Annotated in this window: 107 protein-coding genes, 4 tRNA genes and 1 pseudogene (2 of these 112 cut by a window edge); 58 read left to right on the plus strand and 54 right to left on the minus strand. The window is 48.2% G+C overall.

Translation table 11 applies throughout. The annotated features are described in order from the left end of the window. Positions 1-194, minus strand: the beginning of a protein-coding gene (locus tag EL309_RS08575; RefSeq protein ID WP_372512984.1) for a serine hydrolase. The gene continues 718 nt to the left of window position 1, outside the view; only the first 194 of its 912 coding nucleotides appear in the window; it begins with the start codon at positions 192-194; the stop codon falls past the left edge of the window. 381 nt (positions 195-575) lie between these two features. On the opposite strand from EL309_RS08575, the gene clpX reads away from it, so the two are divergent. Continuing rightward, positions 576-1,886 carry an ATP-dependent Clp protease ATP-binding subunit ClpX gene (clpX, locus tag EL309_RS08580; RefSeq protein ID WP_050793691.1) on the plus strand — a complete coding sequence of 437 codons (1,311 nt, stop codon included), beginning with the start codon at positions 576-578 and terminating at the stop codon, positions 1,884-1,886. Positions 1,887-2,024: 138 nt separating this feature from the next. On the opposite strand, the gene EL309_RS08585 is transcribed toward clpX, so the two are convergent. The 4 genes from EL309_RS08585 to EL309_RS08600 form a co-directional block, all read right to left on the minus strand. After that, positions 2,025-2,912: an ABC transporter permease subunit gene (locus EL309_RS08585; protein WP_004285251.1), complete on the minus strand. Its 888-nt coding sequence runs from the start codon at positions 2,910-2,912 to the stop codon at positions 2,025-2,027. Beyond that, entirely contained in the window at positions 2,912-3,880 is a 969-nt protein-coding gene (locus tag EL309_RS08590; RefSeq protein ID WP_004285250.1) for an ABC transporter permease subunit, read from the minus strand. Before EL309_RS08590 ends, EL309_RS08585 begins: the two co-directional genes overlap by 1 nt. A 9-nt stretch (positions 3,881-3,889) precedes the next feature. After that, entirely contained in the window at positions 3,890-5,014 is a 1,125-nt protein-coding gene (locus EL309_RS08595) for an ABC transporter ATP-binding protein (RefSeq protein ID WP_004285249.1), read from the minus strand. A gap of 221 nt (positions 5,015-5,235) precedes the next feature. Beyond that, the gene (locus EL309_RS08600) at positions 5,236-7,056 is read right to left on the minus strand and encodes a bifunctional chorismate-binding protein/class IV aminotransferase (RefSeq protein WP_193777309.1); all 1,821 of its coding nucleotides are present in this window, start codon (positions 7,054-7,056) and stop codon (positions 5,236-5,238) included. A gap of 221 nt (positions 7,057-7,277) precedes the next feature. Between EL309_RS08600 and ppk2 the strand changes: the two genes are divergently transcribed. Further along, a complete protein-coding gene (gene ppk2, locus EL309_RS08605; protein WP_004285245.1) occupies positions 7,278-8,207 on the plus strand; it encodes a polyphosphate kinase 2 in 930 nt (309 codons plus the stop codon). Positions 8,208-8,412: 205 nt separating this feature from the next. Here ppk2 and rplS read toward each other — a convergent pair whose 3' ends face one another. The 5 genes from rplS to EL309_RS08630 are packed head-to-tail and all read right to left on the minus strand — an operon-like array spanning position 8,413 to position 12,614. Continuing rightward, positions 8,413-8,778 (minus strand): 50S ribosomal protein L19, encoded by a 366-nt coding sequence (gene rplS / locus EL309_RS08610; RefSeq protein ID WP_004285244.1) that lies wholly within the window; start codon positions 8,776-8,778, stop codon positions 8,413-8,415. Positions 8,779-8,791: 13 nt separating this feature from the next. Next, positions 8,792-9,550, minus strand: a complete 759-nt coding sequence (gene trmD, locus EL309_RS08615) for a tRNA (guanosine(37)-N1)-methyltransferase TrmD (RefSeq protein WP_004285243.1) — start codon at positions 9,548-9,550, stop codon at positions 8,792-8,794. Continuing rightward, positions 9,550-10,059 carry a ribosome maturation factor RimM gene (gene rimM / locus EL309_RS08620; protein ID WP_004285242.1) on the minus strand — a complete coding sequence of 170 codons (510 nt, stop codon included), beginning with the start codon at positions 10,057-10,059 and terminating at the stop codon, positions 9,550-9,552. Before rimM ends, trmD begins: the two co-directional genes overlap by 1 nt. Before the next feature lie 8 nt (positions 10,060-10,067). Further along, entirely contained in the window at positions 10,068-10,316 is a 249-nt protein-coding gene (gene rpsP / locus EL309_RS08625; protein WP_004285241.1) for a 30S ribosomal protein S16, read from the minus strand. 54 nt (positions 10,317-10,370) lie between these two features. Continuing rightward, positions 10,371-12,614, minus strand: coding sequence for a bifunctional acetate--CoA ligase family protein/GNAT family N-acetyltransferase (locus EL309_RS08630; protein ID WP_232014415.1), 2,244 nt, complete (start codon positions 12,612-12,614; stop codon positions 10,371-10,373). Between the two features lie 209 nt (positions 12,615-12,823). On the opposite strand from EL309_RS08630, the gene EL309_RS08635 reads away from it, so the two are divergent. Then, positions 12,824-13,312: a dihydrofolate reductase gene (locus EL309_RS08635; RefSeq protein ID WP_004285239.1), complete on the plus strand. Its 489-nt coding sequence runs from the start codon at positions 12,824-12,826 to the stop codon at positions 13,310-13,312. A 98-nt stretch (positions 13,313-13,410) separates the two neighbouring features. On the opposite strand, the gene azu is transcribed toward EL309_RS08635, so the two are convergent. Both azu and EL309_RS08645 read right to left on the minus strand, forming a co-directional pair. Beyond that, the gene (gene azu, locus EL309_RS08640; RefSeq protein ID WP_004285238.1) at positions 13,411-13,980 is read right to left on the minus strand and encodes an azurin; all 570 of its coding nucleotides are present in this window, start codon (positions 13,978-13,980) and stop codon (positions 13,411-13,413) included. Between the two features lie 161 nt (positions 13,981-14,141). Then, positions 14,142-14,561: a DUF721 domain-containing protein gene (locus EL309_RS08645; protein WP_036494310.1), complete on the minus strand. Its 420-nt coding sequence runs from the start codon at positions 14,559-14,561 to the stop codon at positions 14,142-14,144. 134 nt (positions 14,562-14,695) lie between these two features. Here EL309_RS08645 and secA point away from each other — a divergent pair, with 134 nt between their 5' ends. Beyond that, positions 14,696-17,452: a preprotein translocase subunit SecA gene (gene secA, locus EL309_RS08650; RefSeq protein WP_004285236.1), complete on the plus strand. Its 2,757-nt coding sequence runs from the start codon at positions 14,696-14,698 to the stop codon at positions 17,450-17,452. 205 nt (positions 17,453-17,657) lie between these two features. Here the strand turns inward: secA and EL309_RS08655 are convergent. Then, a pseudogene (locus tag EL309_RS08655) lies at positions 17,658-18,664 on the minus strand (IS5 family transposase). Positions 18,665-18,960: 296 nt separating this feature from the next. Then, positions 18,961-20,376: an aspartate ammonia-lyase gene (gene aspA, locus EL309_RS08660; protein ID WP_004283730.1), complete on the minus strand. Its 1,416-nt coding sequence runs from the start codon at positions 20,374-20,376 to the stop codon at positions 18,961-18,963. Between the two features lie 371 nt (positions 20,377-20,747). On the opposite strand from aspA, the gene EL309_RS08665 reads away from it, so the two are divergent. The 4 genes from EL309_RS08665 to grxB all read left to right on the plus strand — a co-directional run bounded on the left by EL309_RS08665 (position 20,748) and on the right by grxB (position 25,386). Beyond that, positions 20,748-21,491, plus strand: a complete 744-nt coding sequence (locus tag EL309_RS08665) for a pseudouridine synthase (RefSeq protein ID WP_040669746.1) — start codon at positions 20,748-20,750, stop codon at positions 21,489-21,491. 134 nt (positions 21,492-21,625) lie between these two features. Continuing rightward, positions 21,626-22,681: an NAD(P)H-dependent flavin oxidoreductase gene (locus EL309_RS08670; protein WP_004283728.1), complete on the plus strand. Its 1,056-nt coding sequence runs from the start codon at positions 21,626-21,628 to the stop codon at positions 22,679-22,681. A gap of 650 nt (positions 22,682-23,331) precedes the next feature. After that, on the plus strand, positions 23,332-24,654 hold the full coding sequence (locus EL309_RS08675) for a DUF445 domain-containing protein (protein WP_040669744.1): 1,323 nt from the start codon (positions 23,332-23,334) through the stop codon (positions 24,652-24,654). 84 nt (positions 24,655-24,738) lie between these two features. Next, a complete protein-coding gene (gene grxB / locus EL309_RS08680; protein ID WP_004283726.1) occupies positions 24,739-25,386 on the plus strand; it encodes a glutaredoxin 2 in 648 nt (215 codons plus the stop codon). A 200-nt stretch (positions 25,387-25,586) separates the two neighbouring features. On the opposite strand, the gene EL309_RS08685 is transcribed toward grxB, so the two are convergent. From EL309_RS08685 to EL309_RS08725, 9 genes are all read right to left on the minus strand, one after another. Further along, the gene (locus tag EL309_RS08685) at positions 25,587-25,775 is read right to left on the minus strand and encodes a zf-HC2 domain-containing protein (protein WP_004283724.1); all 189 of its coding nucleotides are present in this window, start codon (positions 25,773-25,775) and stop codon (positions 25,587-25,589) included. A 25-nt stretch (positions 25,776-25,800) separates the two neighbouring features. After that, the gene (locus tag EL309_RS08690; protein WP_004283723.1) at positions 25,801-26,385 is read right to left on the minus strand and encodes a sigma-70 family RNA polymerase sigma factor; all 585 of its coding nucleotides are present in this window, start codon (positions 26,383-26,385) and stop codon (positions 25,801-25,803) included. A 42-nt stretch (positions 26,386-26,427) separates the two neighbouring features. Beyond that, complete coding sequence (locus EL309_RS08695) at positions 26,428-27,174, minus strand: HvfC family RiPP maturation protein (protein WP_004283722.1); 747 nt, start codon at positions 27,172-27,174, stop codon at positions 26,428-26,430. Continuing rightward, positions 27,164-28,012 carry an HvfB family MNIO-type RiPP peptide maturase gene (locus tag EL309_RS08700; RefSeq protein ID WP_004283721.1) on the minus strand — a complete coding sequence of 283 codons (849 nt, stop codon included), beginning with the start codon at positions 28,010-28,012 and terminating at the stop codon, positions 27,164-27,166. Before EL309_RS08700 ends, EL309_RS08695 begins: the two co-directional genes overlap by 11 nt. Positions 28,013-28,131: 119 nt before the next feature. Continuing rightward, positions 28,132-28,473 (minus strand): HvfA family oxazolone/thioamide-modified RiPP metallophore, encoded by a 342-nt coding sequence (locus EL309_RS08705; protein WP_172795960.1) that lies wholly within the window; start codon positions 28,471-28,473, stop codon positions 28,132-28,134. Between the two features lie 117 nt (positions 28,474-28,590). After that, a complete protein-coding gene (locus tag EL309_RS08710) occupies positions 28,591-29,052 on the minus strand; it encodes an HvfX family Cu-binding RiPP maturation protein (RefSeq protein WP_004283719.1) in 462 nt (153 codons plus the stop codon). Between the two features lie 169 nt (positions 29,053-29,221). After that, the gene (pncB, locus tag EL309_RS08715; protein ID WP_004283716.1) at positions 29,222-30,430 is read right to left on the minus strand and encodes a nicotinate phosphoribosyltransferase; all 1,209 of its coding nucleotides are present in this window, start codon (positions 30,428-30,430) and stop codon (positions 29,222-29,224) included. 94 nt (positions 30,431-30,524) lie between these two features. Beyond that, on the minus strand, positions 30,525-31,409 hold the full coding sequence (locus EL309_RS08720) for a segregation and condensation protein A (RefSeq protein ID WP_004283715.1): 885 nt from the start codon (positions 31,407-31,409) through the stop codon (positions 30,525-30,527). Continuing rightward, the gene (locus EL309_RS08725) at positions 31,406-32,182 is read right to left on the minus strand and encodes a tRNA threonylcarbamoyladenosine dehydratase (RefSeq protein ID WP_004283714.1); all 777 of its coding nucleotides are present in this window, start codon (positions 32,180-32,182) and stop codon (positions 31,406-31,408) included. Before EL309_RS08725 ends, EL309_RS08720 begins: the two co-directional genes overlap by 4 nt. Positions 32,183-32,357: 175 nt before the next feature. Here EL309_RS08725 and EL309_RS08730 point away from each other — a divergent pair, with 175 nt between their 5' ends. Then, a complete protein-coding gene (locus EL309_RS08730; protein WP_004283713.1) occupies positions 32,358-32,825 on the plus strand; it encodes a universal stress protein in 468 nt (155 codons plus the stop codon). Positions 32,826-33,051: 226 nt separating this feature from the next. Here the strand turns inward: EL309_RS08730 and mutM are convergent, their stop codons facing one another. Beyond that, positions 33,052-33,879: a bifunctional DNA-formamidopyrimidine glycosylase/DNA-(apurinic or apyrimidinic site) lyase gene (gene mutM, locus EL309_RS08735; RefSeq protein WP_004283712.1), complete on the minus strand. Its 828-nt coding sequence runs from the start codon at positions 33,877-33,879 to the stop codon at positions 33,052-33,054. A 32-nt stretch (positions 33,880-33,911) separates the two neighbouring features. After that, complete coding sequence (locus EL309_RS08740) at positions 33,912-34,547, minus strand: NUDIX hydrolase (RefSeq protein ID WP_004283711.1); 636 nt, start codon at positions 34,545-34,547, stop codon at positions 33,912-33,914. 251 nt (positions 34,548-34,798) lie between these two features. Here EL309_RS08740 and EL309_RS08745 point away from each other — a divergent pair, with 251 nt between their 5' ends. The 11 genes from EL309_RS08745 to EL309_RS08795 all read left to right on the plus strand — a co-directional run bounded on the left by EL309_RS08745 (position 34,799) and on the right by EL309_RS08795 (position 46,698). Next, positions 34,799-36,643: a tetratricopeptide repeat protein gene (locus EL309_RS08745; protein WP_004283710.1), complete on the plus strand. Its 1,845-nt coding sequence runs from the start codon at positions 34,799-34,801 to the stop codon at positions 36,641-36,643. 86 nt (positions 36,644-36,729) lie between these two features. Continuing rightward, positions 36,730-37,332 (plus strand): outer membrane lipoprotein LolB, encoded by a 603-nt coding sequence (locus tag EL309_RS08750; RefSeq protein WP_004283709.1) that lies wholly within the window; start codon positions 36,730-36,732, stop codon positions 37,330-37,332. Next, positions 37,329-38,180 (plus strand): 4-(cytidine 5'-diphospho)-2-C-methyl-D-erythritol kinase, encoded by an 852-nt coding sequence (gene ispE / locus EL309_RS08755; RefSeq protein WP_004283708.1) that lies wholly within the window; start codon positions 37,329-37,331, stop codon positions 38,178-38,180. The genes EL309_RS08750 and ispE overlap by 4 nt, the downstream gene beginning before the upstream one ends. A 4-nt stretch (positions 38,181-38,184) precedes the next feature. Then, positions 38,185-38,260, plus strand: a tRNA-Gln gene (locus EL309_RS08760). An 8-nt stretch (positions 38,261-38,268) separates the two neighbouring features. Beyond that, positions 38,269-38,344, plus strand: a tRNA-Gln gene (locus EL309_RS08765). 193 nt (positions 38,345-38,537) lie between these two features. Then, positions 38,538-39,527 (plus strand): ribose-phosphate pyrophosphokinase, encoded by a 990-nt coding sequence (locus EL309_RS08770; RefSeq protein ID WP_107726504.1) that lies wholly within the window; start codon positions 38,538-38,540, stop codon positions 39,525-39,527. A gap of 69 nt (positions 39,528-39,596) precedes the next feature. Beyond that, positions 39,597-40,169, plus strand: coding sequence for a 50S ribosomal protein L25/general stress protein Ctc (locus EL309_RS08775; RefSeq protein WP_004283705.1), 573 nt, complete (start codon positions 39,597-39,599; stop codon positions 40,167-40,169). 503 nt (positions 40,170-40,672) lie between these two features. Further along, positions 40,673-41,941, plus strand: coding sequence for a TolC family protein (locus EL309_RS08780; protein WP_004283704.1), 1,269 nt, complete (start codon positions 40,673-40,675; stop codon positions 41,939-41,941). A 29-nt stretch (positions 41,942-41,970) separates the two neighbouring features. Next, complete coding sequence (locus tag EL309_RS08785) at positions 41,971-44,136, plus strand: type I secretion system permease/ATPase (RefSeq protein WP_004283703.1); 2,166 nt, start codon at positions 41,971-41,973, stop codon at positions 44,134-44,136. A 65-nt stretch (positions 44,137-44,201) separates the two neighbouring features. Further along, positions 44,202-45,428 carry an HlyD family type I secretion periplasmic adaptor subunit gene (locus EL309_RS08790; RefSeq protein ID WP_004283702.1) on the plus strand — a complete coding sequence of 409 codons (1,227 nt, stop codon included), beginning with the start codon at positions 44,202-44,204 and terminating at the stop codon, positions 45,426-45,428. 253 nt (positions 45,429-45,681) lie between these two features. Then, positions 45,682-46,698 (plus strand): hypothetical protein, encoded by a 1,017-nt coding sequence (locus tag EL309_RS08795; protein WP_004283701.1) that lies wholly within the window; start codon positions 45,682-45,684, stop codon positions 46,696-46,698. Between the two features lie 135 nt (positions 46,699-46,833). Here the strand turns inward: EL309_RS08795 and EL309_RS08800 are convergent, their stop codons facing one another. From EL309_RS08800 to mltG, 6 genes are all read right to left on the minus strand, one after another. Then, complete coding sequence (locus tag EL309_RS08800; protein ID WP_004283699.1) at positions 46,834-47,505, minus strand: hypothetical protein; 672 nt, start codon at positions 47,503-47,505, stop codon at positions 46,834-46,836. 374 nt (positions 47,506-47,879) lie between these two features. Continuing rightward, entirely contained in the window at positions 47,880-48,647 is a 768-nt protein-coding gene (locus EL309_RS08805) for a TatD family hydrolase (protein WP_081463193.1), read from the minus strand. 29 nt (positions 48,648-48,676) lie between these two features. After that, on the minus strand, positions 48,677-49,033 hold the full coding sequence (locus EL309_RS08810; protein WP_004283695.1) for a PilZ domain-containing protein: 357 nt from the start codon (positions 49,031-49,033) through the stop codon (positions 48,677-48,679). A gap of 11 nt (positions 49,034-49,044) precedes the next feature. After that, entirely contained in the window at positions 49,045-50,022 is a 978-nt protein-coding gene (gene holB, locus EL309_RS08815; RefSeq protein WP_004283693.1) for a DNA polymerase III subunit delta', read from the minus strand. Between the two features lie 210 nt (positions 50,023-50,232). Beyond that, positions 50,233-50,868: a dTMP kinase gene (gene tmk, locus EL309_RS08820; RefSeq protein ID WP_004283691.1), complete on the minus strand. Its 636-nt coding sequence runs from the start codon at positions 50,866-50,868 to the stop codon at positions 50,233-50,235. Positions 50,869-50,941: 73 nt separating this feature from the next. Beyond that, positions 50,942-51,937 carry an endolytic transglycosylase MltG gene (gene mltG, locus EL309_RS08825; RefSeq protein ID WP_004283689.1) on the minus strand — a complete coding sequence of 332 codons (996 nt, stop codon included), beginning with the start codon at positions 51,935-51,937 and terminating at the stop codon, positions 50,942-50,944. 162 nt (positions 51,938-52,099) lie between these two features. Here mltG and ampD point away from each other — a divergent pair, with 162 nt between their 5' ends. The 7 genes from ampD (at position 52,100) to ispH (ending at position 61,031) form a co-directional block, all read left to right on the plus strand. Beyond that, on the plus strand, positions 52,100-52,651 hold the full coding sequence (ampD, locus tag EL309_RS08830) for a 1,6-anhydro-N-acetylmuramyl-L-alanine amidase AmpD (RefSeq protein ID WP_004283688.1): 552 nt from the start codon (positions 52,100-52,102) through the stop codon (positions 52,649-52,651). Between the two features lie 109 nt (positions 52,652-52,760). Beyond that, positions 52,761-54,023: a cell division protein ZipA C-terminal FtsZ-binding domain-containing protein gene (locus tag EL309_RS08835; protein ID WP_004283687.1), complete on the plus strand. Its 1,263-nt coding sequence runs from the start codon at positions 52,761-52,763 to the stop codon at positions 54,021-54,023. 331 nt (positions 54,024-54,354) lie between these two features. Beyond that, a complete protein-coding gene (ligA, locus tag EL309_RS08840) occupies positions 54,355-56,805 on the plus strand; it encodes an NAD-dependent DNA ligase LigA (protein WP_004283686.1) in 2,451 nt (816 codons plus the stop codon). A 125-nt stretch (positions 56,806-56,930) separates the two neighbouring features. Further along, complete coding sequence (gene galU / locus EL309_RS08845; protein ID WP_004283685.1) at positions 56,931-57,803, plus strand: UTP--glucose-1-phosphate uridylyltransferase GalU; 873 nt, start codon at positions 56,931-56,933, stop codon at positions 57,801-57,803. A 112-nt stretch (positions 57,804-57,915) separates the two neighbouring features. Then, the gene (mpl, locus tag EL309_RS08850; protein ID WP_004283684.1) at positions 57,916-59,301 is read left to right on the plus strand and encodes a UDP-N-acetylmuramate:L-alanyl-gamma-D-glutamyl-meso-diaminopimelate ligase; all 1,386 of its coding nucleotides are present in this window, start codon (positions 57,916-57,918) and stop codon (positions 59,299-59,301) included. Between the two features lie 235 nt (positions 59,302-59,536). Continuing rightward, on the plus strand, positions 59,537-60,025 hold the full coding sequence (gene lspA / locus EL309_RS08855) for a signal peptidase II (RefSeq protein WP_004283682.1): 489 nt from the start codon (positions 59,537-59,539) through the stop codon (positions 60,023-60,025). Between the two features lie 70 nt (positions 60,026-60,095). Next, positions 60,096-61,031 (plus strand): 4-hydroxy-3-methylbut-2-enyl diphosphate reductase, encoded by a 936-nt coding sequence (ispH, locus tag EL309_RS08860; RefSeq protein ID WP_004283681.1) that lies wholly within the window; start codon positions 60,096-60,098, stop codon positions 61,029-61,031. Between the two features lie 86 nt (positions 61,032-61,117). Here ispH and EL309_RS08865 read toward each other — a convergent pair whose 3' ends face one another. The 4 genes from EL309_RS08865 to purM all read right to left on the minus strand — a co-directional run bounded on the left by EL309_RS08865 (position 61,118) and on the right by purM (position 64,054). Beyond that, a complete protein-coding gene (locus EL309_RS08865) occupies positions 61,118-61,633 on the minus strand; it encodes a hemerythrin domain-containing protein (protein ID WP_004283679.1) in 516 nt (171 codons plus the stop codon). A gap of 102 nt (positions 61,634-61,735) precedes the next feature. After that, on the minus strand, positions 61,736-62,446 hold the full coding sequence (locus EL309_RS08870; protein ID WP_004283678.1) for an S-methyl-5'-thioinosine phosphorylase: 711 nt from the start codon (positions 62,444-62,446) through the stop codon (positions 61,736-61,738). 253 nt (positions 62,447-62,699) lie between these two features. Beyond that, positions 62,700-62,936: a hypothetical protein gene (locus tag EL309_RS08880; protein ID WP_004283676.1), complete on the minus strand. Its 237-nt coding sequence runs from the start codon at positions 62,934-62,936 to the stop codon at positions 62,700-62,702. Between the two features lie 83 nt (positions 62,937-63,019). Next, complete coding sequence (gene purM / locus EL309_RS08885; protein WP_004283675.1) at positions 63,020-64,054, minus strand: phosphoribosylformylglycinamidine cyclo-ligase; 1,035 nt, start codon at positions 64,052-64,054, stop codon at positions 63,020-63,022. A 212-nt stretch (positions 64,055-64,266) separates the two neighbouring features. Between purM and EL309_RS08890 the strand changes: the two genes are divergently transcribed. Beyond that, on the plus strand, positions 64,267-65,337 hold the full coding sequence (locus EL309_RS08890; RefSeq protein ID WP_004283673.1) for an AI-2E family transporter: 1,071 nt from the start codon (positions 64,267-64,269) through the stop codon (positions 65,335-65,337). A 126-nt stretch (positions 65,338-65,463) separates the two neighbouring features. On the opposite strand, the gene EL309_RS08895 is transcribed toward EL309_RS08890, so the two are convergent. Both EL309_RS08895 and hemB read right to left on the minus strand, forming a co-directional pair. Then, positions 65,464-65,877 (minus strand): hypothetical protein, encoded by a 414-nt coding sequence (locus EL309_RS08895; protein WP_004283671.1) that lies wholly within the window; start codon positions 65,875-65,877, stop codon positions 65,464-65,466. A gap of 114 nt (positions 65,878-65,991) precedes the next feature. Further along, positions 65,992-66,996: a porphobilinogen synthase gene (gene hemB / locus EL309_RS08900; protein WP_004283669.1), complete on the minus strand. Its 1,005-nt coding sequence runs from the start codon at positions 66,994-66,996 to the stop codon at positions 65,992-65,994. Positions 66,997-67,226: 230 nt separating this feature from the next. Between hemB and rnhA the strand changes: the two genes are divergently transcribed. The 5 genes from rnhA to EL309_RS08925 all read left to right on the plus strand — a co-directional run bounded on the left by rnhA (position 67,227) and on the right by EL309_RS08925 (position 71,599). Further along, the gene (rnhA, locus tag EL309_RS08905) at positions 67,227-67,664 is read left to right on the plus strand and encodes a ribonuclease HI (protein WP_004283667.1); all 438 of its coding nucleotides are present in this window, start codon (positions 67,227-67,229) and stop codon (positions 67,662-67,664) included. A gap of 166 nt (positions 67,665-67,830) precedes the next feature. After that, on the plus strand, positions 67,831-68,244 hold the full coding sequence (locus tag EL309_RS08910) for an HIT family protein (protein WP_193777285.1): 414 nt from the start codon (positions 67,831-67,833) through the stop codon (positions 68,242-68,244). Between the two features lie 173 nt (positions 68,245-68,417). Next, the gene (locus tag EL309_RS08915) at positions 68,418-69,593 is read left to right on the plus strand and encodes an LD-carboxypeptidase (protein ID WP_040669739.1); all 1,176 of its coding nucleotides are present in this window, start codon (positions 68,418-68,420) and stop codon (positions 69,591-69,593) included. 305 nt (positions 69,594-69,898) lie between these two features. Then, positions 69,899-70,993 carry a chorismate synthase gene (aroC, locus tag EL309_RS08920; protein ID WP_004283664.1) on the plus strand — a complete coding sequence of 365 codons (1,095 nt, stop codon included), beginning with the start codon at positions 69,899-69,901 and terminating at the stop codon, positions 70,991-70,993. Between the two features lie 189 nt (positions 70,994-71,182). Beyond that, positions 71,183-71,599, plus strand: coding sequence for a ProQ/FINO family protein (locus EL309_RS08925; protein ID WP_004283663.1), 417 nt, complete (start codon positions 71,183-71,185; stop codon positions 71,597-71,599). Positions 71,600-71,731: 132 nt separating this feature from the next. Here EL309_RS08925 and rbsK read toward each other — a convergent pair whose 3' ends face one another. The 3 genes from rbsK to EL309_RS08940 all read right to left on the minus strand — a co-directional run bounded on the left by rbsK (position 71,732) and on the right by EL309_RS08940 (position 75,417). Further along, complete coding sequence (gene rbsK / locus EL309_RS08930) at positions 71,732-72,646, minus strand: ribokinase (RefSeq protein ID WP_004283662.1); 915 nt, start codon at positions 72,644-72,646, stop codon at positions 71,732-71,734. Between the two features lie 63 nt (positions 72,647-72,709). Continuing rightward, a complete protein-coding gene (locus EL309_RS08935) occupies positions 72,710-74,692 on the minus strand; it encodes a DNA topoisomerase IV subunit B (protein WP_004283661.1) in 1,983 nt (660 codons plus the stop codon). Positions 74,693-74,898: 206 nt separating this feature from the next. Beyond that, positions 74,899-75,417: an RNA pyrophosphohydrolase gene (locus EL309_RS08940; protein WP_004283660.1), complete on the minus strand. Its 519-nt coding sequence runs from the start codon at positions 75,415-75,417 to the stop codon at positions 74,899-74,901. A 351-nt stretch (positions 75,418-75,768) separates the two neighbouring features. Between EL309_RS08940 and EL309_RS08945 the strand changes: the two genes are divergently transcribed. From EL309_RS08945 to EL309_RS08960, 4 genes are all read left to right on the plus strand, one after another. After that, positions 75,769-76,947 (plus strand): polyamine ABC transporter substrate-binding protein, encoded by a 1,179-nt coding sequence (locus tag EL309_RS08945; protein ID WP_004283658.1) that lies wholly within the window; start codon positions 75,769-75,771, stop codon positions 76,945-76,947. Positions 76,948-77,158: 211 nt separating this feature from the next. After that, entirely contained in the window at positions 77,159-77,911 is a 753-nt protein-coding gene (surE, locus tag EL309_RS08950) for a 5'/3'-nucleotidase SurE (protein WP_004283657.1), read from the plus strand. Continuing rightward, complete coding sequence (locus EL309_RS08955) at positions 77,911-78,540, plus strand: protein-L-isoaspartate O-methyltransferase family protein (RefSeq protein WP_004283656.1); 630 nt, start codon at positions 77,911-77,913, stop codon at positions 78,538-78,540. The genes surE and EL309_RS08955 overlap by 1 nt, the downstream gene beginning before the upstream one ends. Positions 78,541-78,663: 123 nt before the next feature. Then, positions 78,664-79,590, plus strand: coding sequence for a peptidoglycan DD-metalloendopeptidase family protein (locus tag EL309_RS08960; protein ID WP_004283655.1), 927 nt, complete (start codon positions 78,664-78,666; stop codon positions 79,588-79,590). A 188-nt stretch (positions 79,591-79,778) separates the two neighbouring features. Here the strand turns inward: EL309_RS08960 and EL309_RS08965 are convergent, their stop codons facing one another. After that, positions 79,779-80,540, minus strand: coding sequence for a sulfite exporter TauE/SafE family protein (locus tag EL309_RS08965; protein WP_193777282.1), 762 nt, complete (start codon positions 80,538-80,540; stop codon positions 79,779-79,781). A gap of 64 nt (positions 80,541-80,604) precedes the next feature. After that, the gene (locus tag EL309_RS08970) at positions 80,605-81,213 is read right to left on the minus strand and encodes a CNP1-like family protein (protein WP_004283652.1); all 609 of its coding nucleotides are present in this window, start codon (positions 81,211-81,213) and stop codon (positions 80,605-80,607) included. Between the two features lie 204 nt (positions 81,214-81,417). Between EL309_RS08970 and EL309_RS08975 the strand changes: the two genes are divergently transcribed. The 7 genes from EL309_RS08975 (at position 81,418) to ssb (ending at position 87,533) form a co-directional block, all read left to right on the plus strand. Further along, entirely contained in the window at positions 81,418-81,642 is a 225-nt protein-coding gene (locus EL309_RS08975) for a sulfurtransferase TusA family protein (protein WP_036494787.1), read from the plus strand. 31 nt (positions 81,643-81,673) lie between these two features. Then, on the plus strand, positions 81,674-82,258 hold the full coding sequence (locus EL309_RS08980; protein ID WP_232014417.1) for an NMCC_0638 family (lipo)protein: 585 nt from the start codon (positions 81,674-81,676) through the stop codon (positions 82,256-82,258). Between the two features lie 43 nt (positions 82,259-82,301). Further along, positions 82,302-83,447, plus strand: coding sequence for a Na+/H+ antiporter NhaA (gene nhaA, locus EL309_RS08985; protein ID WP_036494761.1), 1,146 nt, complete (start codon positions 82,302-82,304; stop codon positions 83,445-83,447). A 131-nt stretch (positions 83,448-83,578) separates the two neighbouring features. Continuing rightward, complete coding sequence (pyrC, locus tag EL309_RS08990; RefSeq protein ID WP_004283648.1) at positions 83,579-84,616, plus strand: dihydroorotase; 1,038 nt, start codon at positions 83,579-83,581, stop codon at positions 84,614-84,616. Positions 84,617-84,739: 123 nt separating this feature from the next. Next, positions 84,740-85,372: a lytic transglycosylase domain-containing protein gene (locus tag EL309_RS08995; protein WP_004283646.1), complete on the plus strand. Its 633-nt coding sequence runs from the start codon at positions 84,740-84,742 to the stop codon at positions 85,370-85,372. A 242-nt stretch (positions 85,373-85,614) separates the two neighbouring features. Further along, positions 85,615-87,000 carry an MFS transporter gene (locus EL309_RS09000; RefSeq protein WP_040669737.1) on the plus strand — a complete coding sequence of 462 codons (1,386 nt, stop codon included), beginning with the start codon at positions 85,615-85,617 and terminating at the stop codon, positions 86,998-87,000. Beyond that, positions 87,000-87,533, plus strand: a complete 534-nt coding sequence (gene ssb, locus EL309_RS09005) for a single-stranded DNA-binding protein (RefSeq protein WP_004283644.1) — start codon at positions 87,000-87,002, stop codon at positions 87,531-87,533. The genes EL309_RS09000 and ssb overlap by 1 nt, the downstream gene beginning before the upstream one ends. A gap of 411 nt (positions 87,534-87,944) precedes the next feature. Here the strand turns inward: ssb and EL309_RS09010 are convergent. The 5 genes from EL309_RS09010 to EL309_RS09030 form a co-directional block, all read right to left on the minus strand. After that, positions 87,945-88,035 (minus strand) — tRNA-Ser (locus tag EL309_RS09010). Between the two features lie 23 nt (positions 88,036-88,058). Then, positions 88,059-88,149, minus strand: a tRNA-Ser gene (locus tag EL309_RS09015). Positions 88,150-88,239: 90 nt separating this feature from the next. Continuing rightward, positions 88,240-89,019, minus strand: a complete 780-nt coding sequence (gene yaaA, locus EL309_RS09020) for a peroxide stress protein YaaA (protein ID WP_036494765.1) — start codon at positions 89,017-89,019, stop codon at positions 88,240-88,242. A 224-nt stretch (positions 89,020-89,243) separates the two neighbouring features. Beyond that, on the minus strand, positions 89,244-91,688 hold the full coding sequence (locus tag EL309_RS09025) for a TonB-dependent receptor (RefSeq protein WP_004283639.1): 2,445 nt from the start codon (positions 91,686-91,688) through the stop codon (positions 89,244-89,246). Between the two features lie 211 nt (positions 91,689-91,899). Beyond that, positions 91,900-92,559: a cytochrome b/b6 domain-containing protein gene (locus tag EL309_RS09030; RefSeq protein ID WP_040669734.1), complete on the minus strand. Its 660-nt coding sequence runs from the start codon at positions 92,557-92,559 to the stop codon at positions 91,900-91,902. Positions 92,560-92,665: 106 nt separating this feature from the next. Here EL309_RS09030 and EL309_RS09035 point away from each other — a divergent pair, with 106 nt between their 5' ends. Continuing rightward, positions 92,666-93,571 (plus strand): NAD(P)H-hydrate dehydratase, encoded by a 906-nt coding sequence (locus EL309_RS09035; RefSeq protein WP_004283637.1) that lies wholly within the window; start codon positions 92,666-92,668, stop codon positions 93,569-93,571. Positions 93,572-93,620: 49 nt separating this feature from the next. Here the strand turns inward: EL309_RS09035 and EL309_RS09040 are convergent, their stop codons facing one another. From EL309_RS09040 to EL309_RS09050, 3 genes are read right to left on the minus strand one after another with little or no spacing between them, the layout of a single operon-like run. After that, the gene (locus tag EL309_RS09040; RefSeq protein ID WP_004283636.1) at positions 93,621-93,761 is read right to left on the minus strand and encodes a FeoB-associated Cys-rich membrane protein; all 141 of its coding nucleotides are present in this window, start codon (positions 93,759-93,761) and stop codon (positions 93,621-93,623) included. Beyond that, a complete protein-coding gene (gene feoB, locus EL309_RS09045; protein WP_004283635.1) occupies positions 93,758-95,623 on the minus strand; it encodes a ferrous iron transporter B in 1,866 nt (621 codons plus the stop codon). Before feoB ends, EL309_RS09040 begins: the two co-directional genes overlap by 4 nt. A 56-nt stretch (positions 95,624-95,679) precedes the next feature. Next, positions 95,680-95,943 (minus strand): FeoA family protein, encoded by a 264-nt coding sequence (locus EL309_RS09050; RefSeq protein ID WP_004283634.1) that lies wholly within the window; start codon positions 95,941-95,943, stop codon positions 95,680-95,682. A 363-nt stretch (positions 95,944-96,306) separates the two neighbouring features. Between EL309_RS09050 and EL309_RS10855 the strand changes: the two genes are divergently transcribed. From EL309_RS10855 to EL309_RS09090, 8 genes are all read left to right on the plus strand, one after another. After that, the gene (locus tag EL309_RS10855) at positions 96,307-96,621 is read left to right on the plus strand and encodes a hypothetical protein (protein ID WP_408634032.1); all 315 of its coding nucleotides are present in this window, start codon (positions 96,307-96,309) and stop codon (positions 96,619-96,621) included. 114 nt (positions 96,622-96,735) lie between these two features. After that, complete coding sequence (gene uvrB, locus EL309_RS09060) at positions 96,736-98,766, plus strand: excinuclease ABC subunit UvrB (RefSeq protein WP_193777281.1); 2,031 nt, start codon at positions 96,736-96,738, stop codon at positions 98,764-98,766. A gap of 36 nt (positions 98,767-98,802) precedes the next feature. Then, complete coding sequence (locus EL309_RS09065; RefSeq protein WP_004283631.1) at positions 98,803-99,837, plus strand: DUF4917 family protein; 1,035 nt, start codon at positions 98,803-98,805, stop codon at positions 99,835-99,837. Between the two features lie 296 nt (positions 99,838-100,133). Next, positions 100,134-100,625: an REP-associated tyrosine transposase gene (locus tag EL309_RS09070; RefSeq protein WP_004283630.1), complete on the plus strand. Its 492-nt coding sequence runs from the start codon at positions 100,134-100,136 to the stop codon at positions 100,623-100,625. Between the two features lie 77 nt (positions 100,626-100,702). Further along, on the plus strand, positions 100,703-101,002 hold the full coding sequence (locus EL309_RS09075; RefSeq protein ID WP_004283629.1) for a hypothetical protein: 300 nt from the start codon (positions 100,703-100,705) through the stop codon (positions 101,000-101,002). Positions 101,003-101,254: 252 nt separating this feature from the next. Then, positions 101,255-102,424 (plus strand): YjgN family protein, encoded by a 1,170-nt coding sequence (locus EL309_RS09080; protein WP_126382102.1) that lies wholly within the window; start codon positions 101,255-101,257, stop codon positions 102,422-102,424. 12 nt (positions 102,425-102,436) lie between these two features. Further along, positions 102,437-103,441, plus strand: a complete 1,005-nt coding sequence (locus tag EL309_RS09085) for a M48 family metallopeptidase (protein ID WP_004283627.1) — start codon at positions 102,437-102,439, stop codon at positions 103,439-103,441. A 181-nt stretch (positions 103,442-103,622) separates the two neighbouring features. Further along, positions 103,623-103,967, plus strand: coding sequence for a hypothetical protein (locus EL309_RS09090; protein WP_004283625.1), 345 nt, complete (start codon positions 103,623-103,625; stop codon positions 103,965-103,967). A 117-nt stretch (positions 103,968-104,084) separates the two neighbouring features. Here EL309_RS09090 and EL309_RS09095 read toward each other — a convergent pair whose 3' ends face one another. Then, the gene (locus tag EL309_RS09095) at positions 104,085-104,879 is read right to left on the minus strand and encodes a formate/nitrite transporter family protein (RefSeq protein WP_004283624.1); all 795 of its coding nucleotides are present in this window, start codon (positions 104,877-104,879) and stop codon (positions 104,085-104,087) included. 552 nt (positions 104,880-105,431) lie between these two features. Here EL309_RS09095 and EL309_RS09100 point away from each other — a divergent pair. Beyond that, positions 105,432-107,516 (plus strand): TonB-dependent receptor domain-containing protein, encoded by a 2,085-nt coding sequence (locus tag EL309_RS09100; RefSeq protein WP_004283622.1) that lies wholly within the window; start codon positions 105,432-105,434, stop codon positions 107,514-107,516. Between the two features lie 177 nt (positions 107,517-107,693). Continuing rightward, a complete protein-coding gene (locus EL309_RS09105; protein WP_004283621.1) occupies positions 107,694-108,233 on the plus strand; it encodes a lipocalin family protein in 540 nt (179 codons plus the stop codon). Positions 108,234-108,341: 108 nt separating this feature from the next. Here the strand turns inward: EL309_RS09105 and EL309_RS09110 are convergent, their stop codons facing one another. The 3 genes from EL309_RS09110 to EL309_RS09120 form a co-directional block, all read right to left on the minus strand. Then, the gene (locus EL309_RS09110) at positions 108,342-109,769 is read right to left on the minus strand and encodes an acyl-CoA dehydrogenase family protein (RefSeq protein ID WP_408634033.1); all 1,428 of its coding nucleotides are present in this window, start codon (positions 109,767-109,769) and stop codon (positions 108,342-108,344) included. 268 nt (positions 109,770-110,037) lie between these two features. Then, complete coding sequence (locus tag EL309_RS09115) at positions 110,038-110,643, minus strand: trimeric intracellular cation channel family protein (RefSeq protein WP_004283619.1); 606 nt, start codon at positions 110,641-110,643, stop codon at positions 110,038-110,040. Positions 110,644-110,715: 72 nt separating this feature from the next. Continuing rightward, positions 110,716-111,246, minus strand: coding sequence for an inorganic diphosphatase (locus EL309_RS09120; RefSeq protein ID WP_004283618.1), 531 nt, complete (start codon positions 111,244-111,246; stop codon positions 110,716-110,718). Between the two features lie 277 nt (positions 111,247-111,523). Between EL309_RS09120 and zapE the strand changes: the two genes are divergently transcribed. From zapE to rlmN, 3 genes are all read left to right on the plus strand, one after another. Further along, positions 111,524-112,684: a cell division protein ZapE gene (gene zapE / locus EL309_RS09125; RefSeq protein ID WP_004286053.1), complete on the plus strand. Its 1,161-nt coding sequence runs from the start codon at positions 111,524-111,526 to the stop codon at positions 112,682-112,684. A 93-nt stretch (positions 112,685-112,777) separates the two neighbouring features. Then, complete coding sequence (gene ndk / locus EL309_RS09130) at positions 112,778-113,203, plus strand: nucleoside-diphosphate kinase (RefSeq protein ID WP_004283615.1); 426 nt, start codon at positions 112,778-112,780, stop codon at positions 113,201-113,203. Positions 113,204-113,344: 141 nt separating this feature from the next. Continuing rightward, positions 113,345-114,302, plus strand: partial view of a 23S rRNA (adenine(2503)-C(2))-methyltransferase RlmN gene (gene rlmN, locus EL309_RS09135; protein ID WP_004283614.1) — the 5' portion only. Its footprint extends 131 nt past the window's final position; the window shows 958 of its 1,089 coding nt (coding positions 1-958); the start codon lies at positions 113,345-113,347; its stop codon lies beyond the right edge, outside the window.

The raw sequence follows: 114,302 nt of genomic DNA on the forward strand, positions 1-114,302 counted from the left end.
GCCGATTGAGAAGATAACAGAGGGCCGGCTTGGATGGCTTGTTCGCTGATAAAATCGGAAATATCTTGCGGCTGTGAAATCGGATGTACAGGTGTTGCGGCCGGAACGATAAAGTTTTGTTCTAAAAATTGACCCAGTACGTCGATGTCGTCGGCATGAGCGGAAACTGAGCCTAAGCTTAATCCCAGACTCATGCAAGCCAAAAAGATTTTTTTAGGAATTTTGAATAGTTTCATCATCTACGGTTTCCTAAGTGGTTTGATAAATTGTATAAAAATTACGAGGCAGTTGAATAAGCTTGGTTTTTTATTGTGTCTTCTGCCTGTAATTTAGAATACTTGACTGTGTACTTAGGCGTGTCAGAGCATAAGTATTCAGTTATTTTGTTGAAAAAAAATGCATTTGTAAAGTTTTCAACCTGAAATTTTCATTTGTTTAAGATAGGTGTGGTATATATTTTCGAAGTTGATTTTTGGGTGTTGCCGATTTGATAATCGGCCGGATAGTTATTATACTTCTCTGCCTGTCGGCACAATTGCCTCGTAGTTATTATTTAATTGATTGAATAGAAAAATATGTCTGATGTGAAACATGTCTGCTCCTTTTGCGGGAAATCGGAGCATGAAGTAAACAATTTAATAGAAGGCGGTGATCATGCCTTTATCTGCAATGAGTGTGTGGAAACATGCAGGCTGATGTTGGAGAGTCAAACGGACGAGTCTGAAGAGGTTGCAGATGCTGAAACCGGCGAGCCTAAGAAACTGCCTACACCTGCCGAAATCGTAGAAAATCTGAATGATCATGTAATCGGTCAGGAGTTGGCCAAAAAAGCATTGGCTGTGGCTGTATATAATCATTATAAGCGTTTGAGCCATCCTAAGAGTGCGGGCAAGGTTGAGTTGTCTAAGAGCAATATTCTCTTAATTGGTCCGACCGGGTCGGGTAAAACCTTGTTGGCGCAGTCGTTGGCGCGCAAATTGGACGTGCCTTTTGTGATGGCAGATGCGACTACGCTGACGGAAGCCGGTTATGTCGGAGAGGATGTCGAGCAGATTATTACCAAACTTTTGGGTAAATGCGACTTTGATGTTGAAAAAGCGCAGCGCGGTATTGTTTATATCGACGAAATCGATAAGATCTCCCGTAAAAGCGACAATCCTTCTATTACCCGAGATGTATCCGGAGAGGGTGTCCAGCAGGCCTTGTTGAAATTGATTGAAGGAACAGTTGCAAGTGTACCGCCGCAAGGTGGCCGAAAACATCCTAACCAAGAGTTTATCAATGTAGATACGACAAACATTCTCTTTATTTGTGGCGGTGCATTTGCGGGCTTGGAAAAAGTCATCCGTCAGCGTACTGAAAAAGGCGGCATCGGCTTTGGAGCGGTAGTCAGCAGTAAAGATGAAAATATCAATATATCGGAATTGTTTGAATCTGTTGAACCGGAAGATTTGATTAAGTTCGGTTTGATTCCGGAATTAATCGGACGTCTGCCCGTGATTGCAACATTGGCAGAGTTGGATGAAGCGGCATTGGTTAATATTCTGACCGAGCCTAAAAATGCTTTGGTGAAACAATATCAGGTTTTGTTTGACATGGAAGGTGTCGAACTGGAAGTGGAGCCTGAAGCGTTGAGCTGTATAGCCAAACTGGCGATGGAACGTAAAACAGGTGCGCGCGGCTTGCGTTCTATTGTCGAGCGAAGCTTGCTGGATACTATGTACCGCTTGCCTGACTTAAAGGATATTAAGAAAGTCGTATTGACGGAAGGTGCTGTGAAGAACGGTCAGCAGCCTAAGTTATTGTTGGAAGACGGAACAGAATGGAAAAAAGAAGAAGGAAGTAAATCTTCTTCTAAAACCAGACGTAAAAAATCAACTGCATGAGTCCAAGACGGCCTGAAGTTAGGCCGTCTGAAAATTAAGGCCGTCTGAAAATTTAAGGCCGTCTGAAAATTTAAGGCCGTCTGAAAAAACCGTATCCATTTATGGATACGGTTTTTTTTCTCGCCTATGGCCGGGATTTTATTTAGCTTGTTCGGCAGCCAGTTTTTCCTGACGATAGGCTTCAGCTGCCTCTCTGTCTCGTTTGGTTGTCTGGCGCATCATGTAGTAATTGATTGCAATTACCAGTGTACCTACGATAGCAATCATGATGGTGGCCAAAACGTTCATCTGAGGATCCAAACCCAGTTTGATTTTGGAGAAAATCACTTGAGGCAAGGTGGAAGAGCCCGGGCCGGATAAGAACGAAGTGATTACCAAATCGTCTAGAGACAAGGTAATACCCAATAAGAAGCCTGAGGCGATAGCCGGGGCAATTAAGGGCAGGGTAATCACAAAGAAGATTTTCAGCGGACGGGCACCTAAGTCCATTGCTGCTTCTTCCAAAGATTGGTCAAGTTCTACCAAGCGGGAACGGATAACTACGGTAATGTAGGCCATGCACAAAGTCGTATGCCCCAAGAAAATTGTGAAGAATCCTCGGTCGAAATACAGCCAGCTTAGCAACTCGCTGCTTTGCAGGAACATTTGTACCTGAATAATCAGCAGCAGCATCGATAAGCCGGTAATTACGTCGGGCATGACCATAGGAGCCGATACCATGCCTGCAAACAGGGTGCTGCCCCGGAAGCGTTTAATGCGCGCTAAGGCGTAGCCGGCTAAAGTCCCCAATACAACGGCGGCCAGGGAGGAAACGACGGCAATGCGCAAGGATAGCCATGCGGCTTCCAGAATCGTGTCGTTTTCGATCAATGCGCTATACCATTTGGTTGAAAAACCACCCCATACCGTTACCAGTTTGGATTCGTTGAATGAAAAAATGACCAATACGATTAGCGGAATGTATAGGAATGCCAAACCTAAAAACAACATAAGTTTGAGAAACCAAGATAATTGATTGGTTTTCATTATTTGGCTCCTTCTATTTCACGGTTTTCGTAATGATGGAACAAGGTAATCGGGATAACCAGCAAAATTACCATAACCACAGCCAACGCAGAGGCCAGCGGCCAGTTGTTCTGGTCAAAGAACGCCATCCACAAAGTTTTACCGATCATAAGGTTTTCCGAACCGCCAACCAAATCAGGAATTACAAATTCTCCGACTGCCGGTACGAATACCAGCATCGAGCCTGCGATAATGCCGGTTTTGGATAAGGGGAGCGTTATGGTTAAAAACGATTTGATCGGGCCTGCGCCTAAATCGGAAGCGGCTTCCAACAGACGATGGTCCAATTTGATTAGCTGTGTGTATAACGGCAAAATCATAAAAGGCAGATAGGCGTAAACCATCACCAGTTGTAATGAGAAACTATTGTAAAACATGTCCAAAGGCTGGTTGATGATGCCGTATTCCATCAATAAGTTGTTGATAATGCCGTTTTGACTCAATAAACCCATCCAGGCATAAACGCGCAGCAGGAAAGAAGTCCAGAATGGCAGCATAATGGCCAACAGCAAACCGTTTCTGTAAGCAGGGTTGGCTCTTGAAATTGCATAGGCCATAGGATAGCCGATTAATAGGCAGATAACGGTAGTCATAAATGCGGTTTTTACTGATGACCAGTAGGTACGCAAATAGATGCTGCTGTCGCCGTCTGCCGGAATCAAATGCAGCATTTGGCCTAATGTATGCCAGAAATTGTAGAAAATATCCTGATAGTTTTGATAAAACAGATGCAGGGTTTCTTTGCCGGTTTCGGGATCGGTCACAAATAATGGCGAATAAGGCGGAATGGCGATTTCTTGCTCCGCAAAACTGATTTTCAAAACAATGGCAAAGGGTACCAAGAAGAAAATCAGTAACCATAGGTAAGGAATGCCGATAACGAATTTACGCCCGGGGCGCATGCGTCGTTTAATGTTAATGGACATCATGCATGCTCCTTAATATGTTAACGGGGTGGGTTGGTTCTCGGGCCAATCCAGATATACTTCGTCCCCCCATGTCGGCGGAGTGATATTGCGGACATACCAATAGGGAGCAGGAACTTGGCTTTTGATAATCCGGCCGTTTTCCATTTGCACGTGATAGATGGCAAAGCTGCCCAAATAGGCAATATCTTTGATTACGCCTTTGGCCCAGTTGTGAGTGTCGCGGTGAGCCGGTTTTTCTTTATGCAGGTCGATATCTTCGGGGCGGATGCTGACCCAAATAGTTTGTCCGGCATCGGCTTCAAAGGCTTGGTCGGTATAAACAGGCGCAGGCAGTTCCGGACATTCGATCAAGGCATGTTCGTTATCTTTCTTCAATACTTTGCCTTCGAAAATATTGGTTTCGCCGATAAATTCTGCAGTAAAGCGGCTGTTCGGGAAATCGTATACGTCGCTTGGAGAACCGACCTGTTTCAGTTGGCCGTCTGACATAATGGCTACACGAGTTGCCATAGTCATGGCTTCTTCTTGGTCGTGCGTTACCATGATGCAGGTTACGCCGACTTGTTCCAGCGTGTTTACGAGTTCAAGCTGGGTTTGTTGGCGTAATTTTTTATCGAGTGCCCCTAAAGGTTCGTCAAGCAACAAGATTTTCGGGCGTTTGGCCAAGCTGCGTGCCAAAGCGACACGCTGTTGTTGGCCGCCTGAAAGTTGGTGCGGTTTGCGTTTGGCAAATTTGCTCATTTGCACCAAACGCAGCATTTCTTCTACGCGGGCGGCAATTTCGTCTTTCGGCATTTTGTCTTGTTTCAGACCGAAGGCGATGTTTTGCTCCACCGTCATATGCGGGAATAAAGCGTAGCTTTGGAACATCATGTTGATGGGACGGTCGTATGGAGCAAGTTGGGTAATGTCTTGACCATCCAAAATAATTTTGCCTGAGTTTGGCGTTTCCATGCCTGCAAGCATACGCAGCAGGGTGGACTTGCCACTGCCTGAGCTGCCCAAAAGAGCAAAAATTTCATGTTTTTCAATATTTAAGTCGATGTGGTCGACAGCGTAATTGTCACCAAACTTTTTTACCAGACCTTGAATTTGTAGGTAGGGCTGGTTAGCAGACGCAGTGGTTGCGTTCATAATGGCAATACTCCAATGGATAACGAGTACCGGCAAAACGGATTTTCGTGGGGTGATAAAAAGCTGTTTGATTGCTTAAAGAGCGCACGGGCAGCATGAGGTAGTAGCGTTTCAAGAGCGGTGTAAATGCCGCCCTTGAAAAACTTATAATTATATTAGGCTATGCCTTTCATGGGCAATATAAATTTGCCTCATGCAGGATGTGAACAAGTAGGGGTGGGTTAAGAATGTATTTGCAACCGTACGGGCAGGATGCCGCGAAGTGCGTTGCACAGAATGATTTCATCTGCTTTTTCCAGGTCTGATGCCGTAATCAGGGCTTCGCTTACCTGTTTGCTGTGCAGATATTTCTCCGGTTGGTTTAAGAGATTCTGTCTCATGATGCCGTTGAGAATATCCAAGTGCAGAGGAGGGGTGAGCCATTGGTCTTTCAAACGTATGAATACGTTGCTTCTTCCGCCTTCGAGCAGGTGGCCGTCTGAATTAAAAAACAGGCTGTCGAATGCTTGGTATTTTTCTGCATCTTGCCAGCCGCGGTCATAGATTTTTCTATGTGTGGTTTTAAAGCGACGGAGAAAGTCATGTTTGGGTAAAACATCGGTCGCAAGGAGAACGGTATTGCGGGCCGGTAATGCTGTTAGGCGGCTGTGGGAGAGAGAGAGGCCGTCTGAAAATGAAAGGGTTGCTTTTATCCGATAAGTTTGTGTATCGGGCAGGTCGTGGATATATCGTTGAATCTGCTGTTCATAATCTTCGTGCCACATCATATTCAATGTTAGTGCTGAAATTTTCAGACGGCCTATGTGGTTATTGAGAAATTCACATCGGCGATCGAAGACTTTCATGGTTTCAAATAGACTAAATTCCGGAGATAAGTTGTTGAGAAAACGAGATTTCCATTGGCATTCGGTATATTCTTCCTCTGGTATGCTGTCTGCAACAATACCGGAACCTACGCCGTAAATGCCTTGATATGTTTGGCCGTCTGAACATGGGGTAGAGGGTTCGCTAGGTTTGAGCTGCAGGGTGCGGATAACGACATTTAAGGTGCCGTAGAATCCCAAACCGCTGTTACAAGGAGCCAAATAGCCGATGCTGCCGGTATATAGACGGCGTGCTTCTTTCTCGATATTTTGAATGATCTGCATACTCATGCGCTTAGGAGCGCCTGTAATCGAACCGCAAGGGAAGGCGGCGCGGAAAATGTCGGCAATGCTGGTGTCTGGTCGGGCCTGGGCATGTATGGCGGTAGTCATTTGCCATACGCTGCCGAATCGGTTGACTTTGAAAGGTTCTGGAACACGCACTTGACCGGTTTCGGCGATTTTCCCTAAGTCATTGCGCAAGAGATCGACAATCATAATGTTTTCCGCGCGGTTTTTAGGATCTTGTTGTAATAAGGTTGCGCGTTGTTCATCTTTGCCGTCGTTTAGAACAGGTGCGGTTCCTTTCATCGGTTCGGTTGTAATCAGGCCGTCTGAATTTATTCGTAGAAACAGTTCGGGGGAAAAGCATAAAGTCCATGTGGGGTGGCCTTCATGGTTCGGAAGATGTGCCAATGCACCATATGGAACGGGTTGGCGTAACCGTGTGTACAGTTTTATGGGGTTGCCGTAGCTTTCCGTATACAGTCTGGTGGTGTAGTTGATTTGATAAGTGTCCCCCCTGCCGATAGCATCTTGGATTTGTTTGACGGCATTAAGATATTCCTGTTTGTCGGTATTGTTGGCAGGTGTGGTAATGCCTGCAGGCTGTTCGGGAGCATATTGTGCGCTTAACCACTCTAGTGGGGATACCGGAGTGCAATTTTTAAACCAGTGTACGGATAGATAGCCCGGTATGTCGGTCTTTAAGTTGACCAAAGGCATGCTGAATTCATAATCACTGAAAATAATGGAATGCAAACCCTCATGCCAGCCTTGGGTTAAATGCTCATCAAGTTCATTAAGCTGCTCGGCGGTGAAAAAACGGCTTCTGATGTGTTGTTGGTAAAGCCGGGCAGTATTTTGAGCAGCATCGTCGAGAAGTATGAAGTAGGGCATGATGGATAGGGTTTGAAAAAAGCATCATTATAGCGGAGAAATCTGTCGATAGAGTTTAAATAGGAGATTGTTGCGGTATGGGTAAATTTTTAATTTAATTTCCTAAAAATCAGAATTACGTTTTGTTTATGCTGTTTATTTATGTAATAAAGGGTTAAAATACACGCATAGAATTACAGGTTATTCAATACGTCAATAAACTGAATATTAAGGAGATTATTATGACAGACCACCAACTGAAACCTTTTGAGCAAGTTCAATTGGGTGATAAAGACAATGAGTTGGGTGTTTTTGAAAAAGCCGTTTTGGAGCATAAAGGACGTGTAAGCTCTGAAGATTCAACTTCTGCGCCACTGCCGGAAAGCTATCCTTACCGTACCCGAATGAGCCGTCGAGTATACGAAAAAGAGAAGAAAAAGCTGCAAATTGAGTTGTTGAAAGTTCAAAGCTGGGTGAAAGATTCTGGCCAAAGAATCGTGTGCCTGTTTGAGGGACGAGATGCGGCAGGTAAGGGTGGTACTATTAAGCGTTTCATGGAGCATTTGAATCCGCGCGGTGCCCGAGTGGTTGCTTTGGAAAAACCGACTGAAACAGAAAAAGGACAATGGTATTTCCAACGTTATATTCAAAACCTGCCTACTGCCGGTGAAATGGTATTTTTTGACCGTTCTTGGTATAACCGTGCCGGTGTAGAGCGTGTTATGGGGTTCTGTGAGCCGCATGAGTATTTATTGTTTATGCGCCAAACCCCTGAATTTGAACGTATGTTGGTATCAAGCGGTATCCATTTGTTTAAATTTTGGTTTTCTGTTAGTCGTGAAGAGCAGTTGCGCCGCTTTATTTCACGTCGCGATGATCCGTTGAAACATTGGAAATTGTCTCCTGTGGATATTCAATCTTTGGATCGCTGGGACGATTATACCGAAGCTAAAAATGCGATGTTCTTCCATACCCATACGGGAGATGCGCCTTGGACAATCATTAAATCGGATGACAAAAAACGTGCCCGTTTGAACTGTATCCGTGCATTCTTACATGCTTTGGATTATCCTGGCAAAGATGTTAAAGCCATTGGTGAATTGGATCCTTTATTGGTAAAAGTACCGGACACCAAATTTTTAGACAATAATTTTGATGTTATTGCCGATTAATTTGGTTTGAAAATAACAAGGCCGTCTGAATTTTCAGACGGCCTTAAGTTTGGGTAGTTGTCTAAATCAACAATAAATTTTTTGGTATGGGTTGAGTTGTAGTTATTGCTTATTGAGACATTTGCCATACCTATAGGCTTGTGTAGGGAAATAAAAATACCCACTGCATATGTAGCATGCAGTGGGTATGAAGTATAGGGAAAAATTAACCTTTACGAGAAGGCAGTTTTTCTTTAATACGTGCAGCTTTACCGGTCAAGCCACGCAAGTAGTACAGTTTGGCACGGCGAACATCACCGCGACGTTTAACTTCAATTTTCTCTACGTTTGGAGAATACAATTGGAAAGTACGTTCTACGCCTTCACCGCTAGAAATTTTACGCACGATGAAGTTGCTGTTCAAACCACGGTTGCGACGGGCAATAACAACACCTTCGTAAGCTTGCAGACGGCTGCGGTTACCTTCAACCACACGTACAGATACAACTACGGTATCACCGGGAGCAAAAGACGGGATGTCTTTGTTCAAACGGGCGATTTCTTCTTGCTCTAATTGTTGAATCAGATTCATTTTTTTTCCTAAATTATAATTGGATTGTCCGTTGCTCTTGTTCCTTTCGGATTTTTTCCAAGAGGCGGATTTCCTGTGGGAGTAATGCGCGGCCTTCTAATAAATCCGGTCTGCGCTCTAAAGTGCGGCGTAGCGATTGTTCTAACCGCCATTCCGCTATCAGGGCATGGTTGCCGGAGCGTAAAATTTCCGGTACGGACATGCCTTGAAATTCAATCGGTCTTGTGTAATGAGGGCAATCCAGCAAACCGTTTGCAAAGGAATCTTGTTCTGCGGATTGCATATCGCCAAGTATACCGGGAATTAATCTTAATACTGCGTCCATCAACAGCATGGCAGGTAGTTCGCCTCCGGACACGACGAAATCACCAATGCTGATTTCTTCGTCGACACTTGTTTGTAAAATGCGTTCGTCAATTCCTTCATAGCGTCCGCATAGCAAGATCAAATTGTCTAATTTTGATAATTCAACTGCTTTTTGGTGATTGAATACTTGTCCTTGCGGGCTGAGGTAAATAACTTTGCTGTTACCTGTTTTTTGTTGTGAGCGCGCTGTTTGGATGGCTGCATTTAATGGTGCTGCCATCATGATCATACCGGGACCGCCTCCGAAAGGGCGGTCATCAATATACCCTAATTTGTTATCGGCAAATTGCCTGGGGTTAATGCTTTTGAATTGCCAGAGCTTTTGTTTATTGGCTCTACCGGTTACGCCATGCTCGGTAATGCTGCTGAACATTTCGGGGAAGAGGGTGATGGCCTGGATTAGCATCAGTAATCTAAACCCCATTCAACAGTAATAATTTTATTGCTTGTATCCACGTTCAATATATATTGGGATACAAAGGGAATGAGTTTTTGGCCATATTCGCCGTTGATAACCAATACGTCGTGAGCGCCGGTTTCCATCAGGTTGTTGACGATACCTAGATCAACGTCGTCTTGATTTTTAACGGTCATGCCGACCAAGTCTGCCCAGTAATATTCGCCTTCGTCTGCGGGTATGAAATCTTCTCGGGCGATTTCGATTGTATAGCCGCGGAGTGCAAAAGCCGTATCCCTATCGTCAATGCCTTCAAGTTTTACCTGAAGCTCGCCGCTGACCACTTTTCCTGCTTCTATTGTAACGGTTCGTATTTTACCGTCTTTTTGTAAGCGCCACTCTGGGTAGTCCAGGAGGCTGTCGGTGTATTCTGTTCCGGCTGCTATTTTCAGCCAACCTTTGATGCCGAATACGCCTTTAATGTAGCCCATGGCTACCCATTTTTGAGTGTCGGTCATAGCGGGGATTAAGCTGCTACTTTTTGTTCTTTAACCAGTTTGGCAACGGCGTCGCTCAATTGTGCGCCTTGGGCAACCCAGTGGTTCAAACGGTCGGCGTTCAGGCGTACGCGTTCTTGTTTTTCGTTGGCTACGGGGTTGTAGAAACCTACGCGCTCAATGAAACGACCGTCACGACGGTTGCGTGAATCTGCAACTACTACGTTGTAGAAAGGGCGGTGTTTTGAGCCGCTGCGGGCTAAACGGATAACTACCATGTTTATTCCTTTGTGAAAATCGGATATATAGAAAACCGCTAATTTTAGGGCAATTTATGATTTAAATGCAAGTATTTGTTTTTTGAATTTGGTTTTGCTGTTGTTTGTTTGGGGGAAAAGCCGGCGCTCTGCCTGATATAGTTGGTTATCGACTTCCGATGGGGTAAGGGTAAACCCTGTTTTTTGCATAAATTTCACCATTGCGGTATTGGATTGCAGAATGTCGGCTGTCATTTGTCGGTATCCTTGTTGTTTGGCGCGCTCAAGAATGGTGTCCATTAGGGGTTTGGCCAAACCTTTTCCTTGCATGTGGTCTGCAATACAGATGGCAAATTCACATGTGTTCGGATCGTGGTTTACTGAGCTGAAATGGCTGATGCCGAGTAGTTCTCCGCTTGAGTTAAATGCACCGAATGCGCCTTCGTAAGTAGGATTGAAGTTGCTGATGGCGGCTAAGGCTGATGGGCTGAGTTCTTTAATGTGGGCCATGAATCGGTTGTAGCGGCTTTCGTCTGATAGGTTGCGGATCAGTTTTTGAATATGAAAAGCATCTTCCGGATGTATGCTGCGTATGGTGACGAGGCCGTCTGAATTTTCAGACGGCATAAAGATGTTTTGTTGCGGATACACGGCAGCTAAGGGTGAGGTGGAGTTGTTTTCCTGCAACAAAATTTCTGTAGTTTGCAATCCGTTGCCTGAACTGTGGAATTCTGCATATTGAAGCGTGGGGAGATTGAGGGCGCAGGTATTGAGACTGTATAGCAGTTGGCATATTTCTTTGGTCTGTAGTTTGGTGTGGAAGGTGTTTTTTATGTTTTCTGCATGAATGGTACTAAATGGTGCGATATAGGTTTTTTGGGTGTGGTGATTGGAACAATGTAGTAAAAAGCCGTAGTCGGAATGGTATGTATAGCGGAACCGGATAGAGTGGTTTTCACTGGGATGTTCCGAATATTCGGGCAAATGTAGTGATTTGATTAGTTTGGAAATATTTTGCTGATCGGATTCAGCGGTTTGTATGTCGGGCGTTTTAAGGTTGCACGGCCAAGGTTTGGCGATAATTGGCTGTTTTTTCGCAATGATTTTATTGTGTGCGACGATGGTATTTATGGCTTCGCTTGTATGCTGGAAATGTAATAGGCCGTCTGAAAATCCGTGACTAAACAGTATGGGTTTGGTTGTTGATTGTTGCAGGGTGTGCAGCATGTTGCTGATTTCTGAGTGGTATTCTGATTTTACCGGAGCAAGGGCGATGAGAACGGCATCTGTTTGGTTTTGGTTTAATGCTGATTCGGCTTGAGTGCGGTAAAGCAGAGCCGGAGTGTTGACGCTGTTGGTAGTCGTTGCATTGTGGTTTAGGTGAATGCCGCATTGTTCGGCAGCAGTATGCAGCCAGCCGTAGGGTTGGTTGGTGATTAATTTGACATTTTTGATCTTGCTTGAGAGTCGGATATTCAATGCACGAATGTATAAAGTTAAGGTTTCTGGATTAGGTGCAAACAAGCAGCCGCTGCGTTTGGCTAGTGCCCGGACTGTGGTGTACTCGTCTGTTGTGTGGCAGTTTGGCGCATATAGAACGACGGTCTTGTTTTTTGATGCACGATGGAGTTTGTTGAAAAAGGTTTGTAGTTCGGTATGGGGATTAAATTCGATAATCAGCTTGCGGCAACTGTCGTAATAATGCAGATGCTCTACGATTTTCGTGTAATTTTCGCCATTGATTTGCGGTTGCATGCTGACATGGGCCGACAGGCCAATGTTGAATGCGTTGAGTATGCTTAAGATGGTGTGGCTGCTGGCAGGATCCATGCTGACGACGGAGAAATCTCCGTATCGGTTTGCGGTTAAAGGAGTATGGTTTAAATTGACACGGTGCTGGGTTAGATTGATCCCGGCAAGTGTGCAGGCAAAAATGTTGGTTTCGGTTTTCTCGAATTTTTTTACGGTTTGTTGTGTTTCTTGGATCAGTTGTGCTTCGTTTTCCTGATTCCAATCTTGAATCAGGATGATGTTTTGAATGTCTTTTTTGATGCAAGCTTTGATAACGGTGTCGTAAGTATCGGGTGGCGTGAGAACGACGGCTAAGTCGGCATTGTCGGGAATGCGCTGTATTTGGTGGTAGCTTTTAATACCGGCAACGGTTTTATGGCGTAGGTTGACCGGGGTCAGTTTGCCGGAAAACGGGGCTTGAATAAGGGTGGAGAGAAAGCGTTCACCTAAGCTGTTTGGCCGTTCGCTGGCGCCAACCAAAATAATGTGCTTGGGGTTGAAGAGTGATGCAAGTGAATGTGTGCTCATGGTTCTTCCTTGGGCTGCGCATTGTGTTGCCATAGCGGGCTTTTTATATATGAGAGATTATCTTAATACAAATTAGCGGCGGATGCTGCGGTTATTGTTTGGTTGCTATAAGGGTAAAAAGTTTTAGGTATGTGCTGCCTTTTTTGCTGGATTAGGAAAAGGCCGGTGGTATCATCGGGTTTTGAGTAATTTTTGCGAAGGTGTAGGGAATGCAGAAAGTAACAGTGATTGCTGCCGTGGCTAAAAACGGGTGTATAGGAATTAATAACGATATGCCTTGGCATATTCCTGAAGATTTTGCTTTTTTTAAGCAGTATACGATGGAGAAACCTGTCATTATGGGGAGAAAAACGTGGGAATCTTTGCCGAAAAAACCGTTGCCGGGTAGAAGAAATATCGTGATCAGTCGCGATGCCGATTATTCTGCTCAAGGAGCGGAAGTGGTTACCGATATTCAGACGGCCTTGGGATTATGCAAAGATGAAGTTGAAGTAATGATTATGGGTGGTGCGCAGATATATCAAGAAACAATAACAATAGCGACAGATTTACGTATCACAAAAGTGGATTCGGCGGTTGAGGGGGATGCGTTTTTTCCTGAGATTGACTCTGATATTTGGGAGGTAATTTCATGTGAGAAAGGCATAAGCAGTAAAAATGGAACGGGTTATGCTTTCGTGCATTATGTTAGGAAATAATTTTCCGAGAATTATAGGGAATGTGATGGCCGTCTGATTTTGAGAGTAATGTAAAACAGCCGATATCGTTAATGATATCGGCTGTTTTATCGGGAAAATTAATCAACCAAGTTGACAGTGCCGCGCATCAAGCCGATGTGGCCCGGGAATGAGCAGAAAAACTCATATTTGTTACCGGCTGAGAATTTGCTGGTATCTACGGTAACGGTAGTTTCTTCGCCACCACCGATCATTTGAGTGTGGGCAATAATGCGCTCATCACCGGCTTTGATGAAACCGGCGTCAGGACCGGCAGAGGAGCCGTCTTTTAATACAGGGTCTACATCTTCAGATTTGGCAATCACAATATTATGACCCATGGCAGCTTTCGGTAATTTACCTACATGTTTCAAGGTTAAGGTAAATTCTTTACAAGCTTTGCTGATGTTGATTTCCGAAGTATCGAATTTCATTGCGTCGTCAGAGTTGACTACTGCCGAGCAAGAAGCTTCTGCGGCAGCAGCTTCAGGAGCTGCCTCGGCAGTTGTTTCAGCAGCCGGTGCAGCAGGAGCGGAAGCCTCTGCTGTGGCAGGTGCTGCAGGTTCGGCAGCAGCCGGTGTTTCTTGTTGTTGCGAGCAGGCAGCTAAGCTTAAAGCGGCTGCGGAAATCAAAGCCAAATATGCGTTCATAATGGGTTTCCTATGGTTTTAAAGTTTCAGTTTCATTCATACGGCATTTTTAGGTACCGTTTCTTAAAATAAAATTTAAATTATAGGTTTAAGTATGCGGTTATGTTTTTATATAAACTTTGATTTATATCAAATAAAAAGCGGCTAATTGAAAATCATTTCTATTTTTTATATTTGTCGACCAGCTTATTCAAGGCGTTTGCCAATTGAGGATGGTGTGATAATCGGGAAGCGGTTTCATGTAGGCCGTCAAGTGTTTCTCCGCTGAGTTGAAGTGTATTTGCACGCGGTTTGGGTGGTGTGGCCGGCATCACTTTAATACGGACCGATTGTATGTTGGAACAGATAGTCTGTATTTTCGGCAGCATACTGGGAATAAGCATACGCAGTCGTGAGCAGGCCATACCGTTATTGGCGACAATAACCAGACAGTCTTCATCGATACAGGCAACGCGGCAGTGCGCATGGAGATTGGGCGGTATCACGGTTTTGACTTGGGCGTCCAGTTTGCGCCATATTTTTACCTGTTGCAGAAGTAGGGTGAGGCCGTGGTCTTTTTGGCTAAGATGTTCTAAATTCATGGCCGATGCCTTTGCTGTATTGAAATTTGAAGGAATCACCTCCATTTCAGACGGCATTCTGAACTTAGCCGCATTGCTTGTGTTAAAATTCAAGCTTTATTGCCTATTTTATTTTTCAGGCGCAGGAAAAACTCATGCTTACTAATTTAGCCAAAAAAATCTTTGGCAGCCGTAACGACCGTCTGCTTAAACAATACCGTAAAACTGTTGTAAAAATCAATGCGCTCGAAGCAGGAATGCAGGCGCTGAGCGATGAAGAATTAAAAGCAAAAACGCCAGAATTCAAGCAACGTCTTGCAGACGGAGCGACTTTAGACGACATTTTGGCCGAAGCATTTGCAGTGTGCCGTGAGGCTTCCCGCCGCGTTTTGAACATGCGCCATTTCGACGTTCAGCTGATCGGCGGTATGGTTTTGCATAACGGTAAAATTGCTGAAATGCGTACCGGCGAAGGTAAAACTTTGGTGGCGACACTAGCGGTTTATCTGAATGCTTTGAGCGGTAAAGGTGTGCATGTGGTCACCGTCAACGATTATTTGGCTGCGCGCGACGCCGGTATTATGGAACCGTTGTACAACTTCTTGGGCTTGAGCGTCGGTGTGATTGTCAGCGACATGCAGCCGTTTTACCGCCAAACGGCTTACAATGCCGATATTACTTATGGTACGAACAATGAGTTCGGCTTTGATTACCTGCGCGATAACATGGTTACCGACCAATACGACAAGGTGCAGCGCGATTTGGCTTTTGCCGTTGTCGACGAGGTTGACTCCATTCTGATTGATGAAGCGCGTACGCCCTTGATTATTTCCGGTCAGGCTGATGACAATGTTCAGCTTTATCAGATTATGAACAGTGTGCCGGCAAGCTTGGTGCGTCAGGAAAAAGAAGACGGTGAAGGCGATTATTGGGTGGACGAAAAAGCCCATACGGTTTTATTAAGCGATGCCGGCCACCAGCATGCCGAAGAAATTTTGGTCAAAATGGGATTGCTGCAGGAAAACGATTCCCTGTATTCGGCAGGCAATATCGCGCTGATGCACCATTTGATGGCTGCTTTGCGTGCACACAGTTTGTTCCACAAAGACCAACATTATGTGATTCAAGACGGTGAAGTGGTTATCGTTGATGAATTTACCGGCCGTTTGATGGCGGGGCGCCGTTGGTCGGAAGGTCTGCACCAGGCGGTTGAGGCGAAAGAAGGTGTGGAAATCAAGCGCGAGAACCAAACACTGGCTTCGATTACTTTCCAAAACTATTTCCGCCTGTATGAAAAGCTTTCCGGTATGACCGGTACAGCCGATACGGAAGCGTTTGAATTCCAAAGCATTTACGGTTTGGAAACGGTGATTATTCCGACCAACCGTCCGATGCAGCGCAAAGATTATAACGACCAGATTTTCCGCACGGCTGAAGAAAAATACGAGGCTGTGGTTGCCGATATTCAAAAATGTCATGAGGCAGGGCAGCCCGTATTGGTAGGTACGACCAGTATCGAAAATTCCGAGTTGGTGTCCCGTTTATTGAATCAGGCGGGCTTGCCGCATAATGTGTTGAACGCGAAAGAGCATGAGCGTGAAGCGCTGATTGTGGCTCAAGCCGGTAAACCGGGCATGATTACCGTGGCAACCAATATGGCCGGTCGGGGTACCGATATCGTATTGGGCGGTAACGTCAAACATCAGGCGGCTGCGATTCGTGCGGACGAGTCCTTGAGCGAAGAAGAGAAAGATGCACGCATAGCCGAATTGGAAAATAATTGGCAGGAAGAACACGATAAGGTTATGGCAGCGGGCGGTTTGCACATTATCGGCACCGAGCGTCATGAAAGCCGCCGCATCGACAACCAGCTGCGTGGCCGTGCGGGCCGTCAGGGCGACCCGGGTTCCAGCCGCTTCTATTTGTCTTTTGAAGATCCGCTATTGCGTCTGTTTGCTTTGGATCGTGCTGCTGCGATTTTGAACCGCTTGGCACCCGAGCGCGGTGTGGCCATCGAACACGGTTTGTTGACCCGTCAGATTGAAGGGGCGCAACGCAAAGTAGAAGGCCGAAACTTCGATATGCGTAAGCAGGTGTTGGAGTATGATGATGTGGCCAACGACCAACGCCGCGTGATTTATTATCACCGTAACGAAATTCTGACCAACAGCGATGTAGGCGAGCTGGCCAAATCGATTCGTGAAGAAGTATTGAGCGATTTGGTGGATATGTATATGCCGCAAGACAGCTTGGAAGAGGAGTGGGATATTCCTGCTTTGGAAACCCAGTTGGCATCCGAATTCAGGGTATCTGCCGACATTCGAGGTTGGCTGAAAGCGGACAATACGCTGGATAATTTGGATATTAAAGAGCGTTTGCTGAAGCAGGTTGAAACCGAATATGCAGAAAAATGCGAATTGGTTGGCCGCCAAACCATGAGTGGTTTTGAGCGCAATGTCATGCTTCAGGTTATTGATAATAACTGGCGTGAGCATTTAGCGTCGATGGACTACTTGCGCCAAGGCATTCACTTGCGCAGTTATGCACAGAAAAATCCGAAACAGGAATACAAGCGCGAAGCATTTAATATGTTTGAAGGCTTGTGGAGTGCAATCAAACAGAATATCGCTTCTTTGCTGGTGTCGGTTCAGGTTGAGCGTAATGAAAATATTGCGGCGGAAACCGAGCCTAAACCTTTGGTTGATGTTCAGGAAACCCATTCAGGTGCACCGGCGATGGAAGATGTGTTGGGTGAGTCGCGTGTTGATTTGGCAACCGAGGCGTTTGATCCGAACGGTAATGATTACAGCCCGGAGGCTTTGGCCAAGAGCGGTAAGGTAGTTCACCGCAATGATCCTTGTCCGTGCGGCAGCGGTTTGAAATACAAGCAGTGCCACGGCAAATTGAAATAATCGAAATCAGCCCTGTTGTAATAACAGGGCTTTTTTTCAGACGGCCTTTTGTAGTTGGGGGAGAGGCCGAGACCTTTGCAAAACCCCACGCCAACAAACAGCCGGAACATTCTTCATCATGTTCCGGCTGTTTTTGCGTAAAAAGTAGACAAGCTACCCCTAAAGTCCCCTTAAAGTGCCTCATTATGAGGCACTGCCTGCCTGTTCAGGCAGCAACAGACACACCTATCCTGTTGGCCGCCTTCAACAGGTTCACACACATCGCCTTCAGGTGGCTTTGCGCCCTCACTTTGCCCAACCTGAAATAGGCTGCCCGTCCATAGCGGAATTTGCGGTGCAACGTACCAAAGCTTTGTTCCGCCACATAGCGCACTTTCGCCAGCCGGCCGTTGCGGATTTTCTGCTCTTGACTTAACGGGCAGCCACGGTGTGCTTTTTGCATGATGCCGTCTTTCAAGCCGCACGCTGCCAAATGTTGTCGGTTCTCCTGGCTGTCGTAGCCTTTATCCGCATAGACGGTGCTGCCTTCTGCGATGTCCGCCAGTAATGGCAGCAGGTGTTTGCACTCATGAGCATTGGCCGGGGTGATGTGCAGTTTCTCGATATAGCCGTCCGCATCGGTGCGGGTGTGTTGTTTGTAGCCCGGATGGAAGCGGCCGTCTTTTTTGATCCAACGGGCATCTTTGTCTTTACTCGGTGTAGTTTGGCTGCTGACCCGCCCTTCGTCATCCACTTCGATGGCCTGACGCTGTTTGCCGCCGGCCGTCTGAATAATGGTGGCGTCAACGATGGCGGCGGATGCTTTCTCTACTTTTAAGCCCTGGTCAGTCAGTTGGCGGTTAATCAGATCCAGCAGTCCGGCCAGGGTGTTGTCTTGAGCCAGCCAGTTGCGGAAACGGCAGAGGGTGCTGTGGTCGGGAATGCGGAAGTCGTCGAAGCGGCAGAAGAGTTGGAAATCGATACGGGTGATGAGGCTGTATTCGAGTTCGGGGTCGGAGAGGCTGTGCCATTGGCCGAGCAGGACGGCTTTGAACATGGAGAGCAAAGGATAGGCGGGACGGCCGCCGTTGTCGCGCACGTAGCGGGTTTTGCGGCCGGCGAGGTATTGTTCGATGGGTGCCGGTCAAGAATACGGTCGAGTTTGATGAGTGGGAAGCGGTCGAGATGTTTTTCGATATGGTTGAGGGCATCGGTGTGCAAAAAGCTGCTCATGAACAAAATCCTCTAAATTCCCGGAGTTTGATGTGAGTGGGAATTTAGAGGATTTTTGAGGGTTTTGCAAAGGTCTCAGGCCGTCTGAAAATTTCAATATCGGATAATGGCTTGGTACGTTCGATGTCGGAGTGCCGGTCAGCTTAAACTGCTTTATCTGTTTAAAGCAGTTTGCATTTTCAGTTTGCATTCGGAATGAAATAAGGGATAAAAAAAGCAGCCGGTGATTAAAAAGGCCGTCTGAAATTTCAGACGGCCTTTGCTTATCGGTTAAACGGTATTAAGGGTGATTGACCTTATTTAAAGCGTTTGGCTTTGTATTGTGGATTCATCAGATTGGCAGGAGACAGAATATCGTCCAATTCTTCCGCACTGAGCAAGCCTTTTTCTAAAACGACTTCGCGGACGCTCTTGCCGGTTTGCGCGCAGATTTTGCCGACCATGTCGCCGTTGTGGTGTCCGATGAACGGGTTCAGGTAGGTAACCAAACCGATGGAATTGAAAACATATTGCTCACATACATGGCGGTTGGCAGTAATGCCGTCGATACATTTGTCTTGCAGGTTGATGCAGGCATTGCCGAGCAGGGAGATACTTTCAAACAGGGCTTGGCCGATAACCGGTTCCATCACGTTGAGCTGAAGTTGTCCGGCTTCGGCGGCAAAGGTGATGGTGGTGTCATTGCCGATGATCTTGAAGCAGACTTGGTTGACCACTTCGGGAATCACGGGGTTTACTTTGGCCGGCATAATCGATGAACCGGCCTGCATTTCGGGCAGGTTGATTTCGTTCAAACCGGCGCGCGGCCCGGAAGACAGCAGACGCAAGTCGTTGCAGATTTTGGAAAGTTTCACGGCAGTACGCTTTAATGCGCCGTGAAGCATGACATAAGTGCCGCAGTCGGAAGTGGCTTCAATCAGGTTGGGAGCCAGTCTGCAGTTTAAACCGCTGATTTCGGACAGTTTGGCTACGGCCAAAGGTGCATAGCCTTCGGGCGTATTGACGCCTGTGCCGATGGCAGTTGCGCCCAAGTTGATTTTCAGCAACATTTGGGCGGTTCGGTGCAGATTGTTGATTTCTTCATCCATCAATACGGCATAAGCGGAAAACTCTTGGCCGAGTGTCATCGGTACGGCATCTTGCAGCTGAGTGCGGCCCATTTTCAGAATGTCGGCAAATTCTTCTGCTTTTTGTTCGAACGATTTTTTCAGACGGCCTATTTTTTCCAAAGTGGCGGCAAGGCTGTTGTATACCGCCAATCTGAAGCCGGTCGGGTAGGCGTCGTTGGTGGATTGGCTGGCATTGACGTGATCCATCGGGTTGATGATGTCGTAGCGGCCTTTTTCGTGTCCGAGCAACTCTAAAGCCAGATTGGCGATGACTTCGTTGGTATTCATATTCACCGAAGTCCCAGCGCCGCCTTGATACACGTCGGAAGGGAATTGGTCGAGACAGCGGTTGTTGAGCAGCACTTCGTCGCAGGCCGCTTCGATGGCGCGGGCGATTTCGGCAGGAATCACCCCAAGTTCGCCGTTGGTGCGGGCGGTGGCCTTCTTAACCATCACCATGCCGCGTACAAATTCGGGAATATCGGAAATGGTTTGCTGCGAAATATTAAAGTTTTCCACGGCACGCAAGGTGTGGATGCCCCAATAGGCATCAGCCGGAATCTCGCGTTCGCCGAGTAAGTCGTGTTCGATACGGGTATTCATCGTTTCTCCAAACAATTTCAGGATTGAAAATTCGGAAAGTATTATAGTTCAGCCATTTTTTGCTTTGCAATGGCATTAAATGGTGAGAATTTTTTATATTTGTTGTTTTATTAGAAAAATTTTCAGCATTTTATTTCAATGTATAAATTCTTACGCTTTTTTGTAATTTAAATACTCGATTGGCGGATAATCGGGTGTGATTGCTTGGAATATTTTTCTGTCATGGGGGAAGAGGAAATATAATTTCATAAAAAATCCGGCAAAACAGAAATAAAAATGCCGAAAGCTTGCGGAGAATCAAATCAAAAAAGCTTGTGGCAAACGTGTATAATCGCTTTTTTATCATCAGGCCGTCTGAAAGATTGACAACCATGCAAGACCAAACCGACGAACCGATGCGCCTTTCCAAACGCATGGCACAACTGGGTTTATGTTCCCGCCGCGAAGCCGACAGCTATATCGAACAAGGCTGGGTAAAGGTAAACGGGCAAACCGCCGTGCTAGGCCAGAAAGTGCTGGTTTCCGACCGTATCGACCTGAATAAACAGGCACATGAAAAACAGGCGCAGCGGGTAACGATACTTTTGAACAAGCCGGTGGGTTATGTGAGCGCGCAGGCTGAAAAAGGCTACAAATCGGCTGCCGAACTGATTACGCCCGAAAACCGTTGGGAAGGCGATACCAGCCGCATTGAGTTCAGCGAAAAACACCGCTTCGGACTGGCACCGGCAGGGCGCTTGGATATCGATTCGGTGGGCTTGCTGGTATTGACGCAAGACGGCCGTATTGCCAAACAGCTCATTGGCGAGAACAGCGGCAGCGAAAAAGAATATCTCGTGCGCGTCAAAGGCAAATTGGGTGATGAAGGTTTGCGTCTGTTGAACCACGGTTTGAGTTTGGACGGCGAAAAACTCCGCCCTGCCAAAGTGGAATGGCAAAACGAAGACCAACTGCGCTTTGTTCTGAAACAAGGCAAGAAGCGGCAAATCCGACGTATGTGCGAATTGGTCGGCTTGCGTGTTGTCGGGCTGAAGCGTATCCGTATGGGGAAAGTGAAGCTCGGCAGACTGCCGCCGGGGAAATGGCGTTATTTGGGCGCGGATGAACAGTTTTAAGATGATTTGAGGCTGTCTGAAAATTTCAGACGGCCTCTTGCTATTTGTCTGTATCGGTATAGTTGCGATATGCTGTTTGGGCGTGGTTGGTTTTATGTGATTGTGTTGTTTAAAGACAGAATAAGGAGAAAAAGGTGGGGCAAACCGAAAAATTATTGGCGCTTTTGGGTTGCGATATTCCGTTTATCCAAGCACCGATGGCAGGGGTTCAGGACAGCGGGCTGGCGTTGGCGGCCTGCCGTGCCGGCGCGTTGGGTTCTTTGCCGGCTGCCATCCTGGATACGGCGCGTTTGCGGCAGGAAATCGAAAAGCTGCGCATGCAAACCGATAAGCCGTTTAACGTAAATTTTTTCGCCCATACGCCGCCAACGGTAACGGAGGTACAGAAAAAAGCCTGGTTTGAAGCTTTGTTGCCTTTTTACCGCGAGTTGGGATTGGATGAAAAAGATGTGTTGAATGGCAACGGCAGGCAGCCGTTCGGCTTGGAACAGGTGGAAATGGTAGAAGAATACCGTCTGCCGATTGTAAGCTTCCATTTCGGCCTGCCTGCGCCTGAATTGCTGGGAAGGGTTAAGCGCAGCGGGGCGGTGGTTATGTCGAGTGCAACAACGGTGGAAGAGGCGCGCTGGTTGGAAGCGAACGGCGCCGACGTGGTGATTGCCCAAGGTTTGGAAGCGGGCGGACACAGGGGTATGTTTTTAAGCAGTGATCTGACACGGCAAATGGGGACGTTTAGTCTGTTGCCGCAGATTTGCCGGGCGGTGTCGGTGCCGGTGGTGGCGGCAGGGGGAATTGCCGATGCGCAAACCGTGGCTGCGGCTCGGGTTTTGGGTGCGGCGGCAGTTCAGGTCGGCACGGCTTTGATGTTGGCGGATGAAGCACAAACTTCGGCTATGCACCGTGCCGCTTTGCAAAGCTCGAGAGCCGGACATACGGTGTTGACCAATTTGTTCAGCGGCGGCTATGCACGGGGAATCGTCAACCGTTTTATCGAAGAAGCCGGCCCGATTCATCCTGCCGCCTTGCCGTTTCCGCTGGCTGCAAATGTTTCCTTGCCCTTGAAAACGGCTGCCGAAGCACTAGGTTTAGACAGTTTTTCTTCTTTGTGGGCGGGGCAGAATGCTTTATTGGCGGAAAGTGGCTGTGCTGAAGCGATTATCGGGCGTTTGATGGCGGGTTGGGGATATTAACCGGCATGATATTTTATCCCAAGCCGCTGTTTATCGGATTGTGAGTGAGATGTGGATAAGTTGTCTTATCTATTGAAATAATGCAGTAATTTTATTTTGATTAAAAAATAGTCAAGGCCGTCTGAAGATTATATTGGATTTTCAGACGGCCTGATGATTGTTGATAACGGGTTTGGGCGGTTTATCCTGAGACAGTGTGTGCCGGATTGTGCAGTATGTGTGGATAAGCGGGCTTGTGTTCTGATTTATCGAATAAATTTTTCTTTGTCTTGGGCATGATTAAAAAAATCATCAGCCTCGGTGCGGATGGGTTTTGAAATCAGTCATGAGCCGGTAGGGAAAGCAATCAGCCAAACAATACACGCATCATCGAGATAAGATTGTGGGCGTTTTGTGGATAAACGGATTTTGTTTTTGAAATAACAAGGAAAATTTTTCTTGATGAAAAAATAGGCGGTCCGGCGGTTTATTCACGGCAGATGTTTATCCCGATGTGTATCAGTTGTGTATAAGTGGGTTAAGTTGATGTTTTATTTATTAAGAAAAGTTTTGCTTAAATAATGGGCAGACTGTTTGAAAGGTCTGTGGGGAATTCGGTTATAATTTCAGACGGCCTTTCTGATAACCGCAACCGTATAAAAGGAACAATTATGCACACCTTGTCTGCCGAAATGCGCCGCAAAGCGGCTGAAGCGCGCTTGAAAGCCGGCCGCCGTTGGGCAACGGGTCTGCTGTTGGCGGCGGTGGTTTTGTTTGTGTGGTCTTCACTGTATGTCGGTGCGTATCCGTGGCTGGGGTATGTGAAGGCGTTTGCCGAAGCGGCAATGGTGGGGGCGTTGGCGGATTGGTTTGCGGTAACGGCGCTGTTCCGCCATCCTTTGGGGCTGCCGATTCCGCATACGGCGATTATTCCGCGCAACCAGCAGCGTATTGCCGACGAATTGGGGCGTTTTATCGAAAACAATTTTTTGCAGGGCAGGCCGATTGCGCTCAGGGTCTACCGTGCCGCACCCAGCGACAGACTGCTGTTGTGGTTGGCGGACGAAAACATCCGTACCCGTTGGCTGCCATGGGTGGCACGGCAGATGCCGGCTTTGTTAAAAGTGGCCAAGCCGGAACAGGTGGCGCGTTTTTCGGCTTTGATGTTGGTCGAGCAATACACGGGCGACAAAATCGGCAAAACGGTTTCAGACGGCCTCAATCTGCTGAAAGCACACGGTTTGCACGAATCGGTATTGCTTGTGTTGTTGAAACAGGCCAAACGCTGGATGCAGAATCCGGAAACCCGTGCTTTGCTTGAGCAGAACCTGCACGAGTGGGCGGCGAAAATCGAAAGCGATGCACCGAGTGCGTGGGACAAGATCAAAGCGTCTTTGAAAGGCACGTTGGTCGGCAAGGTGGACGGTTGGGTGTCGGAAAAAGCGTTGGCTTGGGCGGAAAGCTACATCGACGATGCGTTGGACAACGAAGCGCATACCATCCGCGTTAATTTCAACAGCCAATACGACCGCATGAGCCGGGCATTGCGCTATTCTCGCGGCTGGCACAGGCGTTTGGAGGCGGGCAAACAGCAGCTGGCCGGGTCTGCCGCTGTCAGGGAAAGCTTGATGCGCGGTTGGCAGAGTGTGCAGGATTGGACGGCTGCCGATGTGGAAAAGTCCGATTCGCTTTGGTTGGCGCAACTGAACCGGCTGCTTGACCATATGTTGTCGCAGGCTTCGGCCTATCCGCAATTTATGCGGCGCATGGATATCCGTATTGCTTGGTTGGTGCGCGATTTCGTGATGCGTTATAAAGACCGCATGGCGGTGTTTGTGGCGGATAAGGTGAAAAGTTGGGACAGCTCGCTGATGGTGGAAAAACTGGAGTTGAGCGTCGGCCGCGATTTGCAGTTTATCCGTATCAACGGCACGCTGGTGGGCGGTTTGGTCGGGTTGTTGATTTATATTGTGTCGCAACACGTGTTTCCGTAACGGAGAGGCCGTCTGAAAAAGTTGTTGCAGACGGCCTGCGGTGTTAAGGTATGGCTGTTAACCGATTGAATAGGGGAGATTTCCATGAAACTGTATATTTATGACCATTGTCCGTTTTGCGTCCGCGCGCGCATGATTTTCGGTTTGCGCGGTATGCCTGTGGAAAAAGTCGTGCTGCAAAACGACGACGAAGCCACACCCATCGGCATGATTGGTGCGAAACAGGTACCGATTCTGCAAAAAGACGACGGCTCTTATATGGGCGAGAGCTTGGATATCGTGCGTTATGTTGACGGTTTGTCGGGTAAGGGGCCGCTGCCGGAAGCCGTCCGTCCCGAGATTCAGGCTTGGTTGGACAGGGTCAATGCGTATGTGAACAAGCTGGTGCAGCCGCGCATGGTATTGCTTGATTTGCCTGAGTTTGAAACGCAGAGTGCGATTGATTATTTTGTCGGTAAGAAAGAAAAAACCATCAACAGTTTTTCCGAAAATATTGCCAAAACCGATGAATATCTCGGCCGCTTGAATGCGGATTTGGCAGACTTGGAACAGTATGTCGCCGGCCCGCAGGCTTTAAACGGCAGCTTGAGCATGGAAGATATTCTGGTGTTTCCGCTGCTGCGTAATCTGACTGTGGTAAAAGGTTTGTCGTATCCGGCCAAAGTGCAGGCTTATGTAGAAGCCGTATCGGCGGCTTCCGATGTGCCGCTGTATTTCGATAAAGCGGTGTAATAAGGGAAAAGTCGGTTTGGTGTTATGCAGCTGCCTTATCCATATCGGAGGCCGTCTGAAAATTCAGACGGCCTCCGTTGTATGGTGAAGGTGTTTTAGATAAATAGGTTTAAATATCAGCATAGAATGTCAGTCATGACAATAAAAGGCCGTCTGAATTTTCAGACGGCCTTTTGGGAATCAAAGAGTGCGGGAAAGCATTATTTGTCTTTGAAATTCTGATTGCGCCATTTTTCCGTTTGTTCGCGGATAAAGTTAAGCTGCTTTTCATAATTTTTGCAGTAGCGGCAGATGAGCAGGTGCAGGCGCAGGGCGATTTTTTCGCGCTTGGTCAGCGGTCGGTCTTGGCTTTCCGAAACCAGGCGGCAGGCATCTTTACATTTCAACATGGCATGTTCTCTATTGCGACTTTTTTTAAGTATTCAGGTCAAACCAGCGGTGTTGCAGGCAGTTTCTCAGTCCGTTGCGTGCGCGGTGTAGGATTACGTAGCAGTTGTCTTTGCTGATGTTGAATTGGTTGCAGATTTCTCCGATTTCCAGGCCCATGATTTCCCTGAGGTAGAAAATCCTTGCGGTATCTTCCGGCAAACCGTACATACAGTTTTCTAAGGTGCGGAAAAAATCGCTGCGCCTTGCGTGTTCTTCGGGCGCCTGCTGCCATTCTCCGGGGCTGAGCGGAGTGATCCAATGGCCGGTTTCATCGAAGCAGCCGTTGTAGGCGTTATCGATGGCAGCGTTGTCTTCCTGCATTTCATCGAGGCTGACGGTGTATTTTTTACGGCGGAAGTAATCGGTGATTTTGTTTTTCAGAATGGTCAAAACCCAGGTTTTCAGGCTGGCGTCTTCGCGGAATTGCGCCGATTTGTCCAAAGCGGTGGCGAAGGTTTCCTGAACGATGTCTTCGGCCAGCGTATCGTCTCTGAGCTGGATTTTGGCAAAACGGAGAACGGTCGGGTGAAGCTCTGCCAGCCGTTGCCAGTGGTCGTTTGTTTGTGTCATAAATTTATTGTGTACTTTTTAAAAAAGGCCGTAATGATAAATTTATTGACGGGCAGTTAGCAATAGTCCCGCATCAATCCATTCGCGGATACTTTGGCGCAGCCAGGGTTCGATATCCTGCCCGGGCAGCATTTCCGCCAGCTTGGCCAACAGGCCGGAGAGGCTGTCGGATTGAGCGGAAAAATGGCTGAGCAGAAACCAGTCTGCATCCTCGACGGTTTGGTAGCACACTTCTTCATCCCGGTCGCGCCACACGACAACGCGGCATTCTTCGTTTTCCGGCAAGGGATAAACTTCTTCCAAATGACTGCCGACAAAATCGTTGGCATAGGTTTTCAACTGTGCGCTTGGCGACCAGAATAATTCGGTTTCATCGTTGGTAGGGCCGTCTGAAAAAGTTTGGATGGCGGTTTCTGCATGCAGCAGTGCCAGCTCGAAATCCATCATTTCCAATACATAGTCCGGCAGGGTTTCGGATTGTGTTTGCACGTGGTTGAAAAAGGCGTGGGGAATGTCGTTGAAAAACGGTGATTCCGGGCGGGAGGCGTCCAGAAAATTTTTCAGCAGGTTTTCCCATACGTTGTCTTCAATAAACTCGCGGCTGTCGCTGAAACACAGTTCGACAAAATTACGTACATTGTTGTGGACGAGGCGGACATAAACCGCCAAACGCTCCGCCGGTATGCCTTCGGGAGCGGGTAAAGACGGGTTGCGGATATAGTCCGCCAAGGCCGTCTGAAAATGTTCGGACGTATTGTCGGCGCAATTCGGGCGTTGGTCAGGCTGCATGGCGTGTCTTTCCGGCTTGTTGCTGAATGGCGGCAATGCGGGCGACTTCGGCTTCCAATTCTGCAAAAGGCGGGAAGTTGCTGTCGCGCTCCAGCAGGCAGGGTACATAGTGCGGAAGTTTTTCGCAGGTGTAGGCAAACAGTTCCCAAACATCGTTGCAGACTGCTTGGCCGTGTGTATCGATGAGCAGGTTTTCGCTTTCCTGATCATGTCCGGCCATGTGCATATAGCGTACGCGGTTCAGGTCGACGCGGTCGATATAGTCTTGCGGTTGCAGGATATTGTGGTTGACGGCGTTGACGTAAACATTGTTGATGTCCAAGTGGATATCGCAATCGGCTTCTGCGGCAACCAAATTGAGAAAGGCTACTTCATCCATTTCGGCAATCGGGCTGTGTGCATAATAAGAAGTGTTTTCTACCGCGATACGCATTTCCAAAATGTCTTGAACCTGACGGATGCGCTGCGCGGTGTGCAGCGCGGCTTCTTCGGTAAAGGGCAGCGGCAGCAGGTCGTAAAGATGGCCGTTGTGGCTGCAATAGCTGAGGTGTTCGGAAAAGAAGCCGATATCGTATTCTCGTAAAAATGCTTTGATTTGTTTTAAAAATCCGATTTGTAGCGGATCGCGGCTGCCTAATGAAAGGGAAAGGCCGTGGCACGCGATAGGGAAGCGTTCGGCTACTGCGTCAAACTTTTTACGCGCCGCACCGCCCATACGCAGCCAGTTTTCCGGCGCGGCTTCAATAAAGCTGATGGCGCTTTTTTGTTGGTCGAGGTTGAGAAAGTCGTCGGCCAGGCTGCGTTTGTAGCCCAAACCTGCGCCTTGTAGTGTATTCATTGCTCCGGCTCCTTATCGGTAAGAGACATCTGCGTCAAAATGCTGTGTTGCAACATTTTGAAGCGGATATTCTTATGTGGGAGGCCGTCTGAATTTTCAGACGGCCTCTTGTTCAGCCATTAGCTACCGCATTTGCCTTCGCCGCATTTGCCTTCTGCCGCTTTTTGAACTTTTTTGCCGTGGGCACCGCATTTGCCCTCGCCACATTTACCTTCGCCGGCTTTAACGGCTTTTTTGCCGTGGGCGCCGCACTTGCCTTCGCCGCATTTGCCTTCACCGGCTTTGGCAGCTTTTTTCTTTTGGATCATTTCGGCGCCGCATTTGCCTTCGCCGCAAGCACCTTCTTTAACTTTGCTTGCAGAAGGTTTGCCGTGGTTGTGGCCGTCGTGAGCCATGGCAGAACAGCCTGTCATCAATGCCAAAGCGCCGGCCAAAGCTACCAGAGAAGTTGATTTTTTCATCATTTATTCCTTTTAGAAAAAGAGTAGGTTGGAGGATCCCCGAAATTCGGGGCTTGGTTTTGTTTAAAGAACGGAAAGTTGTTAAAAAGAACAAGGTACTGCAATTTAATTTATTGTTTATGCGTCTGTCTGCTTGCGGAAGCGTTGCGCGATCACATGATCCAAAGACAGACGACCCATGCCTTGAAAGATTAAAGGCAGCAGCATAATCAGGTAGATAAAGGCCATTTTGTAACCGTTGTCGCAGACATTGTAGCCGTTGCCGCTGTGAACGGCGTACCATGCAACCGCAGTAACTACGGCCAAGCCCAACGCACTGAGTCTGCCGAGCAGTCCGATAACCAATAAGACCGGAAACAGCAGCTCAGCGCCCATGGCCATTACCCAATTGAAATCGGCTGAAAAAAAGTTAAACGGGAAAGGGAAGTTTTCTTGGATGTGTTCGAACCAGTTTTCGCCGTTCCATTTTTCCAAGCCGGCTTCGATAAATTCGTAGGCTATGAATAGGCGCAGTGCCAGCAGGGATAAGTCTTTACCTGTGTGTTGGGAAAAAGAAGAAAGTTTTTGCGTACAGCTCATTATGTTGTTCCCCGTAGTGTTTGTCATTGGCTCTGAAAAAGTAGACGGGGCGGATACGGTTAAACTTACAGATTCTGTGTGTTTCCCAAAAATTTTTTATTATTTCTTTGTTTTCAAATAAAAAATAATCAGGCCGCAATATTTCAGACGGCCTGATTGTTTGGTTTGATTAATGTTTGATTTCGAATACCTGACGCAAATATGCCAGGAAAGTGTCGTTGTCGGTCATGGTTTTGCCGGGACTGTCGGACAGTTTGGCTACCGATTGGCCGTTGCATTCAACCAGCTTCAAAACGATGTTTAGTGTGGTATGGCCGAAATCGTTGGTCAGGTTGGTGCCGATACCGAAGCTGGTTTTGAAGCGGTCTTTAAAATATTGGTGCAACGCCCATGATTTGTCGATATCGAGGCCGTCTGAAAAAGTGAGCATTTTGGTGCGGCTGTCGATTTTGAGTTTTTTATAGTGCATATAGGCTTTGTCGCCCCACACATAAGGGTCGCCGCTGTCGTGGCGCAAACCGTCAAACAGTTTGGCAAAGTATAAGTCGAAGTCGCGCAGGAACGCGTCCATGCCGACCACGTCGGTCAGGGCGATGCCCAAATCACCGCGGTATTCGTGTACCCATGCTTCCAAAGCGGCCGTCTGAAAATCGCGCAGGCGCACATCCAAAGCTTGGAACGCCTGGAGGAATTCGTGTGCCATGGTGCCGATGGGGGTGATGCCTAATTTTTTGGCAAGATAGACATTGCTTGTGCCGCGCAGAATTTCCGGAGCGGCTTCGTGCAGGGTGCGGACAACGTGTTCCTGCCAGGCTAAATTATAGCGGCGGCGCGTACCGAAATCGGAAATCAGGAAAGGCGGATCTTGCGGATTCTGCATTTGTGCCAGCTCGCGAAGGCGGTCGGCTTTGGCTTGCAGGCGGCGTTCGCCTTCGGCCAATACTTCGGGCGTTTTCAAGCGACGGAAATAAAGCTCGTTGACAATGGCCAAAACGAAGATTTCAAAAAACATGGCCTGAATGATCGGGCCTTCGACGCGGATATGCAGACGGCCTTGTTCGTCTGCATTGACTTTGATAAAGCGGCGCTTGAGGCGGAACAGTTCCAAATAGTCGACAAAGTCGCTTTTGATGTAGCGCAGGCTGCGCAGATAGTCGAGCTCGTCGGCGGTAAACTGTACTTCGCACAAAGCATCGAGTTCGCGCTCCAAATCGGCTTGGATTTCTGCCAGCGGATAGGCGGTTTGGTCGTTATTGCGGCAACGGAATTCATATACGCCATGTGCTTGCGGAAATTGGTGCAGCACAACTTGCAGCATGGTGAATTTGTATAAGTCGGTATCCAGAAGGGAACGGATAATCGGAGTAGATGTCGGCATGATAACGATTCCGTGATGTTGGCATTCCATTAAAGCATATTTAACGCGATTTGTGGCGTTTTTATGGAAAAAGCATGATTACTGCGCCGAACGGCTAAGTTTCTGTTACCGATATGGATTCGGCTTCGGTGCTTTCTTGTTGTTGGCCTGAGATCAGGGTAACTTCTTGAGCAGAATCCTGCAGCAAAATGGTGATTTCGGCAAAGCTTTCCGCTTGGGTGATACGCACCAAACCTTCTTTGGCCAGCTCGAGCAAGGCGATGAAGTTAACCACGACATAAGCACGGCCTTGCTCGGGTTTGAAGAGTTCGGAAAAACGGCATTGCCCTTGTTGGTTCAGTTTGCGGAGAATAGCGCTCATCTGCGCCCGAACGGAAACGGCTTCCTGAATAACTTCGTGGCTTTTTTTATGGGTGGCGCGGGAAAGAATCGCCAGCCAAGCTTGGGTGAGATCGGCAATTTGAACTTCGGGGAGTTTGGCTTCGACAGCGATTTCCAAGGGCAGATATGCCCAAGCAAAATCGCGGCCGGCTCTGGGTAAGCCGTCCAAGCCTTGTGCCGCCAGCTTCATTTGTTCATAAGCCAACAGGCGGCGTACCAGTTCGGCACGCGGGTCGGCGGTTTCGTCTTCTTCGGTTTTTTCGGCTTGAGGCAGCAGCAGCCGCGATTTGATTTCTATCAGCACGGCCGCCATCAGTAGATATTCGGCAGCAAGATCGAACTGGTGGGCTTCTATTTGGGCGATGTAGTGGAGATACTGCTCGGTGATTTTGATCATCGGAATATCCAGAACATCGATATTTTGTTTGCGTATCAGATAGAGCAGTAAGTCCAAAGGCCCTTGAAAACTGGTTAGGACAACTTTCAATGCGTCGGGCGGAATAAATAAATCTTGGGGAATATCGGTAACCGGCTGGCCGAAAATCCAGGCAACGGCATGATTTTCAGACGGCATAGGCGTATTGACGGCAATATTCATGGCTGCTTACCGATATGTTCGATGGCGGCTTGGGCGCAATATAGTCCGAACGAAGCGGTAACCAACATGCTGGCGCCGTAACCTGCACACGATAATCCTTGCGGTGTGCTGTCAGTCGAACAGGCTTCTCCGGATTGCGGCGGAGTGATATTTTCCGTGGAATACACGCAGGGCACGCCCATTTTTGCTTTGGTGTCGCGGGAAAAGCCGTAGCGTTTGCGTAAGGTATAGCGAAGATTGGAGAGTAGGGGATCGTGTGTGACCCGGTTTAAATCGGCTGTCTGAATTTGAGCCGGATTTTTCTGGCCGCCTGCGCCGCCGCTTAAAACAAAGGCTTGTTTGTTACGGACAAAATAAGCGGCCATCGCTGCTTTGATGCGTATTTGGTCTATGGCATCGATAACAAAATCAAAGCCGTCTGAAAACAGTTCTTCTAAATTTTCTTCCGTAACAAAGTCTTCGATTTCGGTTACTTTGCATTTGGGATTGATTTGCCGGATACGTTCGTGCAATGAAGTCACTTTGGCTTTGCCGAATTCCGAAGTCAGTGCAGGAAGTTGGCGGTTGACATTGGATTCGGCCACATTGTCCAAATCAATCAATGTCAGGTTGCCGATGCCGGAACGTGCCAGTGCTTCGACCGCCCAAGAGCCGACGCCGCCGACACCGACTACGCATACATGGGCGCGGTGGAATTTCTGTAAAGCAGTATTGCCGTACAGACGGGCAATGCCGCCGAAGCGGCGTGAGGAATAGTTCGGCGTATCGGACATGGTTCGGCCTTGTGGTAAATCAAGAATCATTCAAAAATTTCCGCTCTGCGGAGGAAGTGGTATTATACTTCAAGGACGAAGCTGTGGGGCGGCTCGATTTTCGAGCGGAATCACGGCTTCATGAATAATGAAACTTTATCGACAGTATTGCGGTTATCACACAAGGAGAGTGAACATGTATAAACATTTGGTTGTCGCGGTTGACGGTAGTAAAACTTCTTTAAACGCCTTGAATCATGCGGCCGGTTTGATCGGCAGCAGCGATGCGCAGCTGACGTTGGTGCATGTGGCCAATCCTGCCGAATATATGGCTTTGGCTCCCGAATTCCTGCAACACGACAGCTATGAAGCGGCGGCGGTTGCACAAGGTAACGAAGTTTTGGATTTCGCCGAAAAAACTGCTCAGGAAAAAGGCGTTTCCCGTATCAACAAACATCTGTTGGTTGCCAACAAAGGTGCGCGCGAAATGGCGCAAGAGCTGGTTGACTATGCCGACGAGCAAGGTGCGGAATTGCTGGTGTTGGGTACGCACGGCCGTACCGGTTTGATGCATTTGCTGATGGGCAGCTTCGCCGAGACCGTGATGCGTCAAAGCCATCTGCCTTTATTGATTATCCGCAGCACGGAAAGCGATGCAGAATAATCTTGGCTGTTGATTTACAGATTGAGGCCGTCTGAAAAATAGATAGACATTCTGTTTTCAGACGGCCTTTTGATATTTGTTATTTGATGAGAACACGGAATCTGTATTGGTATTTTGTGCAAACCGGCTGATTCTTTAAATAATGATTGAAAGAACAAGTCCGCCTGTATTTAAACGGGCGGACTTTTGTTTTTTATGGGGCAGGGATTTTGTGAATTCCAACTGCTTACTTTTGGCAAATCGGGCAGTAGAAGGTTCCACGCTGGCCGATGGTGGTTTTCATAATTTCGGTTCCGCATTGGAGGCAGGACTGTCCTTGCCGCCCGTAAACGGTGTATTCCTGTTGGAAATATCCGCTTTTGCCGTCGCTGTTGACGAAGTCGCGCAAGGTGCTGCCGCCGGTTTCGATGGCGCGTTGCAATACGGCACGGATGTTGCCGACCAGAAGCGTGCATTCTGCCAATGTCAGCGAACGGGCAGGACGCAGCGGTGAGATGCCTGATTTAAACAGGCTTTCGTTGGCATAAATGTTGCCCACGCCGACGACAACGGCATTGTCCATTAATGCGGTTTTAATGGCACGTTGCTGGTTACTGATTTTTTGATGCAGATAGGCGGCGTTGAAGTCGTCGCTCAAGGGTTCCGGGCCTAAATGTTGCAGTAGAGGGTGGTGTTCTTCTGCGCCGGAAAACCACAGCATGGCGCCGAAACGTCGGGGATCGTGGTAGCGCAGCAGGGTGCCGTTGGTGAAGACGATGTCGATATGGTCGTGCTTGCCGGCTTGTACGGTTTGGTTGAGGCCGTCTGTAAAAATACGCAGGCTGCCGGACATGCCTAAATGAATCAGTAAAATGCCTGTCGGGAATCGGATTAATAAATATTTGGCGCGGCGGTTGCAGGATAAAACGGGTTGATGCTGCAATATTGACGGTAAATCGGGGGAAACCGGCCAGCGTAGTTTGGGTTGGCGTATGGTGATGTTTTGTACGGTTTGCCCTTGGATGTGCGGTTCGATGCCGCGCAGGGTGGTTTCGACTTCGGGTAGTTCGGGCATGGAGGAATATCCTATGAAATAAAGCGGCTGGGTTATTTGTTGAGGCCGTCTGAAAAAATGGGAGGGTTTGATGTTTCGGTATACAGCCGGTAGCGTTCTGCCAAGTCGTAAAGAATGATGGCGGTTAATCCCCAAATATCGTAATCGAGATAAGGCAGTGCGGGAAGCCTGAGAACGGTTTGGCCGTGTTTGACTGCCCTGGTTTGATAGTGTTGCTGTTGCAGGGCAAAGGTTAGCGGTAGGTAAAAGATTTCGGCCACTTCATCTGTATTAATCAGGGTTTCAGGGTTGTGGGCGCACAGAGCGGGAACGGGAAGAACCGAATAGCCGGAGGGGGTGTAATAGGGGGTGAATGGTGAAAAGGTATTCCAGTGATGTGCGGCAATACCGGTTTCTTCGAAAGTTTCACGCAACGCCGTGTGGGTCAGACTGGTGTCGGTGCTGTCATATCGGCCGCCGGCAAATGCGATTTGCCCGTTGTGCCGGCGCAGGGTTTCGGCGCGTCGGGTCAGCAGAATCTGCCATTGCCCGTCTTTATAAACTGTAGCCAGTAACACGGCGGCGCTAACGGCTGTGTTTGAGGCGAACAGGCGGTTGCGCTCCAAACCGCCGCGGGCAGGGTAGCGGTGGGCTTGCCGGTAAAAGTCGGTCAGTTCTTCTTGTGTCATGGTACGTATGTTTTTTATGGTGGTTTGTTGTTGCGTGTCCGTTGTGGCGACAGTCGCTAAACATACCTAAAAAGCAATCCGTTGTATAGGGTGGGTAAGGGTGTTCGGATACGGCGGCTTGTTTTGAAGCGGCGGCTGTGTCGGCAAATGGCTGTGCTTTATGATAAAGTAGGCACACGATTTTGATGTTGAACAGGCCGTCTGAAAAAATAAGGCTGCTTGCTTTGTGAATAAACTACGAAGGAAATGCTATGTTTTTTGGTTTTCAAACCCGTGTCCGTCCAATAATTGCCGCGTTGATGTTGGGATGCGCGGGCTTGGCTTTCGGAGCAAACGAAAATGATCCGGCAGCGCAAAAAACGAAAACGGAGCGTACGGACAAGTTTATTCAAAATACTATGCGCGCCCATGAGCAACGCTTGGCAGTACAGTCGAGAGCGGGGCATTTTTTGGCTTTGTTGGGTAGTGAAATTGCTTTGCAGAAAGGCGATGCGGGTACGGCGTTGGGCACTTACATGATGCTGCTTCATCAAACCAAAGACCCGGAAGTGGCGGAGCGGGCGATGGAAATGGCGGTGTCTATCCATGCCTACGAACAGGCCGAACAGATTTTTCAGATGTGGCAAAAAATAGAACCTGTTCCCGGCAAAGCACAACGCCGTATGGCTTGGGCACGCAGTTTGGTCAAAGGCGATACGGATTGGACGGCCGAGCAATTGAACGATGTGCTGGATAATGTTACGGAAGAACAGGTTAGAAGGATTTTTCTGTTGTTGGCACAGATGAGTATTCAGCAGTCTGATTTGGCAGGTAAAGCAGTAGATGCCGTTCATCAGGCGGCGCAGCGTTACCCCGAGTTGCCGGAAGCGGCGATTGCGGATGTGGTGTTCAGTGCCAGAAGCGGACGCGAGGAAGCGGCTGTTTCCGCTTTGCAGAAGCTGTCCAAGTTGGATAACGAGATGTTGCCGCCTACTACGGCGACATTGCGCATTCTGGCACAACGTACGCCGAAAATTTTGGAACGCTTCTTTACGGATGCGGATACCGACGGACTTTCGCCGGTGTGGCAGGAAATGGAAGTGGCTGTTCTGATGCAGAAAGGCGATTTGGAAGTAGCATACCAAAGGCTTCAGGCTTTATTGGAACAAAATCCCAATCCGAATCTGTATATTCAGATGGCCTTTTTCGCTATCGAGAAAAAAGAGCCGGTTGCCGTTATCAACCAGTATTTGGAAAAAGCGCTGAAAAATGCCACTCAAGAACAAAGGAGCCGTGCCGCCTTTATTGGTGCGATGCGGAATGCCGAGGCAGGTGAATTTACCAAAGCCAAACAATGGGCAGACAGAATTGTTTCTCCGGATTTCGTTTTTGATAAAGCGGTATTGTCTGCTTCTATTGCGGCACAGCAGGAAAATTGGAAATTGGCCTTATCGGAGGCGAGACGTGCGTTGAAGCTGCCGGAGCAACAAGGCCAGTTTTTCAATAGCGACGATTTACAGGGAATTTATCTGATTGTTTTGGCAAATACCACTGCCAAGCCCGAACAAGCGGTTGCGGAGTTGACTGCAATTGCTTCAAAAGCACGTAAGCAAGGGCGTATCGAACATTGGGCGAGTGCGATGTATCAGCGCGGACTGCTCTATGTGGAAAAATTGAACCAGCCTGAAAAAGCCGTTGCCGATTTCCGTGCTTATCTTGAGGTTAATCCGGATGCAGTGGAAGGCTTGAATGCTTTGGGCTATACGATGTTGTCTTTGAAAAAATACGATATAGAAGAAGCGTTTAAATTAATCGAATCGGCATACCGTATCAACCCTGAATCTGCCGCAATCAACGACAGCTTGGGTTGGGTCTATTATCTGAAGGGTGATGCGGCATCGGCATTGCCATATTTGCAATATGCTTTTCAGGAATATCCCGATGCCGAGGTGGCGGCACATCTGGGCGAAGTATTATGGAGTTTAGGGGAAAAGCAGAAAGCCCAAGCTGTTTTTGCCGACAGTAGAATTAAGGGCGATAAAAGAATTATTATGCAAACACGGAAACGGTTGGGCATAGCTGTATTTCCGCAAAAGAAAGCGGTAAAAACCAAATAAGTATGGATTCGATTGATTATAGAGGCAGTCTGAAAAAAGGCCGTCTGAAAATTTAAACGGTATAAAAATTCGGAAAAATCATGATAATGATTAAACATAAAACATTGTTTGCAAAAACGGCGTTAAGCAGCTTTGTCTTGCTGCTGGCATCTTGCGTCGGAGTGCCGGAGCCGCAAGGCGGATATTGGCAGGAGCCTAAAGACATTCAAGCGTTTGAAGCAGAGGGGCGTTTGGCGGTCAAGGTTGAAGGAAAAGGTTCGTATGCCAATTTTGACTGGCAATATAACCGGTCAGTACAAACCATCAATATTAACAGCCCGTTGGGAAATACTTTAGGGCAGTTATGTCGGGACGAACAAGGTGTATTGGCTGTTGATCATAACGGTAAAACCTATCAGGCCGATTCTGCCGATGACTTGAGCAGACAATTACTTGGTTTTGCATTGCCGCTACAATATCTGCATGTTTGGACCCATGGTTATTGGGTAAGAGATCTGCCTTATGAATTACTGCCTAGCGGCCGTCTGAAACAAAAAGATTGGATTATTTCGAGAACGCTTACAGAAAAAGGCACAACTAAAGTGCTGTCTATGGAAAATCCAAAGTTAGGTTTGCGCTTGGTGTTTGACCATATAAACAGCAGCAATGGCAAACAGGTGTTGCAACAGTGTGAAGCCAGGATGAAATGATGGAGACTCCTCAATATGCAATACCGTTTCCCGCACCTGCAAAGTTGAATCTCGATTTAAGGATTATCGGCAGACGAGAAGACGGCTACCATCTTTTGGAAAGTATTTTTTGTCTGGTTGGTTTGTATGATACGGTGTACTTATCGGTAAGAAACCAAGACAGCAGAATTATTTTGCATAATCCGGCAGACGGTATCCCGGAAGAACAAGATCTAACTTATCGCGCAGCCCGAGATTTGCAAATCGAAACGGGTATTAAATTGGGCGTCGATATTTGGTTGGATAAGAAAATTCCTACCGGAGGCGGCTTGGGCGGAGGAAGCTCGGACGCCGCGACAGTTTTATTGGCATTAAACAAGCTTTGGAAGTGCGGTTTGCCAACCGGAAAATTAATGTCGATGGGCTTGAAACTAGGTGCAGATGTGCCGTTTTTCATTTTCGGGAAAAATGCTTTTGTGCAAGGAATAGGTGAGCATTTATCTGAAATTGCCGTTCCGAAACAATGGTATGTTATTGTCCGCCCTAATGTGCATGTCAGTACAGTAAAAATTTTTGCAAACGAGCGCTTGACAAGGGATTCCAAACCAAGCATAATGCCGACTTTCCAAGCAATACAGCCTTTCAGAAACGATATGCAAGCGGTTGTTTTGGAAAATTATCCTGAGGTTTTAGAAGTATTTAAATACTTGGAATCTTTTGGAAAACCATTAATGACAGGTTCCGGATCATGTTTGTTTTTGAGTTTTTCAAGCCGTCAGGAAGCTAAAACAGTATACAGCCAAGTTTCAAATATATATGAAACATATTGTGTTGAAGGTTTAAGCCTGCATCCTATGTTTGGTATATGAAAGTTGGGGAGTCGTCAAGCGGTTAAGACACTGGATTTTGATTCCAGCATGCGAAGGTTCGAATCCTTCCTCCCCAGCCACCCTTTATTGGGGAGTCGTCAAGCGGTTAAGACACTGGATTTTGATTCCAGCATGCGAAGGTTCGAATCCTTCCTCCCCAGCCAAATAAAAAGCGTGTAAGTTAACTTACACGCTTTTTATATTTTATGCGGAGTTTATATTTGTGTCGCTGTTGAAAATATAAACTTTTATAAGCAGTATATTATGCGTATAATACGCACTCAGCAAAAGTTCCGCTCGAAAGGAAGCGTAATGTTTTCTGAGCAAAAACAATATATCAACTCAGGTAATGAAGATATGGCAGCGTACGACAGTTTAATGGTGTTTACTGGTAATGCTAATCCGGAATTAGCCCAAAAGGTTGTTAAACATCTGGATATTTCTTTGGGTAATGCTTCTGTTAGCAAGTTTTCAGATGGCGAAGTAGCAATTGAATTGCTGGAAAATGTTCGCGGCAGGGATGTTTTTATTATGCAGCCTACTTGTGCACCGACCAATGATAATTTAATGGAAATATTAACAATGGCTGATGCTTTGAAAAGAGCGTCTGCCGGTCGCATTACTGCTGCTATTCCGTATTTTGGTTATGCGCGCCAAGATCGTCGTCCACGTTCTGTTCGTGTGCCTATTTCTGCAAAGCTGGTAGCCAATATGCTGTATTCCGCAGGTATTGACCGTGTTTTGACTGTTGATTTACATGCTGACCAGATTCAGGGATTTTTTGATATTCCCGTAGATAATATTTATGCTACGCCTATTTTGATTAACGATATTCAACAGCAGCGTATTGATAATCTGACTGTTGTCAGTCCCGATATCGGTGGCGTTGTTCGTGCACGAGCTGTTGCAAAGGTATTAAATGCTGATTTGGCGATTATTGATAAGCGCCGTCCTAAAGCAAATGTAGCGGAAGTAATGAATATTATTGGTGATATTCAGGGCCGTACTTGTTTAATCGTGGACGATATGATTGATACGGCTAATACATTGTGTAAAGCTGCTTCTGCTTTAAAAGAGCGGGGAGCAAGCCGTGTTTTGGCTTATGCCACACATCCGGTGTTTTCTGGTGAAGCAGTAACTCGTATTGCTTCTTCTGATATTGATCAGGTTGTAGTAACGGATACGATACCTTTGTCGGAAGCGGCGCGGAACTGTGACCGCATCCGTCAAGTAACAATTGCAGGTCTGTTAGCCGAAACGGTGCGTCGAATCAGCAATGAAGAATCTGTTTCATATCTTTTTAACGAAGATGTGTTAACAACAACTGGCGGTGTTTTACTGCCTTAATATAGAGGCCGTCTGAAAACTGGTCGCGGTGGAGGACGGTTAATTTTACTTTTTTGGAGTTTTAAAATTATGACATATGAAATTCAAGCTACTGTTCGCGAAAATCAGGGCACTGGTGCGAGCCGCCGCCTGCGTCGCGAAGGCCAAATTCCTGCTGTATTGTACGGTGAGGGTCAGGAGCCTGTAGCAATTACTGTAGATCACAAAACAGTATTCTACGCTTTGGCGAAAGAGTCTTTCCACACCGCTTTGATTAAATTGACTTTGAATGGTAAAACCCAAGACGTAATCGTGCGCGATTTCCAAATGCACCCATTCCGTCAAGAAGTTCAACATATCGATTTCCAAGCTGTTGATGCAACTAAACCTGTTCGTATCCGTGTTCCATTGCATATTGTTAATGCAGAAACTTCACAAGCTGTTAAGCTGCAAGGCGGTCGTGTATCACTTTTGAATACTACTGTTGAAGTAGTTTCTTTGCCAAAAGATATTCCTGCTGCTTTAGAATTAGATTGTTCTTCTGTGGTAGCCGGTAATATTTTGCATTTGTCAGATATCAAGTTCCCGGAAGGCGTTGCTAGTGTTGCATTGAAGCGTGATGCAAATTTGGCTGTAGCTACTGTAACGGGTAAAAAACGTTAATAATTAATTTATTTAATTAAAAACTCATCTTTAATAGTGTTAAAGATGGGTTTTTTTATTTTAAAGATAATTGCAATATTTCTTTAATTTTGATGTCTATAGATATATTTGCTAATTTGAGGTGTAATCAAGTATGACTCCGTGTTGGTTTATAAATTTTTGATAGTTTTATGATATTTTAATTATGTGTGCAAAATTTTCTAATAAGTGTGTAAAAAATACAAAATGAGAAAAACAATTCTACTTATTTAAGGAAATATCCAATTGTCTTGTTATTATCATGTAAAATAATAACCTTAGTATTAGTACCTTTGTATTGTACTTTCAAGGGGGAATATTGACCTTTTATCTTTCTTCTGGAGAATAGGTTGAATAAAATGGTATTCTACACATCTTAATTATTAATTAAGATGTGTTTGTATAAAACGGATTGGCTAATGGTTTTAAGTTGGCTGTAAATCAAAAATAAAATAGCACAGATAATCTTTGGTAGTCTGAATAAAATGCGAAAAAATATATTGAAAAATTACGGATTAAAAGGTGCTCTGGTTGCAGCTTTAGGCGTATGTGGAATGCAGCATATTGAAGCAAAAGAACTCCAAGAAATTTTAAGGTATTCTTTGGTTTCTGATCCCGTGCTTTTGGAAGCGAAAGCAACTGAAAATGCAGCAAAAAGTACTACAAAAGCAACACGTGCCCGTCATTTCCCGGTTTTAGCTCTTACAGGCACTCAAATGTTAGCGCAAAAACACAAAAATGACAGTGATGATGTGGAAAGCGGTTTTGGTGTAAGGGGAAGCTTGAATCTTTATTCTTGGGGTGGAATAAATGCAGCAGTTCGCCGTGATAAGCACAAAGAAACGTACCAACACCATAAATATTTTGAAACACAAGAACAGTTGGGTAATGAGATAGGTAAGTTATATATTTCAGCACTGCGTGCAAAAGAATCATTACTGGTTAATCAGCAAAGTCTGATGAGACACAATAATCTATTAAAAGATTTGGGTATTGTTGTTAAATATGATAGTGGCCGTAGATCGGAGCTGGTAGAAGCTCAAGCTCGTCAGTTACAGGTAAAAACTAGGATTGCCGAGCTTAGTCGTACAATGGAATTATCACTTAGTAGGCTATCTAAGTATACAGGTAAGAGGCTTACAGCAAAAGATTTAGAGGATCCTTTCAGGGGGTATTCTGCTGAAGCTTTGATTGAAAAATTTAAAAATTATAATAATAAAAGCTTGAATCCTTCTTATTTGGCTCAGCAAGCGGAACGCAATAGTGTTCATGCGGACTTGGATGTTGTTAAAGCCGAACGGTTGCCTGCGATTAATCTTGAAGGTAGTGTTACTCGTGATAGAAAAGAGCTGTATCTGAATATGTCATGGAATGTTCTAGATATGGCGGCCAGGCATAATGTTGAAAGAAATGCACAGGCTTTGATTGCGGCGGAATCTAAATCAGAGCAAATTCTTCGGGATGTGGAAGAGAAGGCACGTACATCTGAAATTGACATGTTGCAAAGCGAACAGAGAGCAGAAATTACGGCGCAACATATTTCTGCGCAAAAAGAAGTCGTTAAAAATTATGAGCTGCAATTCAAAATTGCCAGAAGAACATTAACTGATGTTTTGGGAGCTTATAATGAATTGTCTGGTATAGAACAGGAAAATATAACTGCCCGTAATGACTTTAGGGATGCTGCATTGGAGTACTTGGTTTCTCAATCTCAAGTTGCCCGTTGGGCCGGTATTGCACCTCGGAAAGATTAATATATTATTTTCAATACAGAAGAATTATTATGAAATCTATAATTGAACACATTGCTTTAGCTACTCGTTTGCTTGGGGCTCCGGTTTCAGAAGCGGCGCTTTCGGCGGAGGTAGTACGGGATCAAAATTTAAATGTTAATTTTCATTCATTAACAGAGGTTTTGCGTAGCCACGGATTTGAAAATACGCTTTCTAAAAGAAATCTGGTTGATATTCCTTCGTTGGCAGTGCCCGTGGTTTTGATTCTTCATAATGAAGAAGCAGCAGTCGTTACACAAATAGAGGGGTCTGGTAATGAGAGAAAATATTTAGTACGTCAAACAGATGGTTTGGCGCAGGAGTTAACGCATGACCAATTATCGGTTCTTTATTTAGGTTATTGTTGGTTTATTAAACCTAAGATGGTATCTGATGCTCGATCTGATTTGCCTGAATATCATTTGCCTAAAGCATGGTTTTGGAAAGTAATTTGGAGATTTAGAGGTTATTATTACCAAGTAATTTTAGCAACGTTTATTATTAACTTCTTGGCCTTGGTTAGCTCATTGTATGTTATGAATGTGTATGACAGGGTTATTCCGAACCAAGCGTACGAAACCTTATGGGTTTTAAGTATAGGTGTAGTTTTGGCAATCAGTTTTGAATTTGCAGCTAAATTGATTCGTGGACATTTGACTGATATTGCCGGTAAAAAAGCAGACTTAATTATTAGCTCTGCATTATTCAGACGAGTTATGTCTTTGCGATTGGCAGACCGTCCAGCTTCAGCTGGTTCATATGCGAATAATCTGCGAGAATTTGAGGCGGTTCGTGAATTTATGACCAGTGCTAGCTTATTGACTTTGGTGGACTTACCTTTCTTGTTGCTGTTTATTACAGTCATAGCAATTGTCGGCGGAAAATTGGCCCTAGTTCCGTTAACTATTATTCCGATTGTTGTGATTGTAGGATTTTTAGTTCAGCGCCCACTGTCTAAATATATTAATGAATCCATGAAAGAGTCTTCTCAACGTTCAGGTTTGGCTGTAGAAGCGATTGAGGGTATTGAGACACTGAAAACCAATAATGCTACTTCTTGGGCACAACAGAGATGGGATGAATATACTGCAAAAACTTCCGCTTCATCTATTAAGGTTAAAGATACCAGCAATTTCATGATTAATTTTGCAGTATGTATGCAGCAACTTAATACTGTAGGCTTGGTATTATTGGGTACCTATTTAATTCATGCAGAGAACCATGCGGATCGTATTACCATGGGTGCATTGATTGCTTCAGTAATTTTGTCAGGTCGTGCCCTGGCTCCGTTGTCTCAAATTGCAGGTTTGGCAACCCGTTTTCAGCAGGCCAAGTTGGCATTGGATGGCTTAAATCAAATCGTTGAGAGACCTATAGAAAGAAGTCCCGAGCGTAAATACATTTCTTTAGACTATGTTCAAGGTGCTATTGGCTTTGACAATGTATCGTTTAAATATAAAGCAGATAGTAGTCCTGCTGTAAGTGATCTTCGTTTGAATATCCGCCCTGGTGAGAAAGTAGGTATTTTAGGCCGTATCGGTAGTGGTAAAAGTACGATGCTTAAGCTGGCGAGTGGCTTATATGATACTGAACAAGGCAGCGTTACTTTAGATGGTGTTGATATGCGCCAGCTGGATCCTAACTTTTTAAGAAATCAGGTGGTCTTGTTGAGCCAATCCCCTAGATTATTTTTAGGAACCTTAAGGGAAAATATGGATTTGGCGCGCTTGGACGGCTATTCGACGGATCAGGATTTGTTGATTGCATTAAGACGTTTTGGATTAGATAAAATTATTCGTAGTCATCCGCGCGGATTAGATATGCCTCTTGGTGAAGACGGTTTAGGTTTGTCAGGAGGTCAAAAACAAATTATTGCATTGGCACGTATGACCTTACGTAATCCTAGAGTTGTATTGTTGGATGAGCCGACTACCGGTTTAGACCAAGCAACTGAGCGTTCAGCTCTAAATGCGATTGCTCAATGGGGTAAAGATAAAACCATGGTTTTGGTGACACATCGTCCCCAAGTATTGCAAATAGTGAATCGTATTATAGTTATGGATAACGGCCGGGTTGTGATGGATGGCCCCCGAGATTTAGTTTTGCAAAAGTTAATGCAAAATGAAAATCAAAATAAAAATGATAAGCCGCAGGTTGAAATGGAAGCGGCTGCTTAAAAGTTAAATTATGGATAGGCTTTTCAGACGGCCTTGATTTAAACCTTGTTAAGGTATCTAACATTATGAGTAGCGAACAAAACGTCAAATCCAAAGACATGGCATTGATTAATGATTTGAATGCCGCGTTGCAAAAAGAAAAACATAGTGGGCAGTTTTGGGTCATTATTTTACTATTTGTTTTTTTAGTAGTTTTAGTTATTTGGGCTTATAACAGTCCTATCGAAGAAGTGACAAGAGGCCAAGGGAATGTTATCCCGAGCAGTCGTGAGCAAATTGTTCAAAGTTTGGATCCTGGTATCATTACCGAAATGAAGGTAAAAGAAGGGGATATAGTAGAAAAAGATCAGGTATTATTGAAATTGGATGATACTCGTAGCTCTGCAATTTTGCGCGAAAGTGAAGCCAAGGTGGAAAACTTGGAAGCTATGATTGCGCGATTAAAAGCTGAAGCATATGGCACTGAGTTAGTCTTTCCAACTAATATAGGGAAAGAATTGCGCCAGCGTGAGCAAGCTGCGTTTTCGGCACGCCGACGAGCAGTAACAGATGCCATTCAAGGATTAACAATCAGTAAAGCTGCTCTAGACAAGGAAATCAGCATTACTGCGCCGATGGTTGCTCACGGTGTTGTCTCTGAAGTTGAACTTTTAAGAATGAAACGTGAGTCTAGTGATTTGGCTTTACAGATTTCAGAACGTCGTAACCGTTATATGGCAGATGCTAATAACGAGTTGGTACAAGCAGAATCTGAACTTGCTCAGGCAAAAGAAAATATGGCTATGCGTGCGGATCCTGTTGAAAGGGCAATGATTCGTGCACCTATGAGAGGTATTGTAAAAGATATTAAGATTAATACTGTCGGTGGTGTGGTTAATGTAGGTCAAGATATTATGACTATCGTACCTTTGGACGACAAGTTATTGGTTGAAGCTTATATCCGCCCGCAAGATGTAGCATTTTTAAGTCCTGGTCTGCCGGCAGTGGTGAAAATTAGTGCCTATGACTACGCAATTTATGGTGGTTTGGATGGAAAAGTAACCCTGATTAGTCCGGACACTATGAGTAATAATGGTGCACGTGCTAATGATTTGAAGTTAGATCCTAACCAGGTTTATTATAGGATTTTGGTTCAAACTACTAATAATAGTTTGAAAGATAAAAATGGTAAGGATATGCCTATTATTCCGGGTATGGTTGCAACGGTAGATGTGAAGACTGGTGAGAAAACGGTATTTCAATACTTGATTAAACCGATTACTCGTATGAAACAAGCTTTAAGAGAGCGTTGATAGTATGCTTCTCGAGGAAAAAGAGATGCCTTTGGCATCTCTTTTTTATATATTTAATGAATTTAATTTTGGATTAAGGTATCTAATATGACATTTTGGCAGTAGCGAAAAAGCAATTGGTTTTATGATTGCTAAAATTAGCTTTTAAACTTCACTAATAACAGACTAATTTTGTTCTGTTAAATTTAATGATAAGAATATTTTGAAATCATTCGATTAAAGTATACTGTAACCTTAAAAATGGGAAGAAAATATGTTTAAATCTATGGCAGTTTGCCGTTTGTTGGCTGTTTCTCTTGCGTGCATGGCACTACCTGCATGTGCCGATGGTAGTGAAAATGGCCAAAAACATGGTAATAAAACTGAATCGAATTATGAAACAACCAATTTTTATCAGTTGTCACAGATGTATGAGCCGTCAGGGGTTGTACAACTTGCTGATGGCAGAATTTTGGTTGTAGAAGATGAAGCCAAACGTGCATTTAATCTGTTGTCTTTTGGCAAGGATGGTCACCTCAAAGAAAGTGAGGATGATGATTCGGCATTGATGGGAGGCTTTAAAAAACAGCTTACCGACTTAGAGGCGTTGTCCAAAGATTCTCAAGGTTGGATATACGCAATAAGTTCTCACTCTGAGACAAAACAAAATGAGCGTCTTATAGATCGCGAGCATTTATTTCGTTTTAGAATTAATGGGAACAAGGCAGAGAAAATTAGTTATGCACCTAACTTAAAAGATGCCTTAGGAAGTTCTGATGCAATATTACAAAGTATCAAGCAGCAAACCGGGCGCAGTATTGATTTTCACACTATGAATGTTGAGGGTATGCATTATGATCAACATACCGATCGTTTATTGCTAGCATTCCGAGCTCCTTTCAGCTTGATTGTTCCGATCGAAAACCATGATGCAATGTTTTCAAAAGGAGCCCAGCCTAAATTTGGTAAGCCGGTGGTATTAAAGTTAAAAGGTGGAGGTATCCGCTCTCTAACCTATGATCCTGTTCTTAAATCCTACTTATTGGCAAACGAGGTTACGGGAAGTAATGGCAAAGGCCAATCGCAATTGTGGACTTGGGATGGGAAAGCAGAATCCGAATTGGTTGAGCTCAACTTGCCTGAAAGTCCCAAACTGAAAAATATTGAAGCGGTCGAATCTGTAGTATTTAACGATAAACCTTATTTGTTGTTGATGGGTGATGAGGGTAGCGTTAAAAAACAACGGCCTGCACGCTATTTGTTGCTGGATTACAGTGATCTGAATAAATAAATTTTTATACTTTCTTGTATTGAAAAATAATAAAGACCAAATTTCTCATACGATGAATTTGGTCTTCATTATTTTAGCTGCTGTATAATTTCAACAGGTTCAGTTTTCAGACGGCCTTAGTATCTAATTAAAGCATTATAAAAACCGGGCAATAATAAAACTGATCACAAATACTGCAACCATAAGCAGAATGGTGGTAATGTTTCCAGAAATATTTTTCTTTTTAGGCATGAGAGCAGAAGATAGCAGGTTACCACCTTGCTCTTCTCTCATTTTTTGCTCTAATTCTGCTCGGATTTGTTTCCTTAATCGTTGTTCTTCAGCTTCTTTTTCTAACTGCAATTTGTGGGCGATTTCACTTTGCCTGCGGGCTTCGAAAGCCAGTTTTTCTTGCCATTCTATGCGTTTTCTTGCAATGTTTTCTTCCGAAAGGGCATAGATAAATTCATGGCAGGTAGGGCACTCTGTTGCTTCGGGATTTTCAAGCATGGTTTGGCAAACAGGACATTGTGACAGCGTTTTGGGATTGTCTTCCTCAAGCTCCTGCTCTGCTTCGGGTGCAAACTCCAAGGAGCGTCTGGTAATGACATCCAAGCCTATATAGCTGAAATAATGCTGGGCATTTTCACGCTCTTCCGGGGTACAGTGCTCGGCAATAATGGCTTGGGGGCGTTCTTTTAAGGCCCAAATCAAATCTTCGGCTTCTTTTTCAGATAAGTTTTCCCGTATAGAAGCGTCAATCCTATCTTTACTGATGTTGGGAGGATATGAGACATAGACGTCATAAAATCTTTTTTGCTTATTCATTATTAATCCATTAGAAAAAGCTAAGTTTATTTTTGTTAATAGTCATTTTATCTTTTATAAATATGACTTGTAAATATTAAAAGTTGGTTGGTACGGTTTAAGAAAGTTAAATTTTACAGGTTTTGTCTTGAACGTGGGAATGTAGACAAGTATTTATTATATTTCATTTGATACTATTTTATTTGAAATAATATATTTAAATATTTAATTTAAGATAAGCGGTCATTTTTTAAAATAAATGGTTTTTGATGCATTTTAAATATTTATTAGACATGTAAGTGGAATTAATTATGATATATAGATATTAAATTGATAATAAAGCCTCCGGTCTTCCAGAGGCTTTATTTTTCTAAGGTTACATATAAACAGCATATTTATTGTGGAATTTTATTAAATAGATTGTAAAAATTTTGCGTAGTTGCTGCTGCTATTTCTTCCAAAGAAGCAGAGCGTAATTGTGCGATAAACTCAGCGGTATATTTAACATAAGCAGGCTCGTTGGTTTTGCTGCGTTTGGGAACAGGGGCTAAAAACGGGGCGTCGGTTTCAACCAACATCCTGTCTAGTGGAACATATTTTGCGGCTTCTTGTATTTCTGCTGCATTTTTGAATGTCACGATTCCTGAAAATGATATATAGAATCCTAAATCCAAAGCAGCTTTGGCGATTGCAACATTTTCCGTAAAGCAGTGAATGACTCCGGCGTGTGCCTGCTGCTCTTTTAAGATGCGTATGGTGTCTTCCGCTGCTTTCCTGGTATGGACGATTAAAGGCAGTTTGCTTTGATTGGCTACCTGGATATGATTGATGAACCGTTGGTGTTGCCAGGTTAAATCTCCTTGGCACCAGTGGTAATCCAAGCCGGTTTCACCTATTCCGACAACTTTAGGATGTGTGCTGTGACTGATTAATTCCTCAACAGTAAATTCTTCGGCATCTTTTTCATCCGGGTGGATGCCGACGGTAGCAAAGATATTGTGATGGTTTTCCGCAATGGCCAAAACTTCTTCAAAGCTTTTTTTGCTGACACTGATGGCAAGCGCTTTAGCCACATGGTTATCGGCCATGTTGGCAAGTATTTCGGGCAAGCGGTCGCTTAGCCCTGTGAAGTTCAAGTGGCAATGTGAATCTATTAGTTGCATGGTATTGTCTGTCGGCGTCAGTGTTTTGTTTATAAAGTAAAAGTTGCCTTATCGCTTTTCAGCAAATTACCCAGTTCGTTTTCAATGGCATTTTTGGTTTGGATGCAGATGGCATCAGTGCCGAAAGCCAGTCCCACACCCTTGGGGCGGTTGGCTGACGTGCGGGCCAGATTGATCCAGGCAACATTGGTGCGCAGGAATTTTTTGCCGGCTTGATTGGGTAATTCCAGTACGAGAAGCACTTCGTCGTTGAGTGAAAAAATGTCTTCCGTGGGGATGAAGATGCCGCCATGTTCTAAGAACGGCATATAGCTGTTGTAGAGCATGGTTTTGTCTTTGATTTGCAGATTCATCATTTTGCCGGGAAGATTGGTTAATGTATCCATAATAGATGTGCCTATTTATTTTGCCAAAAGTGTAAATATTCAATCAGTATATCTTCAAGTTGTATTTTAACACTTAAGGTATGATATCCGTAAGGATTCAATTTATTCAGACGTTGGGTTAATGCAAACAGTTGAAGTTTGTCGGTTCGCTTGGCGGTTTGGCTTAACGCATCACGATAAGCGGGGTAATAAAGCGGCTGGGTATTTTGTTGCGATAATCCCAAATCCAAAAGCCATTTATGCATCCAATCTAGAAAAATGGCCAGTGGCAACTTGCTTTTATCAAACGTAGCGGCGTAATCCAAAATGGCCAGTAATCGTGGCGAACTTAATAAAGACAATAATTCGGTACGCAGTTTGTCGGCTTCCGGTGTTGCTTGGAAGAGTGGGGCTCCGGCGTGAAATGCCAATAACTCTTCAGCATTTTCGGTATTGTGTTCATGTAGGTAAGCCAGTGCTTCGGCTCGGGAGGGAGCGGGAAGCAGCATTTGCCGGCAACGGCTTTTGATTGTGGGCAGCAGTTTGTCGCGTGAGTGGCAGACAAGTAAAAAGACGACATCAGCGGGAGGCTCTTCTAAAATTTTCAGTAGGGCGTTGGCAGCCTGTGGGTTCATGCTTTCAGCCGGTGCAATCAAAATGATGCGTTTGCCGCCTCGAACGGAGGTGAGATGGACGTTATCGAGAATATTGCGTACGGCATCGATTTTGATTTGCAAAAGTTTTCTGCCAATTGCGCCGTCTTCGGGCATTTCCGGTGTCAGAAGATAGAAATCGGGGTGGCTGCTTTGATTAAACAAGTGGCATGAAGGACAAGTTTGGCAAGGTTCGCCCGATTCCGGGTTCTGCTCGCATAAAAGGGCTTGGGCGGTATGATAGGCAAAAGCGGTTTTACCGGTGTTTTCTTTGCCGATAAACAGCCAGGCATTGGGGTGGTTTTGCCGGGTTGATGACAGTTGTTGCCATTGTTGTTGATGCCATGGATAAATCATATGCAGGTCGTTATCGGAAAAATGCCATTATATCGCAAACAGGCTTGATTTCTGCTAGGGTTTTTTGGCCGGTTTGTGCGGCTTGCCGTTAGGAATTAAAAGGGAGTTTGCCGTTTGTATTGGGTTGAGGCCGTCTGAAAAAAACATCATTTTTCAGACGGCCTTTTACATTGATATTTTTATTGCGGCTTTGTCTTCTTGGAAATCAGTTTATAGTTTAGGTTCAAGTTGGAAGTGGCGGTTGAGTGTTTGTTCGATGTCGTTTCGAACATCGCCCTTTTCCCGGTTGCTGTTGATTACGGCATATTTTTCAGGGTGTTTTGCGGCCCGTTGCAGGTAGGTATGGCGTACACGGGTAAAGAATTCGGCTTCTTCTTGCTCAAAGCGGTCTTTTTCGCGTGAACGGGTGATGCGGTTGAGTGAAACTTCCAAAGGGACGTCGAGCAGAATGGTTAAATCCGGGCGGAAACTGCCTTGAACCCAGTTTTCCAGAGTTTCGATATCGCTAAGCGGAATATGGCGCCCGCCACCTTGATAGGCGTAGGTTGCATCGGTAAACCGGTCGGATACGACGTGTATTCCTTCGTTTAAAGCAGGCAGGATGACGTCTTCGATATGCTGTTGGCGGGCGGCAAACATTAAAAGGGTTTCCGTGCGCAAACTGACTTGGGTTTCAGGGTTTAGCAATAATGACCTTAATTCTTCGCCTAAAGGTGTGCCGCCCGGTTCCCGGGTAAACAGTACGGGCAGGTTGTGTTGCTCAAACCAAGCCTTGATAACGGCAAGGTTGGTGGATTTGCCTGCGCCGTCTATGCCGTCGAGCGTGATGAATTGTGCCGGTTTCATGATTACGGTACTCCGTTTTACGGGTAGAGGCCGTCTGAAAATTCAGACGGCCTTTGATGGTTTGAGAACGGTTTTATTTCTTCAAAATGTATTTGCGGACTGCCGCGTTGTGTTCTTCCAGGGTATGGCTGAATTGGCTCAAGCCTGTGTTGTCCATTTTGGAAACAAAATAGAGATATTTGGCGGAAGAAGGGTGTGCGGCCGCTTCCAAGGCGGCTTTTCCGGGAAGGGCGATGGGGGTGGGCGTCAAGCCGTTTCGGGTGTAGGTGTTGTAGGGCGTGTCGCGGCGTATGTCGGATTTGCGGATGCGGCCGGTGTAGCTGTCGCCCATACCGTAGATAATGGTCGGGTCGGTTTGCAGTCTCATGCCGATGGCCAAGCGGTTGACGAAGACGGCGGCAACATGTTTTCGGTCGGCTTCGTGTGCGGTTTCTTTCTCAATCAGGCTGGCCATAATCAACAGCTCGTAAGGCGTTTTGTAGGGCAGGCCGCTTTGACGCTCGTCCCACGCGGTTTGCAGGTTTTTCTGCATGGTTCGGTAGGCAAGCTTGTAGATTTGAATATCGCTGCTGTCGGTGTCGATTTCGTAAGTATCGGGAAAAAACAGGCCTTCGGGGTGTGTGTGCAGGATATCCGGATCAATGTGTTTCAACAGTTTTTCGTTGCTCCAGCCTGCCGTTTCATGAAGGATATCGTCGGTTTTGTTGATGATATTGCGCATTTGTGCAAAACGCATGCCTTCGGTAATGCGGATGGTAACGGCATCGGGGCGGCCTTTATGCAAGCGTTGCAGGATAGACCAAGCGGAAACTTGCTTGGGCAGTTTATATGAACCTGAATGCAGGCGGTTGTGTACGCCGAGCAGGTAGGCGGTGGCCAGGAGAACGTGCCGGTTGTAAATCACATCATCTTCAGCCAGCTTTCTGCTGACGGCAGACAGGCCTTGATTTTTCTCAACGCGCATGCGGTAGGTTTGTTCGTTGGTTTTCGGGGCGAATAAAAGAAAAGCCCATACGCCGGCAAGCAATACCAACAGGCTTGCCGACCATTTTAAAAACTTTTTCAACATGGTAGCATGGTTCGGTTAAATAATCGGGTGTCAGTATAGTATAAGTTGCCGATACTGTGTTGCGGCGTTATTTCAAACGGTTTGTCCAACAGGTTTTCGGTAAGCGGACAAAAGACGGAAGCAGCGGCAGAGAGGCCGTCTGAAATTTTTAAGGATAAGGTTATGAATCCTGATTGGAATCAAGGTTGGTGGCAACAGGCGGCAAAACTACCGTCGCCGAACTTCAGTAAACGGGCAGAGGGAGAGCGGGTAACGCTGGTGGTGCTGCACAATATTTCTTTACCGCCTTTTGAGTACGGCAGCGGTGCGGTGGAGAAGCTGTTTACCAACACGATTAATCCGGTCGAACACCCTTTTTTCAGTATCATTGCCGATTTGCGCGTTTCCAGCCATTTTTTTATCGACCGGCACGGTCGAACCGTCCAATTTGTTTCATGTGACGATATGGCTTACCACGCCGGCATTTCGGCATTTCAGGGCAGGGAAAAGTGCAATGCTTTTTCCGTCGGCATCGAATTGGAAGGCTGCGATTTTGAACCCTTTACCGCTTTGCAATATCAAAGTCTGAACAAATTGCTGAATGCTTTGGCAGGACATTACCCGATTGAGGCGGTCACCGGGCATCAAGACATTGCGCCGGGACGGAAAAGCGATCCCGGACATTTCTTTGATTGGGCGCAATTGACCGCTTCGGGCATACCTGTTATCCGTTAAAAATAACGCTAAATCCTTTTCAGACGGCCTTTACTGTCAGAATGGGTAAACTTGGTTATAATTCCAGTTCCTGCACCGACTAACCGTTTAAAATAGGTTGTAAACAACTATGAGCGATGTGGTTTTAATCATTATTATTATCGGATTGGCGATTATTCTCGCCGTTCTGGCTTACAATATCCATCAGGAAAAGAAATACCAGCGTCAGGTACGCGAGCAGTTCGGCCATGCCGACAAAGATGCGCTTCTGCACAGTAAAACCGATTTCGTGCGTGACGGCGGAGCGAAAAAAGGCTTGAAAGGCATGCCGTTTGCACATAAAAAAGCCGTAGAAGCCGAAGTCCGCGAAGAAGAAAAAAATGCCGATCTGTTTACCGTTGGAGATGAAGACGAATTTCACAAAGACGTTACGGTAAGCGTGCAAGAAAACGAAAAAGAAGCCGTTATCGAACAAGAAGAAGCGGCTGCGGAAGCCGAATTTGAATTTAAGAAAATGGCATCTCCGGTTTTGTCGCAAACCAAAGTTGACGGCAAACGCACCTTGCTTCTGGATTTGGAAGGGTTGCCGAAAGTCGAGTTGCCGTGGTTTGATCCGCGCTTCGATTACATGGCCTATATCGCTTTGAGCGAACCGCAAGAGCTGCACAATATTCCGCGTTTATCGAGCCGTCACCGTTTCCAGATTGCCGGTTGTACCCGTGACGAACGCTTCCAGATTGCCGAGCCGATTCCCGGCGTGGCTTACCAGGGTTTTGTCATCGGTTTGCAGGCAATCAGCCGCAGCGGTTTGGCAACCGTGCAGGAATTGGAGCGTTTCGGCGAGCAGGCCAACCAGTTTGCCAAAGATATGAACGGCAGTCTGTTGCTGACCGATATCGACGCTTTCTTGAAAGTGGCCCGTCCGTTGGATGATTTGTGTGCAAGAGTCGATCAAACTATTGCCATGCATTTGGTATCGCGCACCAATGTCAGCGGTTTGGAATTGCGTTCTGCTATTGAAGAATTAAATTTCGAATTGGGTGTGGACGGCGCGTTCCACTATCCGAAAGACGGCGAACCGTTGTTCAGCATTATTACTTTGGATAACTCTCCGTTTACGTCCAGTCTGCTTTCCAGCCAGGCTTACCGCGGTTTCAGTATGCTGTTTGATATTCCGCATGTTCCGGCCGGAGAAAAACAGTTCAACGATTTCATGGACTTGGCTGTGAAATTGGCCAGCAAATTAAGTTTGGACTTGGTCAACGACAAATTGGAGGAGTTGTCTACCGAGTGGCTGGTTGAAGTGCGCCGTTATGTGTTGGCCCGTCAGGACGAAATGAAGAAAGTCGGCATTGAGCCCAGCGGACAGTTGGCGCAGCGCCTGTTCTCTTAAACCGGTATATTGATGATAAAAAGGCCGTCTGAAAATTTTCAGACGGCCTTTTTAGTATTTTCAAATCATTTCAATATTGAGAAGGAATGGCAAAGGAACGCTTTTTCTATACAATACGGCTTAATCTACGCAAATAACTTTATCCTAATCCGAAATAAAACGATGATGCCAATCTTAGTCGGGCGGCAAACAACAGTTTGATTCCGTATTGCTTGGGGTTTTGTATTAAAAATAGATTTATTTGCCGGTTATAAATTTCAGACGGCCTTTATCATCAAAGTATCAAAAAGAGGCCGTCTGAAAAACCATCCATATTTCAGACGGTCTTCACATGAACAATATTGCATTACGCATTCAAGAACTCACCGAACAGCTCAACCGCTACGCCTACGAATACTATACCCTCGACGCGCCCACCGTGCCCGATGCCGAGTACGACCGGCTTTTCCGCGAACTCGAAGCCCTCGAAGCCGCCCACCCCGATTTACGCCTGCCCGAAAGCCCCACCCAGCGCGTCGGCGGTATGCCTTTGGACGGCTTTGAAAGCGTGCGCCATACCGTGCCGATGCTGTCGCTGAACAATGCTTTTTCGCCGCAAGACGAAAACGACGCATTCGATCACGCCGAAATGCTGGCGTTTGACGAGCGCGTGCGCGGCGGATTGTCCGGCGTTCAACCCGAATACGTTATCGAACCCAAATTCGACGGCCTCGCCATCAGCCTGCTCTACCGCAACGGCGTGCTGGTTCAGGCGGCCACGCGCGGCGACGGTACCACCGGCGAAGACGTTACCCAAAACATCAAAACCATTGCCAATATCCCGCTGAAACTGCGCGGCGACAACCTGCCTTCGCTGCTTGAAGTGCGCGGCGAAGTGCTGATGCTCAAAGCGGATTTTGCCGCCTTAAACGAGAAACAGGCTGCCGACAACCAAAAACTGTTTGCCAACCCGCGCAATGCTGCTGCGGGCAGCCTGCGCCAACTCGATTCGCGCATCACCGCCAAACGCCGCCTGCATTTTTTCGCTTACGGCATCGCCCGCATCGAAGGCGGTACACGTTTGGAAGAGCATATTCAAGAGCTGGCTTATTTGTTTGAACTCGGTTTCAGCCTGCCGCACGGGCAATTCGGCGTTTTCCCTAATATCGCCGAAATACTGGCATTTTACGAACACATGTCGCGAAAACGCCCCGAACTGCCGTATGAAATCGACGGCATGGTGGTGAAAGTGAACAGTTTGGCGCAGCAGGAAACTCTGGGTTTCGTTTCCCGCGCGCCGCGCTGGGCCATTGCGCACAAATTCCCCGCCGAAGAAGCCTTAACCGTGGTCGAAGCGATTGACGTGCAGGTCGGCCGCACCGGAGCCGTTACCCCCGTCGCCCGCTTGCAGCCGGTATTTGTCGGCGGCGTTACCGTAACCAACGCCACGCTGCACAACGAAGGCGAAACGCAACGCAAAGATGTGCGCGTGGGCGACACCGTAGTAGTGCGCCGCGCGGGAGACGTGATTCCCGAAGTGGTGCGCGTGGTGCTTGAACGCCGCCCGATGCAAACCGTTACCGAAACCGTTTCAGACGGCCTGCAAAACGATTTGTTTGCCGAACCGGTTAGGCCGTCTGAAAACGTACAAACCGAACAAATACCGCTTTACCCCCAATACCGCCTGCCCGAACGCTGCCCGATCTGTGCCAGCGAAATTGAACGCGAAGAAGGCGAAGCCGTGGCCCGTTGCAGCGGCGGCATGTTGTGCCAAGCCCAGCGCGCGCAAGGGCTGATTCATTTTGCTTCGCGCAAAGCGATGGATATCGACGGCTTAGGCCAGCGGCAAATCGAGCAGTTGGTAGCCCAAAATTTGGTGCAGCATTTCGCCGACCTCTACCGTTTGGACGTGCCGACTTTGCAGTTGATGAAAGAAAACGCCGATAAGGAGCAGGCTGCGGACACCGGCAGCACGGTTTCAGACGGCCTCAAAACAACAGTGAAAAAACAGTCGCCGACCAAATGGGCGGAAAACATCCTCGCCGGCATCGAAGCCAGCAAACAGCCCGAGCTGGCGCGATTCCTGTTCGCCCTCGGCATCCGCCACGTCGGCGAGCGCACGGCCAAAGTGCTGGCGCAGGCGTTTGGCACGCTGGAAAAAGTACGCCGCGCACCCGAACCGGTGCTGGCCTGCCTGCCCGACATCGGTGCCGTCGTCGCCCGTTCCATCGCCCATTTTTTCGCCCAACCGGAGCAGCAGGCGATGATAGACGAACTGCTTGCCGTAGGCGTTGTTCCGCAAAACCAAGCCGTTACCCTGCCCCTTTCCCAATATGTTACTCCGGCCAAATGGCTCAGCCGCCTGCCCGGTTTCAAAATCAGCGAAACCAAAGCCGCCGCCTTGTGGGATTTGGTCGGCAAAAATATAGACGACCTGTTGAACGACAATGCGTTGAATGCCGACTGGCAGCAATGGCGCAACCAACCCGAAAATGCAGCCCTTTTATTGTCTATGCGGCAGTTTCTGGAACAGATGCCGTCTGAAAACGAACCAACCGTTTCAGACGGCCTCAACCAAGCCGTTGCCGGTAAAACTTTCGTACTCACCGGCACGTTGCCGACGCTGAAACGCGACGAAGCGCAAGCCATGATTGAAGCGGCGGGCGGGAAAGTGTCCGGCAGCGTATCGAAAAAAACCGATTATGTGGTCGCGGGCGAAGCGGCGGGCAGCAAACTGGAAAAAGCCAATGCGCTGGGCGTGGCGGTATTGGATGAAGCGAGCTTGAAGTTGTTGATTAACTGAGTTATGCAATAATTTTAAAAAACGTATATAATGTTAAATATAGTATTTAATGTAATAATTATTGTAAATATTTATTTGCTTGCGTAAGCTGTTGGGATGTTGAAGCAGAATTTTAGGAGAATGGAATGAAACCGATTAAGAAAGCCGTATTTCCCGTGGCCGGCATGGGCACCCGTTTCTTACCCGCCACTAAAGCCAGCCCGAAAGAAATGCTGCCGATCGTCGACAAACCGCTGATCCAATATGCCGTAGAAGAAGCCGTGGCTGCAGGTTGCACCGAAATGGTGTTCGTAACCGGCCGCAACAAACGCAGCATCGAAGACCACTTCGATAAGGCTTATGAGCTGGAAACCGAGCTGGAACACCGAAACAAAGAAAAATTATTGGCCCATGTGCGGGACATTCTGCCGTCCGGTATTACCTGCCTGTATATCCGCCAAGCCGAAGCATTGGGTTTGGGGCACGCCGTGCTGTGTGCCAAAGCCGCCGTCGGCGACAACCCGTTTGCCGTAATTCTGGCCGACGACTTGATCGACGCACCGCAAGGCGCGTTGAAGCAGATGGTGGATATCTACAACCAAACCGGCAACAGCGTTTTGGGCGTAGAAACCGTCGATCCGTCGCAGACCGGTTCATACGGCATCGTTGAAATCGAAAATCTGAAAAACTATACCCGCATTACCAATATCGTTGAAAAACCGAAGCCCGAAGAGGCTCCTTCCAATCTGGCCGTGGTCGGACGCTACATTCTCACGCCGCGTATTTTCGATTTGCTCACCAACCTGCCGCGCGGTGCGGGCAACGAAATCCAGCTTACCGACGGCATTGCCCGCCTGCTGGATCACGAGTTTGTGCTGGCGCATGCTTTCGAAGGCAAACGTTATGACTGTGGCAGCAAAATCGGCTATTTGGAGGCAACATTGGCTTATGGCTTAAAACACCCGGAAACCGGCGAGGCGTTCCGCAAGTTGTTGAAGCGTTATGCCGAAAATGCCTGATACAGGCCAATTAAACCTTAAAAGGCCGTCTGAATTTCAGACGGCCTTTTGTTTCTGCAAACAACGTATTGGGCTATAATCGCTTTTCTTTAATTTTGAAATCCAACAGATTATGAAACATATCCATATCATCGGAATCGGCGGCACATTTATGGGCGGCGTGGCGGCCATTGCCAAAGAAGCAGGATTTACCGTCAGCGGCTGCGATGCCAAGATGTATCCGCCTATGAGTACGCAGCTTGAGGCTTTGGGTATCGATGTGCATGAAGGTTTCGATGCGGCGCAGCTGGAACAATATCCGGCGGATGTGTATGTAATCGGTAATGTCGCCAAGCGCGGAATGGACGTGGTGGAAGCGGTGTTGAACCGCGGACTGCCCTATACGTCGGGACCGCAATGGCTGGCGGAAAATGTTTTGCACAAACATTGGGTTTTGGCGGTGGCCGGAACGCACGGTAAAACCACAACGGCTTCCATGCTGGCATGGGTGTTGGAATATGCAGGCTTGGCGCCGGGCTTCCTGATCGGCGGTGTACCGCAAAATTTCAATGTTTCCGCGCGGTTGCCGCAAACACCGCGTCAAGATCCGGATTCGACATCGCCGTTTTTCGTTATCGAAGCCGACGAATACGATACGGCATTTTTCGATAAGCGCAGCAAATTCGTCCATTACCGTCCGCGTACGGCGGTATTGAACAACTTGGAATTCGACCATGCCGATATTTTTGCCGACTTGGCCGCCATTCAAACCCAGTTCCATCATTTGGTGCGTACCGTGCCTTCGGAGGGTTTGATTGTCAGCAACGGTGCCGAACGGAATTTGGAAGTGACTTTGGAGAAAGGCTGCTGGACGCCTGTCGAGCGCTTCGGTTGCGAATCGGGTTGGAAAATCGGCGAAGTTTTTGCCGACGGTTCGTTTGATGTGTATTTGAACGGCAATAAAGCCGGTCATGTAGGCTGGGAGATTATCGGCGAGCACAACCGCATGAATGCTTTGGCCGTGATTGCAGCCGCGCGTCATGCCGGTGTCGATGTTCAGACGGCCTGTGAAGCCTTGTCGGTATTTAAAAATGTAAAACGCCGTATGGAAACCAAAGGTACGGTGAACGGTATTACGGTTTACGATGATTTTGCCCACCATCCGACGGCAATTGCGACGACGGTTGCCGGTTTACGCCAGAAAGTCGGCAAAGCAAGAATTTTGGCGGTATTGGAGCCGCGATCGAACACCATGAAGTTGGGTACCATGAAAGCGGCTTTGCCGCAGAGCTTGCAGGAGGCCGATCGGGTTTACTGCTATGCGGGCGGTGTCGATTGGGATGTGGCCGAAGCCTTGTCGCCTTTGGGCGGAAAACTCTATACCGGCAAAGAGTTTGAGACATTTGTGGCGGAAATTGTGCGGCAGGCGCAGGCAGGGGATCATATTTTGGTGATGAGTAACGGCGGTTTCGGTGGTATTCACGATAAATTGTTGGCCGCTTTAAAGGAAAATGCCTGAGTTTCGGCTTTTTCCTATCAGCTTTCCTGTTTTTGCCGTTAACCGTATCGGCTGACTTTATTTATGCAAGGCCGTCTGAAAATTCAGACGGCCTTGTTAATGAACGGGTGCTGTAAAAAATCGATATTTCATTTGCAGAAGCAGCAGCCGGTCTGATATTAAAATTAATTTGATTGGCTATCTTCGGAGCGATTCAGGTAAAATGCGGTCTGTATTGAAACCGCTATTGATATTTATGACTATTGAAAAAACTTCCAACATGAAATATTGGCTGCTGGCAGCGGCGGCCATTGTTTTGGATCAAATCACCAAATTTGCCGTTTTGGACCGCTTTGAGTTTGCCGAGCGTTTGAATGTTATTCCCGGCTTTTTTGATTTGACTTTACTGTTTAACACCGGGGCGGCGTTCAGCTTTCTGGCGGATGCGGGCGGTTGGCAGAAATTCTTCTTTTTGGGTTTGGCGGTAGTGATCTGCACTTATTTGGCACGCGCCATTGTTAAAAACGATTTCGGTATTTGGGGTAAATACGGCGCGGCCATGATTATCGGCGGTGCATTCGGCAATGTAATCGACCGTTTGCTGCACGGACATGTTGTTGATTTTCTGTTGGTTTATTGGCAAAACTGGTATTACCCGGCTTTTAATATGGCCGACAGCTTTATTTGTGTCGGAGCGGTATTGCTGGTTATCGACAGCTTCAAGCATAAAAAGAACAAGGCATAAGCGGCCTGCTTGTGCGGAAGATCAAATTTGAGGCCGTCTGAAATTTTCAGACGGCCTGTCAGGATAAAAAATGACGGAAAAAACCATTCTTTTAGCCAATCCGCGCGGATTCTGCGCCGGCGTGGACAGAGCCATCAGCATTGTAGAGCGGGCACTGGAAGAATTCGGTGCGCCGATTTATGTGCGCCATGAAGTCGTGCACAATAAATTCGTGGTGGACAACCTGCGCGATAAAGGTGCGGTGTTTATCGAAGATTTGGCGGATGTGCCCGAAGGTGCGACCTTGATTTATTCGGCGCACGGCGTATCCAAAGCGGTTCAGGATGAAGCCGAGGCGCGCGGTTTCCGTGTGTTTGACGCAACTTGTCCGTTGGTGACAAAAGTGCATAAAGAAGTGGCGCGCTTGGATGAGCAGGGCTATCAGATTATTATGATCGGCCATAAGGGACACCCTGAAGTGGAAGGGACGATGGGGCAGCTGCCTGAAGGTACGATGCTGCTGGTGGAAACCGTAGATGATGTTGCCGGTTTGGAAGTGCGCAATCCGGATAAGCTGTCGCACGTCAGCCAAACGACTTTGTCGGTAGATGAAACCAAAGACATTATCGAAGCCTTGCGGGCGCGTTTTCCCAATATCCGCAGTCCGCATAAGGAAGATATCTGCTATGCGACCACCAACCGTCAAGAAGCGGTAAAAACTTTGGCGTCGGAGTGTGATATCGTGATTGTAGTCGGTTCGCCTAACAGCTCGAACAGCAACCGTTTGCGCGAAGTAGCGGCGCAGCGCGGTATTGATTCGTATATGGTCGACAACGCCGGATACCTCAAACCGGAGTGGTTTGAGGGTAAGCGCAAAGTCGGCGTAACCGCCGGGGCTTCCGCGCCCGAAGTATTGGTGCAGGAAGTGGTGTCAGCCATTCAAAGCTGGGGACACGATACCGTTTGCGAAGGTGAAGGCGTAGAAGAGAGCATTGTTTTCGTGCTGCCTAAAGCATTGCGTAAATAAAAGTGTGAAGCCGGGCTGATCTGCGGCGTATCAAATCATGCCGTCTGAAAATGGGAAGGCCGTCTGAATTTTCAGACGGCCTTGATTTATGCTGACGGTATGCGCCTTGCGGCCATGCGTTGACCGATTTCTGCGAGTTTTTCCGGCGGAATATGCTGTTTGGCCAGTTCAAACAAGGGTTCTTCGATTTGCAGATGGGCATGGTAGCCGTCGGTGAAATTTTGCAATACCTGCGGATTCGGGCGGTATTCGGAGTTGCTTTGCATCAGGGTAAATTCATGGGACAGCTGCCGCCAGCTTTCGTGCAGCGTTTCGTGCTGGCCGAGCAGCGTATCGATGTCGGTGCGGGCTTGCGGCGCATATTGCAGCAGCAGGGGGAACAGGTCGTCTTCTTCGTCTTGGTGGTGCAGCGGGGCAGCGATATTGAAGTATTGGCTGATTTGCCGGACGGTTTGGATAACGATGTCGTTGCAGCCGTTGTCTTCAATATATTGGGAAAGCAGGGCGACTTGTCCGCAAAAGCGGCGCACTTTTCCGTGGCAGGCATACAGCATTTCGATCGGCTCGGCGAAGGTAACGCTGCGGTTGTCGAATAAGTCCATGTGAATATCCTGTTTTATCTGTCGGATTATTGGGTAGCAAAAACGGGTTGGGTCAAAATTTCAGACGGCCTCCGTTTGGTTTTGAGGCAGGTTAGGGGTTAATTATAAATCGACCAGCAGCTTGCGTATGGTGTCCAATGCCTGATTGGATTCGTGCCGGCATGGGTCGGGCATATTGCCGTTGGTGCAGGCCAAGCCGATGATGCCGCAAAGGTGAATATAGGGCAGGCCGATTTCGCGTGCCAAAATGGCTTCGGGCATGCCGGACATGCCGATGATGTCTACGCCGTCGTTACGGTAGCGGCTGACTTCGGCACGGGTCGGCCAGCGCGGTCCTTGAATGCAGCCGTACACGGCATTGCTGATGATGTGGGTATCATGCCCTGCGGCGTGTTGCAGCAGGGTTTGGCGCAGGCTGTTGTCGTAAGGGTAGGAAAAATCGGTATGGACAACCGCTTGATTCGGGCCTTCGAAAAAGGTGGAAGGGCGGTTGGTGTAGTCGATTAAATCATCGGGCACCACCAATGCGCCGGCCGGGCAGCCTTCGTGCAGTCCGGCAACGGATGAAATGGAAATAATGTTTTCCGCACCGGCGGAATGCAGCGCCCAAATATTGGCGCGGTAGTTGATTTCGTGCGGCGCAAGTGTGTGGTTGAAGCCGTGTCGGGCGAGAAAAACGATATCTTGGCTGCCGAGACGGCCGAACAATAACGGTGTGCTGGGCTCGCCGTAGGGCGTGCGGACGATTTGGCGGTGGGTAATGCTGAGTTCGGGCAGGCGGGTCAGGCCGCTGCCGCCGATAACGGCAATCATGTTTGCTCCGTGTCGGGAAAATAAAGTGGGTTTATTGTAATGGATTTGGCGGCGGTTCGGTATGTCGGAAAGTAATACGGCGCGGACAAATGCCGTTAAATGAAAATGCAGAATCAGCCGGGGCCGGCTGGATTGTGGCGGCGGTAGCGGTTACCGTATTGCTGACGTATGCCTCGAATATCATGCCGGGGTTTTGAAATTCGGCTGCAAAATAGAATAAGGCCGAAAAATTCAGACGGCCTCACAATGAATGTTATTTGAGATTTAAGCGTTTTCCCCATTTTTTCACAAACTCGGTCAGCTCGGCCACGCTTTCGGGCTTCAGCATCGGGCGGGCTTGTTTGGCCAGCGTTTTGGCTTCCTGCAGATTGATTTCGCCTGCGCGGTAGCGTGCCCAATGGGTTTGAACGTAGTCGGACATTTCCTGCTGATGCGTTTCCTGCGTGTGTTTGAGGATGAATTTTAAGGCCTGTTTTTCGATGATGTTCATGGGTTTAAATGCTTTGATTTGAAGGGAAGGCCGTCTGAAAATGTGTTTTCAGACGGCCTCTGTTTAATGAAGTAAACCTGATGTTAGGCCACTTGGGTTTGGTGCTCGTCGCCGTTGCGCGCGCGGATTTCGCCTAAGCGGTAAACGGTTTCGCCTTGTTCGGCCAAGAATTTCTGCACCGCGTCGGCATCTTCTTTGGCGATGATGACCACCATGCCGATGCCGCAGTTGAAGGTGCGGTACATTTCCTGTTGTGCCACGTTGCCCGCTTGTTGCAGCCATTGGAACAGCTTGGGCATTTCCCATGCGTTGGCGTCGATTTGGGCAACGGTGTTTTCGGGCAGCACGCGCGGTACGTTTTCGGTGATGCCGCCGCCAGTGATGTGCGCCATGCCTTTGATGGTGAATTGTTTCAATGCGGCAAGAATCGGTTTTACATATAAGCGGGTGGGGGCGATGATGGCTTGGCGCAGGGTTTTGTTGCCGTCGAACGGTGCGTCCAAATCGGGCTGGTCGCGCTCGATGATTTTGCGTACTAATGAATAGCCGTTGGAATGTGCGCCGTTGGAAGCCAAGCCCAGCACGATGTCGCCGGGCACGATGCTGCGGCCGTTGATGACTTGGTCTTTTTCCACCACGCCCACGGCGAAGCCGGCCAAGTCGTATTCGCCTTCGGGATACATGCCGGGCATTTCGGCGGTTTCGCCGCCGATGAGGGCGCAGCCGGATTCTTCGCAGCCTTGGGCGATGCCTTTAATCACGTCGGTAGCGCGGGCGACATCGAGTTTGCCGCAGGCGAAGTAGTCGAGGAAAAACAGCGGTTCTGCGCCTTGTACCAGAATGTCGTTCACGCTCATGGCCACGAGGTCGATGCCGACGGTGTCGTGTTTGTCCCAGTCGAAAGCCAGTTTCAGTTTGGTGCCCACGCCGTCGGTGCCGGAAACGAGCACGGGGTTTTGGTATTTTTTGCCGATTTCCACCAGTGCGCCGAAGCCGCCTAAATCGCCCAATACTTCGGGGCGCATGGTGCGTTTGGCAAAAGGTTTGATGTTTTCAACGAGTTGGTCGCCTGCGTCGATATCTACGCCTGCGTCGCGGTAGCTCAGAGATTCGCTCATGTTTGTGGCTTTCCCAATGAAGTAAGATTGTGGACAAGATAAGGAAAAATTTGTGCGTATTTTACCTGATTTTGACTGCTGTTTGTCTGCATTTGTTAAATAATTTCAGACGGCATAAATTTATGTGGGAAAATGCCTGGTTTGTATTTCAAGATGGTATGCTTAGGGCTTTTCGGAATTTGCCGATTGCCTGATTACGGGATATTTGGATTATGTATCAGAAGAAAATGCGCGGCGTAAAGCCGTGGATATTGGTGGGGCTGGTGCTGGCGGCTTTGGTTTGGCTGGTGTTTGCGCTGAGCAATATTTTGACGCCTTTTATTGTGGCTGCGGTGCTGGCGTATATTTTGAACCCGTTGGTGGAAAAATTACGTGCCAAAGGCATTAAACGCGGGCCGGGTGCGATGCTGGTGATGGTGTCGACCCTGCTTTTGCTGTTTGCGTTGGTGCTGATTATCGTACCGATGCTGATTAACCAGTTTAATAATTTGGTGATGCGTCTGCCGCAGATTGTCTATTTCATCCAAAACAAGCTGCTGCCTTGGATGAACGAATGGGCGGGAGACAGCGTGCAAATCAATATGCAGACGCTGACCGACTGGCTGCAGTCGAATACGGGCGAATTGAGTAATGCCCTGCAGCGTTGGGCGCCGACGTTGATGAGACAGAGCGGCAATATTTTGGCGGGTGTCAGCAATATGCTGTTGCTGCCTTTCCTGCTGTATTACTTCTTGTTGGATTGGCAACGCTGGTCGCTGGGTATCCGTGCTTTTGTGCCGAGACGTTTCTTGGACAACTATTTGCGCATCAGCGGCAATATGGACAGGGTATTGGGCGAGTTTTTACGCGGCCAGTTGGTGGTTATGCTGATTATGGGGCTGATTTACGGCGTAGGGCTGATGCTCACCGGTTTGGATTCGGGCTTTGCCATCGGTATGATTGCCGGTATTTTGGTGTTCGTGCCGTATTTGGGCGCGTTTACCGGCCTGCTGCTGGCTACGTTGGCGGCTTTGCTTCAGTTTGGCTCGTGGCAGGGTTTGCTGATGGTGTGGGCGGTGTTCGGTGTGGGGCAGTTTTTGGAGAGCTTCTTCATCACGCCGAAGATTGTGGGCGACCGTATCGGACTTTCGCCTTTCTGGGTGATTTTCTCGTTGATGGCGTTCGGTCAGCTGATGGGGTTTGTGGGCATGTTGATCGGCTTGCCGTTGGCGGCGGTCACGCTGGTGTTGTTGCGCGAAGGGGCGGACGTGTATTTCCTGAGCCGTTTCTATCGGCATAAATAAACAAGTATTTTCAATAATGTCAGGTAAGAGGCCGTCTGAAAATTTCAGACGGCCTCTTGATTTGGACAGGCGGTGGTTGGTTTAACTTCCGTATCACGCCTAATCGGATACTGTTAGAACGCTTGATTACAGTTGTGACGGAAAAATCTGTTTGCGCGCACGGTAGCGTTTCCATTTCACCAGATAGCCGATGACAACGGGAATGGCGGCGGCAATACCTTTAAACGTCCAGGTGGCATACCAGGGTTTGGCGATAACGATGGTGTCGTTGGCGGAAAGGGCGGTGATGTCGCGTACGGCCAGCCAGTCGAGATAAGGCCACCAGCAGGCGACGAGTGCGCCGAAGAAAAACGGCCAAACGGCGCAGTTGAGGTTGCGTTGCCACAGCATAAAGCAGACTATTGCCCAAAGCAGCGTGAAGCCGGTAACGGTCAGTTTGCTTTCCATCGGCATTCCCAAATAGTTGGCGGCAAGGTAGGTGAGAATAACCCACAGGCCGGCGAGCACGGCCAAAATGATTTCTTCGGGGCGTTTAAACATATCGAATCCTTTTTAAACCGCTACGGCAGCCAAGTGGGCAGATAGCGGAGTGGTAAATAAAAAAAACAAACAGCTGCTGTTTCAGACGGCCTATCGGGCTGAATGTTGCAAAATTCAGCGGTTTTTCAGCTGTTTGGCCGCTTCGATTGCGTAATAGGTCAAGATACCGTCTGAGCCTGCGCGTTTGAATGCCAGCAGGCTTTCCAAAATAACTTTTCCGCCGTCAAGCCAGCCGTTTTGAATGGCTGCCTGCAGCATGGCGTATTCGCCGGAAACCTGATAAGCATAAGTCGGTAAGCCGAATTCGTCTTTCACGCGGCGGATAACGTCCAAGTAAGGCAAACCGGGTTTAACCATGACCATATCCGCGCCCTCCTGAATATCGAGAGCCACTTCGTGCAGAGCTTCGTCGGAGTTGGCCGGATCCATTTGGTAGGTTTTTTTGTCGGCTTTACCCAAGTTGCCGGAACTGCCGACCGCATCGCGGAACGGGCCGTAAAATGCAGAAGCGTATTTGGCGGAATACGCCATAATGCGCGTATGGATATGGCCGGCGTTTTCCAAAGCATGACGGATGGCGCCGATACGGCCGTCCATCATATCGGAAGGGGCGACAACCTGTGCGCCTGCTTCGGCATGGCATAAGGCCTGTTTTAACAGTACTTCGATGGTCTCGTCGTTGATGACGTAACCGCTGCCGTCGATGAGGCCGTCTTGGCCGTGAACGGTATAGGGATCGAGGGCAACATCGGTCATGATGCCCAATTCGGGAAAGCGTTTACGCAGCTCGCGTACGGCGGTGGGGACGAGACCTTCGGGATTGTAGGCTTCTTCCGCGCCTTCGGTTTTGTTGCGGGTGATCACCGGGAACAGCGCCAGCATGGGAATACCCAAAGAAACGGCTTCTTCGGCGGTGTAGAGTAGCTTGTCCAGACTTTGGCGTTTTACGCCCGGCATGGAGGCGACGGCTTCTTCCTGATTGCTGCCTTCCAAAACGAAAACGGGATAAATCAAATCGTCGGCAGTCAGGGTATGCTCGCGCATCAAACGGCGCGAGAAGTCGTCTTTGCGCATACGGCGCATACGGGTAACGGGCATACGGCGTGGAGGAAAATTCATAAAACACCTTTCCGGAAAACAAGTTGCAGTCAGACAGCGATTGTACGCCGAAGCAGCGGTTAAGACAAAATATCGCCGAATCCGTCTTAATATATTTGCCGTTTTCCGGCAGACGGAAAGGGCGACAATGCGTTATTTTGGATTGATCGGGGCGGCTTTTGTTCAGACGGCCTTTTAGAAGACGGCGGTACGCTGTGGTATGATTCTGCTCCGTAAAGAAAAGGAACGATATGGACAAAACCGTTTTTCTGTTTACCGACGGTGCATGCAAAGGCAATCCCGGAGCGGGAGGCTGGGGCGTGTTGATGCGCTACGGCAGCCATGAAAAAGAGCTGTTCGGCGGTGAAGCGGAAACCACCAACAACCGCATGGAGCTGACGGCGGTGATTTCCGGGCTGGAAGCATTGAAACGGCCGTGCCGCGTTGCGGTTTACACGGATTCCCAGTATGTCAAAAACGGTATGGAAAGCTGGATTCACGGCTGGAAGAAAAACGGCTGGAAAACGGCCGCCAAAAAGCCGGTGAAAAACGATGATTTGTGGAAGCGGCTCGATGAATTGGTTGCGCTTCACCAAGTCGATTGGGTGTGGGTGAAAGGCCACGCCGGCCATGCCGAAAACGAAAGGGCGGACGCTTTGGCCAATCAAGGCGCGGCGCAATTCGGTTGAAGAGGCCGTCTGAAAATCCAAACCGCCGGTTGGGACGGTTTGGCCGTTGATGATAAAGTTAAGTTAAAAGGCCGTCTGAACGGTTTTTCAGACGGCCTGATGTATTAAAATACCCACGCTCCGCCATTCGGCGCAGCTTTAACGTAAATGCCGATATCAGGATACGATAGTGAACAAGCCTTGCCCCATTTGTGAAGCGGCGGACGAAGATGTTCTGCTGCAAACCGATACCTTGCGCGTGATTGCCGTGCACAACGAAGCCAACGCGCCTGCATTTTGCCGCGTTATCTGGCAGAAGCACGTTGCCGAAATGACCGACCTGCCGCCGCATGAGCGTAACGAATTGATGGACATGGTCTACCGTGTGGAATCGGCCATGCGCCGCGTATTTGCACCTGCCAAAATCAATTTGGCCAGTCTCGGCAACGTTGTGCCGCACCTGCATTGGCATGTGGTGGCGCGTTTCGACAACGATGCCAATTTTCCGGCACCGATTTGGGCGCCGGCGCAAAGAGCGCACGCGATGGCGTTGCCCGAGGATTGGCCTTTGCAGGTAAAACGCTTGCTTGAGGCCGTCTGAAAAAAAGGCCGTCTGAAAAAATCATGCCGTTATTTGCCGTCTGTGGCGGCTTCACGGCATAAAACGTCAAACCCACAAGCGCAAACCGGCGGATTCAATATCTAAAAATATATCGGCACTGCTGTAACCATGCCGTTGTTTTGCGTGCAAATAAACAGAAAGAACCCGCGATTATGTCTTGGCAATCCTCACGCCGAAGCTTTTTACGCGCGGCTGCAGCCGTTACCGGAGCCGGTTTGCTGCAAGCCTGCGGAAGCAGCCAGCCGTCTCAGACCGTCCGTCCGAAAGTATCAGCGAAAGCCCGCACCGTGAAACCCGAAAAAAGAACCCAACATTCAGGCGACAATATGCTGCGTATTGTCGCGCCGTCCGGCTTTGCCGATAACGCCGCACGTACCGAAGCCGGTATCAGCCGCCTGTATCAGGCCGGTTTCAGCATCAGCAACCAAGAAGCAGGCTACCGCCGTTTCCAGCGTTTTGCAGGCAACGATGCCCAACGTATTGCCGATTTTCAGGATGTGGCTTCGGGTAAGGTGAAAACGCCCAAAGTCTTGATGGGCTTGCGCGGCGGATATGGCGCGGCACGTTTGCTGCCCCATATCGATCTGGCATCGCTGGGGGCGCGTATGCGCGAACACGGAACGCTCTTTTTCGGTTTCAGCGACGTATGCGCCATTCAGCTCGGCCTGTTGGCAAAAAGCGGCATGACGAGTTTTGCCGGTCCGATGGTGTATAGCGAGTTCGGCAAACCCGTACCCAGTGTGTACACGATGGATTCGTTTATCCGCGGCACCACTTCGGCAAGCAACACCATTACCGTAGCCGAAATCCAACGCCGCAGCGTGAATGCGGAGGGCACGTTGTGGGGCGGTAATTTAAGCGTGCTGGCTTCGCTGGCAGGTACGCCGTATATGCCGGATATCGACGGCGGCATCCTGTTTTTGGAGGATGTCAGCGAACAGCCTTACCGTATCGAACGTATGCTGCAAACGCTGTATTTGTCGGGCGTGTTGTCGAAACAGCGCGCCATTGTGTTCGGCGATTTCCGCATGGGCAATATCAGAGACGTGTATGACAGCAGCTATGATTTCAGTGCCGTTACCAACATTATCCAGCGCGTTGCCAAAGTACCCGTGCTAACCGGCTTCCCGTTTGGCCATATTGCCAACAAAGCCACTTTCCCGCTCGGCGCACACGCCGCAATCCGAAGCAATAGCGACGGCGGATACTCGGTAACTTTTAGCGGCTACCCGACTTTAAATGCCGCCAGCCTGAATCTCGACAGCTTGCTGCCGCCGCCGGCATTTGATGTAAACAGCTTTATCATGGAAGACAATGTCAGCGAATAATGTTTCCGATACGAACAGGCCGTCTGAAAATTCAGGCGGCCTTTTGATTTCAGGCTGATTCGATAGGCAAAATACGACGGATTCGGCTTATTGTGATGATCATGAGGCCGTCTGAAAAATAACCATAATTCCAACCTTAAGCCGCGCAAAACAGCCGATAAATACCAAGTCTGCCGGAATAGGGCGCAGCACGGCCCGTATTTTCATGCCCGGCCGGGTTGAATCTTCTGTGCCAAGCCTGTTTTTTCAGACGGCCTTTATGCTAAACTTGCCCGCATTATTACTACACCGCAACGATACAGATTATGGCAGGCAACTCTTTCGGACAACTCTTCACCGTAACCACTTTCGGCGAAAGCCACGGCCCCGCATTAGGCTGCATCATCGACGGCTGCCCGCCCGGGCTTTCATTAAGCGCCGCCGACATCCAAACCGACCTCGACCGCCGCAAACCCGGCACCAGCCGCCACGTTACCCAACGGCGCGAGGCCGACGAAGTGGAAATCCTCTCCGGCGTGTTTGAAGGCCGAACCACCGGCACGCCGATTGCCCTGTTCATCCGCAACACCGACCAACGCAGTAAAGACTACGGCAACATCGCCCGGCAATTCCGCCCCGGCCACGCCGACTACACCTATTGGCACAAATACGGCATCCGCGACTACCGCGGAGGCGGCCGCAGCTCCGCCCGCGAAACCGCCGCCCGCGTTGCCGCCGGAGCGATTGCCAAAAAATGGCTGAAAGAAAAGTTCGGCACCGAAATCACCGCCTACGTGACCCAAGTGGGCGAAAAAACCATCGCCTTCGAAGGCTACGAACACATCGGCAACAATCCCTTTTTCGCCGCCAACCAAAGCCAAATAGCCGGGTTGGAAAACTATATGGACAGCGTGCGCAAATCGCTGGATTCCGTCGGCGCCAAACTCGCCGTCGAAGCCCGCAACGTACCCGTCGGCTTGGGCGAACCCGTATTCGACCGGCTGGATGCCGACATCGCCCACGCCATGATGTCGATTAACGCCGTCAAAGGCGTGGAAATCGGCGCAGGCTTCGGCTGCATCACCCAACGCGGCAGCGAACACGGCGACGAGCTGACCCCCGAAGGCTTCTTGTCCAACCACGCCGGCGGCATCTTGGGCGGCATCAGCACCGGCCAAGATATTGCCGTCAACATCGCCGTCAAGCCCACCAGCAGCATCGCCACCCCGCGCCGCTCAATCGACATCGAAGGCAATCCCGTCGAACTCGCCACCCACGGCCGCCACGACCCCTGCGTCGGCCTGCGCGCCGCCCCGATTGCCGAGGCCATGCTCGCACTGGTGCTGATCGACCATGCCCTGCGCCACCGCGCCCAAAATGCCGATGTGAGCGTGAGCACGCCCGATATCGCCCGCCGTTGAACTTAAATCGATTCAGGCCGTCTTAAAATTTTTCAGACGGCCTGTTTGGCGTAATAAAGACGGTTGTACCGATTTGTATGCCGTTGGCGCAGAAACATTTAGCCAAAATACAGACTTTATACTAAAATGCCCTCCTGAATCTCCGTACAGCAGGTGTGTGCGGATTTGTTTCAATACAGGATTAGAAAGATGACACAAGAAACCGCTTTGGGTGCTGCATTAAAATCTGCAGTGCAGACCATGAGCAAAACCAAACAAACTGAGATGATTGCAGAACACATCTACAATAAATACGATGTGTTCAAACGGTTCAAACCGCTTGCAGTCGGCATCGACCAAGATTTGATTGCCGCTCTGCCGCAGTTTTCGCCAGAGCTGATTACCCGTGTTTTGGCAGCGCATTGCCGCCGTCCGCGTTATTTGAAAGCTTTGGCCCGTGGCGGTAAACGCTTTGATTTGAACAACCGTTTCAAAGGCGAAGTCAGCCAGGAAGAGCAGGCGGTTGCAATGCAGCATCCTGTGGTTCAGAAAGACTTGGCCGAGAAAGCCGAGCGTCAAGCTGCTAAAGAAGCGGCGGCCAAACAGGAAGAATCGGCTGCTGAATAAGCCGCGGCTTGCTGACAGACTAAGACAAACAGTAAAACGACCTTTGATTGCAAAGGTCGTTTTGTTTTTGGTGTGATGGAATTTTGCGGCGGTTAATATTTGCATTAACTGCCGCAAAAGATACGGCTTTGTTTAATTTGCGTTTTCGGTTTGTTCTGCAAGAAACTGCCGTAATGTTTTTTCAGACGGCATGCCGCTTTGTGCGCCGGCTTGGGTTACCGAAATGGCGGCTGCGGCACAAGCCAGCTTAACTGCTTCCTGCAAACCCAAATGCCAATAACGGGCAAGGGCGGCATTAAACGTGTCGCCTGCGCCGGTGGTATCGACAGGCGTAACTTTAAAGCTGGCTTGGCGGTGCAGTCCGCCTTTGCCGTCGCTGAACAATGCGCCTTCCGCGCCCAGCGTCATTACGACGGGGCAGGGGCTGTGACGGATTAATTCTTCAGGCGGCATCTCTGCCGATAAGCCCAAGCTAATGGCCAATTCGTAAGCGTTGGGGGTTAACACGGTAACTAATTCCAACAATTCCTGCGGCAGTTTTTGTGCCGGAGCCGGATTGAGGATAAAAGGCTTGCCGTGCTGTTTGGCGGTTTTGGCGGCTTCGATTACGGCATCCAAAGGTGTTTCCAGTTGTGCCATTACAATATCGGCTTCGATAATCCGTTGTGCTTCTTGGCGGATGTGTTCGGGTGTGACGGCGAAATTGGCGCCGGATACGACGATAATATGATTGTCGCCTTCGGCTACCGTGATATTCGCCATGCCGGTCGGTCGGCCTGATACGGTGGCAACACCGTCGGTGTTTACGTTTTCTTGAACGAGGCCGTCTGAAAGTTCGCGGCCAAACGCATCATCGCCCACTGCGCCGACCAAATCTACCTGTGCGCCCAAGCGGGCGGCGGCAACGGCCTGATTTGCCCCTTTGCCGCCCATGAATTGCCGGAAGTCTGTTCCGAGCAGGGTTTCACCGACTTGGGGAAAGCGCGGCGCGGAAGTCACCAAATCCATATTAATACTGCCGATAACGGTAATACGCGGTTGGTTCATGAGGTTTTCCTGTAAGAGGCCGTCTGAAAAAACAGTGTATTTTTCAGACGGCCTTCATGTTGGTTAAATATCCAAATCGGCTTTGTCGCCCTCGGCTTCCATCCACGCGCGGCGGCTGGCGGCTTCGCCTTTGCCCATCAATTTGACAAAGATGCTGTGGGTTTGTTCGTGAGCCGTTTCGGGAATCTGCACCTGCAACAGGCGGCGGGTGTCGGGGTGCATGGTGGTGTCTTTGAGCTGGTCGGGGTTCATCTCGCCCAAGCCTTTGAAGCGGCTGATGGAATAGGCGGTTTCTTTCACGCCTTCTTTTTGCAGGCGCTCCAAAATGCCGTCCAACTCGCCCTGATCGAGCGCGTAGAATTTGCGCGCGGGTTTGCTTTTGCCTTGGGCGTTTACGTCCACGCGAAACAGCGGCGGTTGGGCAACATAAATATGGCCGTCTGAAACCAGTTTGGGGAAGTGGCGGTAAAACAGGGTAAGCAGTAGCACTTGGATGTGCGAGCCGTCCACGTCGGCATCGGAGAGGATGGCGATTTTGCCGTAACGCAGGCCGCTTAAATCGGGGGTGTCGTTCGCGCCGTGCGGGTCAACGCCGATGGCGACGGCGATGTCGTGGATTTCGGCATTGCCGAACAGTTGGTCTTGATGCACTTCAAAGCTGTTCAACACTTTGCCGCGCAAGGGCAAAATGGCTTGGGTGGCTTTGTCGCGCGCGAGTTTGGCCGAACCGCCCGCCGAATCGCCCTCCACTAAGAAGAGTTCGTTTTCGCGGATGTCTTCGCTTTCGCAATCGGTGAGCTTGCCGGGCAGCACGGCCACGCCGCTGCCTTTTTTCTTTTCGATTTTCTTCACCGAACGCATCCGCGCCTGCGCCTGCTTGATGGCGAGTTCGGCGATTTTTTTACCGGCTTCGACGTTTTGGTTGAGCCACAATTCCAGCGGGTCGCCCGACACGGCGGCGACGAGTTTGAGCGCGTCGCGGTTGGTGAGCTTGTCTTTGGTTTGGCCTTGGAATTGCGGGTCGAGCACGCGGGCGGACAACACGAATGCCACGCGGCTGAACACGTCGTCGCTCTGTACTTTCACGCCGCGCGGCAGCAGGTTATGGTGGTTGATGAAGTTGTTGACCGCTTGGAACACCGCCTGCCGCAAGCCTGCTTCGTGCGTGCCGCCAAGCGGGGTGGGAATCAGGTTCACATAGCTTTCGCTGTTGCACGAACCTTCTTCCAGCCAAGTGAGCGCAAACGCTGCCCCTTCGCCCGCGCTGAAATCGCTGTCGTGGCCGTCTGAAAGATAGTTTTCCGAAGCGAACACCGGCACGGCTTCCTGCGCCTCGCTGATTAAGTCGAGCAGATAGCTTTTCAGGCCGTTGGGGTAATGCCACGTCTGCACGTGCGGCTCGGGCTGGCCTTTGACGGGGCGGATGAGCGACACGGTAACGCCCGGCAGCAACACCGCTTTGGCGCGCAACAGGCGTTCGAGTTCGGCGATGCTGTATTGCGGGCTTTCAAAATATTTGCCGTCCGGCCACACGCGCACTTCGGTGCCGCTGTCTTTCACCGCGCATTTGCCGACCTCGGCCAACGGCTCCACCACCGCGCCGCCCGCAAACACGATACGGTGGATTTTGCCTTCGCGCTTCACGGTCACTTCGAGGCGTTTGGAAAGCGCGTTGGTTACCGACACGCCCACCCCGTGCAGGCCGCCTGAAAAGGCATACGCGCTGCCGCCGTCTTTCTTGTTGAACTTGCCGCCAGCATGAAGCTGCGTGAACACCAGCTCCACCACCGGCAAACCTTCCACCGGATGCAGCCCCACCGGAATGCCGCGCCCGTTGTCGCGCACGGAAAGCGAGCCGTCTTCATGGATTTCCACTTTGATTTCATCGGCAAAACCGCCGAGCGCTTCGTCGGCGGCGTTGTCGATGACTTCTTGGCAGATGTGGGTTGGGCTGTCGGTGCGGGTGTACATGCCCGGCCGTTCTTTTACCGGCTCCAAGCCTTTGAGGACGGTGATACTGGATTCGCTGTATTGGGGTGTGGTCATGAGGGTTACGCAGTCAAATGTTTAAGCGGTTTCAGACGGCTTCTTGCGGCAGGCCGTCTGAAAAATAAGAAAATCTTGCAGTCGGGCGGGATTTTAACATGATTTAAACGGGGTTTCAGACGGCGGCGGAAAAGTCTGCCGGATATGGGCAAGAATAAATAATTCGAGGCCGTCTGAATTTTCAGACGGCCTCAAATGGATTGGGATTATTTCAATTCCAGTTGGCGGCGGGTAAATTCTTCCAGTGTTTCCAAACCGCGCAAAAAGCGGGAAAGCTCGCTCAATGCACCTTCGTAAACGCCGCGTTTGAAATCGATCACTTCTTCTATCGGCGCCCAATATTGGTTCCAGCGCCAACCGTCGAATTCCGGGTGGCTGGTGGCGCGCAGGTGCACGTCGCTGTCTCGGCCGGTCAAACGCAGCAGATACCAGATTTGTTTTTGGCCGCGGTAGGAACCGCGCCATTCTCGGCGAACCCAATGAGTCGGTACGTCGTAACGCAGCCAGTCGCGTGTGCGGCCGAGTATTTTGACGTGTTGCGGCAGCAGGCCGACTTCTTCCAGCAGTTCGCGGTACATGGCGGTTTCGGGGCTTTCGCCCGGCTTGATGCCGCCTTGAGGAAACTGCCATGAATGTTCGCGCACGCGCTTGCCCCAAAATACTTCGTTACGGTCGTTGGTCAGGATAATACCGACATTGGGGCGGTAGCCTTCTCGGTCCAGCATGGAGCCCCCTGTAAATAAAAATTGAATCTGCGGATTTTCCCACAATTACAGGGGGTTTGACAAATTCATCTAAGGCGGCGTGTAAAACGGATTGGTCTGCAGTGCGGCTGAAAAAGATGTGTATTGGCGGTATTTGGAAACAGTTTTTCAAAGGCCGTCTGAAAAATTTATTGTTTATGATGAAACCACTAGGAAAATTCGGTTAAAAAATGTTTGTTTTTGTCGGCTAAGGTCTTGCACAGGAAAGGTTTTTACCGTTTAATTGCACTTACCCGCCAAGCTGGGCGGGACTTGTTGTATGCGGCTTGTTACCGCTGCAATTTTGGGAATGTTTTTTTAAGGAACGAAACAATGAAAAAAACTCTGTTGGTTTCTGCGCTGATGAGCCTGTTCTTGGCTGCTTGCGGCGGTTCTGATAACGCCGGCAAGGTGCAAAACGAGCAAAAAGCGTCGGATAATCAAGCAGCAAGTACCGAACAACAAGCGGCCACTCCGTCGGATTCGGGCAAACTGAATATTTATAATTGGTCGGATTATGTCGATCCCGAAACGGTAACCGAATTTGAAAAGGCCAATAATGTCAAAGTACGTTACGACTATTACGACAGCAACGAAACATTGGAAGCCAAAGTGCTGACCGGTAAATCCGGTTACGATTTGGTCGCGCCTTCGATTGCCAATGTCGGCCGTCAAATTAAAGCCGGTGCGTATCAGGAAATCGATAAAAGCCAGATATCCAACTACAACAATATCTCCGCCGATTTGTTGAGCCTGATGGCGCAAGTGGATCCGGGCAACAAATATGCCGTGCCTTATTTCTGGGGCATCAATACATTGGCCATCAATAAAGACCAAGTGGCCAAAGCTTTGGGTACGGACCAGCTGCCTGCCAACGAGTGGGAATTGGTATTTAATCCGGAGTACACCAACAAGCTGAAATCTTGCGGTATCAGCTTCTTCGACAGCCCGACCGAGCAGATTCCTTTGGCGTTGAATTACATCGGTAAAGACGCCAATAGCGAAAATCCGGACGATTTGAAAGCAGCGGTCGAGATGATGAAAAAAGTCCGTCCCGACGTAAAACGCTTCAGCTCTTCAGGCTATATCGACGATATGGCGGCCGGTAATCTGTGTGTGGCCATCGGTTACGGCGGCGATTTGAATATTGCTAAAAACCGTGCCAAAGAAGCGGGCAACGGTGTGAACCTGCAAGTATTGACGCCTTCTACCGGCGTAGGTATTTGGATTGATTCTTTCATGATTCCGAAAGATTCCCAAAATGTGGCCAATGCACATAAATACATCAACCACACGCTGACGCCTGAAATTGCGGCTAAAAACGGCAACTTCGTAACCTATGCGCCGGCAAGCGAACCTGCACGCAAATTGATGGACAAGGCTTATGCCGAAGACAATTCGATTTTCCCGAGCGAAGAAGTGAAAGCCAAGAGCTTTGTCGTATTGCCTAAATCTCCGGATGCGGTGAAGTTGGGCGTACGCTTGTGGCAAGGCTTGAAAGCCGGTCAATAAGTTTATTGAATCACTGAGGCCGTCTGAAAAAGAAGCATTCCGTTTTCAGACGGCCTGACGGCTTATAAAATCAAAAGCACCGTTGTCGAAGCGGTGCTTTTTTATATTTTGACGATATTTGCAGAAAGCACGATTCACAGGGCGGGAAAAAGCTCGGTAAAAGTTAAGTTTATTTGCGATACAATAAACACAGTATCAAAAAGGACAGGCTATGAATATTTTGATTTGTAATGACGACGGCTATCTGGCACCCGGCATTGCTATTTTGGCGCGAGTGGCTTCGGAGTTTGCGAATGTGCGCGTTGTCGCCCCGGAAAGAGACCGCAGCGGCGTGAGCAATTCTCTGACTTTAGATCGGCCGTTGCGTATCCGCCAGGCGGAAAACGGTTTTTATTATGTCAGCGGTACGCCGACCGACTGTATCCATCTCGGCCTGCATGCGTTGCCTGATTTTAAGCCTGATTTGGTGTTGTCGGGCATCAATAACGGCGCGAATATGGGGGACGATACGCTGTATTCCGGTACAGTGGCGGCGGCAACCGAAGCTTATTTGCTGGGTATTCCGGCGATTGCTTTGTCTTTAAACGATTTCAGCGGCAGACATTGGGAAACGGCGGAAAAAGCGGCATGGATGATTTTGGAACATTTGATGAGCCTGCCGTTGGACAAGCCGATTTTGTGGAATATCAATATTCCGGCCGTTGCCCCCGAAGATATTCAGGGATACAAACTGACTCGGCTCGGGCGTAGGCATCATCAGCAAAGTATTGTCCCTTCTAGAAACCCGAGAGGCGAAGAAGTGTATTGGATCGGCCCGGCAGGTGATGTTCTCGACAGGCAGAAAGGTACGGATTTTGCCGAGTGCGAGGCCGGTTATATTACCATTACGCCGTTGCAGATCGATTTGACAGATTACGGCAGAATGGGTGATGTGGCTTCGTTGTGGCCGGAGGGAAAAGTGTGATGGCGAATCCGATGGCCGGTTTTGAAAACCGCGGCAGGCGTATGGCGGAAAGATTGGCTGCAGCCGGAATCGGTATGCCGGTTTGCTCGGCGATGATGAATGTGCCTCGGCATTGGTTTGTTGAAGAAGCCCTGCGTACTCATGCTTACAGCGACAAAGCTCTGCCTTTGGGTTTCGGACGTATGTTGCCGACGCCGTATCAAACTGCGGTCGGTGTCGAATTGTTGTTGGGCAGCTTTCCGCACGGTTTGAAGCGAGTGTTGGAATTGGGCACGGGCAGCGGTTACCAGACGGCCGTATTGCAGCTGTTGGACATCCCCGAGTTTTACAGCATCGAACCGGAAAGGGCGTTGCATGAAACGGCGAAAGATGCGCTGCGCCACGCCGGAATTTCGTCCAAAGTGCGCTTGGTTTGCGGAAAAATCGAAGAAGGCTTGCCGGAAGCAGCACCTTTCGACGGAATGATTCTGAATGAAGCTGTTGAAGAAATTCCCGTTGCTTTGCTGGAGCAGCTTGCCGTCGGCGGCAGGTTGGCAGCGCAGATTATGGTAGAGAATGAAGTTTATTGGTGGCTGGTTGAAAAAAGTCCGCAGGGATACCGTGAAAACAAAATGCAGCGGATACGGTGAATCATCATGCTTTCCGTGCTTGTAAGCGTCCGTAAAAATGAGCTAAAAACTTGAGAGCACAGCATAGTTTGATTATGATTATGGCCACACAATAAAAACCGAATACAACAAAGGTAATTCATTATGTTAAAACAAACAGCATTCCGTACAGCGTCGGCAGCCATGGTTTTAATGTTGGGAGCGTGTTCTTGGCTTCAGCAGCCTGCTGCGCCAGTGATTGCCGGTACGGCGGGTTCGATAACAGAGTCTACTCAGTCTGCCGGTATGCATCAAAATCCATACGGTGCCGCGCCTTACCAACCGAATGCGGCCGAACCTGCACCGTATGTTGCTCCTGCTGCACCGCAACCGTCGGGCGGAACTTACATCCCTTCTTATGCGCCGGTTGACATCAATGCGGCAACGCATACCGTTGTCCGCGGCGATACGGTTTACAATATTTCCAAACGCTATCAAATCAGCCAAGACGATTTGCGTGCTTGGAACGGTTTGGCAGATAACAATATTTCCATCGGTCGTGTTTTGCGTGTTAAACCTGCGGGTTATGTAGCTCAAGCGCCCAAAGTATCCGCACCGGCTGCCCCAGCTCCGGTGAAAACTGCCCCTGTTGTTTCCGCTCCTGTGACGGTTGCGCCTGCGCCTGCCGCACCTGTGGCATCAGGAAGCGTGCCGAGCGCAACGCGACAAGCCGCCGGTATTACTTGGCAACGTCCGACTGCCGGTCCGGTGATTTCCAAATTCGGCGGCAATAACAAAGGTATTGATATTGCCGGTTCGCAAGGTCAGGTAGTGGTGGCTGCGGCAGACGGTAAAGTCGTGTATGCCGGTTATGTACCCAAATACGGCAATTTGGTTATCGTTCAACACAACCAAACTTATTTGACTGCTTACGGACATAACCAAAAACTGCTGGTTAAAGACGGCCAAACCGTGAAACGCGGCCAATCCGTTGCTTTGATGGGCAGTAGCGATGCCGACCGTGCGAAGCTGCGTTTCGAGCTGCGCAAAGTCGGTAAGCCGGTAAATCCGAACGAATACCTGCCTTTGTAAGATTGCAGTGCTGTTATCTGCATTCAGGCTTTAGTCTTATTCATAAGGCCGTCTGAAAAATTTCAGACGGCCTTATTGTTTTGGATAAATTTAAATAACGGTTTGAATGCGGTTAGTAAAAGCAAAACGGCAATGAAACGCTTGTGCAAGTATGGCGGTTACATTGAAAAAGTAAAACCGTGTTTTGTTTAGATTAATTCCCAAGTGAATTTGCCGATAATGATGCACAACAGAGCTATAAAGGCGTAACGCAGAAAACGGCTGCCGCCGCGTATGGCCAATTGTGCGCCGATCAGGCTGCCGCAAAGGTTGGCGGCGGCGAGAGGCAAGGCGTAAGGCCAGATAATGTGGCCGTGCGGAACGAAAAAGGATAGGGCGGCAAGATTGGTGGTGAGGTTGATGACTTTAGCAGACGCCGTAGCGGTAAGAAAATCGTAGGCATAAAAGCGGACGAAAACAAAAGCCAGCAGGCTGCCGGTTCCCGGACCGAAAATGCCGTCGTAAAAACCGATCAGCGTGCCGAAAAACAGGCCGAGCAGCAGTTCTTTGCGGGTCAGTTCTGCAGTGCGGACGGTTTGTCCCAAATCTTTTTTACGAAACGTGTACACCACCATAATCAGCATGATGACCAGCATGGCCGGTTTGAAATAGGCAACCGGCAAATGGGCAACCAGTTTGGCACCAGAATAAGAGGCGGTAAAAGCCAAGATGGCGGCCGGAATCAGCATTTTCCAAGGAACGCTGATTTTTCGGATAAATTGGCCGGTGGCGGAAAACGTGCCGCAAAACGAAGCGAATTTATTGATGCCCATAATGGTGGCCGGTGCGATCCGGGAGGGCAAAAAATTAAACAATCCGGGAATCTGCAGCAGGCCGCCGCCGCCGACGGCAGCGTCCATCAGACCGGCTAAAAAACCGGTCAAAACCAGAAAAAAGAGAAGTTCGTCCATAATCGGCTTATTCAAAATGATTGCGGCCGTCTGAAATTTCAGACGGCCTTGAGAGAATCAGTGCTTATTTGCCGGTGCGGATTCCGGGAGCGCGGCGGCCTGCGCGTTCATGCAGGCGTTCGTGGATTTTTTCAATGCTGCCGGGTGTACCGTCTTCGCAAAACGCACGGTACAGTACGCCGCGTAAAGGGTCGGCGGAATTTAAGATGGCACCGATGGGTTTCCATTCGGCTTTATGTGAAGGAATCCAGCGTTTGTTGACCGTGTCTCCGTAGCCGTACACTTTGTAGGACGAGCGTTGTTTGGAGTCGAACAACGAAGTTTTGCTTGAGCAGAACAAGGCTTCCGCGCTGAGATTGTCATGGCCTTGTTTGGACTGGTTGTTTAGGATATAGCGGATGGTTCCGTCTGGGGCAAGGGTAATGCTTTCCATCAGGATTTTCGGTGTTTTGGAATAGTTGTTGTCAACGTGGACGGTAAACCAGTTGCCGCTCTGCAAATCCGGAAATTCCGGTAAAGGCAGCTCGGTTTCTTGAAATCCGCGGCCGATACGCTCCGCTTCGGTTTCGACATAACGGGTGTTGATGTCGGTATCTTTATCGTTGCGTGCGGCTTGTGCCTGTAAGGGCAGGGCAGCAAGCAGAAGCAGGGCGGGCAGGGTCAGTCGGCGCATTCGTAAACTCCTTGGTTGTCGCAAATAAACCGATTATGCCGAAGCGTTGCCGTAGGGATTTGCCGGGTTGCAGCGTGGCGGTTTGCTTGGGGCATCAGTTTATTTGCCGTATGGAAACGGCAGTCGTTTATTGTAGCATTGTAAACCTGACACGCAAATCTTGCGGCAGTTATAATGCGGCTTGTTTTTTTGAGAGGTTGGATGATGACGGAACAAACATTGGATGTAACGGGTTTGAAATGCCCGTTGCCGATTTTAAAGGCGAAAAAAGCGTTGGCCGTATTGGAAACGGGCGATGTGTTGACCGTGTTGGCGACGGATGTGGGTGCGCCGGACGATTTTGCGGCGTTTTGCCGCCAAACCGGCCATGTGTTGCTGGAGTCTTCGCAGGAAGGCGATGTGTTTAAATTGGTGTTGAAACACCGTTGAGGCCGTCTGAAAAATGAGGCCGTCTGAAAAAATGATAAAACGCTGTTTGGCGGGATTGTGCAGCCTGCTGTTGGTTGCGTGTGCCGACAAAATGCCGCAGGCCGAAAAAGAAGGGGCGGCGGCCGGATTGGTCGGTCTGTTTTTCGATACTTGCGTTTCCGGTTTGGGAGATGGCAGGAAAGTTGCGGCAACGGCGGAGCGGCAAGGGTTCCGTTTATTGGCTGCTGCGGAGAGAAAATCGCTGCCGTTCGGTATGTTGGAAGCGGATGCCGTGCAGGTTTGGGTGGCGGAGAAAGGCGGCGTGCCGTTTTATCTGACGCTGAATCCCGAAGGGTGCGGCATGAAAACGGCGGTGGCCGACGAAGAAACCGTACGCCGTCTGTTTGTCGGGCGTTTGCCGTCATTGCAAAAACAGGGCTTGGTGTTTGAGTGGCAGTCCGAACATTACAGCCCGACCCCTTTCCCGTTTACGCGTTTGACTTATGCTGCGCAAACGGGAGAAGCGGCGGAAGTGCTGCTTACGGCGAACACTTCCCCGTCTGAGCTGCTGCCTGCACAGGCGGCGCTTCATTTGGCCCGTAGGCCTGTCGAAATCAGACGTGCCGTCAGCAACTGAGGCCGTCTGAAATTTTTAGTGTGTTATTTAATTTGGAGTGTTGATGAAAGATAAACTGATCTATTTTTTCCGAGCGGAACCGGCAGCCGGTATTGTTTTGATGCTGGCTGCCGTAATGGGCGTTATCGCCGCTAATTCTACTTTTGCCCCGGCCTATTTCGGTGTGTTGGGCAGCTATGTGGCCGGTTTGAGCGTGCTGCATTGGGTTAACGACGGCTTGATGGCCGTATTTTTTCTGTATGTCGGTTTGGAAGTAAAACGCGAGCTGCTGCAAGGCGAGCTGGACAATAACAGCAAACGCTTTCTGCCTGCGGTTGCCGCATTGGCCGGTCTGGCGGTGCCTGCGCTGGTGTATTTGGTATTTAACGGCTGGAATACGCCGACCACCAACGGTTGGGCGATTCCTGCCGCAACCGATATTGCTTTTGCTTTGGGCGTGCTGGCTTTGTTGGGCAAGCGCGTGCCTGTGTCGTTGAAGATTTTTCTGACCGCGCTCGCCATCATGGATGATTTGGCCGTGATTGTGGTGATTGCGCTGTTTTATACTGAACAGATTGCTTGGATATATTTGGGTTTGGCCGCACTGACGATGGCGGTGTTGACGGTGTTGAACCTGCGTGTCGAGCTGCGCAGTATGCCGTATTTGGTTTTGGGCCTGCTGTTGTGGTTTTTCTTTTTGAAATCGGGCATTCATGCCACGTTGGCGGGCGTATTGCTGGCGTTTACCGTTCCTTTGCGCGTGATTGATCAGATTGACGAACCGCCGCTGTTGAAATGGGAACATGCGTTGGAAAATTGGGTGGCGTTTCTGGTGGTGCCAGTATTCGGTTTTGCCAATGCGGGCGTATCGTTTGCCGGATTTTCGTTTGCAACACTGTTGTCGCCTGTGGTGCTCGGTATCGCTTTAGGTTTGTTTGTCGGCAAACAGTTGGGTATTTTCGGTATGGTATGGCTGATGGTGAAAATGGGCTGGGCGAAACTGCCGGAAGGCGCAACCTGGCTGCAAATGTACGGTGTGGCTTTGCTGTGCGGTATCGGTTTTACCATGAGCCTGTTTATCAGTATGCTGGCGTTTTCAGACGTGCAACTTCAGGATTACAGTAAAGTCGGCGTATTTTTAGGTTCGCTGTTGGCCGGTTTGGCCGGTTATTTGGTTTTGCGTTTTGCTCCGGTAAAAACACGCTTGTAAAGCGCAAGGCAATAATGAGGATGTAAAACGGCGGAATATTCCGCCGTTTTTTTCAGACGGCCTGTATAATCCGCAGCTGAGGCCGTCTGAATATTTTGGCCGGTACAAATTGATCAAAAGAGAGAATTGTCATGCAAACCCTAACCATTATCCAACCTGATGATATGCATCTGCACCTGCGCGACGGTGAGGCTTTGAAAGCCGTATTGCCGTTTACTGCGCGCCAGATGGGTCGTGCCGTGATTATGCCGAACCTGAAACCGCCCGTGGTTACGGTGGCGGATGCACTGGCCTACAAAGAGCGTATTTTGGCGGCGTTGCCCGAAGGCAGTACGTTTGAGCCACTGATGACGCTGTATCTGACCGATAAATCTACTCCGGAGTTGGTTAGGGAGGCGAAAGCTGCCGGTATCGTCGCGTTTAAGCTGTATCCGGCAGGGGCAACCACCAATTCGGATTCGGGTGTTACCGATTTGTTTAAGCTGATTCCGGTGTTGGAAGAAATGGCGGCGCAAGATATGCTGTTTTTGGTGCACGGCGAAGTGACCGATCCCGAAATCGATATTTTCGACCGCGAAGCCGTATTTATCGAGCGCGTGATGAAACCGGTATTGGAAAAAGTGCCGACTTTGAAAGTGGTATTCGAACATATTACTACTGCCGATGCCGCCCGTTTGGTGATGGAAGCAGGCGACAATGTGGCTGCCAGCGTAACGCCGCAACATTTGCTGTTGAACCGCAACGATTTGCTGGTCGGCGGCGTGCGTCCGCATCATTACTGTTTGCCGGTGTTGAAGCGTGAAATCCACCGTAAAGCTTTGGTCGAAGCAGTAACCGGTGATAAGTCGCATAAATTTTTCTTGGGTACGGATTCCGCTCCGCATGCGCGCGGTGCAAAAGAAAACGCTTGCGGTTGTGCAGGCATGTTCAGCGCGGTAACGGCCATCGAGCTGTATGCCGAAGTGTTTGATAAAGCCGGTGCGCTGGACAAATTGGAAGCATTTGCTTCGCGAAACGGCGCACGTTTTTACGGCTTGCCCGAAAATCCGCGCAAAATTACTTTGGTTAAAGAAGCACAAAAAGTGGTGGAGAGCGTGCCGTTCGGCGGTGACGAGGTGTTGGTGCCGATGCGTGCCGGTGAAAGCGTGGCGTGGCGGATGGAATATTAAAACAACATGCCGTCTGAATTTTTGCAGCGGTATGACCGTTTTTCAGTAAGATGAAAAAGCGTATAATTGAGGCCGTCTGAATTTTCAGACGGCCTTTTTATAACAATAAAATCATTAAACATTATGGAAAAAACAAAAGTTGTTTCGGCGGGGCCGGATAGCTTACGCCGCCGCCTGCTGTTGGCCGGAGCGTCGGCATGTCTGCTGCCCTGCGCGGCTTGGGCAGGGGCGCAACGTGAAGAAACGCTGGCTGATGACGTGGCTTCGGTAATGCGCGGCTCGATTAACAGCGTGAATCCGCCGCGTTTGGTGTTTGCCAATCCGCAAGAAGGGGAGCGCTGGTTGAAAGCCATGTCGGCGCGTTTGGCGCGTTTTGTGGCAGACGAAGCGGAACGCAGGCGCTTGTTGGTCAATATTCAGTATGAATCAACACGGGCGGGTTTGGACACGCAGGTGGTGTTGGGGCTTATCGAAGTGGAGAGTGCGTTCAGACAGTATGCAATCAGCAATGTCGGTGCGCGCGGCCTGATGCAGGTGATGCCGTTTTGGAAACGGCATATCGGGCAGCCTTCGCATAATCTGTTTGATATCCGCACGAATTTGCGTTACGGCTGTACGATTTTGCGTCATTACAATAATATAGAACGCGGAAATCTGGTGCGTGCTTTGGCAAGGTTCAACGGCAGTTTGGGCAGCAATAAATACCCGAATGCGGTTTTGGGCGCATGGCGCAACCGTTGGCAGTGGAACGGTTAAAATATAAAACGGTTTTTTCAGACGGCCTGAGCTTGAGCTTTAGGCCGTCTGAATTTTTTAAATCGTGTATAATTGCGCCAATCGTTTTAATGAATAACTTATTCCGAATAAACTTGATTTCTGCTTCATCTTCGCGCTGTTTTGGTTTGCGGATTCAGAGTCGGTTTATTTGTTATGCACCAATCAGATTGCACGGTCGTTATGCAATTTGATTTTCTATAAACCGTCAGCGGAATCCAGCTATGGCAAGAAACAACCGTATCCAGATGTTTCCAGAAGAATGGCGAGCCAGCACCTCATTGTCTGCAGTCTATGCGCTGCGTATGTTGGGCATGTTTTTGGTGTTGCCGGTATTGGCTTTGTATGTCGCTTCGCTTCCCGGTGTAGACGGAAACAAGCAGATTGTCGGTTGGACTTTGGGCGCATACGGAGTGACGCAGGCACTGTTACAGATTCCGCTCGGTTTGGCTTCGGATAAATTCGGCCGGAAAAAAGTAATTTTCGCCGGCTTGGTGGTGTTTGCAATAGGCAGTTTTATGGCCGCATTGGCGGAAAGCTGGCAAATGTTGCTGTTGGCACGGATCATACAGGGCGCGGGTGCGATTAGTGCAGCGGTAACGGCGTTGGTTGCCGATTTGACCCGAGACGAAGTGCGCACACGGGCAATGTCGATGATCGGTTTGACCATTGGTTTGACGTTTTCGGTAAGCTTGGTGTTGTCTCCGATTTTATATGATTGGATCGGTGTGCCAGGTTTGTTTACCCTGATGGGGATTCTGACCGTATTAAGCATGGCGGTGGTCGGTTGGATTACGCCCAATCCGAAAGAGTCGCGTATGCATGAAGATGCCGAAGCGCAACCCGGCAGAATCGGGGAAGTGTTGACCAACGGCCAATTGCTCAGCTTGGATTTCGGTATTTTCGCTTTACACGCTGCGCAGATGGCCTTGTTTACTTCGCTGCCTTTTGCTTTGGTTGAGCTTGGATTGTTGGAAAACCAACATTGGAAAGTGTATCTTCCCTCAACCATTATCGGTTTGGTGGTTATGGTGCCGCTGATTATTATCGGTGAAACAAGAAACAAATTAAAACAGGTGTTTATCGGTGGAATCAGCTGTATTGCCGTTGCACAAATTGCCCTAATGTTCGGTTTGGATTCTTTATCGGTTATTCTGGCCTGCCTGATCGTTTATTTTGTCGGCTTCAATATTCTGGAAGCCAGCCTGCCCTCCATGGTATCGAAAATCGCACCGGCAGATTTAAAAGGCACGGCCATGGGCGTGTACAATACCTTACAGTCTGTCGGTTTGGTTACAGGCGGCGTCGCAGGCGGTTATCTGTTGCAACATTACGGTTTTGGCGGCGTATTTGCGTTCTGTACCGGTTTGATGCTGTTGTGGCTGGTTGTCGCTTGGATTGCACCGGCACCGAAACCCGTAAGGAATTTTGCCTTTACCATTACGCAAATCTGGCAAAATAAAGAAGATGCACTGGTTTCCGCTTTACGAGATTTACCTGCCGTTGAGGAAATCAAACTGAGCACGGATAAAAAAACCGTTTATATTAAAGTGCTGCAAAAAGGTTTCGACCCGGACGCCGCCGAAAAAATTATTTCAGGAGTACAGTAATGTCATCATTAAATAAAGTGATTCTTATCGGCAATCTGGGTCGCGACCCGGAAATACGCTATATGCCCAACGGTGAGGCCGTCTGCAATTTCAGTATTGCAACCAGCGAAGTTTGGAACGACCGTAACAGCGGACAACGCCAAGAACGCACCGAATGGCACAACATCACACTTTACCGCCGCTTGGCCGAAGTTGCCGGCCAATATTTGCGTAAAGGCAGCTCGGTATATATCGAAGGCCGTATCCAAAGCCGCAAATATACAGGCAAAGACGGCATCGAGCGCATGGCGTTCGATATTATCGGCAGTGAAATGAAAATGCTGGGTTCACGCAGCGGAGGTTCGTCTGCCGAATACGGAGACGGTGGTTACCAGCCGTCAGCACCGCAAGGCAACTATATGCCACAGGAATCTTCATCTGCCGCTTATCAATCACCAGCCGCACCGCAACAGCCTCCGGCTGCTCCACGCCGCCAAACACCTGTTGCACCGGCTGCTCCGGTGGACGATATTGATGACGATATTCCGTTCTAAAATCTATTTTATTTTAGGTTGTGAAGTTATTTGATCGGCATCTTGAATGGCTGCCGATTTTCTTTGGTTTTTTTAAGCTAAATTTAACCGCCTGGCTTCTATTACGTTGGCAGGATTCATCAGAAAAGAATACTCGTTTGTATCGTGAATCTTGTACTGTAAAAAGGCCGTCTGAATTTTCAGACGGCCTTTTTTGTTTTGCCATAATCATAAACACGGTTTTTCGTAATTATATTGATATGTTGTAGAACAAGTCGGCAAAGGTAGAGCCAACGTGGGCGTGATGGCTACGGTTGGTTTGTGAATGGAAATAAGGGAAGCGGAAACAAGCTGGCACGATTTTAAATTGATATATGCTGCAAATTAGGTATAAATAAAAAAGGTACTTAAAAATCAGTACCTTTTAAATCTTGGCGGAGGCGGTGAGATTCGAACTCACGGAGGGCTATCAACCCTCGACGGTTTTCAAGACCGTTGCATTAAACCGCTCTGCCACACCTCCGAAATGTAAATTTTATTCAAGATTGGCGGAAGCGGTGAGATTCGAACTCACGGAGGGCTATCAACCCTCGACGGTTTTCAAGACCGTTGCATTAAACCGCTCTGCCACGCTTCCGTTTCTTGAAGTCGGGTATATTACTTCAGAAATAGGGAATTGCCAAGCTTTTTGATGGGGTTTGGATTTATTTTTTTGTTTTTTAAAGTTTTATTTATTGTGCTCCGCACGAAGGAAAACCCATTCGTTTTCGTTGGAAGCGGCAGCGTTAAATGCATAGCCTTCATAATCGAATTGTTTTAGTTCTTCAGGCCGGGTAATTTGTTTGTCGGCGGCATAGCGGACCATCAGGCCGCGTGCGCGTTTGGCGTAAAAGCTGATGATTTTGTATTTGCCGTTTTTTTCATCTTTGAAAACGGGAGTAATGATTTTTGCGGTAAGTTTGTCGGTGTTGACGGATTTGAAATATTCTTGGGAAGCCAGATTAATCAGGGTGTTGCTGCCGTTTTGGGACAAGGTTTGGTTTAACAGTTCGGTAATGATGTCGCCCCAAAATTCATAGAGGTTTTTACCGCGTGAATTGGGAAAAGGTGTGCCCATTTCCAGGCGGTAGGGTTGCATCAAGTCTAGAGGGCGCAGTAAGCCATACAGGCCGGAGAGTAGGCGTACATGCTCTTGCAGATAGTTGATATTTTCGGCAGGCAGTGTGCCGGCATCCAAGCCTTCGTATACGTCTCCGTTAAACATGAATACGGCTTGTTTGGCGTTTTCGGGTGTAAAAGGTGTGTGCCAGGCTGCGTTGCGTTCTGCGTTGAGTAAGGCGATTTTGTCGGAAACGTGCATGAGTTCGGCAAGGTGTTGCGGTGCCAGCGGACGCAGCTCGTTCATTAATTGTTCGGCGTGTCGGAGTAGATCGGGTTGGGTATATAGGTTTGTCGGAGCTTGGTCTTTTTCGTTGAGGTTTTTGGCGGGGGAGAGAACGAACAGCATGGTATTTCCCTAAGTGGATTTTGAATGTTTTGAACTTTAGTCTGTGTGTTTGGTTTTGGCAAGTATGCGGCGGATTGAGTTTGTTAATGGGTGGTTGTGCGTGTCGGCCGGTTGTGAGGGGGAGGGAACACGGATATTTATTTGATAGTATTTAGATATGGAAGACAAAGGCCGTCTGAATTTTCAGACGGCCTCATATATTTATGTTTGATTGTTTTGGTAAATTAGAAAGTCATGCGTACTCCGGTGCGTACCGATCTTGCCGGCAAAGGTGTCAAGTATTTTAGAGTTGAGTTGTTGGGGCGGGCATCGGCATTGCTTAGATTGCGGCCATCTAAGAACCACTCTAAGGTGCTGTGTTTTTTAAGTTGATGGGTGTAGCTTACATAAGCGTCCCATAAGTTATAGCCTTTAAGCCGGATTTCTCTGCGGGAAGGGCTGCCTGACAGGTATTTTTGTTTTGTATAGCGGGTGATGCTGCTGCCTACTTTCCATGCACCTTTATTCCAGCTTAAGCCCAGCCCGTAACGTGAAGTAGGCATATTCGGCATATAGTCGCCATCGTAATACCAACGGATATATTTTTCCCAATCGCCGGTATTTTTAGGATCGGCATCACGACGTTTTTCGATTGGGCTGTTTTTCACCCAGTCGGCAAACAGTCTTGCATCCAAAGAGCCGTATTGGGATAGGTCGAAAGTTTGATTTAACTCTACTTCAAAACCGTGAACGCGGGTATCGCCTTGTCTCCATTCTTTACGTTGTAAGCCGGCATTGGAAATGCCGGTGGCTCCCAAATATAAGTAATCTTTGAAGGCGGTTCGGTAATAGTTGGCACTCAAACCGGTATCCTGCCATCTAAATTCTCCGCCCAGTTCGACAGTTTTTGCGGTTTCCGGGCGCAGATGCGGGCTGCCGTGTTCGTCAACCAGAATGGCGAAGTGACGGTTGCTGGCATACAGTTCGTTTACTTCCGGAGCGCGTTGGGATTGGCTGTAACGGGCAGACAAATTGACTATGCTGTTTGGCTTCCATTTTATTTCGGTAAAGCCGTTGTTTAAGCTGAAATCGGAATTGCGTTTGCTGAAACGTTTTTCGATTTCAGCTTGGCCTTGACCGGCGATATAGCCGTTGAAATTAACGCTGTTTTTCACTTTTTCATGCCGCAAGCCGAGATTTAAGCCTAGGGATTTCCATGAGAAATTTTGTAGGGCAAAAATGGCGTATTTGCGGGTGCGGTTGTTGGGAAGGTATCTGTCTTCGCCTTTGCCGTCGATACGGCGGTTCATTAAGTCTAAGCCGATTGAAACGCGTAAAGCTTGACTCCAACGGTAATTCGCTTCCAGACGGCCTTGCCATTGTCTGCTGTTGAGGCTGTTGGCAAACGTATCGCCGAGATATTCTTCATTCACGGCTTTTGTGTAGGCCATTTGCGTTTTGATATTGTCTAAAGCGGAGTCTTCAACTTTATACATGCTTTCCAAAGCAAAGCGTGTCTGATCGCTTTTAATATTGACCGGTTCCAATCTATTTTTATAGTTGGTCCAAGTTGCTAAAGAGGCATAGCCGGGCACGCCGTAGCGCGTTAGAAAACGGCTGACACCGATGCCGGCATAGCTGCCGTTATCGCTGATATAGCCGGCTCCGGCAGAAGCATTTTGTCGTTGGAAGTGGCTGTTTGTCATTTTGCCGGATTGGGTCGGTGTAATGTCTTGAATACCGATAAAGCGCGAGCCTTTACCTTCCACGCCTGAAACATATTCGGGATTGTCTACCATCCAGCCGGGTTTTCTGACGCTGTTGCTGTACACATCACCCAAAGTGACTTCCCATTCTTTCAAGAATTTGTCGCCGTCTTTCAAATAGTTCGGATTAACCCACTTCCAGCCCCGTTTATCAAAAAACTCTTCTGTTTTGACTTCGACTTGGCAAGCGTGTACTAGAACGGAATTTTTGCCGTCCCGCAATTCCTCTCTGTCGTAGCAGGCCGCTACTTTGCTGTCTTTGGGAACGCGGTAGCCTGAAATCCGGCTATTCAGCCCGTTTAAGTGCCATGCAACATTGCCGGCACGACCTGTTAAGCCGAATAATTGGTTGTGCGGGGTGTTATATCCGCCGCTGATTTCTGCTTTGCCTGTTATATCTCTGTCCGGCAGAGTATGGGGAATTAAGTTTGTCTGCACATTGACTGCACCGCCGATTGCATTACCGCCAAATAAAACGGCGGCAGATGATTTGTAGACATGAATTTTGTCGGCTAAAAACGGTTCGATTGCTGTAGGCAGATTTCCGCTGACGGCAGCCAGCCCGGATACGCCCAAGCCGTTTTCGGTAATCTGAACGCGCGGGCCGGTGAGGCTTCGAATTTGTGGCAGGCCGTTACTTGGACCAAAGCTGTTATTTTGCACACCGGCTGATTTTTCTATCGACTGTCCGAGGGAAACGCTGCGTACGGCATTTAAATCCTGATGTAGTGAATCGGTGTTTGTGGTAAATATTTCCTGACTTCCTCCCAGCAAAAGCTCGCTGCCGGTATTGGCGCTTTTGGCTCTGACGGTGACTTCGGGTAGGGTAGTTTCTTCAAATTGCTCTGCCCGAGCCGAAGTTGTTGCAAATAAAGAAGCTACGGCGCAGACGAGTGGAAAATAAGAAATTTTTGATTGAACCATAATATGTTGATGTCCTTGACTGTATTTAATCTAATTTAACAAATTATGTTATATTGTAACAATTAATTTAATATCATAAAACATTTTTTATGGGTATGAAACAGCATTGGTTTTAAATTTGATTTTGTATGTGATTTTGCGAAAAGTATGGAAGACAAAGGCCGTCTGAAAATTCAGACGGCCTTTATTGAATCTAATTGAAAAAATTGTTTCAACCGATTTGGGTAACGATGATGACGGTTACGGCTGCTGCGGCAATTGCTGCAATTAATTTGCCGATGCCGGCAAAATTTAATACGGGCAGCTTGCCTTCGAGATATTTGTAGCCGGTAATCATGGGGGTGATCAAATTATGTTTTTTAACAAATTTGTAGATAAGGATAGTGGCGATATGAATGCCCGCCAAGCCGGCTAAAATATTGAAAAACAGGATATGGATGCGGCGGGCGGTGCTGCCGGTTTCTTCGCTGACCAAACTGTTCAGATAGCCGTTATTGACGAAAGTGTTTTCGTCGGCGGCAAACAGTCCGGTGGTTACTTGAAAAGCAACGGCGGCCAGCAGTGCCAAGACCATCAGGGCACCCACGGGATTGTGTCCGGGCTGTTCGTTTTCACTGATTTTGCCTTGTGTGTAGCGTATGATTTGGGACGGGCCGCGTACGAAATGGCTGAATTTGGCGGTGTCGCTGCCGAAGAAACCCCAGCAGATTCGGAAGATGATTAAGCCTAAAACCAACAGGCCGGCGCGCAGGTGCCACTCGAGCCAGCTGCCGCCGGTTTCGGCGCTGTACCACATAAATACGATGGACGCGGCAAGTGTCCAGTGGAAAATCCGGGTGGGTAAGTCCCAAACTTTTAATTTCTGCTTCATAAAATACTTTCGTTCTTATATGATGGTTTGTGTCGTTTTCAGACGGCCTTTGACAGCCATTGAGGCCGTCTGAAAATATTATAATGGATTTTGTCGGCGGATAATCATGATGTTTTCAAGCTATTACAAAACCTGTTTTTTAGACAGACAATTGAGTGAGGCTTCTGCTTTTCCGGAAGTTTTTTCACGCCGCGATGCCGACAGCCATAAGGGTACTTACGGTACGTTGGCGGTGGTCGGTGGTGCGGCGGGAATGAGCGGTGCGGTGGTAATGGCATCTGTGGCGGCGATGTACAACGGCTGCGGTAAAGTGTGGGCCGGATTCAATCAAAAATCGCTGCCGCTTCCGGTGATTCCGGAACGGCCTGAGGTGATGTTGGATACTGCTCCAAATTTATTGATGCGTGATGATATCGGTGCTTGGGTGGTCGGTTGCGGCTTGGGGGTGGATGAAGAATCGGTGCGGTGCGTGTCTGCGGTTTTGTCGTTTGAGAAAAGGCAGCCGGTATTGCTGGACGCGGACGCGTTAAATGTGTTGGCGAAAGACAAGCATTTGAATCAGACGGCCTGTGCTTATTCGGGTGGTTTGGTGTTAACCCCCCATCCTGCGGAAGCGGCACGTTTGTTGGCTTGCACAACGGCTGAAGTTCAGGCCGACCGTTTGGCGGCGGTGCAAAAGTTGGCGGAGCATTTCAGTGCTTTTGTCGTGTTGAAAGGGCATAAGAGTTTGGTGTGCACTCCGGATGGCGAAGTTTATACCAATCACAGCGGTAATGCCGGATTGGCAACGGCGGGAAGCGGCGATGTGTTAAGCGGATTAATCGGTAGTTTGCTGGCGCAAGGCATACAGACGAAACAGGCCGTCTGCGGCGGTGTTTGGCTGCATGGTGCGGCGGCCGATGTATTGCGTGATTCGGAAATCGGTGAAACAGGAATGCTGGCTGGCGAGTTGGCACCGGCGGCACGGTGGTTGAGAAACCGTTTGATACGCGAGTTTGAATCGCTTGCTTAATTGAAAAGGCTTGTATCGTCGGGATACAAGCCTTTTGGTTTGCCGTTTGTTAATGGCAGCCGCCTGATTTTCCGCCGCAGCGGTCGCAGCCGCTGCAGGGCGATGAGGATTTTTTAGGCAATACAAATTTTCTAATCAGATACCAAACGCTCAATAGCACAATTGCCCCGACAATCAGATATTGGATCATGACAAAATCCTTGAAGTTGTTTGGTAAACCACAAATGCAAAGAAGTAGGCCAATACCAGCAGATAGGCAGTCATAGCGAAGGTTTGTTTGGCTGATTTGGTTTCACGCTTGATAACGGCAATGGTTGCCATACACATCGGAGCGTAGATATACCAAGTCAGGAAAGCAAAAGCGGTGGGTAAACCCCAATCGGTATGTACAATCGGAATCAAGGCGTTTTGGATGGCATCTTCGGAATCGGCGCCGACTGCGTATACCGTTCCCAAAGCGGCTACCACCACTTCGCGTGCGGCAATGCCCGGAATCATGGCGATACACATTTCCCAAGTAAAGCCCAAAGGTGCGAACAGCGGCTGGATTGCGCGTCCGAGCATGCCGGCATAGCTGTAATCGATGGCCGCACCGCTTGCGCCTTCCGGTGCGGCAGGGAAGCTGACTAAAACCCACAAAATCACCGACAAAGCGAAAATAACCGTACCGGCGCGTTTTAAGAAGGCATAAACCCTATCCCAAAGGCTGGTCAGAATATGTTTGAAATTAGGCATACGGAATGTAGGCAGTTCCATCAAAAGCGGGAAGCGTTGAACCTGTCCGTTTCTTCTGGCCAAGCGTTTCATCACGTAGGCAGTTAAAGCGGCGGAAAGAATGCCTGCCAGATAAAGGCCGAACAGGGTTAAGCCTTGCAGGTTGAAAACACCTAAAACCGTCTGCTGAGGAATGACCGCCGCAATAATCAGCGCGTAAACCGGCAGACGTGCAGAGCATGTCAGCATCGGTGCAATGGCAATGGTTACCAATCTTTCACGCGGGTCTTGAATGGTGCGCGCCGACATCACGGCGGGCACGGCGCAGGCGAAGCTGGAGAGTAGGGGAATAAAGGTTCTGCCTGAAAGACCGGTGGTGGCGAGCATATTGTCTAACAGAAATGCGGCACGCGGCAGATAGCCGGAATCCTCCAACAGCAAAATAAAAGCAAACAAGATGGTAATTTGGGGCAGGAAAACCAAAACGCTCCCGATACCGGCAATCACGCCGTCAACCAGCAAATCGGTCAAAATTCCGGCCGGCAGGGTAGCGGCAATCCATTCTCCCAGCGCACCGAAGCTGTCTTCGATAAAACCCATCAACGGTTCGGACCAAGAATAAACCGCTTGGAATACCAGCATTAATACAGTCAGCAGGATAATCATGCCCCACACGGGATGCAGAAAAATACTGTCTAAACGTCTGTGCCAGGCAGGCATTTGGATTTCCGAACGGACAACTTGGCTCAAAATATTTTCCACTTTGGCATAGAGTTGCTTACTGTCGAGCTTTTCCAAAGTCTGTTCGACATCTTCTTTCGGTTGGAAGCGGACGGTACGGCGCGGCAGTTGATTCACCGCCTCGCGCACGGCACGGATGCTTTCGCTGCGGACGGCTGCCGTTTCCAAAACCGGCATACCCAATAATTGCGACAGTTTTTCCACATCGATTTTCAGTCCGCGTGCTTGTGCAATGTCGCTCAAGTTGAGGGAAACCAGCATGGGCAGGCCCAGCGTTTTCAGTTCCAATACCATGCGCAGGGTCATGCGCAGATTGGTGGCGTCGGCAACGGCAATGACGGCATCCGGAGTGATACCGAATTTACCCAATACCATATCGCGGGTTACCGCTTCATCGGGGCTGGTGGTCCGCAGGCTGTAAGTGCCGGGCAGGTCGATAATGCGGACATGGTGGTCATCGCTGAACACACCTTCGCGGCGGTCAACGGTAACGCCGGGGTAGTTCGCCACTTTGGCATTCGAGCCGGTAAGGCCGTTGAATAAGACGGTTTTGCCGCAGTTGGGCGCACCGACAAGGGCAAAATAACTTAATTCCATAGTAATGTTCCTTTTTTCAGGCGGCCTCTTGTTTGGCAGGTCGTCTGAACCATGATTCAGGGATTAACGCGGCACAGGATTTTCGAGGCTTCGGCTTGGCGTAGAGAAAATTGCGATTGGTTGCCTAAGCGGACGGCGTAAGGGCCGTGTCCGAGCGGGCCGACGGCAATGACGACAACAGGCATGCCGTCTGAAAAACCCAAGTCGGCAAGGCGGCGGCCGACTTGTGCGTCCAATACGCCGAATTCGGGATTGGGAACAATAGATTCGATTTGGGCACTCACACCTTTGCCCAAGCGGGTTAAAGGAACGGTAGTCATGTTGGCTAACTTTCTTGTTTGGTTTGTGTGCGGCAGTAATCGGATTGCTGCCGACAGTAAGTGTGAAGCGTTTAATATTGAATTAAGGTAAATAAAATTGATTTTTATTTATATATTATGATATGCCTTTTACCTATGATTTGCAACGAAATTAATGCCGCCGGATGTGATATTTCCCGGCGGCATTAATAATATAAAAACAATTTTCAGACGGCTTGCTGCGGCTTGCCCGATAAGCTCTGATTTACCGCAGAAGCAATCGGCAACAAGGCATGTTTACCGCCATTTTAGGCGGCATAACATTAATATCGTATATCGTATATCGGATTAATGATGCTGGTCGCGGCAGTGTTCGTCGTGTTCATGGTCTTCGTTGCAGGCGGCAAACCAAGCATCGTCGTCGCCGTCGAACTCTTCCACTTCGTCAAATTCGCCGTTTTCCGCAAGCGCCACCAATTCTTCCAAATCGTGTGCGCCTTCCACCCAAAAGCAGGGAATATCCGGCGGCGTATCCGGCGCAAGAACGGCGGCCAAGCCTTCATGCCATGCCAGCCAGTAGCCGTTGGCCGTCTGAACAAATTGTGCGTCGGGGTGGATGCTTTCGCCTTTGGTGTTGACCAGCATGCGTTCGGTGATTTCCGTTTGAAAGGGCAGTATTTTCATTGTGAGATCCGTTAAGGTTTGGAAATAGCAAGCATTATAACAAAGGCCGTCTGAAAACGCGGCGGCAGCTTTTCAGACGGCCTTTGTTATAATGCTATGTTTCTGTTTTTAATAAAGCCGGGCCGCATCATGCAAGTGATTCAATACGAAAATTCCCCCTTCAAACTCCACCAGCCTTTTCCCCCCGCCGGCGACCAACCCACCGCCATTGCCGGCCTGCTCGAAGGGCTTTCAGACGGCCTCGCTTACCAAACCCTGCTCGGCGTAACCGGCTCGGGCAAAACCTACACCATGGCCAACGTGATTGCCCAAAGCGGCCGCCCCGCCATCATCATGGCGCACAACAAAACGCTGGCGGCGCAGCTTTATGCCGAGATGCGCGAGTTTTTCCCCGAAAACGCAGTAGAATACTTCGTTTCCTATTACGACTATTACCAGCCCGAAGCCTATGTGCCGTCGCGCGATTTATTTATCGAAAAAGATTCCGCGATTAACGAACACATCGAGCAGATGCGCCTTTCCGCCACCAAAAACCTGATGACGCGCAACGACGTGATTATCGTCGCCACCGTGTCCGCCATCTACGGTATCGGCGACCCCACCGAGTATCAACAAATGGTGCTTTCCGTAAAAGAAGGCGACATCATCGAACAGCGCGACATCATCTCCACCCTCGTTTCCATGCAATACGAGCGCGGCGAAATGGATTTCAAACGCGGCTCCTTCCGCGTGCGCGGCGACGTAATCGACGTGTATCCCGCCGAAAGCTCCGACAACGCCTTGCGCATCAGCCTGTTTGACGACGAAATCGACCGCCTCGACCTCTTCGACCCGCTCACCGGCGGCAACATCCAGCGCGTCGGCCGCTACACCGTGTTCCCTTCCAGCCACTACGTTACCCCGCGCGACACCGTGCTGCGCGCCTGCGAAAGCATCAAGCAGGAATTGCGCGAACGCATTGATTTCTTTACCAAAGAAAACCGACCCGTCGAAACCCAACGCATCGAACAGCGCACCCGCTTCGACCTCGAAATGCTCTACGAAATGGGCTTTTGCAAAGGCATCGAAAACTACTCGCGCCACTTTTCCGGCAAAAAAGAAGGCGAACCGCCGCCCACATTGATGGATTATCTGCCCGACAACGCCATCATGTTTATCGACGAAAGCCACGTTACCGTTACCCAAATCGGCGGCATGTACAAAGGCGACGCTAGCCGCAAACAAAACCTCGTCGATTACGGCTTCCGCCTGCCTTCAGCCCGCGACAACCGCCCGCTCAAATTCCACGAATTTGAAAAAATCATGCCGCAAACCATCTTCGTTTCCGCCACACCCGCCAAATACGAAGAAGAACACGCCGGCCAAGTGGTCGAGCAAGTCGTGCGCCCCACCGGCCTGGTCGATCCGCAAATCGAAATCCGCCCCGTCGCCACCCAAGTCGACGATTTAATGAGCGAAATCAACGACCGCATCCAAAAAGGCGAGCGCGTACTCGTTACCACCCTCACCAAACGCATGGCGGAACAACTCACCGACTATTACAGCGAACTCGGCATCAAAGTGCGCTACCTGCACAGCGATATCGATACTGTTGAACGCGTTGAAATCATTAGAGATTTGCGGCTTGGACTGTTTGACGTACTCGTCGGCATCAACCTCTTGCGCGAAGGCCTCGACATCCCTGAAGTCTCCCTCGTCGCCATCCTCGACGCCGACAAAGAAGGCTTCCTGCGCTCGCACCGCAGCCTGATTCAAACCATAGGCCGCGCCGCGCGCAACGTGAACGGCGTCGCCATCCTGTACGCCGACAAAATCACTGACTCCATGAAAGCCGCCATCGATGAAACCGAACGCCGCCGCGAAAAACAGATTAAATTCAACGAAGAACACGGCATCGTGCCGAAACAGATTACCAAGCAAGTGAAAGACATCATCGACGGCGTATATCACGACGATTCAGGCAGCACCAAAGGCAAAGGCCGTCTGAAAACCAAAGTGAAAGTGGGCGAAATCCATACCGAAGAAGACGCCATTAAAGAAATCGCCAAACTCGAAAAAGCCATGCAGCAAGCGGCAAGGGATTTGCAGTTTGAAGAAGCGGCGGTGTTGCGGGATAAGATACGGGGGATTAAGGAAGGGTTGTTGTTTGGGGCAGAGTGAGAGAAATATTCATTTCTAAATTAAGAAAGGGATTATATGAATTATATTAAAATATTAGATTGGAACAATATTTCTGAAAAATATAATCGCAGCACAATATTACTTGGAAATGGTGCAAGTATTGCTGTTAACAATTGTTTTAATTATCAATCATTGCTAAATATAGCTAAACAAAAATTTAAGCAAAAAAGTGTTGAAAAATTATTTAAGCATTTTGAAACAGATGATTTTGAGTTAATCCTTAGATTAGTCTGGCAAGGAAAAGAAATTATTGATATTGTAAAAAATCATGATTGTATACATTATCGCACATTGACGTGGGCATATGAAGATATTAGAAACGGTTTGATTGAATCAGTTAGGGAAGTACATCCTAACTATTCTTCTATTGGCATAAATCAATTAGAGAAAATTTCTAATTTTTTAAGAAATTTTAATACAGTAATATCGTTGAACTATGACTTGATAGTTTATTGGGCATCTTTAAACGAGAAGGATAAGAAAGATAGTCCTTATAGCTTTAAAGATTGTTTTATACACAAGGAGTTTAAAGATGACTGGACAGACTTGAGGAAGCCTTATAAGGCTAAACAACACTGCACTTTAATCTTTTACCCTCATGGAAATTTAATCTTACATAAAGATATAAAATCATCTGAATTTAAATTATCTTCTTATGAAGATAGTCATTTATTAGAAACGATATTGAATGCATGGAAGAAAGGGAATATATCGCCATTATTTGTTAGTGAAGGTACAGCAAAGCAAAAAATAAAATCAATTAGAGATAGTTATTATTTATCTGTTGTTTATAGAGAAGTTCTGACCGAAAAAAAAGAAAGTTTGGTTGTTTATGGTTGGGGTTTTGGAGAACAAGATATGCATATCTTGAAGCAAATGAAAAATTGCGGGATTAAAAACATTGCAGTATCTGTTTATAATGGAGATATGGAATATTGTTTCAATGTTCGAAGGTTAATAAAAAGAGAACTGGAAAATCCTTCAGAAAGAGAAGATTCTATAAATGTAGAGTTTTTTCATAGCAATAGTGAAGGTTGTTGGATTTATTAATTGAATTAGAATCAAGCATAGCCTACGTGCGTAGGGTGTGTGTCACCGGCACGCACACATTGCCGGAATCCCTGCCCCCGCGTGCGTGGCTCGCATCGCTAAACTACCTGAAAATAAACATCGAGGCCGTCCGAAAATATTTTTTCAGCAAGCGTAGGTCGGATACTTGTATCCGACATAATGGTGGTATTGTCGAAACATGCAATCATTGTGATGATGCCTAAATGTCGGATTCGAGAATCCGACCTACGTCTTGTATCATTTGTATGGATCAATTCATATAACAAGGGGAAACCATGCGGTATCGTCGATATTACCGTGCGGGCGGAACGTATTTCTTTACGCTGGTGGCGCATAACCGCCAACGGATTCTAACCGGCGATGCGGTGCGTTCGGCCTTGCGTGAGGCCGTGTTGGCGGTACGGGAAAAATACCCGTTTGAAATCGCGGCATGGGTGTTGACGCCCGATCATCTGCATACCATTTGGCATTTGCCGCAAAACGATGCCGATTTTTCCGAACGTTGGCGGCAAATCAAACGGCACAGCCAATATTTAATCGGTGCCGACACGCGTTTATGGCAAAAACGGTTTTGGGAGCATGCTATTCGTGATGAAGCGGATTTTGCCCGCCATTTCGATTATGTGCATTTCAATCCGGTGAAACACGGCCATGTGTCAAAGGTATCTGATTGGCCGTTTTCTACTTTTCATCGCTATGTAAAACAAGGCATTTATCCGCTAAATTGGTGCGGGAATGGCTCTGATTTTGTGGTGGCGTATGATTAATGAAGATGTTGGACTCAAGAATCCAACCTACATTACTACCTTGAAATTTATTTAATTAGTTTTTTAGGAGTTACGAAATGGAAGAAAATAATTTGGTAATCTCAATTTTAAATGAGAATGGTGATATTGTTGAAACTAAGATATTGACTTGGAAAGATTTTGAAATCGAACAAGTTGGTGGCAGTGAACGCCAAATGGGGCCAGAAAATGAGCATGTATTAACTTGCACTACTGATGAATTCGAAATTACTTGTGAAGTATATGAATATCCTATAGGAGTGTTTAATTACAAATCTGACTGGAGGATAGAATCTGGTAATGTTCGAATTGAATCAGATGACTTGAATTATTTTGGTTTGTTTACAGAGCAAGAGTAACAAGCGTAGTCGGATACTTGCATCCGACACAATGTTGGCATGACGGAAATGTTCAATCATTGTGATGATGTATAAATGTCGGATTCAAGAATCCGACCTACATCTTGTATCATTTGCATGGGTTAATTCGTATAACAAGCAAGCACAGCCTATGTGCGTAGGGCCGTCTGAAAATATTTTTTCAGACGGCCTCGTCTATATCTTGCCAATGTTTTCTTTTATAATTCGGCTTTTCTTTTTATGACAGAGGCAATGATGTCTGAAGTATCTGAAAATAAACATAATCAATATGATGAAGGCAGCGGTATTGCAGTTTCGGGCAATGCGGACGAGGGCAAATTGTTAAAGGTGGAAAATGCCGTAACGGTTAACGGTGCGCAGGCAAATGAAAGCCGAAATTGGCGCTTTGATTTTCACGGTACGGCCAATGAATATTTTAAGATTTGGATCGTTAATCTGTTTTTATCGGTGATTACCTTGTCCTTTTATGCGCCGTGGGCGAAGGTGCGGCGTTTGCGTTATTTCTACGGCAACACGGTGTTGGGTCGGGACAAGTTTGATTTTACGGCGATTCCTGCCCGTATTTTGATCGGGCGGATTATTGCTACGGTTTTGTTTGTGGCGTTTTCGCTTTTATCCAATATTGATCCGATGTATTCGAGTGCGGTTTTGTTGTTGGCATTTGCGCTGATGCCGTGGCTGGTGCGCTCGACCATGCGTTTCCGTGCGCGTAATACGAAATACGGCAACAGCCGTTTTTATTTTTCGGCAACGATGGGGCAGTCTTATTGGGTGTTGGCGAAATGTGCGGTGGTGACGGTTTTGGGCGCGGGCTTGCTGTATCCTTTGGCGCTTTATTGGTTTAAGTCTTATCAAATCAAGCATTTACATATCGGTAATTTGCGCTTTAATCTGAATACGGGTGTGGGCGGTTTTTATGGCGCGGTGTTGAAGCCTTTGCTGTTTATAGTGTTGTTGGTTGCGGCGGCGGTGCTGGTTTTGTTCGGTATGGGTTATGTGTCGGATTTGGGCTATGTGTTGTCGGATCGGGTGGTGTTTCCGCTGGTGTATCTTTTGATTATGCTGCCTTATATTGCTGTGTTGGGCTTTTTTATACCGCTGACGCAGGGTTATCTGTTCCGCGCAACTTGGCAGGATGTGAGTGTGGGCAACAGCCGTATTACGACTGATTTGAACCCGTATAAATACGCTTTGATTAAATTAACCAATTATATTGCGGCCATTTTTACGCTGGGTTTGCTGCTGCCGTGGGGCGCGGTGCGTTTGTACCGCTATCAGGCGCAATCTTTGCAGGTTGAGTTGCAGGATAATCCGCAAGATTTGATGAATATGGCTCAAAATGATCCGGATGCTATCGGTGAAGAAATCGCCGACGTGTTTGATATCGATATTTCACTTTAAGGCTGCTTGAGCATGTCTGAATCTCTTACGGTAAGTTATTACGACGGTAAGCGTAATGTTCCCCATCAGGCTGAAATTTCGCTTGATGGGGGCAAATTGCGTGTGGTGTATAACGGCGGGCAAACTGCTGAATATCCGCTGCACAGTATTGCTTATATGGCGGGAGTAGGCGGTGTTTTGCCGGCTTTGGAGTTGCCGGGCGATGCGCGCATTGAGTTTTTGAATCACGATGTTCCGCATTGGCTGCCTTTGCAAAATAAAATCATGTTAAAGCAAGTGGGGCGGCTTGAGAAAAGCTGGAAATGGGCGGCTGTTTCTTTGGTGGCGATGATTTGCGTGGTTGCAGTGGTATTCAAGTGGGGAATTCCTGCCGCGGCTTATCATGCCGCCCATCATCTGCCGGAGAAAACCTTACAGGGCGTGGGCAATCAGGCGGAAGAAATTATTCTCGAATTAACCGGCGAAACCAAGCTGTCTGCCAAACGGCGGAGAGAAATTTCTGATTTGTATTATCAAAAGCTTAAGCCTGAGAACCCGGCCAAACTGTTGTTTAGAGAGGGAGGCGAGTTGGGTGCCAATGCGTTTGCGATTCCGAACAACACCATTATGCTGACTGATGCGCTGGTTGATTTGGCCAAGCACGATCATGAAATTTTGGCCGTGTTGGCACACGAGCAAGGCCATCTGAAAGAACGCCACAGTTTGCAGCAGGCTTTGCGCGGTATCGGCATGAGTGTGTTCCTCCTAACCCTTACCGGCGATGCCACTGATATTATTGACGGTTTGCCCGTATTGTTTGCTACGGCGAAATACTCGCAGGAATTTGAGCTGGAAGCGGATTTGCATGCCATCAACGAATTGAAACGCTTAAATATTCCGCCCCAACATTTGGCCGATTTCCTGCAACGCCTGCATCAGGCGCACGGTCATGGTGATGAAAATTCGGCGGAACATATTTTGAGTACGCATCCGGTAACGTCCGAACGGGTGAAGCAGGTTGAGCAGCATGCCAAATAGTATTCAGTATTCGGCGTCGGCTTTGATAACTGATGGACATCGTGTTTGGGAAATGAACAAGAAGCAAACTTCTGCTAAAATCAAACGCTTTATATCGCGTTGATTTGAAATAAATCAGACATGATGTAAATATAATTTTGACAATAGTTTGGAATGAATTTAAAAATTTTGGGGTAAGTCTATGAATACTCGTTCTGTTTTGTTGGCTTTAGTTTTGGCTTTGGGTGTGGCCGGTTGCGGCACTATCAATAATCAAACCGTTACCGATGAAAAATTGAGAAGCCGTGCCGCTGCCGCGTTGGAAGTCAGCCCGGATCAAATCACCATCAGCAACCGCAGTAATGAAGGCATACGCATTAATTTCACGGCGACAGTCGGCAAACGTGCACATCAATGTTATGTCACCAGCACGGTAAGCATGATGGGCGTGTTAACGTCTGACGCGTTGTGCTCGAGCCAAAGAGGTTCCGGCAGCGGCAAAAAAGTGCGTTGTAATAAACTGTTGAAAGCAGCAGGGCACTGCTAATCCGATAAATTATTGCAAAGAATATAACCGAGGCCGTCTGAAATTTTCAGACGGCCTCGGTTATTATTTAGATAAACCTAAATCGGAGATAGCGAATCGGAAAACAGTTTTTCGGTTTTAAATCGAGTAGTCTTCTTTCAGCAAATGTTTGTAGGCATGAAGATAAGAAGCGGCTACAAACGATACGCCGCCGACCACATTGCCCAAAAACACGGGCAGCATATTCAAGAAAAACTGGCTCCAGCTGATGTCTGCTCCGGCGAGAATACCAGCCGGAATAATAAACATATTGGCAACAAAATGTTGGAAGCCGATCAGTACGAAAATCATCACCGGAAACCACATGGCCAAAATCCGCCCGGACGTATGCTTGGCACCGAAGTAAAACCAAATACCCATGCAGACCATCCAGTTGCAGGCAATTGCAGAAATAAAGGCGCGGCCGAAATCCATATTGACTTTAGCCTCGGCAATGGCCATGGTTTTCACTGCCGCCGCACCTTCCGACAAGCCGACATAATGGCCGAGAAAATAGGCCATCGCCAATGCGCCGGCCAGATTGCCCAAGCTTACCAAAATCCAGTTGCGCACAAGTTTGGCAGAGCTGACCCGGTTGGTTAAACGGCCGACGCCCATAATCATCATATTGCCCGTTGCCAGTTCGCCGCCGCCGATTAAGATACAGATCAGACAGATAGGGAAAACCGCCGCGCCCAAAAGCGTTGCCAACCCACTCCATTCGGCAGGGATGCCGCTGATTACTTTTAAAAATGCCAGATAGCCGAATCCGACATAGCTGCCGCCGAGAAAGCTCAAAATCAGCAGCATTTTGGTACTGCTTTCCGATTTGGCGCAGCTTCTTTTAATCGCATCTTCCAAGATTTCATGCGGGAAAAAATCGCGTTCTTGCATATATATCCTTTGTAGTGATCAATAAACAGATGGAAATTTCAGGTTTTCGGCAAGCCTTATGTCAATGCGTGCGGATACTTTACGCAAAACGCCGATACAAGGGAAAGAACGATTCGTTGTGAAAATATGGCAGTTTGGTTATATAGAAAAAGCAGATTAGGGGAGAAGAAATACGGTGTTGAGGCCGTCTGAAATTTCAGACGGCTTTTCTGCATTTTGTTGCTTTGCTGCGAACGTTAATGGGAAAGGTGCGTGGTTTGTGTTTTTTCGGCTGTGAATAAAAATAATTTTTTAGCGTATTTTTCTGCCTTAAAGCCAATATAAGACAGACTTTTGCAGATTTTTTATTATTTTTATTTTTATTTTAAATGATAATAATTTTCACAAAATTGGATAGCTATGTTATTATCATAAATTATTTGTGATAATGATTACTAATATTGTTATTTTTATGGAGTGTGTTTGTTAAGCAGAGATTGCTGTAAAGACGGACGGCACGAAAAAACAATCGGATATTTTGACTTGATAACCAGCCTCAAATGGAGACAAACAATGAAATTTAAGCAACTTCCTCTGGCAGCGGCGGTGTTGGGCGCTTTGTGTTCCGTGCCCGCTTTTGCCGAAACCGCGCCGAAGCAAGAGGTTTCAGATGCAGAATTGGGTACCGTAGTGGTGACCGGCGACCGTCAAGGTATGAAGGTAAAAACCAATGTGGTAACCAGCCGTCTGAAAGACGAGAGTACGGAAACTGATTTGCGCGGCCTGTTTAAAAACGAGCCTGCCATCGGCATCGGTGCGGGTAACGGTACTTCGCAATATCTATATATCCGCAATATGGGTCAAAATTCGATCGATATCAAACTGGATAATGCTTATTCCGACAGTCAAATCCACTATCACCAAGGCCGTCATATGTTGGATCCGGCTTTGGTGAAAATCATATCCGTGCAAAAAGGTGCGGGCAGTGCGTCGGCAGGTATCGGTCAAACCAACGGTGCGATTGTTGCCAAAACTTTGGATGCGCAAGATTTATTGAAAAACAGCAGCAATCCGAACTTCGGTGCCAAAATTGATGCCGGTTACAACAGCAACGACGGCCATAATTATGGTTTGTCGGTGTTCGGTAAAAACGAAATTTTCGATTTTCTGGTATCGGGTAACCGGGTTAATGAAGATGAATATAAAGGCGGTTCAGGCTATAAAAACGGATTTAACGGCAGCAGCCGTGTTCCGTATAGTGCACTGGATAAAACCGGTTATTTGGCAAAAATAGGGGCTACCGCAGGCGACCACCGTTTTGTATTAAGCCATTTGAATAATCAGCATAAAGGCGAACGTCTGGTGCGTGAAGAGTTTTCTGTGGGCGGAGGCAGGCTTACATTAGCACGCCAAGCTCCGGCTAAACGTAAAATGACTGTTAATAATACCAACTTCGAGTGGACGGGCAAAAATCTCGGTTTCGCCGAAAGGGCAAACGCCAATATTTACCGCTTGGTGCACGGGCGCTGGTCTGTGGACGACAGCAAAAACGGCTATGCAGGCGGAGACAGCAATGTCGGTTCTACTAAAACCAAAGTGGAAACCATCGGTTCGAACGTGAATTTCGACTCGCGCTTAAATGACAATATGTGGTTGAAATACGGTGTGAACTACCGTAATCAGGAAGTCAAACCCGATCAGATTTTCCGTAAGGGTGTGACAAACCAAGAAAAACGCGATATGGGCGTTTATGCGGAGATGATCGCCGATGTTCGAGACGTTACCCTGACCGCCGGTTTGCGCTACGACCATTTCAGTTTTAAAGCGATGGACGGTAAAAAAGTCGGCGACGGCGCGGTTAATCCGAGCTTGGGCTTGGTTTGGCAGGTGGTGCCGGAGTTGAGTCTGAGCGCGAGCCATAACTATGCAACCCGCAGCCCGCGTATGCATGATGCCATTATGTCGCACGGTAAACGCGGCGTGGTATCGATTGCCGATAATACCAAAGCGGAAAAAGCCAGAAACACCGAAATCGGTTTCAACTATAACAACGGAACATTCGGTTTGGAAGGCAGCTATTTCTGGCAAAACATCAGCCGCGCATTGGGTACGTCTACCGGTCGCAACAACCATTTGTGTGATGCGCCTACGGATCAAAACAAAAACGAGTGTTACTCTGAAATCATCAATGCCGGCAAAATCAAAAACTCAGGTTATGAGTTGGGAGCATCATACCGTCAAGGCGGATGGACGGCGCGCTTGGGTGTAGCGCACAGCAAACCGAAATTTTATGGCGAACATTTGAGTGCAAAACCTGAATATGCAATGCGTATGGGACGCACATGGACCGGTTCGGTGGCATACCGTTTCGACAATCCGAATTTGGAAATCGGCATCCAGCGCCGCCAAGTGGAAAAAGTGGCTAAAAAAGACAACTTTATCTTGGCCAACTACCAAATCAAAGCAGCCGATAAAGGCAAGGCTTCATACGGCGTAACCGATATTACTGCCAACTGGAAACCGCTTGGCAAGGATAAGATGAATGTGAATTTTGCAGTGAACAACATCACCAACAAAAATTACGTTCCTCACGCCCAGCGCAGCGACTTGCCCGGTGCGGGTCGCGAGTACCGTATCGGTTTCAATTACACGTTCTAATCTGATATAGCGTCTGCTTGTTTAGGCCGTCTGAAAATTCAGACGGCCTTGATTCTTGTTGGATATTCAGTATCCGGATCGGACAAACAGCATCAATTGCTGTCGCTTGCGATATAATGTATTGTGAAGTCAAAAGCTTAAGTTTTAGTTTGTCAATTGATTAAGAAAGGGCAGGCAATGAAATTGAAATGGCCGGTTGTTTTGGTGCTGGCGTGTTCGGCGGTGAATGTGCATGCCGACGGTAGGGCAGATTTGAATACGGTGGCGCGTGTGGACATTGAACGCTATGCCGGAACTTGGTATGAAATTGCGCGTTTGCCCATGCCTTTTCAAAAGCAGTGCGTATCGGATGTTACTGCAACCTATACGCTAAATTCCGACAAAACCATCAAAGTCACCAACCGCTGTAAAAAAGCAGACGGAAGCTGGTCGGAGGCGGAAGGTTTGGCGCGTTCGCAAAACGAATCCAACAGTAAGCTGACGGTATCGTTTTTGCCCAAATCTTTGCGTTGGTTGCCGGTGGGAAAGGCACCGTATTGGGTAATGGCTTTAGATGAAGGTTATGAGAATGTGATGATCGGCCAGCCCGACCGCAAATATCTGTGGCTGCTTTCGCGTAAACCGCAGATGGATGAAACTGTTTACCGCTCTTATTTGGATCAGGCGGAATCGCAAGGCTACGATTTGTCGAAACTGATACGTACCAAGCAGCATTAAAAGTGTAATGGCTTAAGTTTGCGGAATATTTAACTTGTTTGGCTAACTGAATGGAAAGGCCGTCTGCAAATTTTCAGACGGCCTTTTTGTTAATAAGAAAAATACAGATTAGTTTTTGCAGTCCAACATATCTTTGCGGATATCGCGCAGTACGAATGCAGCCGTATCCTCGTCTTCGGCCTGAACCCACACAAACAGTTTGGCGACAATCTTGCCGAGAAACACTTTTTCCAATGCATCGGCTTCGCCCAAATTATATTGCGCTAAGAAATCGGCAATATCGGCGGGCAGGGCGGTACACTCGGCTTGGCGGATGTCGGTAAAGCGTTTGTCCGATTGCAGGCGCTCCAGCAGGGTTTGGTTTTTATCGAGCTTGATGCCTTGTTCTTTCTCTTCGATGGTGGCGCGGGTGAATTGGTCGTAAATCTCCGCGTAGAGCATATCGTTGGGGCCTTCGAAGATGGTGAAGGGGCGGATGTCGATGGCAATGTTGCTGGCGGGGTGGCCGTGTTCGAAGCCTTTGGCGCCGAGCAGTTTTTGCAGGATTTGCGCCGCGCCGTAGGTGTATTCGGTGGCCAGCGTTTTGATGATGTTGGCTTCCATCAGCTGGTGTGCGACGGCGGCATCGGGGGCGACGCGGTTGCAGGTGAAGCGGTAGAGCACTTGCGAGATGCCGTAGCGTTGCATGATTTCGCGGCATTCGCGGGCGACGAATTTGATGTCTTGCTTCACGAAACGGTTCATGTTTTCAATGATGTATTCCATGATGCCGTGGGTCATGCCCACCAGTTGCAGGCGGCTGCGGATGAAGATGTTTTGGAACGCGCGCAAGCCGGCGGCATCGCTTTCGGAAAGTTTCATCACGCAATCGGCGGGGATTTGGGCATCAATATGGTTGACCGCATAGCGCACGGCGAGCAAGCCTTCGGAATTGAGGGTTTCGCAGCGGATGTATTGTTTGGGCACCAGCAGCAGGTTGATGGTTTTCGACAGTTTGCCGTTTTTACGCTCTTTGGCGGCAACCAGCAGAAATTCGCTGGTGGAATTGCCTTGCCAGTATTTGGTTGCGTTAACGTAAACGGTTTGTTCGTCGATATATTCGTAATACGACTGCATTTCGCGGGCAATTGCGGCGCCGGAGGTTTCCGGCTCGGTAATGGCGAGGCCGCCGCCTTCGCCGTTGAAAATGAAATCGAGGCCGGTGCGGATTTGGGCGTCGTTGCCGAATTCGACCAGAGGCTGCAAAACCAATGCGCCTTCGATACCGGTGCGCAGGGTAACGGGTACGCCGTAATGGCCGGCGATGCGCAATACTTCCTGAATTTCAAACTGGCTGCTTTTTCTGCCGCCGTGCTTTTCGGCTAAAAAGGGCAGCAGCAGGCCGGCTTTTTTCAGCTCCAGCCATTTGTTTTCGGGAAGGTATTGCATCAGATTGATTCCGTTTGGAAAGATGCGTTTGAATGCAGATTCGATGTGCTGTAAGAAATCAGCGGTGTTCATCTTAATGAGCTGTGCTTCCAAAATACCTGATGCCATATTCATCTATTTCCGTTTTTTTAGAGTTTAGAGTCAAATTTCTAGAAGCGTATTTATAACATACTTTTGGCATTTTGATAATATTGGTAAATTTAGCGGTATGGTCGGCAAAAAAGGTGATTGGAATAAGGTAAATCTGTAGCAGCCAACCCGATAGGTTGTTGATGAATGATGTGGCTTGCTGTGAAAAGGCCGTCTGAAAATTTCAGACGGCCTTTTCACTGATCATGAATAGTTTGATTAAGTCCGGCAAGACGGGCGCAGTTTGTTAAAAACGGGGTAAAGCCCAGGCAACACGGTGCGCCCAGAGACGAAGCAGATAACCGGCGATAAGCAGAATATTCAAGGCAAACGGATTAATCCAACCGAGCAGGTCGAGGCAATACATGGCGATGCCGATAATAACGGATACGGTGCCGTAGAAGTCTTTTCTTAAAATCATGGGGATGTCGTTGACCAACATGTCGCGCACAATGCCGCCTCCGACGGCGGTAATGAAGCCGAGCATGACCACACCGAATATATTGAGGTCGAGCGATAAGCCCAGTTGTGCGCCGGTAATGGTGAAGGCTACCAGCCCGAGCGAGTCGGCCAGCAGGAAAACGGTGGCCAGTTCGCGTTTTTGGGTGTGTTGGAGTTTAAACAGCCAAGACAGCAGCAGGGTAATGCCGATAACGATCCACGCGGTATTTTGTGTAAAGGCTAATGGAATGCGCCCGATAATGGCGTCGCGGATGATGCCGCCGCCGATAGCGGTCAGGAGGGCGAGAATCAAAACGCCGAGCATATCGAGTTTTTTGCGTACGCCGACCAAATAGCCGGATAAGGCGAACGCGGCGGTACCGATAATGTGTATGATGTCCGTAGTTGTCATGGTAATGCGTTTTTATTTAATAAGGCCGTCTGAAAATTTTCAGACGGCCCGTTTGATTAAGGCAATGTGTGATTATTTGTTGTTCCAGCGTTCGATGGATTCTTTAATCACTTTTTTGGCCTCTTCAACGTCGCCCCAAGATTCTACTTTGGTTGAACCCGGTTTTTTCAGGGCTTTGTAGTTGTTGAAGTGGAACTCGATTTGTTTGATCAGTTGCTGCGGCAGATCCGCCAGGCTGTTGTAGGCGTTGCCGTTGTTGCGGTCGTCGGCCGGTACGCAAACGATTTTGTCGTCCACTTCGCCGTCGTCAACGAATTTCATCACGCCGATCACTTTGGCTTCCAAGAAAATGCCGGTAGCCAAAGGCTGTTCGGTAATCAGCAATACATCCAGCTCGTCGCCGTCTTCGTCGAGGGTTTGCGGAATAAAACCGTAGTTGGTGGGTTTGGCGAAAATGGCAGGCTCTACGCGGTCGAGTTGGAAAGCGGCAACTTTGCGGTTCCATTCGATTTTGTGGTTGCTGCCGGCAGGGATTTCGTTCACAACATTGATAATGCCTGCGTCAACGTCGCCCGGAGTCAGGATTTGGTTAAAGTCAGCCATGGGAAGATTCCTCGTCAAATTGAATAGTGTTCAAACGGCAAGAGTATATCAGTTTTAATGTGGGGGCTGAAGATTTCAGACGGCCTCACGGGCGGCCGTCTGAAAAAAACCGCGTTTCAGTGTTGGCATTTTATTGCATAGATATTCGGCTTTTAAATTAAAAAACAAATGGTTTGCATCAATTTGTGTTTAATTGCACAAATCGGGCATAAATCGCTTGGAGGCCGTCTGAAATCATTTATAATGCCAGTTTGCTTATTTCTGATGAATGGTTGCTATGAACAATAATGAAGACCGTTTTGTTGCACCGGATTTTGCAAACCACAGCCCGCTAACCTGGTATCAGACTGCTTCGCAACAGCCTGCATTTATTAAAGATGCGGCTCAGGCTAAAGCCATTGAATATCTCGACCGCCTATGGACGGAATTGATGATGTTCAAGCGCAAACGCAACCGTTTTCTCGGGCGCAGCCTGCGTTCTCCGCAGTTGCCTAAGGGTCTGTATTTTTACGGCGGAGTCGGTCGGGGTAAAAGTTTTCTGATGGATGTGTTTTACGGCTGTCTGCCGTACCGTCGCAAACGCAGGGTACATTTCCACGCATTTATGGCGGAAGTGCATCAGCGTATGAAGGCCTATAAAAGTGAAGCTGATCCGTTGAAGTCGATGGCGGCGGAAATTGCCAAAGAAACCCGTGTTTTGTGTTTTGACGAATTTCATGTCAGCGATATTGCCGACGCAATGATTTTAGGACGTTTGCTGGAAAATCTGTTTGAATTCGGCGTGGTTTTGGTGGCTACATCCAACTATGCGCCGTCCGAACTTTATCCGCAAGGGCAAAACCGCAGCAGTTTCCTGCCGACCATTGCTTTGATTGAAGACAAGCTGACGGTATTGAATGTGGATGGCGGAGAAGATTTCCGTTTGCGCACTTTGAAACCTGCCGAAGTGTTTTATATTCCCGATAGCAGTGAAAACGAGCAAAAACTGGCCGAACTGTTTTCTCAAATGACTCAGGGCGGAACCAAACAACCCAAGCAAATTACCATCCACGACCGCCAAATCCAATGTAATGCGGAAAAAGACAAAGCGATTTGGTTTGATTTCAGAGCGTTGTGTTTCGGGCCGCGATCGCAAGCGGATTATCTGTATTTGGCTGAAAATTACGAAATTATTTTTGTATCGGGTATTGAAAAACTCAGCGAGGCCGAACGTGCAGAAGCACGACGCCTGACTTGGTTGATTGACGTTTTATATGATTATCGGGTTAAGCTGTGTGCCACTTGCGCCGTGCCGCCGGAAGAAATTTACACTGAGGGCGATTTTGCCAATGAATTTGTCAGAACCGTCAGCCGTATTGTGGAAATGCAGTCGGAAGAATACTTAAACCAACCCCATTTGACTCTGGGTAATAAGCAGAAAAAAAATCACAGTAATTAACCAAACGGCAGGGAAACTTGTTAGAATATGTGCCCATTTTTCTGTTTGTTTATTGTTATTGAGTCGAATTAATTTATTTTTAAGGAGAATTAAATGGCTATCGAACGTACTATTTCCATCATTAAACCTGATGCAGTGGCTAAAGATGTTATCGGTCAAATTTACAGCCGTTTTGAAAACAACGGCTTGCGCGTTATCGCTGCGAAAATGAAACACTTGAGCACCAAAGAAGCACAAGATTTCTACGCTGTTCACAAAGAACGTCCTTTCTTTGCCGATTTGGTAGCCTTTATGACCAGCGGTCCGGTAATGATTCAGGTTTTGGAAGGCGAAAACGCCGTTGCCAAAAACCGTGAATTGATGGGTGCAACCAACCCTAAAGAAGCCGCTCCCGGTACAATCCGCGCAGACTTTGCAGAGTCTATCGATGCTAACGCCGTTCACGGCTCCGACAGCGCTGAGAATGCCGCTATCGAAATCGCTTACTTCTTCAGCCAAAGCGAAATCTGCTCGCGTTAATGTTTAACATTACCTTGAAGGCTGCCTGTTTTTCAGGCGGCCTCAAGGTTTTTAAACTGAGGCTGTTCGAATAAAGTTGCGATAAATAAAAGTCTATGTGAGCTGTTTCAGTTTAAAAAATAGAAGTGATTTGAAAGACACATGAAAACCAATCTGCTGAATTTTAACCTGCAAGGTCTGACCGAGCATTTTCAGGCCATGGGCGAAAAGCCTTTTAGGGCGAAACAGGTTTTACGCTGGATCCATCAAGGCGGAGCTTCCGATTTTGCCGAAATGACCGATTTGGCAAAATCGTTGCGTTCAAAACTCGAAGAAAAAGCCGAAATTGCCGTTCCTGAGTTGATGACGTCGCAAATATCTTCAGACGGCACACGAAAATGGCTGCTTGATGTCGGAACGGGAAATGGCGTCGAAACCGTGTTTATTCCTGAGGCCGAGCGCGGAACGCTGTGTATTTCCTCTCAAGTCGGCTGTGCGTTGGAATGTACGTTTTGTTCTACGGGCAGACAGGGTTTTAACCGGAATTTGACGGCAGCAGAAATTATCGGTCAGCTTTGGTGGGCAAATAAGGCAATGGGTGTTACTCCGAAAAATGAAAGGGTGATTTCCAATGTCGTGATGATGGGTATGGGCGAGCCGTTGGCCAATTTCGATAATGTGGTAACGGCATTGAGCATTATGTTGGATGACCACGGTTACGGTTTGTCTCGCAGGAGGGTAACGGTTTCCACATCAGGCATGGTACCGCAAATGGATCGCTTGAAAGAAGTGATGCCTGTGGCATTGGCTGTTTCTCTGCATGCTTCGAATGATGAGGTGCGTGATGAAATCGTGCCGTTAAACAAAAAATATCCGTTGAGAGAATTAATGGCAGCCTGCCAACGTTATTTGGTCAAAGCACCGCGCGATTTTATTACTTTTGAATATGTTATGTTGGACGGTGTCAATGATAAGCCTCAGCATGCATACGAGCTTATCGAGTTGGTAAAGGACGTGCCGTGTAAGTTTAACCTGATTCCGTTCAATCCTTTCCCTAATTCAGGATATGAGCGTTCCAGCAATGAAAATATCCGCATATTCAGAGATATTCTCCAACAAG

The sequence above is a fragment of the Neisseria weaveri genome, from assembly GCF_900638685.1.
Taxonomy (GTDB): Bacteria; Pseudomonadota; Gammaproteobacteria; order Burkholderiales; family Neisseriaceae; genus Neisseria; species Neisseria weaveri.

What these genes read in the sequence shown, in the direction of transcription:
- mpl (WP_004283684.1), top strand. Translation starts at nt 57,916, where the DNA reads ATGAAACATATCCATATCATCGGAATCGGCGGCACATTTATGGGCGGC.
- EL309_RS08590 (WP_004285250.1), bottom strand. Translation starts at nt 3,880, where the DNA reads ATGATGTCCATTAACATTAAACGACGCATGCGCCCCGGGCGTAAATTC.
- EL309_RS08745 (WP_004283710.1), top strand. Translation starts at nt 34,799, where the DNA reads ATGTTTTTTGGTTTTCAAACCCGTGTCCGTCCAATAATTGCCGCGTTG.
- ispE (WP_004283708.1), top strand. Translation starts at nt 37,329, where the DNA reads ATGATGGAGACTCCTCAATATGCAATACCGTTTCCCGCACCTGCAAAG.
- EL309_RS08675 (WP_040669744.1), top strand. Translation starts at nt 23,332, where the DNA reads ATGCACACCTTGTCTGCCGAAATGCGCCGCAAAGCGGCTGAAGCGCGC.
- EL309_RS09070 (WP_004283630.1), top strand. Translation starts at nt 100,134, where the DNA reads ATGCGGTATCGTCGATATTACCGTGCGGGCGGAACGTATTTCTTTACG.
- EL309_RS08725 (WP_004283714.1), bottom strand. Translation starts at nt 32,182, where the DNA reads ATGTCCGATACGCCGAACTATTCCTCACGCCGCTTCGGCGGCATTGCC.
- EL309_RS09095 (WP_004283624.1), bottom strand. Translation starts at nt 104,879, where the DNA reads ATGCAAGAACGCGATTTTTTCCCGCATGAAATCTTGGAAGATGCGATT.
- nhaA (WP_036494761.1), top strand. Translation starts at nt 82,302, where the DNA reads ATGAAAGATAAACTGATCTATTTTTTCCGAGCGGAACCGGCAGCCGGT.
- ndk (WP_004283615.1), top strand. Translation starts at nt 112,778, where the DNA reads ATGGCTATCGAACGTACTATTTCCATCATTAAACCTGATGCAGTGGCT.
- aspA (WP_004283730.1), bottom strand. Translation starts at nt 20,376, where the DNA reads ATGAATACCCGTATCGAACACGACTTACTCGGCGAACGCGAGATTCCG.
- mltG (WP_004283689.1), bottom strand. Translation starts at nt 51,937, where the DNA reads ATGTTGAAAAAGTTTTTAAAATGGTCGGCAAGCCTGTTGGTATTGCTT.
- EL309_RS09035 (WP_004283637.1), top strand. Translation starts at nt 92,666, where the DNA reads ATGATGTTTTCAAGCTATTACAAAACCTGTTTTTTAGACAGACAATTG.
- EL309_RS08630 (WP_232014415.1), bottom strand. Translation starts at nt 12,614, where the DNA reads ATGAGCACACATTCACTTGCATCACTCTTCAACCCCAAGCACATTATT.
- EL309_RS08995 (WP_004283646.1), top strand. Translation starts at nt 84,740, where the DNA reads ATGGAAAAAACAAAAGTTGTTTCGGCGGGGCCGGATAGCTTACGCCGC.
- EL309_RS08705 (WP_172795960.1), bottom strand. Translation starts at nt 28,473, where the DNA reads ATGAAAAAATCAACTTCTCTGGTAGCTTTGGCCGGCGCTTTGGCATTG.
- EL309_RS08800 (WP_004283699.1), bottom strand. Translation starts at nt 47,505, where the DNA reads ATGAATAAGCAAAAAAGATTTTATGACGTCTATGTCTCATATCCTCCC.
- EL309_RS08770 (WP_107726504.1), top strand. Translation starts at nt 38,538, where the DNA reads ATGGCAGCGTACGACAGTTTAATGGTGTTTACTGGTAATGCTAATCCG.
- EL309_RS08750 (WP_004283709.1), top strand. Translation starts at nt 36,730, where the DNA reads ATGATTAAACATAAAACATTGTTTGCAAAAACGGCGTTAAGCAGCTTT.
- pyrC (WP_004283648.1), top strand. Translation starts at nt 83,579, where the DNA reads ATGCAAACCCTAACCATTATCCAACCTGATGATATGCATCTGCACCTG.
- trmD (WP_004285243.1), bottom strand. Translation starts at nt 9,550, where the DNA reads ATGCTAATCCAGGCCATCACCCTCTTCCCCGAAATGTTCAGCAGCATT.
- EL309_RS08980 (WP_232014417.1), top strand. Translation starts at nt 81,674, where the DNA reads ATGATAAAACGCTGTTTGGCGGGATTGTGCAGCCTGCTGTTGGTTGCG.
- rimM (WP_004285242.1), bottom strand. Translation starts at nt 10,059, where the DNA reads ATGACCGACACTCAAAAATGGGTAGCCATGGGCTACATTAAAGGCGTA.
- EL309_RS08915 (WP_040669739.1), top strand. Translation starts at nt 68,418, where the DNA reads ATGTCTTGGCAATCCTCACGCCGAAGCTTTTTACGCGCGGCTGCAGCC.
- EL309_RS08700 (WP_004283721.1), bottom strand. Translation starts at nt 28,012, where the DNA reads ATGAATACACTACAAGGCGCAGGTTTGGGCTACAAACGCAGCCTGGCC.
- EL309_RS08870 (WP_004283678.1), bottom strand. Translation starts at nt 62,446, where the DNA reads ATGATTGCCGTTATCGGCGGCAGCGGCCTGACCCGCCTGCCCGAACTC.
- holB (WP_004283693.1), bottom strand. Translation starts at nt 50,022, where the DNA reads ATGATTTATCCATGGCATCAACAACAATGGCAACAACTGTCATCAACC.
- EL309_RS08805 (WP_081463193.1), bottom strand. Translation starts at nt 48,647, where the DNA reads ATGCAACTAATAGATTCACATTGCCACTTGAACTTCACAGGGCTAAGC.
- EL309_RS09100 (WP_004283622.1), top strand. Translation starts at nt 105,432, where the DNA reads ATGAAATTTAAGCAACTTCCTCTGGCAGCGGCGGTGTTGGGCGCTTTG.
- aroC (WP_004283664.1), top strand. Translation starts at nt 69,899, where the DNA reads ATGGCAGGCAACTCTTTCGGACAACTCTTCACCGTAACCACTTTCGGC.
- ampD (WP_004283688.1), top strand. Translation starts at nt 52,100, where the DNA reads ATGAATCCTGATTGGAATCAAGGTTGGTGGCAACAGGCGGCAAAACTA.
- EL309_RS09050 (WP_004283634.1), bottom strand. Translation starts at nt 95,943, where the DNA reads ATGACTACCGTTCCTTTAACCCGCTTGGGCAAAGGTGTGAGTGCCCAA.
- ispH (WP_004283681.1), top strand. Translation starts at nt 60,096, where the DNA reads ATGACGGAAAAAACCATTCTTTTAGCCAATCCGCGCGGATTCTGCGCC.
- EL309_RS09105 (WP_004283621.1), top strand. Translation starts at nt 107,694, where the DNA reads ATGAAATTGAAATGGCCGGTTGTTTTGGTGCTGGCGTGTTCGGCGGTG.
- secA (WP_004285236.1), top strand. Translation starts at nt 14,696, where the DNA reads ATGCTTACTAATTTAGCCAAAAAAATCTTTGGCAGCCGTAACGACCGT.
- azu (WP_004285238.1), bottom strand. Translation starts at nt 13,980, where the DNA reads ATGAACGCATATTTGGCTTTGATTTCCGCAGCCGCTTTAAGCTTAGCT.
- rpsP (WP_004285241.1), bottom strand. Translation starts at nt 10,316, where the DNA reads ATGGTAGTTATCCGTTTAGCCCGCAGCGGCTCAAAACACCGCCCTTTC.
- EL309_RS08730 (WP_004283713.1), top strand. Translation starts at nt 32,358, where the DNA reads ATGTATAAACATTTGGTTGTCGCGGTTGACGGTAGTAAAACTTCTTTA.
- rplS (WP_004285244.1), bottom strand. Translation starts at nt 8,778, where the DNA reads ATGAATCTGATTCAACAATTAGAGCAAGAAGAAATCGCCCGTTTGAAC.
- grxB (WP_004283726.1), top strand. Translation starts at nt 24,739, where the DNA reads ATGAAACTGTATATTTATGACCATTGTCCGTTTTGCGTCCGCGCGCGC.
- EL309_RS08635 (WP_004285239.1), top strand. Translation starts at nt 12,824, where the DNA reads ATGCAGAAAGTAACAGTGATTGCTGCCGTGGCTAAAAACGGGTGTATA.
- EL309_RS08810 (WP_004283695.1), bottom strand. Translation starts at nt 49,033, where the DNA reads ATGGATACATTAACCAATCTTCCCGGCAAAATGATGAATCTGCAAATC.
- EL309_RS09110 (WP_408634033.1), bottom strand. Translation starts at nt 109,769, where the DNA reads ATGGCATCAGGTATTTTGGAAGCACAGCTCATTAAGATGAACACCGCT.
- EL309_RS08790 (WP_004283702.1), top strand. Translation starts at nt 44,202, where the DNA reads ATGAGTAGCGAACAAAACGTCAAATCCAAAGACATGGCATTGATTAAT.
- EL309_RS08775 (WP_004283705.1), top strand. Translation starts at nt 39,597, where the DNA reads ATGACATATGAAATTCAAGCTACTGTTCGCGAAAATCAGGGCACTGGT.
- EL309_RS09000 (WP_040669737.1), top strand. Translation starts at nt 85,615, where the DNA reads ATGGCAAGAAACAACCGTATCCAGATGTTTCCAGAAGAATGGCGAGCC.
- lspA (WP_004283682.1), top strand. Translation starts at nt 59,537, where the DNA reads ATGACTATTGAAAAAACTTCCAACATGAAATATTGGCTGCTGGCAGCG.
- EL309_RS08865 (WP_004283679.1), bottom strand. Translation starts at nt 61,633, where the DNA reads ATGGACTTATTCGACAACCGCAGCGTTACCTTCGCCGAGCCGATCGAA.
- EL309_RS08780 (WP_004283704.1), top strand. Translation starts at nt 40,673, where the DNA reads ATGCGAAAAAATATATTGAAAAATTACGGATTAAAAGGTGCTCTGGTT.
- EL309_RS08795 (WP_004283701.1), top strand. Translation starts at nt 45,682, where the DNA reads ATGTTTAAATCTATGGCAGTTTGCCGTTTGTTGGCTGTTTCTCTTGCG.
- EL309_RS08975 (WP_036494787.1), top strand. Translation starts at nt 81,418, where the DNA reads ATGACGGAACAAACATTGGATGTAACGGGTTTGAAATGCCCGTTGCCG.
- EL309_RS08925 (WP_004283663.1), top strand. Translation starts at nt 71,183, where the DNA reads ATGACACAAGAAACCGCTTTGGGTGCTGCATTAAAATCTGCAGTGCAG.
- clpX (WP_050793691.1), top strand. Translation starts at nt 576, where the DNA reads ATGTCTGATGTGAAACATGTCTGCTCCTTTTGCGGGAAATCGGAGCAT.
- tmk (WP_004283691.1), bottom strand. Translation starts at nt 50,868, where the DNA reads ATGAAACCGGCACAATTCATCACGCTCGACGGCATAGACGGCGCAGGC.
- ssb (WP_004283644.1), top strand. Translation starts at nt 87,000, where the DNA reads ATGTCATCATTAAATAAAGTGATTCTTATCGGCAATCTGGGTCGCGAC.
- EL309_RS08970 (WP_004283652.1), bottom strand. Translation starts at nt 81,213, where the DNA reads ATGCGCCGACTGACCCTGCCCGCCCTGCTTCTGCTTGCTGCCCTGCCC.
- feoB (WP_004283635.1), bottom strand. Translation starts at nt 95,623, where the DNA reads ATGGAATTAAGTTATTTTGCCCTTGTCGGTGCGCCCAACTGCGGCAAA.
- EL309_RS08585 (WP_004285251.1), bottom strand. Translation starts at nt 2,912, where the DNA reads ATGAAAACCAATCAATTATCTTGGTTTCTCAAACTTATGTTGTTTTTA.
- EL309_RS08740 (WP_004283711.1), bottom strand. Translation starts at nt 34,547, where the DNA reads ATGACACAAGAAGAACTGACCGACTTTTACCGGCAAGCCCACCGCTAC.
- hemB (WP_004283669.1), bottom strand. Translation starts at nt 66,996, where the DNA reads ATGAATTTTCCTCCACGCCGTATGCCCGTTACCCGTATGCGCCGTATG.
- EL309_RS08965 (WP_193777282.1), bottom strand. Translation starts at nt 80,540, where the DNA reads ATGGACGAACTTCTCTTTTTTCTGGTTTTGACCGGTTTTTTAGCCGGT.
- galU (WP_004283685.1), top strand. Translation starts at nt 56,931, where the DNA reads ATGAAACCGATTAAGAAAGCCGTATTTCCCGTGGCCGGCATGGGCACC.
- EL309_RS08685 (WP_004283724.1), bottom strand. Translation starts at nt 25,775, where the DNA reads ATGTTGAAATGTAAAGATGCCTGCCGCCTGGTTTCGGAAAGCCAAGAC.
- EL309_RS08690 (WP_004283723.1), bottom strand. Translation starts at nt 26,385, where the DNA reads ATGACACAAACAAACGACCACTGGCAACGGCTGGCAGAGCTTCACCCG.
- EL309_RS09025 (WP_004283639.1), bottom strand. Translation starts at nt 91,688, where the DNA reads ATGGTTCAATCAAAAATTTCTTATTTTCCACTCGTCTGCGCCGTAGCT.
- EL309_RS09120 (WP_004283618.1), bottom strand. Translation starts at nt 111,246, where the DNA reads ATGGCTGACTTTAACCAAATCCTGACTCCGGGCGACGTTGACGCAGGC.
- EL309_RS08945 (WP_004283658.1), top strand. Translation starts at nt 75,769, where the DNA reads ATGAAAAAAACTCTGTTGGTTTCTGCGCTGATGAGCCTGTTCTTGGCT.
- EL309_RS08645 (WP_036494310.1), bottom strand. Translation starts at nt 14,561, where the DNA reads ATGAATTTAGAACATCTTAGCCAAAAAGACCACGGCCTCACCCTACTT.
- EL309_RS09090 (WP_004283625.1), top strand. Translation starts at nt 103,623, where the DNA reads ATGAATACTCGTTCTGTTTTGTTGGCTTTAGTTTTGGCTTTGGGTGTG.
- EL309_RS09085 (WP_004283627.1), top strand. Translation starts at nt 102,437, where the DNA reads ATGTCTGAATCTCTTACGGTAAGTTATTACGACGGTAAGCGTAATGTT.
- EL309_RS08785 (WP_004283703.1), top strand. Translation starts at nt 41,971, where the DNA reads ATGAAATCTATAATTGAACACATTGCTTTAGCTACTCGTTTGCTTGGG.
- ligA (WP_004283686.1), top strand. Translation starts at nt 54,355, where the DNA reads ATGAACAATATTGCATTACGCATTCAAGAACTCACCGAACAGCTCAAC.
- mutM (WP_004283712.1), bottom strand. Translation starts at nt 33,879, where the DNA reads ATGCCCGAACTACCCGAAGTCGAAACCACCCTGCGCGGCATCGAACCG.
- EL309_RS08600 (WP_193777309.1), bottom strand. Translation starts at nt 7,056, where the DNA reads ATGCCCTACTTCATACTTCTCGACGATGCTGCTCAAAATACTGCCCGG.
- EL309_RS08880 (WP_004283676.1), bottom strand. Translation starts at nt 62,936, where the DNA reads ATGAACATCATCGAAAAACAGGCCTTAAAATTCATCCTCAAACACACG.
- pncB (WP_004283716.1), bottom strand. Translation starts at nt 30,430, where the DNA reads ATGCCGACATCTACTCCGATTATCCGTTCCCTTCTGGATACCGACTTA.
- EL309_RS09075 (WP_004283629.1), top strand. Translation starts at nt 100,703, where the DNA reads ATGGAAGAAAATAATTTGGTAATCTCAATTTTAAATGAGAATGGTGAT.
- EL309_RS08835 (WP_004283687.1), top strand. Translation starts at nt 52,761, where the DNA reads ATGAGCGATGTGGTTTTAATCATTATTATTATCGGATTGGCGATTATT.
- EL309_RS08710 (WP_004283719.1), bottom strand. Translation starts at nt 29,052, where the DNA reads ATGAGCTGTACGCAAAAACTTTCTTCTTTTTCCCAACACACAGGTAAA.
- EL309_RS08960 (WP_004283655.1), top strand. Translation starts at nt 78,664, where the DNA reads ATGTTAAAACAAACAGCATTCCGTACAGCGTCGGCAGCCATGGTTTTA.
- EL309_RS08955 (WP_004283656.1), top strand. Translation starts at nt 77,911, where the DNA reads ATGGCGAATCCGATGGCCGGTTTTGAAAACCGCGGCAGGCGTATGGCG.
- EL309_RS10855 (WP_408634032.1), top strand. Translation starts at nt 96,307, where the DNA reads ATGGTCTTCGTTGCAGGCGGCAAACCAAGCATCGTCGTCGCCGTCGAA.
- EL309_RS08720 (WP_004283715.1), bottom strand. Translation starts at nt 31,409, where the DNA reads ATGAATATTGCCGTCAATACGCCTATGCCGTCTGAAAATCATGCCGTT.
- EL309_RS08695 (WP_004283722.1), bottom strand. Translation starts at nt 27,174, where the DNA reads ATGCAGCCTGACCAACGCCCGAATTGCGCCGACAATACGTCCGAACAT.
- EL309_RS09065 (WP_004283631.1), top strand. Translation starts at nt 98,803, where the DNA reads ATGAATTATATTAAAATATTAGATTGGAACAATATTTCTGAAAAATAT.
- yaaA (WP_036494765.1), bottom strand. Translation starts at nt 89,019, where the DNA reads ATGCTGTTCGTTCTCTCCCCCGCCAAAAACCTCAACGAAAAAGACCAA.
- zapE (WP_004286053.1), top strand. Translation starts at nt 111,524, where the DNA reads ATGAACAATAATGAAGACCGTTTTGTTGCACCGGATTTTGCAAACCAC.
- rbsK (WP_004283662.1), bottom strand. Translation starts at nt 72,646, where the DNA reads ATGAACCAACCGCGTATTACCGTTATCGGCAGTATTAATATGGATTTG.
- EL309_RS09030 (WP_040669734.1), bottom strand. Translation starts at nt 92,559, where the DNA reads ATGAAGCAGAAATTAAAAGTTTGGGACTTACCCACCCGGATTTTCCAC.
- EL309_RS08895 (WP_004283671.1), bottom strand. Translation starts at nt 65,877, where the DNA reads ATGTTTAAACGCCCCGAAGAAATCATTTTGGCCGTGCTCGCCGGCCTG.
- rnhA (WP_004283667.1), top strand. Translation starts at nt 67,227, where the DNA reads ATGGACAAAACCGTTTTTCTGTTTACCGACGGTGCATGCAAAGGCAAT.
- EL309_RS08890 (WP_004283673.1), top strand. Translation starts at nt 64,267, where the DNA reads ATGTATCAGAAGAAAATGCGCGGCGTAAAGCCGTGGATATTGGTGGGG.
- EL309_RS08940 (WP_004283660.1), bottom strand. Translation starts at nt 75,417, where the DNA reads ATGCTGGACCGAGAAGGCTACCGCCCCAATGTCGGTATTATCCTGACC.
- surE (WP_004283657.1), top strand. Translation starts at nt 77,159, where the DNA reads ATGAATATTTTGATTTGTAATGACGACGGCTATCTGGCACCCGGCATT.
- EL309_RS08665 (WP_040669746.1), top strand. Translation starts at nt 20,748, where the DNA reads ATGCAAGACCAAACCGACGAACCGATGCGCCTTTCCAAACGCATGGCA.
- EL309_RS09115 (WP_004283619.1), bottom strand. Translation starts at nt 110,643, where the DNA reads ATGACAACTACGGACATCATACACATTATCGGTACCGCCGCGTTCGCC.
- EL309_RS09040 (WP_004283636.1), bottom strand. Translation starts at nt 93,761, where the DNA reads ATGATCCAATATCTGATTGTCGGGGCAATTGTGCTATTGAGCGTTTGG.
- ppk2 (WP_004285245.1), top strand. Translation starts at nt 7,278, where the DNA reads ATGACAGACCACCAACTGAAACCTTTTGAGCAAGTTCAATTGGGTGAT.
- EL309_RS08935 (WP_004283661.1), bottom strand. Translation starts at nt 74,692, where the DNA reads ATGACCACACCCCAATACAGCGAATCCAGTATCACCGTCCTCAAAGGC.
- EL309_RS09080 (WP_126382102.1), top strand. Translation starts at nt 101,255, where the DNA reads ATGATGTCTGAAGTATCTGAAAATAAACATAATCAATATGATGAAGGC.
- purM (WP_004283675.1), bottom strand. Translation starts at nt 64,054, where the DNA reads ATGAGCGAATCTCTGAGCTACCGCGACGCAGGCGTAGATATCGACGCA.
- EL309_RS08595 (WP_004285249.1), bottom strand. Translation starts at nt 5,014, where the DNA reads ATGAACGCAACCACTGCGTCTGCTAACCAGCCCTACCTACAAATTCAA.
- uvrB (WP_193777281.1), top strand. Translation starts at nt 96,736, where the DNA reads ATGCAAGTGATTCAATACGAAAATTCCCCCTTCAAACTCCACCAGCCT.